The 115,343-nt window shown below is 52.9% G+C and carries 102 protein-coding genes (2 of these 102 only partly in view); 27 read left to right on the top strand and 75 right to left on the bottom strand.

The annotated features are described in order from the left end of the window. The 3 genes from M1D70_RS04415 to M1D70_RS04405 all read left to right on the top strand — a co-directional run. Nucleotides 1–291: the 3' portion of an aminoglycoside 6-adenylyltransferase gene (locus tag M1D70_RS04415; RefSeq protein ID WP_456289228.1), read on the top strand. 582 nt of this gene lie to the left of the window's left edge; 291 of the gene's 873 nt are visible here — the last part of the coding sequence; the start codon falls outside the window, past its left edge; it ends in the stop codon at nt 289–291. Nucleotides 292–593: 302 nt separating this feature from the next. Continuing rightward, a complete protein-coding gene (locus tag M1D70_RS04410) occupies nt 594–1,193 on the top strand; it encodes an RNA polymerase sigma factor (protein WP_009591088.1) in 600 nt (199 codons plus the stop codon). Between the two features lie 76 nt (nt 1,194–1,269). Continuing rightward, nucleotides 1,270–2,130, top strand: coding sequence for a DUF4367 domain-containing protein (locus M1D70_RS04405; protein ID WP_456289227.1), 861 nt, complete (start codon nt 1,270–1,272; stop codon nt 2,128–2,130). 279 nt (nt 2,131–2,409) lie between these two features. Here M1D70_RS04405 and M1D70_RS04400 read toward each other — a convergent pair whose 3' ends face one another. The 14 genes from M1D70_RS04400 to M1D70_RS04335 all read right to left on the bottom strand — a co-directional run bounded on the left by M1D70_RS04400 (nt 2,410) and on the right by M1D70_RS04335 (nt 18,458). Further along, nucleotides 2,410–3,858: an ABC transporter substrate-binding protein gene (locus M1D70_RS04400; RefSeq protein ID WP_456289226.1), complete on the bottom strand. Its 1,449-nt coding sequence runs from the start codon at nt 3,856–3,858 to the stop codon at nt 2,410–2,412. Between the two features lie 131 nt (nt 3,859–3,989). Next, entirely contained in the window at nt 3,990–4,856 is an 867-nt protein-coding gene (locus tag M1D70_RS04395) for a carbohydrate ABC transporter permease (RefSeq protein WP_090912776.1), read from the bottom strand. 1 nt (nt 4,857) lies between these two features. Further along, nucleotides 4,858–5,793: a carbohydrate ABC transporter permease gene (locus M1D70_RS04390; protein WP_456289225.1), complete on the bottom strand. Its 936-nt coding sequence runs from the start codon at nt 5,791–5,793 to the stop codon at nt 4,858–4,860. A gap of 97 nt (nt 5,794–5,890) precedes the next feature. Continuing rightward, nucleotides 5,891–7,210 carry a response regulator transcription factor gene (locus M1D70_RS04385; protein ID WP_456289224.1) on the bottom strand — a complete coding sequence of 440 codons (1,320 nt, stop codon included), beginning with the start codon at nt 7,208–7,210 and terminating at the stop codon, nt 5,891–5,893. After that, nucleotides 7,210–9,042, bottom strand: coding sequence for a sensor histidine kinase (locus tag M1D70_RS04380; protein ID WP_009591094.1), 1,833 nt, complete (start codon nt 9,040–9,042; stop codon nt 7,210–7,212). Before M1D70_RS04380 ends, M1D70_RS04385 begins: the two co-directional genes overlap by 1 nt. 299 nt (nt 9,043–9,341) lie before the next feature. Continuing rightward, entirely contained in the window at nt 9,342–11,207 is a 1,866-nt protein-coding gene (locus M1D70_RS04375) for an SLC13 family permease (RefSeq protein ID WP_456289223.1), read from the bottom strand. 362 nt (nt 11,208–11,569) lie between these two features. Then, nucleotides 11,570–12,832, bottom strand: a complete 1,263-nt coding sequence (locus tag M1D70_RS04370) for a stalk domain-containing protein (protein WP_456289222.1) — start codon at nt 12,830–12,832, stop codon at nt 11,570–11,572. A 74-nt stretch (nt 12,833–12,906) separates the two neighbouring features. Further along, nucleotides 12,907–13,212 carry a hypothetical protein gene (locus M1D70_RS04365; RefSeq protein ID WP_456289221.1) on the bottom strand — a complete coding sequence of 102 codons (306 nt, stop codon included), beginning with the start codon at nt 13,210–13,212 and terminating at the stop codon, nt 12,907–12,909. Nucleotides 13,213–13,421: 209 nt separating this feature from the next. Next, a complete protein-coding gene (locus M1D70_RS04360; protein WP_009591085.1) occupies nt 13,422–13,688 on the bottom strand; it encodes a hypothetical protein in 267 nt (88 codons plus the stop codon). Between the two features lie 66 nt (nt 13,689–13,754). After that, entirely contained in the window at nt 13,755–14,618 is an 864-nt protein-coding gene (locus tag M1D70_RS04355; protein ID WP_036671729.1) for an inositol monophosphatase family protein, read from the bottom strand. 263 nt (nt 14,619–14,881) lie between these two features. Next, a complete protein-coding gene (gene uvsE / locus M1D70_RS04350) occupies nt 14,882–15,883 on the bottom strand; it encodes a UV DNA damage repair endonuclease UvsE (protein ID WP_456289220.1) in 1,002 nt (333 codons plus the stop codon). Beyond that, nucleotides 15,880–16,197 (bottom strand): hypothetical protein, encoded by a 318-nt coding sequence (locus M1D70_RS04345; protein ID WP_009591113.1) that lies wholly within the window; start codon nt 16,195–16,197, stop codon nt 15,880–15,882. Before M1D70_RS04345 ends, uvsE begins: the two co-directional genes overlap by 4 nt. A 98-nt stretch (nt 16,198–16,295) precedes the next feature. After that, complete coding sequence (locus tag M1D70_RS04340) at nt 16,296–17,390, bottom strand: D-alanine--D-alanine ligase (RefSeq protein WP_456289219.1); 1,095 nt, start codon at nt 17,388–17,390, stop codon at nt 16,296–16,298. Between the two features lie 45 nt (nt 17,391–17,435). Further along, entirely contained in the window at nt 17,436–18,458 is a 1,023-nt protein-coding gene (locus M1D70_RS04335) for an amidase domain-containing protein (RefSeq protein WP_009591119.1), read from the bottom strand. A gap of 315 nt (nt 18,459–18,773) precedes the next feature. Here M1D70_RS04335 and acnA point away from each other — a divergent pair, with 315 nt between their 5' ends. After that, on the top strand, nt 18,774–21,491 hold the full coding sequence (acnA, locus tag M1D70_RS04330; protein WP_009591082.1) for an aconitate hydratase AcnA: 2,718 nt from the start codon (nt 18,774–18,776) through the stop codon (nt 21,489–21,491). A gap of 182 nt (nt 21,492–21,673) precedes the next feature. After that, entirely contained in the window at nt 21,674–21,829 is a 156-nt protein-coding gene (locus tag M1D70_RS04325) for a hypothetical protein (protein WP_456289218.1), read from the top strand. A gap of 241 nt (nt 21,830–22,070) precedes the next feature. On the opposite strand, the gene M1D70_RS04320 is transcribed toward M1D70_RS04325, so the two are convergent. Next, entirely contained in the window at nt 22,071–22,811 is a 741-nt protein-coding gene (locus tag M1D70_RS04320) for an IclR family transcriptional regulator (protein WP_009591105.1), read from the bottom strand. A 221-nt stretch (nt 22,812–23,032) separates the two neighbouring features. Between M1D70_RS04320 and M1D70_RS04315 the strand changes: the two genes are divergently transcribed. The 5 genes from M1D70_RS04315 (at nt 23,033) to M1D70_RS04295 (ending at nt 27,733) form a co-directional block, all read left to right on the top strand. Continuing rightward, nucleotides 23,033–24,025 carry an alpha/beta fold hydrolase gene (locus tag M1D70_RS04315; protein ID WP_009594930.1) on the top strand — a complete coding sequence of 331 codons (993 nt, stop codon included), beginning with the start codon at nt 23,033–23,035 and terminating at the stop codon, nt 24,023–24,025. 163 nt (nt 24,026–24,188) lie between these two features. Further along, nucleotides 24,189–25,367, top strand: coding sequence for a Fe-Mn family superoxide dismutase (locus M1D70_RS04310; RefSeq protein ID WP_456289217.1), 1,179 nt, complete (start codon nt 24,189–24,191; stop codon nt 25,365–25,367). 424 nt (nt 25,368–25,791) lie between these two features. Continuing rightward, nucleotides 25,792–26,076 carry a hypothetical protein gene (locus tag M1D70_RS04305; protein ID WP_119850008.1) on the top strand — a complete coding sequence of 95 codons (285 nt, stop codon included), beginning with the start codon at nt 25,792–25,794 and terminating at the stop codon, nt 26,074–26,076. A gap of 71 nt (nt 26,077–26,147) precedes the next feature. Continuing rightward, nucleotides 26,148–27,428 carry a lipase family protein gene (locus M1D70_RS04300; RefSeq protein WP_009594895.1) on the top strand — a complete coding sequence of 427 codons (1,281 nt, stop codon included), beginning with the start codon at nt 26,148–26,150 and terminating at the stop codon, nt 27,426–27,428. A 32-nt stretch (nt 27,429–27,460) separates the two neighbouring features. Further along, on the top strand, nt 27,461–27,733 hold the full coding sequence (locus tag M1D70_RS04295) for a hypothetical protein (RefSeq protein WP_009594866.1): 273 nt from the start codon (nt 27,461–27,463) through the stop codon (nt 27,731–27,733). A gap of 159 nt (nt 27,734–27,892) precedes the next feature. Here M1D70_RS04295 and M1D70_RS04290 read toward each other — a convergent pair whose 3' ends face one another. The 5 genes from M1D70_RS04290 to M1D70_RS04270 all read right to left on the bottom strand — a co-directional run bounded on the left by M1D70_RS04290 (nt 27,893) and on the right by M1D70_RS04270 (nt 35,431). Next, nucleotides 27,893–30,505 carry a glycoside hydrolase family 10 protein gene (locus M1D70_RS04290; protein WP_456289216.1) on the bottom strand — a complete coding sequence of 871 codons (2,613 nt, stop codon included), beginning with the start codon at nt 30,503–30,505 and terminating at the stop codon, nt 27,893–27,895. Between the two features lie 194 nt (nt 30,506–30,699). Beyond that, nucleotides 30,700–32,319 carry a DUF4127 family protein gene (locus M1D70_RS04285; RefSeq protein WP_456289215.1) on the bottom strand — a complete coding sequence of 540 codons (1,620 nt, stop codon included), beginning with the start codon at nt 32,317–32,319 and terminating at the stop codon, nt 30,700–30,702. 7 nt (nt 32,320–32,326) lie between these two features. Beyond that, nucleotides 32,327–33,214: a carbohydrate ABC transporter permease gene (locus M1D70_RS04280; protein WP_254664117.1), complete on the bottom strand. Its 888-nt coding sequence runs from the start codon at nt 33,212–33,214 to the stop codon at nt 32,327–32,329. Between the two features lie 7 nt (nt 33,215–33,221). Further along, nucleotides 33,222–34,070, bottom strand: a complete 849-nt coding sequence (locus M1D70_RS04275) for a carbohydrate ABC transporter permease (protein WP_009594893.1) — start codon at nt 34,068–34,070, stop codon at nt 33,222–33,224. A 98-nt stretch (nt 34,071–34,168) separates the two neighbouring features. Continuing rightward, complete coding sequence (locus tag M1D70_RS04270; RefSeq protein WP_456289214.1) at nt 34,169–35,431, bottom strand: ABC transporter substrate-binding protein; 1,263 nt, start codon at nt 35,429–35,431, stop codon at nt 34,169–34,171. A gap of 247 nt (nt 35,432–35,678) precedes the next feature. Here M1D70_RS04270 and M1D70_RS04265 point away from each other — a divergent pair, with 247 nt between their 5' ends. Further along, nucleotides 35,679–36,581, top strand: a complete 903-nt coding sequence (locus M1D70_RS04265; protein ID WP_456289213.1) for an AraC family transcriptional regulator — start codon at nt 35,679–35,681, stop codon at nt 36,579–36,581. Between the two features lie 98 nt (nt 36,582–36,679). On the opposite strand, the gene folE is transcribed toward M1D70_RS04265, so the two are convergent. The 9 genes from folE to M1D70_RS04220 all read right to left on the bottom strand — a co-directional run bounded on the left by folE (nt 36,680) and on the right by M1D70_RS04220 (nt 47,166). Then, nucleotides 36,680–37,273, bottom strand: coding sequence for a GTP cyclohydrolase I FolE (gene folE, locus M1D70_RS04260; RefSeq protein ID WP_012819021.1), 594 nt, complete (start codon nt 37,271–37,273; stop codon nt 36,680–36,682). Between the two features lie 123 nt (nt 37,274–37,396). After that, nucleotides 37,397–37,633: a YneF family protein gene (locus tag M1D70_RS04255; protein ID WP_009594912.1), complete on the bottom strand. Its 237-nt coding sequence runs from the start codon at nt 37,631–37,633 to the stop codon at nt 37,397–37,399. Nucleotides 37,634–37,771: 138 nt separating this feature from the next. Further along, the gene (gene queG, locus M1D70_RS04250) at nt 37,772–39,616 is read right to left on the bottom strand and encodes a tRNA epoxyqueuosine(34) reductase QueG (RefSeq protein ID WP_456289212.1); all 1,845 of its coding nucleotides are present in this window, start codon (nt 39,614–39,616) and stop codon (nt 37,772–37,774) included. A gap of 41 nt (nt 39,617–39,657) precedes the next feature. Beyond that, nucleotides 39,658–40,260, bottom strand: a complete 603-nt coding sequence (gene lepB / locus M1D70_RS04245) for a signal peptidase I (protein WP_456289211.1) — start codon at nt 40,258–40,260, stop codon at nt 39,658–39,660. Between the two features lie 206 nt (nt 40,261–40,466). Further along, complete coding sequence (locus M1D70_RS04240; protein WP_012819018.1) at nt 40,467–40,889, bottom strand: GNAT family N-acetyltransferase; 423 nt, start codon at nt 40,887–40,889, stop codon at nt 40,467–40,469. 446 nt (nt 40,890–41,335) lie between these two features. Beyond that, nucleotides 41,336–42,424 (bottom strand): efflux RND transporter periplasmic adaptor subunit, encoded by a 1,089-nt coding sequence (locus tag M1D70_RS04235; RefSeq protein ID WP_009594868.1) that lies wholly within the window; start codon nt 42,422–42,424, stop codon nt 41,336–41,338. Nucleotides 42,425–42,457: 33 nt separating this feature from the next. Next, nucleotides 42,458–43,753, bottom strand: coding sequence for an ABC transporter permease (locus M1D70_RS04230; RefSeq protein WP_009594873.1), 1,296 nt, complete (start codon nt 43,751–43,753; stop codon nt 42,458–42,460). A 50-nt stretch (nt 43,754–43,803) separates the two neighbouring features. Beyond that, nucleotides 43,804–44,571 carry an ABC transporter ATP-binding protein gene (locus M1D70_RS04225; protein ID WP_009594875.1) on the bottom strand — a complete coding sequence of 256 codons (768 nt, stop codon included), beginning with the start codon at nt 44,569–44,571 and terminating at the stop codon, nt 43,804–43,806. Nucleotides 44,572–44,598: 27 nt separating this feature from the next. After that, entirely contained in the window at nt 44,599–47,166 is a 2,568-nt protein-coding gene (locus tag M1D70_RS04220; protein WP_456289210.1) for a hypothetical protein, read from the bottom strand. Nucleotides 47,167–47,486: 320 nt separating this feature from the next. On the opposite strand from M1D70_RS04220, the gene M1D70_RS04215 reads away from it, so the two are divergent. Beyond that, nucleotides 47,487–48,095 carry a superoxide dismutase gene (locus M1D70_RS04215; RefSeq protein ID WP_009594941.1) on the top strand — a complete coding sequence of 203 codons (609 nt, stop codon included), beginning with the start codon at nt 47,487–47,489 and terminating at the stop codon, nt 48,093–48,095. A 99-nt stretch (nt 48,096–48,194) separates the two neighbouring features. Here the strand turns inward: M1D70_RS04215 and M1D70_RS04210 are convergent, their stop codons facing one another. The 3 genes from M1D70_RS04210 to acpS form a co-directional block, all read right to left on the bottom strand. Beyond that, nucleotides 48,195–49,430 carry an MFS transporter gene (locus M1D70_RS04210; protein WP_456289209.1) on the bottom strand — a complete coding sequence of 412 codons (1,236 nt, stop codon included), beginning with the start codon at nt 49,428–49,430 and terminating at the stop codon, nt 48,195–48,197. Between the two features lie 61 nt (nt 49,431–49,491). Next, nucleotides 49,492–50,640, bottom strand: coding sequence for an A/G-specific adenine glycosylase (mutY, locus tag M1D70_RS04205; protein WP_456289208.1), 1,149 nt, complete (start codon nt 50,638–50,640; stop codon nt 49,492–49,494). 25 nt (nt 50,641–50,665) lie between these two features. Continuing rightward, nucleotides 50,666–51,061 carry a holo-ACP synthase gene (gene acpS / locus M1D70_RS04200; protein ID WP_456290386.1) on the bottom strand — a complete coding sequence of 132 codons (396 nt, stop codon included), beginning with the start codon at nt 51,059–51,061 and terminating at the stop codon, nt 50,666–50,668. A gap of 197 nt (nt 51,062–51,258) precedes the next feature. Between acpS and M1D70_RS04195 the strand changes: the two genes are divergently transcribed. Continuing rightward, nucleotides 51,259–51,810: a dihydrofolate reductase family protein gene (locus tag M1D70_RS04195; protein ID WP_456289207.1), complete on the top strand. Its 552-nt coding sequence runs from the start codon at nt 51,259–51,261 to the stop codon at nt 51,808–51,810. A gap of 77 nt (nt 51,811–51,887) precedes the next feature. On the opposite strand, the gene nadE is transcribed toward M1D70_RS04195, so the two are convergent. The 3 genes from nadE to M1D70_RS04180 all read right to left on the bottom strand — a co-directional run bounded on the left by nadE (nt 51,888) and on the right by M1D70_RS04180 (nt 55,293). After that, on the bottom strand, nt 51,888–52,697 hold the full coding sequence (gene nadE, locus M1D70_RS04190; protein WP_009594931.1) for an ammonia-dependent NAD(+) synthetase: 810 nt from the start codon (nt 52,695–52,697) through the stop codon (nt 51,888–51,890). A 113-nt stretch (nt 52,698–52,810) separates the two neighbouring features. Continuing rightward, nucleotides 52,811–53,245 (bottom strand): BrxA/BrxB family bacilliredoxin, encoded by a 435-nt coding sequence (locus M1D70_RS04185; RefSeq protein WP_009594942.1) that lies wholly within the window; start codon nt 53,243–53,245, stop codon nt 52,811–52,813. A 323-nt stretch (nt 53,246–53,568) separates the two neighbouring features. Further along, the gene (locus M1D70_RS04180; protein ID WP_009594865.1) at nt 53,569–55,293 is read right to left on the bottom strand and encodes a two-component system sensor histidine kinase NtrB; all 1,725 of its coding nucleotides are present in this window, start codon (nt 55,291–55,293) and stop codon (nt 53,569–53,571) included. A 210-nt stretch (nt 55,294–55,503) separates the two neighbouring features. Between M1D70_RS04180 and M1D70_RS04175 the strand changes: the two genes are divergently transcribed. Beyond that, nucleotides 55,504–56,781 carry an aminoacetone oxidase family FAD-binding enzyme gene (locus M1D70_RS04175; protein ID WP_433938400.1) on the top strand — a complete coding sequence of 426 codons (1,278 nt, stop codon included), beginning with the start codon at nt 55,504–55,506 and terminating at the stop codon, nt 56,779–56,781. Nucleotides 56,782–56,832: 51 nt separating this feature from the next. Here the strand turns inward: M1D70_RS04175 and M1D70_RS04170 are convergent, their stop codons facing one another. Together M1D70_RS04170 and M1D70_RS04165 are read right to left on the bottom strand one after the other, a co-directional pair. Beyond that, complete coding sequence (locus tag M1D70_RS04170; protein WP_456289206.1) at nt 56,833–58,098, bottom strand: ABC transporter permease; 1,266 nt, start codon at nt 58,096–58,098, stop codon at nt 56,833–56,835. Between the two features lie 13 nt (nt 58,099–58,111). Next, entirely contained in the window at nt 58,112–58,843 is a 732-nt protein-coding gene (locus tag M1D70_RS04165; protein ID WP_456289205.1) for an ABC transporter ATP-binding protein, read from the bottom strand. 444 nt (nt 58,844–59,287) lie between these two features. Here M1D70_RS04165 and M1D70_RS04160 point away from each other — a divergent pair, with 444 nt between their 5' ends. Further along, the gene (locus M1D70_RS04160; RefSeq protein WP_009594890.1) at nt 59,288–59,758 is read left to right on the top strand and encodes a MarR family winged helix-turn-helix transcriptional regulator; all 471 of its coding nucleotides are present in this window, start codon (nt 59,288–59,290) and stop codon (nt 59,756–59,758) included. Nucleotides 59,759–59,831: 73 nt separating this feature from the next. Here M1D70_RS04160 and M1D70_RS04155 read toward each other — a convergent pair whose 3' ends face one another. The 12 genes from M1D70_RS04155 to M1D70_RS04100 all read right to left on the bottom strand — a co-directional run bounded on the left by M1D70_RS04155 (nt 59,832) and on the right by M1D70_RS04100 (nt 76,051). After that, a complete protein-coding gene (locus M1D70_RS04155; protein ID WP_456289204.1) occupies nt 59,832–60,884 on the bottom strand; it encodes a glycoside hydrolase family 53 protein in 1,053 nt (350 codons plus the stop codon). Nucleotides 60,885–61,171: 287 nt separating this feature from the next. Further along, on the bottom strand, nt 61,172–63,244 hold the full coding sequence (locus M1D70_RS04150) for a beta-galactosidase (protein ID WP_456289203.1): 2,073 nt from the start codon (nt 63,242–63,244) through the stop codon (nt 61,172–61,174). 40 nt (nt 63,245–63,284) lie between these two features. Continuing rightward, nucleotides 63,285–64,163, bottom strand: coding sequence for a carbohydrate ABC transporter permease (locus M1D70_RS04145; protein ID WP_009594891.1), 879 nt, complete (start codon nt 64,161–64,163; stop codon nt 63,285–63,287). A gap of 21 nt (nt 64,164–64,184) precedes the next feature. Continuing rightward, nucleotides 64,185–65,075 (bottom strand): ABC transporter permease, encoded by an 891-nt coding sequence (locus M1D70_RS04140; protein ID WP_456289202.1) that lies wholly within the window; start codon nt 65,073–65,075, stop codon nt 64,185–64,187. A 173-nt stretch (nt 65,076–65,248) separates the two neighbouring features. Further along, nucleotides 65,249–66,934, bottom strand: a complete 1,686-nt coding sequence (locus M1D70_RS04135; protein ID WP_456289201.1) for a sugar ABC transporter — start codon at nt 66,932–66,934, stop codon at nt 65,249–65,251. Nucleotides 66,935–67,031: 97 nt separating this feature from the next. Continuing rightward, nucleotides 67,032–68,669, bottom strand: coding sequence for a response regulator transcription factor (locus M1D70_RS04130; RefSeq protein ID WP_456289200.1), 1,638 nt, complete (start codon nt 68,667–68,669; stop codon nt 67,032–67,034). Beyond that, on the bottom strand, nt 68,650–70,440 hold the full coding sequence (locus tag M1D70_RS04125) for a sensor histidine kinase (protein ID WP_456289199.1): 1,791 nt from the start codon (nt 70,438–70,440) through the stop codon (nt 68,650–68,652). The genes M1D70_RS04130 and M1D70_RS04125 overlap by 20 nt, the downstream gene beginning before the upstream one ends. 256 nt (nt 70,441–70,696) lie before the next feature. Beyond that, entirely contained in the window at nt 70,697–72,211 is a 1,515-nt protein-coding gene (locus M1D70_RS04120) for an MDR family MFS transporter (protein WP_456289198.1), read from the bottom strand. A gap of 146 nt (nt 72,212–72,357) precedes the next feature. Beyond that, nucleotides 72,358–73,917: an ABC transporter ATP-binding protein gene (locus tag M1D70_RS04115; protein ID WP_456289197.1), complete on the bottom strand. Its 1,560-nt coding sequence runs from the start codon at nt 73,915–73,917 to the stop codon at nt 72,358–72,360. 79 nt (nt 73,918–73,996) lie between these two features. After that, nucleotides 73,997–74,584, bottom strand: coding sequence for an ECF transporter S component (locus M1D70_RS04110; protein WP_433938389.1), 588 nt, complete (start codon nt 74,582–74,584; stop codon nt 73,997–73,999). Between the two features lie 125 nt (nt 74,585–74,709). Continuing rightward, nucleotides 74,710–75,468 (bottom strand): energy-coupling factor transporter transmembrane component T family protein, encoded by a 759-nt coding sequence (locus tag M1D70_RS04105; protein WP_456289196.1) that lies wholly within the window; start codon nt 75,466–75,468, stop codon nt 74,710–74,712. A gap of 19 nt (nt 75,469–75,487) precedes the next feature. Beyond that, nucleotides 75,488–76,051, bottom strand: coding sequence for a GNAT family N-acetyltransferase (locus tag M1D70_RS04100; protein ID WP_456289195.1), 564 nt, complete (start codon nt 76,049–76,051; stop codon nt 75,488–75,490). A gap of 166 nt (nt 76,052–76,217) precedes the next feature. Between M1D70_RS04100 and M1D70_RS04095 the strand changes: the two genes are divergently transcribed. Continuing rightward, nucleotides 76,218–77,288: an alpha/beta hydrolase gene (locus tag M1D70_RS04095; RefSeq protein ID WP_009594935.1), complete on the top strand. Its 1,071-nt coding sequence runs from the start codon at nt 76,218–76,220 to the stop codon at nt 77,286–77,288. Nucleotides 77,289–77,372: 84 nt separating this feature from the next. Here M1D70_RS04095 and M1D70_RS04090 read toward each other — a convergent pair whose 3' ends face one another. Next, nucleotides 77,373–77,678: a hypothetical protein gene (locus tag M1D70_RS04090; RefSeq protein WP_009594879.1), complete on the bottom strand. Its 306-nt coding sequence runs from the start codon at nt 77,676–77,678 to the stop codon at nt 77,373–77,375. A 186-nt stretch (nt 77,679–77,864) separates the two neighbouring features. Between M1D70_RS04090 and M1D70_RS04085 the strand changes: the two genes are divergently transcribed. Both M1D70_RS04085 and M1D70_RS04080 read left to right on the top strand, forming a co-directional pair. Then, nucleotides 77,865–78,350 carry a GAF domain-containing protein gene (locus tag M1D70_RS04085; protein ID WP_009594877.1) on the top strand — a complete coding sequence of 162 codons (486 nt, stop codon included), beginning with the start codon at nt 77,865–77,867 and terminating at the stop codon, nt 78,348–78,350. Between the two features lie 75 nt (nt 78,351–78,425). Further along, nucleotides 78,426–78,788, top strand: a complete 363-nt coding sequence (locus M1D70_RS04080; RefSeq protein WP_433938386.1) for an AMP-dependent synthetase and ligase — start codon at nt 78,426–78,428, stop codon at nt 78,786–78,788. 52 nt (nt 78,789–78,840) lie between these two features. Here M1D70_RS04080 and M1D70_RS04075 read toward each other — a convergent pair whose 3' ends face one another. From M1D70_RS04075 to M1D70_RS04060, 4 genes are all read right to left on the bottom strand, one after another. Beyond that, nucleotides 78,841–79,413 (bottom strand): hypothetical protein, encoded by a 573-nt coding sequence (locus M1D70_RS04075; RefSeq protein ID WP_456289194.1) that lies wholly within the window; start codon nt 79,411–79,413, stop codon nt 78,841–78,843. A gap of 199 nt (nt 79,414–79,612) precedes the next feature. Beyond that, entirely contained in the window at nt 79,613–79,810 is a 198-nt protein-coding gene (locus tag M1D70_RS04070; RefSeq protein WP_036673676.1) for a YwbE family protein, read from the bottom strand. Between the two features lie 189 nt (nt 79,811–79,999). Further along, on the bottom strand, nt 80,000–80,854 hold the full coding sequence (locus M1D70_RS04065; RefSeq protein ID WP_456289193.1) for a C40 family peptidase: 855 nt from the start codon (nt 80,852–80,854) through the stop codon (nt 80,000–80,002). A 368-nt stretch (nt 80,855–81,222) separates the two neighbouring features. Further along, entirely contained in the window at nt 81,223–81,987 is a 765-nt protein-coding gene (locus M1D70_RS04060; RefSeq protein ID WP_036673679.1) for a pirin family protein, read from the bottom strand. Between the two features lie 239 nt (nt 81,988–82,226). Here M1D70_RS04060 and M1D70_RS04055 point away from each other — a divergent pair, with 239 nt between their 5' ends. Together M1D70_RS04055 and M1D70_RS04050 are read left to right on the top strand one after the other, a co-directional pair. Next, the gene (locus tag M1D70_RS04055) at nt 82,227–82,913 is read left to right on the top strand and encodes a response regulator transcription factor (RefSeq protein WP_009594889.1); all 687 of its coding nucleotides are present in this window, start codon (nt 82,227–82,229) and stop codon (nt 82,911–82,913) included. Beyond that, nucleotides 82,910–84,403, top strand: coding sequence for a sensor histidine kinase (locus M1D70_RS04050; protein ID WP_009594936.1), 1,494 nt, complete (start codon nt 82,910–82,912; stop codon nt 84,401–84,403). Before M1D70_RS04055 ends, M1D70_RS04050 begins: the two co-directional genes overlap by 4 nt. Here the strand turns inward: M1D70_RS04050 and M1D70_RS04045 are convergent. From M1D70_RS04045 to M1D70_RS04010, 8 genes are all read right to left on the bottom strand, one after another. Then, a complete protein-coding gene (locus M1D70_RS04045) occupies nt 84,393–85,025 on the bottom strand; it encodes a nitroreductase family protein (protein ID WP_009594906.1) in 633 nt (210 codons plus the stop codon). The genes M1D70_RS04050 and M1D70_RS04045 overlap by 11 nt on opposite strands. 57 nt (nt 85,026–85,082) lie before the next feature. After that, entirely contained in the window at nt 85,083–86,096 is a 1,014-nt protein-coding gene (locus M1D70_RS04040; RefSeq protein ID WP_456289192.1) for an ABC transporter substrate-binding protein, read from the bottom strand. A 186-nt stretch (nt 86,097–86,282) separates the two neighbouring features. Continuing rightward, on the bottom strand, nt 86,283–86,615 hold the full coding sequence (locus M1D70_RS04035; RefSeq protein ID WP_009594932.1) for a 4Fe-4S binding protein: 333 nt from the start codon (nt 86,613–86,615) through the stop codon (nt 86,283–86,285). After that, the gene (locus M1D70_RS04030) at nt 86,612–88,231 is read right to left on the bottom strand and encodes an FAD-dependent oxidoreductase (protein WP_456289191.1); all 1,620 of its coding nucleotides are present in this window, start codon (nt 88,229–88,231) and stop codon (nt 86,612–86,614) included. Before M1D70_RS04030 ends, M1D70_RS04035 begins: the two co-directional genes overlap by 4 nt. 56 nt (nt 88,232–88,287) lie before the next feature. Continuing rightward, entirely contained in the window at nt 88,288–89,151 is an 864-nt protein-coding gene (locus M1D70_RS04025; protein ID WP_009594907.1) for an ABC transporter permease, read from the bottom strand. Between the two features lie 38 nt (nt 89,152–89,189). Continuing rightward, entirely contained in the window at nt 89,190–90,086 is an 897-nt protein-coding gene (locus M1D70_RS04020; RefSeq protein WP_456290385.1) for an ABC transporter permease, read from the bottom strand. Nucleotides 90,087–90,266: 180 nt separating this feature from the next. After that, nucleotides 90,267–90,605 carry a 4Fe-4S dicluster domain-containing protein gene (locus M1D70_RS04015; protein ID WP_009594897.1) on the bottom strand — a complete coding sequence of 113 codons (339 nt, stop codon included), beginning with the start codon at nt 90,603–90,605 and terminating at the stop codon, nt 90,267–90,269. Continuing rightward, on the bottom strand, nt 90,602–92,308 hold the full coding sequence (locus M1D70_RS04010) for an FAD-dependent oxidoreductase (protein WP_456290384.1): 1,707 nt from the start codon (nt 92,306–92,308) through the stop codon (nt 90,602–90,604). Before M1D70_RS04010 ends, M1D70_RS04015 begins: the two co-directional genes overlap by 4 nt. Nucleotides 92,309–92,631: 323 nt before the next feature. Between M1D70_RS04010 and M1D70_RS04005 the strand changes: the two genes are divergently transcribed. The 6 genes from M1D70_RS04005 (at nt 92,632) to M1D70_RS03980 (ending at nt 98,792) form a co-directional block, all read left to right on the top strand. Further along, the gene (locus M1D70_RS04005) at nt 92,632–93,333 is read left to right on the top strand and encodes a response regulator transcription factor (RefSeq protein WP_036673694.1); all 702 of its coding nucleotides are present in this window, start codon (nt 92,632–92,634) and stop codon (nt 93,331–93,333) included. Then, entirely contained in the window at nt 93,330–94,337 is a 1,008-nt protein-coding gene (locus tag M1D70_RS04000) for a HAMP domain-containing histidine kinase (RefSeq protein WP_456289190.1), read from the top strand. Before M1D70_RS04005 ends, M1D70_RS04000 begins: the two co-directional genes overlap by 4 nt. Nucleotides 94,338–94,520: 183 nt before the next feature. Next, the gene (locus M1D70_RS03995) at nt 94,521–95,291 is read left to right on the top strand and encodes an ABC transporter ATP-binding protein (protein ID WP_009594885.1); all 771 of its coding nucleotides are present in this window, start codon (nt 94,521–94,523) and stop codon (nt 95,289–95,291) included. Next, complete coding sequence (locus tag M1D70_RS03990; RefSeq protein WP_009594887.1) at nt 95,266–97,215, top strand: ABC transporter permease; 1,950 nt, start codon at nt 95,266–95,268, stop codon at nt 97,213–97,215. The genes M1D70_RS03995 and M1D70_RS03990 overlap by 26 nt, the downstream gene beginning before the upstream one ends. Before the next feature lie 43 nt (nt 97,216–97,258). Continuing rightward, nucleotides 97,259–97,870: a DedA family protein gene (locus M1D70_RS03985; protein ID WP_009594880.1), complete on the top strand. Its 612-nt coding sequence runs from the start codon at nt 97,259–97,261 to the stop codon at nt 97,868–97,870. Nucleotides 97,871–97,949: 79 nt separating this feature from the next. Next, entirely contained in the window at nt 97,950–98,792 is an 843-nt protein-coding gene (locus M1D70_RS03980; RefSeq protein ID WP_009594940.1) for an undecaprenyl-diphosphate phosphatase, read from the top strand. A gap of 174 nt (nt 98,793–98,966) precedes the next feature. On the opposite strand, the gene M1D70_RS03975 is transcribed toward M1D70_RS03980, so the two are convergent. The 7 genes from M1D70_RS03975 to M1D70_RS03945 all read right to left on the bottom strand — a co-directional run bounded on the left by M1D70_RS03975 (nt 98,967) and on the right by M1D70_RS03945 (nt 106,097). Further along, entirely contained in the window at nt 98,967–99,611 is a 645-nt protein-coding gene (locus M1D70_RS03975) for an N-acetylmannosamine-6-phosphate 2-epimerase (RefSeq protein ID WP_456289189.1), read from the bottom strand. Between the two features lie 29 nt (nt 99,612–99,640). After that, a complete protein-coding gene (locus tag M1D70_RS03970; RefSeq protein WP_456289188.1) occupies nt 99,641–101,131 on the bottom strand; it encodes a PTS transporter subunit EIIC in 1,491 nt (496 codons plus the stop codon). A gap of 222 nt (nt 101,132–101,353) precedes the next feature. After that, nucleotides 101,354–102,184, bottom strand: coding sequence for an SIS domain-containing protein (locus M1D70_RS03965; protein WP_433938370.1), 831 nt, complete (start codon nt 102,182–102,184; stop codon nt 101,354–101,356). Between the two features lie 160 nt (nt 102,185–102,344). After that, nucleotides 102,345–102,692: a hypothetical protein gene (locus M1D70_RS03960; RefSeq protein ID WP_456289187.1), complete on the bottom strand. Its 348-nt coding sequence runs from the start codon at nt 102,690–102,692 to the stop codon at nt 102,345–102,347. Nucleotides 102,693–102,921: 229 nt separating this feature from the next. Beyond that, nucleotides 102,922–103,821 (bottom strand): helix-turn-helix domain-containing protein, encoded by a 900-nt coding sequence (locus tag M1D70_RS03955; RefSeq protein ID WP_009590758.1) that lies wholly within the window; start codon nt 103,819–103,821, stop codon nt 102,922–102,924. 285 nt (nt 103,822–104,106) lie between these two features. Then, nucleotides 104,107–105,102 carry a Gfo/Idh/MocA family protein gene (locus M1D70_RS03950; protein WP_009590760.1) on the bottom strand — a complete coding sequence of 332 codons (996 nt, stop codon included), beginning with the start codon at nt 105,100–105,102 and terminating at the stop codon, nt 104,107–104,109. Continuing rightward, nucleotides 105,099–106,097, bottom strand: a complete 999-nt coding sequence (locus M1D70_RS03945; RefSeq protein ID WP_456289186.1) for a Gfo/Idh/MocA family protein — start codon at nt 106,095–106,097, stop codon at nt 105,099–105,101. The genes M1D70_RS03950 and M1D70_RS03945 overlap by 4 nt, the downstream gene beginning before the upstream one ends. A 203-nt stretch (nt 106,098–106,300) precedes the next feature. Between M1D70_RS03945 and M1D70_RS03940 the strand changes: the two genes are divergently transcribed. Beyond that, on the top strand, nt 106,301–107,764 hold the full coding sequence (locus M1D70_RS03940) for a carboxylesterase/lipase family protein (protein WP_456289185.1): 1,464 nt from the start codon (nt 106,301–106,303) through the stop codon (nt 107,762–107,764). A gap of 210 nt (nt 107,765–107,974) precedes the next feature. On the opposite strand, the gene M1D70_RS03935 is transcribed toward M1D70_RS03940, so the two are convergent. From M1D70_RS03935 to M1D70_RS03910, 6 genes are all read right to left on the bottom strand, one after another. Further along, entirely contained in the window at nt 107,975–108,793 is an 819-nt protein-coding gene (locus tag M1D70_RS03935) for a carbohydrate ABC transporter permease (RefSeq protein ID WP_009590769.1), read from the bottom strand. Next, on the bottom strand, nt 108,793–109,659 hold the full coding sequence (locus tag M1D70_RS03930; protein ID WP_009590746.1) for a carbohydrate ABC transporter permease: 867 nt from the start codon (nt 109,657–109,659) through the stop codon (nt 108,793–108,795). Before M1D70_RS03930 ends, M1D70_RS03935 begins: the two co-directional genes overlap by 1 nt. 59 nt (nt 109,660–109,718) lie before the next feature. Continuing rightward, complete coding sequence (locus M1D70_RS03925; protein ID WP_456289184.1) at nt 109,719–110,939, bottom strand: ABC transporter substrate-binding protein; 1,221 nt, start codon at nt 110,937–110,939, stop codon at nt 109,719–109,721. 204 nt (nt 110,940–111,143) lie between these two features. Further along, nucleotides 111,144–112,004 (bottom strand): transporter substrate-binding domain-containing protein, encoded by an 861-nt coding sequence (locus M1D70_RS03920; protein ID WP_009590759.1) that lies wholly within the window; start codon nt 112,002–112,004, stop codon nt 111,144–111,146. Between the two features lie 210 nt (nt 112,005–112,214). After that, the gene (locus tag M1D70_RS03915) at nt 112,215–114,182 is read right to left on the bottom strand and encodes a methyl-accepting chemotaxis protein (protein WP_009590768.1); all 1,968 of its coding nucleotides are present in this window, start codon (nt 114,180–114,182) and stop codon (nt 112,215–112,217) included. Between the two features lie 487 nt (nt 114,183–114,669). After that, nucleotides 114,670–115,343, bottom strand: the 3' portion of a protein-coding gene (locus M1D70_RS03910; protein ID WP_456289183.1) for a sn-glycerol-1-phosphate dehydrogenase. 547 nt of this gene lie beyond the right edge of the window; 674 of the gene's 1,221 nt are visible here — the last part of the coding sequence; its start codon lies off the right edge, out of view; its stop codon occupies nt 114,670–114,672.

Here is a 115,343-nt window from a genome sequence, read left to right as displayed (position 1 = left end):
TGGCAGGTGGGCACACAGACCGATTTCTCGCTCAGCGTAGGCAAAAACGGCAAATACTTGAAAAACCACCTGTCTGCGGACAGCTGGAATCAGTTGATGTCCACCTATCCCCGCGGAACCTACGAAGATGTATGGGACGCGCTGTTTACGATGGGAGCCCTGTTCCGCAAAACGGCGCTGGATGTTGCTGAACAGCTGGGCTTTGAATACGATATGGGGCAGGATCAGCGCGTAACGGGCTTCCTGCAGCATGTCCGGCAGCTGCCGGCGGATGCGAGCGAGATCTATTAGGATTTGCAGGACGTTGCGGTACCCTTGATTCCCAATATCGAATCAGCAAGCCGGGCTTAACGAGGACGGACTCCTGGTCCAAATGAAGCCCCGATTGCTGAGGAATTGAGTCAGCAGAGAGACGCCACGCCGGCGTCTCTTTTTTATTCCGCAGAATCCCATCCTAGCAGCGTACCCTTCCCTACTTCTACTCGAACTCGCTTTTGCCAAATGCTCTCTCCTGTCAAAAAGATTGATTCAATCCATTTGTCACATTTGTCCTTTGCCCAAACGTAATACAAATTGTAAAGGGGTGAAACCACTTGGATGTACCAGCATTCCATCAGATCGTTGCTGATGTTTTGAAGGGAGAGATCGACAAATATGAGCTGATCATGAACCGATTCCATAAAACCATCTTCAACTATTGCTATCACATGCTCGGCGACTATGCCGAAGCAGAAGATTGCACCCAGGAAGCTTTTCTGAAAGCTTACCGCAATCTATCTAAATTCGAACCGGACAAGCCCTTCGAAGCCTGGCTTTACCGCATCGCCTGCAACCAGTGCATCGACTTGCTCCGCAAGCGAAAGCTATCCCGATACCTCCCCTTTCTATATCAGAAGGATCAGGATAACAGGCATGTCGATCAGGTCATCGAGCACAAATACTATAATCCGTCTGTGCTACGGGCGCTGGCCAAGCTAACCGCCGAGGAACGGAGCCTGCTTATCCTGCGCTGCGTCGAGGACAAGAGCTATCATGAGATCAGCCTTATTTTGCAACAAAGCACGACCTATCTTAGGAAAAAATTTGAGCGGGCCGCTGCCAAGTTCCGCAAACATTACGCCATGGCCGAGGGGGAAGAAACGAATGAGCATGGACAACGACCGGGACCTGAAACCACTCTTTCAAAGGGTTGAACCGTCCGGGACAGCCCTCCAGGAACGTGTCATGAACCGAATTCGGGAAAAACAACTTAAAGAGGAGCGATTTTTCGTGAAATACAAAGTAAGCATTCTCATGATGGTCGGTATGCTGCTTACCGCTTCGACCGGATTTGCCGCAGTACAGTACCATTCCTTAACCAACAGCAAGGGAGAAGTTCTATATGAGGAGAAATCGAACGCTCAGGCGCCTTCGCCGAAAAGCTATTCGAAAACGGAACTAAACCGCATACATCTCATGAACACCATTTGGGACGAACAGATCGAGCCGGGCGAAGCCGCCATCATTTATGTCGTACCGGACAATCCCGAGCATGTCATCGATATCAAATCCACTCCGCATGCCGTAAAGGATTTCGCCAAGTTGCAAAACATGGTTAATGTGCCCGGCTTGCCGCTAGCCAAGGAGTTGTCCGGTTCGGGCACGTATACGTTCACAAACGCCAACGTGCACATGGAACGCGAGACCGACGTGAACCCGCTGACCGAGCAGGAAAAAGCCGACATCGCCAAAAAGCTGCTTGAGAAAGCCAAAGCTTCCGGGAAGGACTACGCCCTGATGCCGGTGAAGTTCTCCGATCAATTCTGGCTTTCGACGGTATATTATGCCAGCGGCAACAAAAAACTCTCCCTTACCATTCTGAATAACGGGGACAACGGAAGCGTGACCTCCTACTGGGATAAGAGCATGGGCATGACCAGCCGGAAAATCGGGATCAACGGGCAGGACGTGCTGCAAAAAACGTGGAACGGCGGAAACTCGGCGCAGCTGGCGCAGCTGGACTGGGTCTATGAAGAGCCAACCACCGGACATCACTACATGTTTTCGCTCAACGCTACCACGGGTGACATCGCTGCCGAAGAGCTGATCCGCATCGCCAAGACGATCATTCCAAAGGCGGATTCCAAGTAAACCGCATGATTCTTTGATTAAGGCCGTCATAATAGCCGATCTTTATACAATATGACTCTCTCGTAGGAACGCTGTAAATGTGGAAGATAATACAAAAAAATCGCCTGTGGCGGTCTCGGGATCCGGACTCCAATCAGGCGCCGTGCTTGAGTAGGGCTGAACTTTCGCCCGGCTTTAGCAACTGTTGCCAAGGATATGAGAAAATAAAGAGAGACGCCGCTCCGACGTCTCTCTTTTGTACTGCCATATTCCCCAATCCCATCCTGGGTAGCCGCACTCCTACTTCTGCTCGATCTTATCAAAGAAATTCTCCTGAACCAGCTTGGCCGTTTCGTCCAGCTGCTTCTTGGAGTCCGTGCCTTCCTTCGAGAACGATTCCTGCACCACGTTGGACATTGCCGCATAGTAATCCTGCGTGCCGAATTGCGCTTCAGGCTTTCCTTCCAACAGGCTGAAGAGCTGCGGATCGTATTCATAGACGTTGTCGTACTTATCGTAGATCGCCTTCACCTTCGCCGCATACTCCGAATCGTCGCTGAAATATTCCAGCGGCGTCGGCACAAAATATTTGCCCTCGGCCTTGCGGGCATTGATCGTATCTTCCACCGATTTCAGCGCATCATCCGTAAAATAATCAAACGTGATATAGCGGAATGCCATTTCCTGTTCTTCCTTCGTGGCATTCGGATTGATGACCAAATAGTTGCCGCCCAAAATGCCGTGGTGCGCTCCGCCTTTCTCCATCGCAGGCATCGGATACGCAAGCACGTCCTCAGGCTTCATGCCGCCCTCGTTCAATGCCGGCTGGATCACGTCAAATGCGCCTGCAATGACCATCGCCGTCCGTCCTTGCTGGAACGAGCTGACGGCATCGCCCCATCCGAGGGCCCAGTCCTGCGGAATGGCGTTTGCTTCCCATCTCAGCTTCTTGTAGAAATCCAGCGCCTTCACGCCGGCTTCCGAGTTAAACACCGCTTTCACTTTGCCGTCCTCGTTCACTTCGATATCCCCGCCGGCTTCGAACAGGAAGTTGGTCCAGTTCCAGCCTGCTTCATTGCCCTTGCCCATCGGCGCGATTCCGGAGATGCCGGCCTTGGGGTCTGCTGCGCCTTTCGCCGTATTGTACATGTCGTCCCATGTCCAATCCATCGGCGGTACGGGCACGCCCTTCGCGTCCAGCAGCTTCTTGTTCACGATCGTAGACGTGATATAACCGTTCTGCGTAACGCCGTACACCTTGCCGTCCACGATGAATTGATCCTGCAGCACGGGATTCATGTCGTCCTTGTACTCCCATTCGTTCCAGAACTCCGTAATGTCGGCCACCCAGCCCCGCTCCACGAGCAGCTGTGCCTCCGTGGCCCAAGTGTTATAAAATGTCGGCGCTTCGTTCGAAGCCATCTTCACCCCAATTTCGTTGACGCTGTACTGCCAGTCGTCCTTCACGATGGTCACGTTCGGATATTTCGCCTGGAAGCGGGCGATTTTATCATCCTCCTGCTGACGCAGCGTTGTATCATCCGGCAGCGGATAGTGAATCTTGATCGTGATCTTTTGATCCGCGATATCCTCCTTCGGCTCCTCCGTCTGGGTCGTGGCCGTCCCGCCCGAATTGGCGGTGCCTCCCTCTTTATTCGTGACCTCCGGCGCCGCTTTGCCGCCGCCGCATGCGGCGAGCAAGGAGCTGAACAGCATAAAGCAGATCAGTAATGCTGAGAACTTGCGCATGGATACTCCCCTTTTCCTTAATGAAATAATGATGTCCTTTCCTCTCTCCATCATAAAAGCCAAATCCGGAAAGGACGATGTGCATTCATATGACGATCGTGTGCAGGGCTACGATGTGTACCGCTGCTGCCCTACCCTTTGACGGCCGAGAGGCTGACGCTGCGCATGATGAATTTCTGGAACGCCAGAAATACGAAGATCGGCGGCACCATCACCATGAACAGGATCGAAAATTTAACGCTGCTGTCCAGGCTCCTTGCGTTGATGACATACTTATAAATGGCCGTAGCCAGCGTATATTTGTCCTGGGTCTGCATGACGAGCGACGGCCAGAACCAGTCGTTCCATGCCGTGGAGAATGTAAAAATCGCCAGCGTCGCGAAGATCGGAACGGATAACGGTATGGCGATCCGCAGGAAGCTGCTCATCTCCGAAGCGCCGTCGATGCGCGCCGCCTCAAAGATCTCCGGGTGAATGCCGTCGAAGAAGTTTTTGATCAGCAGGAAGAAGTACGCGTTCGCTCCGGCCGGCAGCCAGAAGGCCCAGTAGGAATTCAGCAGGCCGAGCTCCTTTAAATTGACGAAATTCGGAATCATGTAACTCGACGCCGGGATGAACAAGGTCATCAGAATGAAGAAATAGATGGCCCGGTGATACGGAACCCGGATGCGGGAAATGCTGAAGGCCGCCATGCCCAGCACCAGAATCGTGACCAGCAGATTACCGCCGAAAATCAGCAGCGTATTCTTCAGAAACATCGGCAGATCGATGTATGCCCACCCCTTCGGAAAGTTCTCCCAATGCCATTCCGAAGGAAAAAAGCGCGGCGGAAACGTGTTGATTTCCTGATTGCTCTTCAATCCGTTGAACATCGTCATGCCGATCGGGTACAGCATCGTGAAGGTCATCACGGCAATGCACAGCACCATAAACCCGTAAACCGCCTTATTCCACGGTTTTCTCAAATCCGAAGCGGACAGAATGCCTCTCTCTTTCATCCTAGTACTCCTCCCTGTTCATCTTGAATTGCAGGATGCCCAGCAAACTCAGCACAAGGAACATCAAGATGCCCATCGCGGTTCCGGCCCCGTAATCCAGCTGGTTAAACGCATATTTTACGGTCAGGAGCGCATAGGTGAGCGTGGCCTTGTTCGGTCCGCCGTCCAGCATCGCCAGCTGCGATTGATACGCCTGTGACGTGCCGATCAGCTGCAGAATCAGCATGAGCACAATCAGATTGCGCATCGAGGGAAGCGTGATGTATTTAATCCGGGCCCACACGCCGGCACCGTCGATTTCGGCGGCTTCATACCAATCCTTCGGGATGCTCAGCACCCCGGCCAGATAGATCAGCATCGCCGAGCCGAATTGCTGCCATGTCTCCATAACAACCAGCGATACCATCGAGAAGCGGCTATCCGATATGAACGACACCGGATCTGCCCCGAAGAAGCCGAACAACGCATTGATCGGACCCACCGGATCGTACATCCATCGCCACATGCCGTAGAGCACGACCCCGGGCACGACAAACGGGAGATACGCGGCAATCCGGGCGAACCCCTGGAACAGCTTCAACTCCGAGATGGCAATGGATGCGGCGATGGGCACCCAAAAGCCGATGACAAGCGTTAACAGCATGAAATACAAGGTATTCCTGACCGATAGCAGCAGGTCGGGATTGCTTAGAACCTTGGCATAATTATCGAACCCGACGAAGGTGTTGCCTTTTACGAAATCGATATGAAAAAAGCTGTAAAAGATCCCTTTGAAGATCGGCACCCATAAAAAGACGATAAAAATCGCAATGGCCGGGACAAGGAACAAATACCCCCATAGATACTTCCTCCACAGCGGCTTGCGCTTATGCTCCTTCCGGGCGGGGCGGCCGGGCTCGATCAGAGCCTGGCCTTGTGACATGATCGTTTCTTCCATCCGACTCCCTCATTCCTTTATTCAATGTCTAGCTTTTATTGTAAAAAAGCCGGGGAGCCTTCGAACATGTCTAAAACTATGTGAAGTATGACGGATCTTACTTCTTTAGCTCGCTTGGGCTTACGCCGTAGTATTTTTTGAAGATTTTGCTGAAATGCTCCGGGGATTCATAACCCACCCGCTCGGCTATCTCGTACCGGCGGAGATCCGTGTGCAGGATCAATGCCCTGCTCTCCTCCATTCGCAGCTTCACCACATACTCCCACAGGCTGCTGCCGGTATATTTTTTGAACAGGTAACTCAAATAGTTGGGGCTCACGTGATTGTTCTTCGCTACATCATGAATGGTCAATCCCTTCTGGCGGTAATGCTCATCGATATATTGCCTCGTATTCTCCACGATCCGGTTGCTCTGGCTCGACAGCACCTCCTGCGACGTCTCCTGGGCATAATTGTGCCAATTGAAATCCCCGTAATAAAAGACATGGAAATCATGCAGCTGCTCGCTCCACAGCATCGCTTTGTCCGCCTGTCGGCTGAGCACGCTCAAGAATTCCCGTCCCCTCAATATTTGGCTGATGCCCACGGTACAGCTCCGTTTCAGGTGCAGCTCCACATGGTGGTGCAGACTCCGGCCGATCATCTCCAGATGGTGGATTTTCCCGCTGGCGTTCTCCTCCATTTCCTGTTCGCTCCATTGAAGGATGATGTTGACGTCCCGTTCCGGCGAATAGAACACCAAGGTGTGCGGCTCCTGTTCCAGCAGCTCCTTGGCGATATTCAGCGCGGCATATTGAATCAGGTGTATATCATGACTGGAAAAAGAAGCGCTGCGCTCTTCCGCCAGGCCCAGTTTCATTTTGATGACGGCAAAATAGGGGCCGACCAGGCCCAGCTCCGACTCGTCGGGACCGGCAGTGGCCGATGGATCCGGCTCCATGGAGAGCCGCTCGTTCAGCCGCTCTATTCTTTCGGACGGCGGCTCCTCCATCCGGAAATGCTCATTATCGGCCATGAGAAGCGGCTCGACCTGGGGCGCCGGCCGGTCCATCTTAAGCAGCACGCTGCGGACCGAATCCAGAAACTGCTCGCTGTTCAGCGGTTTGATCAAATAATCCTTGGCTCCGAGCTGAAGCGCCCGCTGCGCATATTGAAATGTTTCATGGGCTGAAATTATGATCGTCTGTACCCAAGGCTTCACGATCTTCGCCTGCTGCATCAGCTCAATGCCGTTCATCTCGCCCATCTGGATATCGGTGACCAGCAGGTCGATATCTCCCATCCGTATGTAGTCCAGCGCTTCCTGCCCGCTGTAGGCCGTGGTTATGCCATCGATGGCAAGGCCCGAGGACGTTAACAGCCCTGACAAGCCCTTGCATATCAAAGGTTCGTCATCTACCACCAAAATGTTGTACATCAGGAAACCTCCTGTCCGGTTGATGTAATGGTTGCTGCTTCTGTTCGCGGTATCGTGATCGTCACGCGGGTTCCCCCTTCTTCCCCGGGTTCATACTGCAGCCCGTAGCGGCTGCCGAAATGCAGCCGGATCCGCTCCTGGATATTGCGGATGCCGTAGCCCAGCGAATGATCGGGTGCATCATCATGGAGCAGCCGGCGGATGGATTCGTAGTTCACGGGGCGGAAGCCGTTATCTTCAATGACGATCCGGCATCGATCACCCTCCAGATGACCCGATACGCGGATCATTCCGTCCTCGCCCATATTTTTAATGCCATGAATGATCGCGTTCTCCAGCAGCGGCTGCAGCGTGATCTTCGGCACATGATTCGCCAGCAATGCCTCGGGAACGTCCCATCGGATCGTAAACTGATAATCGTAACGATTCAACTGGAGATTCATATAAGCCCCCGCATGCTCAAGCTCTTCCCCAAGCGTGATAAGATCCCGGCCCCGGCTAAGACTGATCTTCATCAATTTGGATAAATCCTTGATCATTTCGGCGGACTCGGTATTGCCCTCCATCGTGCTCTTCCAGTAAATGCTCTCCAGGGTGTTGTACAGCAAGTGGGGATTGATCTGCTGATAGAGCAGCTGCAGCTGCGCTTCCTTCTGCTTCAAATCCATATTGTATTTGTAATGGATCAGGTCATTCAGTCGGCGGGCCATGTCGTAGATCGTGGAGATCAGGACGCTGACTTCGTCTTTTCTGCGCCGATAAGGGGTTTCCGGCACGACGTTTCCAGGTTCGTACCTCCTCACGAAATGCGCCAGCTTCTGGAGCGGCGTCATCAGCGACTGCCAGAAGTAAAAGACGATAATGAGGCCCACGGCAAAATAAGCGACGGAAATGACCTGTATGACGCGCTTCATCTCGCTTTGCTGGGCAAGCAGCGTTTTGACGGGCACCTTGTAGACCAGCTTCTGCTGGAGCACGTAATTGTAATCGATGACATAGATGAAATCCGACGTAATCACGTCCATGACGCCGATCGTGGAATGGCCCGGATCCGCTTCGGGCGGCAATTCCAGCTTGCCCGCCATGCCCTGTACCGACGAGGTCAGGATATTATCGTCCCAATCCGTAAAATACAGCTCCCCATCGGGAATCGAGACCGTCGATAACGACTCGCCGATCCGCGCGTCCAAATTGGTGACCAGCAGTACGCCGATGGTACCGCCCCGATAGATATTGTTAACGGCCCGCACATAGCTTAAAGTCTCTTGATCCTGGCGCCCTTGCACCGGCGGCGACAGATTGGCCATGCGCCTCAGGTATCCGTTCCCCTTCATCGCCACGGCTTCATCGAACCAAGCGGGCTTCTCCTTCTCGTCGGAGAAAAAATATACCCCTGCTTTTCTGCGGTCAGGGTAATACGGGGCAAAGAAGTAGCTGTTGTCCGGGTCGTACACATAAAGCGAGTAATAGACCGGTTCACGCTCGTCCGTCTCTTGGGAGAAGGAAATCAGCATCTTTTCGAGCCGCTCGTAATTTTTGACGCGTTCCAGTACGGTAACCTCGGCAAAGGGATCCAGCTGCTGGATCTGCGAGTTCTGGATGACCGTGGAGGTTACTTTGTTAACGGTTTCAATGTCCCGGTTAATCAGCTTGAAATTTTGTTTGTTCAGTTCGATATAAGCATTGGTCACATGGCGCTTCAGGATTTGACCAGCCATGGAATTCCCGTAGGCGTTCAGCCCGAATAACGGAATGACCAGCACCAGGAACAGCAGAATCATCTGCTGTTTGATGTTCATGCGGCCCAGCGGATTTTTGAAGCGGTTCTTCATCGGCCCTTGCACCTCCGGCTTTCTCAAGCATAGCAACAATCCAGTGGGATCAGCGTAGTCATTTCTACGGAAATGATGCGCATTTTTACGATTAGGCAGGATGTCCTAAGTGGATGTATTAGCCCTGCGGCAGGCGATTTCCTGCAAAAGGAGCAGGAGCCTCTGGCGGGAGTCGATCTGTCGAGGTGTGGGGAGTATTGACTGCCCGACTTCACGCTATCTACCCTCAAAATGGAATAACACCCGCATGCGCGATCCTCATCGGATTGAACATGCGGGTGTTAGGTGCCGGTTCCCTTTTAAAACGGAAAGAACAGCGGCAGTACCGCCATCATGACGAGCCCGATCGTCAGTTGAAGCGGCAGGCCGACCTTCACGTAATGACTGAATTTATAACGTCCTGCCGACATGACGAGCGCGTTCGGCGGCGTGGAGAACGGGGACGCAAAACACATGCTCGCTCCAATCGAAACGGCGAACAGAAACGGATACGGACTCGCTCCCATCTGGATCGCAGCCGACAACGCAATCGGCGCGAATAATACCGCGCAGGCGGTATTGCTGATAAACAGCGTTAGCAGCGAAGTGGTGAAATACACCCCTGCCAGCAGGGCAAGCGATCCATAGCTGCCCAGGGAATGAACCAGCATATCCGAGATCAGCGTGGCGGCTCCCGTCTTCTCGATGGCAATGGACATCGGGATCATCCCTCCAATAAGGACGATGCTCTCCCAGTTGACCGTCTTATAGGCTTCCTCCATATTTCGGACGCAGCCGAACACCACCATCAACACCGCGGCAATCATCACGGAGGCCACCGCCGGAATCCATTCCGTCACGAGCAGGATCACCATCAGCAGCATAATTCCTGCCGCGATCGGCGCTTTGTGATCCATCGTCAATTTGCGCGACTCCTCTGCCGGCTGCCCCACCACCACGACATCCGTCTGCTCGGCTGCCAGCAGGGCAATGTCCTTCCACGCGCCCTGCACGAGCAGCGCGTCGCCAAAGCGCATTTTCTCTTCCTTCAGATGATGCAGCAAATACTGTTCTTTACGCTGGATGCCCAGAATGTTCACCCGATACTTCTCGCGGAATCCCGAATGCTTGACGAGCCGGCCGATCAGACGCGAGGACGGCGTCAGCATCACCTCTGCAATGCCGACGTCGCTTGTGGCGTATTGCGACTCTTCGGCATGTTTACGGTGCTCGGGCACACCCTGGTCCAGCATGACAAGCCCGTATGTCTCCGCAAACTCCGAGGCCCGCTCGAATGGACCATTCACGTACAGAATATCCTCTTCCTCTATCACGGTCCCGGGCCCCGCGATCTCCTGATTGATCGTTTTGAAGAATTGATTCTTGGCCGACATTTTACGGCGGATTTCAATGATGTTGATTTCGAACTGTGCCGGAATATCCAGCTCCCGCAGCGTCTTGGAGCGAATGGAGGAAGCGGCTCCAACCTGAATCCGATACAGGTTCTGGGTCAGCCGATACTGCTTGGCCAGCTCCCTGAGCGAGCGTCCGCCCTGGTTCCCCGTTCTTCCTTCTTCATTGCTGGGAAGATAACGGCGAAGGAACAATATCGCGAGAATCCCGGTTGCCAGACACACCAGGCCGATCGGCAGAAAAGCAAAAAACGACAACCGTTCGTACCCTGCGTTAATCAGCGTCTCCTGAATCACAAGGTTCGGCGGCGTTCCGATCAAGGTGAGCATGCCGCCCAAGCTGCTTGCAAACGCAAGGGGCATCAGCAGCCGCCCCGGATTGATCTCCGCGCTGTATGCCAGGCTGACAACGATGGGCAGCATCACCGCTACCGTGCCCGTATTGCTGACGAATCCGCCGATGAGCGACGTCACCAGGATGATCATGATCAAGAGCCGGGTCTCGCTTCCCCCGCCAAGCTTCAGCAGCTTCCCGCTGGCCATCTTGGCCAGCCCGGTCTGGAAAATGCCGCCCCCCACAACAAACAAACCGATCATCATGATGACAACCGAATTGGAAAAGCCCGACAGGGCTTCAGCCGGACTTAAAATGTCCGTTAGCATAAGTACCATCAACACGCCGATCGCGACCAAATCCGACCGCACTTTTCCCGACATGAACAATACGGATGCCACGGCCAAAACAGACAACGTAATGATCATCGGTCCATTCATTCCTTGATCCCCCTATAATGCCATATCTATGTTTCTTCCAAGATTCGACATTCGATAAGCCTTTCCCTGCCCATTTCACGGATCTGCCACTTTCCGGTCCGGAGCGGGCGGCCAATCTGCGCCAACGTCACACCACCCATTCAAGGGAAATGATGTAGTATTGTAACACCTGCCGGGAGCATCTCATGTTAAAAACGTCACAACCCTGTGTGCAAATCTTTAGGCGATATCCCCATCCGATCCTCTATCGCACCGTCGACCATAACGAGGGGTAAAAAAGGATTGCTCTCGTAGGCCGTCACGGAGAAATCACAAAAAAAGCTGCATCGGCTCCTTCCAGCCGGTGCAGCTTGCTCATGGAATTACAAATTGATGAATGCGGTACGCAATTTGGAACTGTACTGAACGTCAAAGCCCAGGCCGGATGCAATCACGGCGAGCGGCACGTAGGTTTTATCCTCTTTTCCTACCTTGTGCAGGAAAGCCGGCGTATCGATCGGTACGGTCGTTCCGTTGACTTGAACGGTTTTGGCGCCGATCTTCACCACGACCGTCTGGTCTCCGAAGGTAATCGTTGCGCTGGATGTTTTATTCTCCCACTTGGTAGTCGCCCCCACCGCGTTCACGATATCTTGTATGGCTACGTAATTCAGGTTGTCGCGGAGGATCGGCTTGTAAGGCGTATTCAGCTCCTGCCCTTTCACGACGATGCGCATCGGCTGCCCCTCATTTTGAACAGGAGGTTTCTGATAGCTGCCCCAGATCGTCTCGGCAAACACGCCGGCCATCGTTTCGTATCCGTATTGGTTCGGATGGATGTCATCCTTCAGGATATGGGTCATCGTCAGCTCGGAGCCCACGAATTTCTTCGCGACATGCGCTACCTTGATGTCTACGCCCTGGGTTGCAAAACCGCCGGCCACCCCGTCCACCAGCTTCGTGAACTCACCGGATGCCGCAAGCAGTTTTGCGTATGCAACTTCATCGGCGATTTTGGGAACCGGATTATACTGGTCGGCCACGACGATCGCGGCATCCGGATTCAAGGAATGCAGGCCTGTAATGACGGATGACACGTTGTCCTTATAGATCTGGAACAGTTCCTGCATCTTGGCTTGCAGCTGCTCATCGCTTAACGTTTCCACGGTGCTGACAAGACTCATCATGTCATTGCCGCCGATGGTAATGGTGATCAGATCGGCTTCGGCGATAATCGGCTTGGCTTTCGCTGCATCGGCGCCGATCTGCTTGGTCCGCGGATCGATGCTGCTGAGTCCCGGCTGCAGCTCCTCCGGCGTGATCGCCCGTTCGTCCAGGACGGCCTTGACGTAGTTGTTCAGCCCGTCGGTCTTCAACCCGCCGATCCCCAGATTCGTGACTTCGGTCCGGCCATGGAACAGCCCTTGCTCATACAGCCGGTCAACAAAACCGTACGGTTTGCTGTTCAGATCCATTCCCGGCTCATACCCGACGGTCAGCGAATCCCCCAGCGTTACGATACGATATGTATTCTTAGCCGCAGCCTCATCGGCATAAGCCGGCGCAACGCCCGGTCCGACTAGCGCCACCGCGAGCGTCAAGCTGCCGGTTACTGCCGCCAGCCCCTTCTTCCATTGTTTGAACATGACTTCACTCCCTTAACGTCGAATATCTTGATACAGCCTTATTTTACCACCACCACCAGGCGAATGGTACCGAATCAAGCCGGGCGAGACGGCTTCATGAGAAGATAAGCGAATAGATAACCTATGGAGGTAACTCCAAACCAAGCAAATATCCCTGGCGTGCCTGCCATATACAGGCTTGGCAGTATCGACCATCCAAAAGCAATCAGCAGCAGCAATCTGTACGAATACACCATCGCAATCAACGCCAAGCAGCCTGGCAGAAAGAGCATAATGAACGTATTCAGGGCCGGACTCCAGTTCATAACGTCCGTATACGGATTAAAGATGATAAGTATGCACCACAACAGGATGGAACCCACACCTGATAATCCTGCCAAAAATAGGAAGCCTTCAGCTGAACCCGCATTGTTTCTCCTCCCCCCTATATGGACAAGGTCGCACATCCTGGCTCCGACATTCACCGTCTTGAAGAGTCTTATCTTGATTGCTATACAAAAAAATGGACAGCCCGTTTCATGCTGTCCATTCCTGATACCGAACTAGGATGATGTTACGCTCCAATACCGCGATATTCCTTGAAGCGCTATCACACGTCTTCGCCTGAATCCTCAGGCTTATCCTTCTTAACCGCCTTATCGATGTACTTGTCATAGCGGTCATCCAATTCCTTTGCCATGCTGCGGTATTTGAGCGTCTCCTCCACGATGGGATCGAGCTGCGTCTGAATCCGGATCTCATATTTCGGAGAGAGCAGCCTGCGCTCCTCCTTCTCCCGATCCTTCTTCTCCATTTCACCGTCCGTTAACATCTCGCTGAGCTGGCGCTCCAAATCCTGATCCGACTTCTCATTCATCGTACGCACACTCCTTTTATCAAGCGGTTAATAGTGAACGGCATTCCTCTTGCGGATGGTGACCGTTTAGCGGACCAAAGCCTCGCCCGCATCTTTTAGCGTATCCAAAAAACGCTGATGAATCAACCCGTTGGTTGCAGCCAAATGACGCACCGACAGATCGTAGGGCCGTCCTTCCGTATCGGTTACTTTGCCGCCGGACTCCTGAACCAGCAGCGCGCCTGCGGCAACGTCCCAGGCACTCAAGCCGTGCTCCCAGTATCCGCTCAGCCGGCCGGCCGCCACATAAGCAAGATGAAGCGCGGCGGAACCGCCCGCCCTTACATTGCGTACCATCGGCAGCAGCGCCTGAAGCTCCGCCATGTTGAGCGGCAGGTTGACCTTGCTGTCCAGCGGGAAGCCCGTGGCCAGCAAGCTGTCCGACAATTGCTCCTCCGTGGAGACATAGGTTGGATTGCCGTGAACGTAAGCCCCCTTGCCTTTTTCCGCCACGAACAACTCGTCCCGGGAAGGGTCGTAGATAACGCCGACAATCACTTCTCCATGATGAGCCAGCGCGATGGATACGGAGTAAAACGGAAATCCGTGAACATAGTTCGTCGTGCCGTCCACAGGATCGATAATCCAAAGATACTCTTCGTCTTTGGCTTCCTCAAGCGCCTTCGCATAGGCATCCGTACCAGGGGCAACCCCTTCTTCTCCCAGGATCGCATGATCCGGGAAGTGCGTCAGGATCAGCTTGCGGATCATCTGCTCCGCGCCTTTGTCGACCTCGGTTACGATATCCTGTGCCGAAGACTTGGTGCTCAGCTGCTTGACGGTGCCCAGTTTGCTCTTAATCCATTCTCCCGCTTTCGCGGCGCAATTAATCGCAACGGCGGTATAGCTCTTACTGCTGACAACATAAGGAATCTTTTCATTCTCGTTCAAAGCACTCACTCTACTTTCTATATAAATCTAGTAATCTTGGAAATCTCTACATCCTATTCAGTCATTACGGTAGCCGATAGGGCAGCCACGCGAAAATTCCGCCTATTTCAATAAAAGTCCGTCCTATGCTGTGCACCTGAATGCTTGGCGAGAACGAACTTTTTAGTCCAATGTCATTATCTTAAGGGGAATCCCTGTTTGGCTACTTCCAACGTAACCCAAAACCCATCAACTTGCAAGTGTTAACAAGCTCAACTTATCGGTTAAGGGTTCACTTCGATGGAAGCACCGTCGAGTATGGTAATGCCCTCTTCCGTATAATTTCCCAGATCCCTCATCAGGTCAAACAAGGCGCCGTCCTTCATCTTCGCTTCAATCATGACGTCCACTTTCGGCGTAGCCCCGGCAATATTCCTTAAAAAAGCCAGCAGCGGCACGACATCCACCCCGTCCGCATGGCTGCGGATATCGGTCTTGCTCTTGGGGCTGGAGACATGAATCTTAGGCGGCAGCGGCTGCGCCCGGTCCGAATCGGCCTGCGCAAGCGGCGTCTCCCAGGTGCGAAGGATATCCGGCCACAGCTCCCAGGGCGCCTCGCCATCGTTATTGACCCACTGGTGATGGATATCCAGCACCATCGGCAGCCCCGTTTGCTGGCATACGGCCAGCGTTTCCTGGGCGGTAAAGGTTTTATCGTCATTTTCAAGGGTCAGCCGTTCCTTGATGTGGGGGTTAAGCTCACGGAAATGTTCAACGAATCGGGCGGCTGCCGAAGGCTTGTCCCCATAAGCTCCCCCGATGTGAATGTTATTCTTCATGGAAGCAGGCAGTTCCATCGCCTGCAGCATATGGACGTGCGACTCCAGATCACGGATCGAATTGACCAACACCTCAGGACGCGGCGTGCTCAGCACCGTGAAATGATCCGGATGGAAGGAAACCCGCATCCCGTGTTTTTTCACGAATTCCCCAATGGCCTGAAAGCCTTCCCGCAAAGCCGGGAACGGATCCCAGTCCCGCATGTCGTTATGCGTGGCCAGCGGAATCAGCTTGGACGAGAAGCGGTATACCTTGATATCGTGAGCCGCATTATGCTTCAGAAGCCGAAGGGTATTATGTAGGTTCTCATTCGCGATCCGCTCCAGTTTGTGTAGGCCGGCCTCACGGTCATTCAGCTTCATGAAACTCTTCATCGTCATCGTCTTGGAAGGAGAAGCATTCTGCACGACCGTGGACATGGCCACATAACCGAAACGGACAATCATGCATGGTCTCCGAAGAACATCTCGTGCGCGAGCGCGGTCTGTACGCGCGCTTCCTCATCCGTCAATTTGCGGATGAGCTGCAGTTCGACCGAAGTGACCTCCCGCCCCTGGAAGTTGATCTCCGATACGCATGCGGTGATCAGGACGATGGCCACCGCCCGGTTATCCGGCGTATAGGCAATGACCTTCTGTCCCGTCGGAAACACCCGGAGCCCATCCTTCAGCATTTTGCCGCGGCCGTATTCCAGCAGCTCGTAGAGCTCCTGCTCGCTTTTAAACTTACAAACGGAATTGAACTCGGTTTGAAATCCCATATCATGTCTCTTCCTTTCATCCCAAAATATTAGACTCAAGGGGAGCCGTAATGAATAGCGCGGACTCCCCCTGGTGTTTCATATCCTATTGTGACGGCTTACGCCTGGTTCTCATAAATCAGGGATTGCTTGCGATGGTACCGCTCAAGGCCCAGCTCGATCATCCGGTCAAGCAGCTCGCGATAGGATACGCCCGTCTCCCGCCACAAGAGCGGGTACATACTGAACGGCGTGAAGCCCGGCATCGTGTTCACTTCGTTGATCAGTATCGCGCCGTCCGAACGGCGGACAAAGAAGTCGGCGCGGGTAATGCCCCCACCCTCAATCGCTTTGAAGGCGGCAATGGCCAGGTCGCGCAGCCGATCCGCCGTATCCGGGTCGATCTCGGCCGGGATTTGCATCTGCGACTGTCCATCCGTATATTTGGCCGCGTAGTCATAGTATTCACTGGAAGAGACGATTTCACCCGGAACGGACGCCATCGGCTCGTCATTGCCGAGCACGCTGACCTCCACTTCGCGCGCATCGACGAACTCTTCAACGATGATCTTGTCATCGAAGCGGAGCGCGGATTCAATCGCTGCCTTCAGCTGCTCCCGGTTCTTGGCCTTGGAAATCCCGACGCTCGAGCCGAGGTTAGCCGGCTTGACGAAGCTCGGGAATCCGAGTTTGTCCTCGATGTTCTTGAGCACTTCATGCTGGCCCCGCTCCCACTGGGTGCGGTTGAAATAGCAGTACTCGCATTGCGGCAATCCTGCCTGGGCAAAGAGCTTCTTCATGACGACTTTGTCCATCCCGGCAGCGGATGCAAGCACGCCGGTTCCCACGTAAGGGATGTCCGCCATTTCGAAAAGCCCCTGGATCGTCCCGTCCTCGCCGAACGTCCCGTGAAGCAGCGGGAACATAATATCGACCGCCTGATTCTCTTCCCCGTACAGTCTGCTGAACACGGCGTTCAGCGCCGTTTGCGTGCCTTCCCCTTCAGCCAGCTTCAATTCCTCCTGCCGGGCGAAAGGAGCCGGCATCTTGCTGCCGATTCTCCAGGTTCCCTGCTTTGAAATATAAAACGGGACCATCTCGTATTTATCAAAATCAAAAGCGTTCATGACCGCGAATGCCGTGGATAGCGACACCTCATGCTCGCCGGATTTCCCCCCGTATACTAAACCAACCGTCAATTTATCCTGTCCCATGTTAACCTCTCTCTTGTCCGTATTGCAGCATGACATGCTGTCATCTTAAAAATAATCGGGAATATGGTAAAACCGGTATTCGGTGTTATCGTTCCAAGCATAGGAATCCCGGTAGTCCCAATAGCGGTGGCGGCTTGACACCGTATGCGCATTAACCAGCGGCATCCCGCCCGCGTCAAACGCCGTCACGATGGTGCTGTGCTGAAACGCGCCGTCGCCGTCCCAGTCGTACACGATAACGTCCCCCAGCATCAGCTGTTCGGGACGCTCCACCCGCTCGGCCCGGAGCCCCGTGGTACTGGCATTCAGATAATGCGCGAAGCTGTTCGACACCGCCCAGCTGTAGCTCCACCACTCCCGTTTGTTGACGTATCCCTTGTACCACCATCCCGTTTCTCTTTTACCAGTATAGTGGATTGGGGCTTTGCCTGCAAAGAGGCACTGGGAGATATAGTTCGTGCAATCCACGTCGAATTCCTCAAACTCCGGATTCCCCGAATCCCACCAACGGTCGGCATAGGCAGCCGCGGCTTCGCGTTCGTAACGTCCCGATCGCGGACTGCTGCCAGCGGCGTATACGCGTCCGTTCATGAAGGGAGTGGACGGCTCCCTTCCGGCCGCGTCCGACCCTGCTCCCGGAATATCGGCCCTCTGCAAAGGATGGCGTTCATCCTGCAGACGTTCAATGCCGACGATCAGCCAGGCATCCCCGTCCCGAATCAGCGTCAGCCGTTCCCCGACAACCGTGTCTTCCCGATGCGTCATCCCTCTTTTTTCATAATAAAAAACGCTGTGGAGCCGCACATCGGCCACCACATCATCCTCCGTTTCCCTCAGTATGCGCTGAAGACGGGCGCGGGTCTCGCTCTTAAGCGGCGTTGCCTCCCGCTCCGCATACCACGATTGCAGGCGAAACTGCCTCTCTCCTCTCTCTACCAGGTAGTTCAGGTCCGCCACAATCTGCTCTTTCAGGCCTGAGGAATAGTCCACGCGATTTTGGTTATATTGATTGACGTAAATATATAGAGCTTGCTTCCAAGGCTTCTCGGCTTGCTTCAAACTGTTCATCCTCTCTCCTCCTCTAACCTTGCCATTCACGCCGTTCCCTATCACAACTATATGAAGCAAATCTTCAGGCTATGAGCTTCGGTCAAGAGAATGCAGAAACGCGGGATTGCAGCGGCTGCTTTCGGTAAGAAAACAGGCTTGTTTTCACCTTTTTGAATTGCGTTTCTTCTATAAAAAATGCTTTACGCGGGGAGTTGAAAACGTTATACTTAAAGTAGTCAATTTATGAAATTAGGTTTCATCTAGTGAAACCGAAAAGGATTTAACCCTAACTGTCTTTATTCGATTTATGAAATGACTTAAGGAGGTTCATCAATGCCAGCAAAGGATCAATTCTCCATCTCTCGCAACCTAGAGGTGGGCGGTAAAAGTTACCGCTACTTCAGCCTGCAGGCGCTCGAAGAGCAAGGATACGGCAGCGTGTCCAAGCTTCCTTTCTCCATTCGGGTGCTGCTTGAAGCTGCCGTTCGTCAGTTTGACGGACGCGCGATTACCGAAGATCACGTAAAACTCTTGTCCAAGTGGAACGAAGGACGCGACAACAACAAGGAAATTCCGTTTATCCCTGCCCGTATCGTACTGCAGGACTTCACCGGCGTACCCGTTGTCGTAGACCTTGCAGCCATGCGCGACACTGTAAAAAAATCCGGCGGCGATCCTAAACAGATCAATCCGCTCGTTCCGGTCGACCTCGTTATCGACCACTCCGTCATGGTCGACGCTTTTGGTACCGACCAAGCGCTTGAAACGAACATGAAGCTTGAATTTGAGCGCAACGAGGAGCGTTACCGTTTCCTCCGCTGGGCTCAAACGGCATTCAACAACTTCCGCGCGGTTCCTCCGGGAACAGGTATCGTTCACCAGGTTAACCTGGAGTACCTGGCTTCCGTTGCGGCTACGAAGACCGTTGACGGCGAAACGCTGGTCTTCCCTGATTCCCTCGTAGGCACGGACTCCCATACAACCATGATCAATGGTCTTGGCGTTGTGGGCTGGGGCGTCGGCGGCATCGAGGCGGAAGCCGGCATGCTCGGCCAGCCGCTGTACTTTGTCACCCCTGAAGTTATCGGCTTCAAGCTGACAGGCAGCCTGGCAGAAGGCGCTACCGCGACTGACCTTGCCCTCACGGTAACCGAGCTTCTCCGGAAGAAAGGCGTCGTAGGCAAATTCGTAGAATTCTACGGTCCAGGCCTCGCCAACATCAGCTTGGCTGACCGCGCAACGGTTGCCAACATGGCTCCGGAATACGGCGCTACGATCGGCTTCTTCCCGGTTGACGACGAAACGCTGGCTTATCTTCGCAACACGGGCCGCTCCGATGAGCAGGTTGAGCTTGTGGAGAACTACTATAAAGCGCAAAACATGTTCCGTACGGCCGATACGCCGGACCCTGAGTTCTCCGACGTAATCGAACTGGACCTGGCTTCGGTTGTGCCGAGCTTGGCCGGACCGAAACGTCCGCAGGACCGTATCGAGCTTACCAGCATGAAACAAAACTTTAACGACATCATCCGTACGCCGATCGATAAGGGCGGATACGGCCTCAGCGATGAGAAAATTGCAGAAACCGTTAAAGTCAATCATAAAGACGGCTCTACCAGTGAAATGGGAACGGGTGCCGTTGTTATCGCAGCCATCACCAGCTGTACAAACACGTCCAACCCAAGCGTTATGCTTGGCGCAGGTCTCCTGGCGAAGAAAGCCGTTGAACGCGGCCTGACAAAGCCCGGCTATGTGAAGAGCAGCTTGACTCCAGGTTCCCTTGTCGTTACCGACTACCTCGAGAAGTCCGGTCTCTTGCACTACCTTGAAGCTCTCGGCTTCTATGTTGCAGGCTATGGCTGCGCAACTTGTATCGGTAACTCCGGTCCATTGCCGGATGAAGTGAGCGAAGCGATTGCCGACAACGACATGACGGTAGCCGCCGTATTGTCGGGTAACCGTAACTTCGAAGGTCGCGTGCATGCTCAAGTCAAAGCCAACTACCTGGCTTCGCCGCCGCTGGTTGTTGCATACGCTCTGGCAGGCACGGTGAACATCGATCTTCAGAACGATCCGATCGGGTACGATCCGAACAATGAGCCTGTGTATCTGAAGGACATCTGGCCAACGAGCGCGGAAATCCGCGAAGCGATCGGCCTGTCCGTCAGCCCTGAAGCATTCCGCGCCAAGTACGAGAACGTGTTCACCGCCAATGAGCGTTGGAACAAGATTCCTGTGCCTGAAGGCGAGCTGTACGAGTGGGACGATCAATCCACTTACATTCAGAACCCGCCGTTCTTCGAAAGCCTGGGCAACGGCCTGAACGACATCCAGGACATCAAGGAAGCGCGCGTGCTGGCTCTCTTGGGCGATTCCGTTACGACGGACCACATCTCTCCAGCGGGCAACATCGCAACGAACAGCCCAGCCGGCAAATATCTGAGCGACCGCAACGTGGAACGCAAAGACTTCAACTCCTACGGCTCCCGCCGCGGTAACCACGAAGTCATGATGCGCGGTACGTTCGCTAACATCCGGATCCGTAACCAGGTCGCTCCAGGTACGGAAGGCGGCGTTACGACTTACCTGCCAACGGAAGAAGTGATGTCCATCTATGATGCTTCGATGAATTATCAAGCAGGCGGACAAAACCTCATCGTTATCGCAGGTAAAGAATACGGTACGGGAAGCTCCCGCGACTGGGCGGCAAAAGGTACGTATCTCCTCGGCGTCAAAGCTGTACTGGCTGAAAGCTTCGAGCGTATTCACCGCTCCAACCTGGTGGGTATGGGCGTTCTTCCGCTTCAGTTCCAGGAAGGTCATGGCTGGAAGAGCCTTGGTCTGAACGGCCGCGAGACATTCGATATCCTGGGCCTCAGCAACGATGTGAAGCCAGGCCAGGAATTGACGGTTGTCGCTACGCGCGAAGACGGAACGCAATTCGAGTTCCAAGCTATCGCTCGTCTGGACAGCATGGTCGACGTGGATTACTACCATAACGGAGGTATCCTCCAAACGGTACTGCGTCAAATGATCGCATCGAACCAATAAGGCATTCTTATAGGCGATTTGGCCTTAGTCAAAAATCCCCATCATCCGCGCATGGATGGTGGGGATTTTGTTATTTCCCGGTACTTCTTTCCTGAATATTGGAAATCCCGTTTCGAATGTTGCCATGGAGGTTAATTGGTAAAAAACATTCCCGGAAATCCAGACTTAGGAGGAAGGTACCTATGATCAAAATACATACGATGTCATCGTTCCATTATCAATACCAACGGCCGCAGCCGGTGGCAGCGCCTAAGAAAGAGGAAGCGACGGACAAACCCCTGACCTTTCAAGAAATCCTTAATCAGAAAATGAAGGAAAAGAACGTGAAGCTGACCTAAGTTGCGCTTACCTGTTAAAATACTGGGCTGCAGCGACAAAAGGACCGTTCCCCGCGATCACCAAGATCATGGGGGACGGTCCTTTTCCATCCTGATAGGAATATCGTTTATATGGGCGAGCCTTCTCCAAAGAGGGACAGCGTTTGGACGGTGTGTTATTCCGGGTGGCTGTATCACATTCAGCCTCCCGGTCATTCAATAACTTATAGTGATGCTGTCTCTGATCCGGCAATAGAATAAATTAAATCATCATTCCCATTTCCCGTGCCGCTTCCATCAGGATTGGCGCATGCTCGCGAAGCGTTTCGGCTGACAGGCGGGTTACAGGCCCTGACATCGACAACGCGGCAGCGACGCGGCCACTGCGGTCGAAGATCGGCACTGATACGGCAGCCGCTCCAGGCTCGCGCTCTTCGATGCTGATTGCGTAACCGTTCTCCAGTATTTCCGCCAGCTGCTGCCGGTACGCGTTCTTATCGACCGCCTCCGGCCAATCCGGCGCATTCAGCAGCTCCTCCTGGTCCGCCTCAGGCGCAAAGGCCACAAGAACCTTGCTGGACGCGCCCACCGAGAGCGGCAGCCGCACGCCGACCTGGGCGACCCGGCGGATCCCCTGGTTGCTCTGAACCGCTTGAATCCGAAGGCGATCCGAACCGTCCCTTAAATACAGACTTACCGTTTCCCCAAGCCGATCCCGCAAAGCCTCCATCGCCGGCTGAAGGCGAATGGCAGGGTCGTCGCTTTGGGACAGATGCATCGACAGCTCCCATATTTTCAAGCCGAGCCGGTATTTCTCCGTCTCTTTGTTCCGCACGACGAATCCTTTGTCTTCCAGCGTTGTTAGCAGCCGATGGACGGTGCTTTTATGTAATCCGATAAGGGAAGAAATTTCCGTGAGAGCAAGTTCGCCATCCTTCGTAAAACACATCAAGATATCAAGGGCCCGCTCTACGGCGCGTACCGTCAATTTGCGGTCTTCCATCCCGATCAGCTCCTCTCCTGTTTCATTGTATGAAACCTGGTTACAAGAATTATATGAGAATTCTTCTCAAAAGTAAACCATGGGGACAGGGACTTTACAGTTGTCTTACAATCTATGGTTTTGCATTGACTTTATAGGCATCCGGGCATACGATTATTATAATTTCAACTTTTTCATGTTCACGAAACGCACTCAGACTATATGGTAAGGAGGGGCCACTTATGAGCACTACGACTGGTAGTAATGCCCCACTCTCCCAATTGAATGACGCGCCGGCCGAGCTGTCCACGGGCTTGGTCCGTCTAAAGCATATTATATTAGCGCTGCTATTATCTGTCGTTTTTTTCCTCGTTTTCTGTTTTATTGCGCTTCATGCCTATATCGCTTGGGTTTTGTCGAATCCGACGGTGGCTCCGCTCTATTCCAATCCCAAGCTTGCGAAAGATATGAATTACGAGAACGTCACGTTCCACTCGATTGACGGGAAACGAAATATCAATGGATGGTATATCCCGGCCGAGAATTCCTCGAAAACCATCGTGCTCAGCCATGGTTACGGCGCCAACCGAGAGGAAACCTGGGTACCGATGTACGATATCGCCCACTACGCGCACAATATGAATTTCAATGTGCTCATGTTTGATTACGGTTTTGCCTCCCAGACCAGCAAGGAAGTGGCGACCGGCGGCAAGGAGGAGAAACGCCAGCTTCTTGGAGCCATTGAGCATGTGAAGCAGCGCGGGGCGAAGCAAATTGTCGTCTGGGGATTCTCCATGGGGGCCGGCACCGCGCTGCAGGCAGGGCTTGAGACCAAGGACGTGGATGCCATGATTCTGGACAGCGCCTTTTTATTAGAGCCGGACACGCTTTACCACAATATCCACAACCAGATTGATCTCCCCCGTCATCCATCGCTGGAGATTCTGGAGCTGCTCTTCCCTGTGCTTAACGGCACAAGTCTGGACCAGATCCCGTACAATGAAGTGAAGAAGCACGATTACCCGTTCCCGACCTTGTTTATCCACGGAACGAAAGACGATAAGGCTCCTTACCCGATCGCCGAGAAAATCGCTTCCAACCAGACGCATGCGGATTCCGATTCCTGGATTGTAGAGGATGCCCATCATGAGCTTATCTTCCGCGAGCACCCTAAGGAATATCTGCGCAAAGTGTCGACCTTCCTCGGCAAACTCGAAACGCCGGACGAATCCTGAGGTTTTCATCAGTTGTTTATATAGCGAAGAGGCCGTGCTTTTCATGATACGATTCTGCTCCCCTGCTGCCTGATGCAGCGGGGGGTTTTTATTTTTCCTTCATAATACAGGCCGCCAAATGAATATAGTGTGTTTAGTGAACCTGATACTGGAGGGAACGGACATGTTATTTCATTATGGAGCGAAGCTCCCGGTACGATTACTGGAGGAAATTCGCTTTTGGAAGCATCAGGAAAGAAAACACCTCGCGCTGATCAAAGCCGTGGTGCCCGATCTGGAGCCGGTCTACGTGAAGATGCTGGATCAATGGGCCATCGTGTTCTCCGACACGGAGAAGGCGGCAGACGAACTTCTGCGCCATATTCTAAGTTATAATGCTTCTCCCACGCCTCAAATGCTGGCCCAGGTCGAGCAGCTCTTGCGCGCTTCCTGCGAGCAGTCCAGGGAGTTCATTCGCCAGCTGCACAGCTTAAAAGAGAACAGTGAGGCCGTTCAGAAAGTACCGCTTGCCGGTACGGTCCTGCACCATGTGATTCGGGAGTCCGAATATTTCCTGAATGCACTCGAAACACTGAACGCCGCCGGAGCGCTGGAGAGATTCATGGATGTGGATATGCCGCTGCAGTCGATGACGCTGCACGAGACCACGTCTCCTCCGCCGTCTACTCCCGAAGCCGAGCTGTCCATTCAAGGCATGGGAGACAACGGCGGCAAGGCTGTGCCGATTGGCGGACACCGCCTCCCTCCACTGCCTTACGCTTATAATGCGCTCGAGCCTTATATCGACGAGAAAACCATGCGGATTCACCACGACATCCATCACCAAAGCTATGTCGACGGCTTGAACAAGGCGGAGAAGAAATTGGAGGAGGCCCGAAAAAGCGGCGATTTCGAGCTCGTGAAGCATTGGGAACGCGAGCTTGCGTTCCACGGTGCCGGGCACTATCTGCATACGATCTTCTGGAACATCATGAACCCGCGGGGCGGCGGCGAACCGGGCGGAGAGCTTGCACAGCAGATCAAGAAGGATTTTGGAAGCTTCGATCGATTCAAGAAGCATTTTACCGAAGCAGCAGACAAAGTGGAAGGCGGCGGCTGGGCGATCCTCGTCTGGAGTCCGCGCAGCCATCGGCTTGAGATTTTGCAGGCCGAGAAACATCAAAATCTCTCCCAGTGGGACGTCGTCCCTCTCCTCGCCCTGGATGTATGGGAGCATGCATATTACCTTAAACATCAAAATAAACGCAAGGATTACATCAACGATTGGTGGAACGTGGTCTACTGGCCGGAAGTCGCAGAGCGTTTCAAGCATGCCAGCAAGCTGAAATGGAAACCGTTTTAACTCTCACTCCGGCATTAGCTGCTTCGGATTGGTTAATATTGGGTATGAGGTCTATAGCCCTCCTTACTTCCTTTATGGAGTTTAGGGAGGGCTTCCCTGTTCAGAGGGGTACTTGGTCATGAGCCCGGATTCGAGCAGGATTATTCAGGTTAAGGAGTAACCCAACCTTATTGTTAGGTCTTTTTTACCACATATCTGGTTAATTATTCGGTTGAACGCTACCATATGCTGGATTATGATATGACAGTAAGCTTGGTACGCAGCCTCAGCATTGGTCTAAGGCAACAACCGAAAGATCCGGCGTGCCTGTGGGAGCAGGACATCACGACTGAAGGGATGGGTCAGTGTGAACAGTAGGTTCAAATCGCGTATTTTCATTTTTGCTTTTGTATTCATTATTCTAATTGTTGGAGGATGCCAGCCCGTGAACCATAATCAAAACGAAGCCACTGCAAACGGCAGCTCGGACGAGGTTATAACAAAGGCGAAAACCACGGCCGTTCAGTATTTTAAGGAAAAATACAATTTGGATGTGGAGATTACCAAAGAAGAGATGATGCCTTCGATCGTAGCGGACAAGGTCAACCTCGAAGGGTTTGTCGTGGATCATCCTGAACAAACCTTTAAGATATCCGTAGATTTCAACACAGGCGAAACGTCCAATTTCGTGATGAACCCGGAGCTTAGAAAAGCTATTAAGGGCGAGTGACGGGCCTATGTTTCTCTTTGCAATAACCATAGGCTCTGAACCTGATAGATCACGTTAAGGAGGGAATATATTTGAGTTCACCGCAAGTGGATGACGAGACATACCGACTCATGTCGGAAGCGGCTTACCTCGATCTGAAAAAAGAAGATACCGTTGAGGACCTGCCGGGATGGGAGGTTCTTGAGGACTATAAGAGCAACAGCATATCCGGTTTTGACGCGGTAACTTTCTACAACAAGGAAACGAACCAGGCTGTTATCGCATACCGCGGCACCGAAGCAGGCAGAGATTTATCCCATGCTCTCCCCGATTATCTGGCCGACGCGGATATTGGCATTGAAGAGATCAAACGAAAAATCCCGGAGTTTCGGGCTCCTTGGGCCGACCATGTAGACAAGGTCAAAGAAGTTACGGGCATTAACGATGTCACGGATTGGTTCGGCGAACAATCGAGGAAAATCGATAAGAAAACGGATATCTTGGGCACCAATCAGTTGTATCAAGCCGAGGATTACGCGCTGGAAATGAAGGAGAAGTACAAGGGCGTTGATTTTTCCCTTACCGGTCATTCGCTGGGCGGAGCCAACGCGCAATATGCTGCAGCTTATACGGGCATGTCGGCAGTCACCTTCAGCGCCCCGTCCGTCATCGGGAGCCTCTCCCCTGAAGCCAGAAGAAAAGCCGAGAATGGGGAATTCGACTCCCAGATCATTAATTTCGCCCATCCCGGCGACATTATTGCCAGCGGCGCGCTCGGAGGTTACGACGGTCACGTCGGCTCTACCTATTACATAGACTCCAGTTACAAGGATGCCAATGACGGGCTCAGCATCAAAGAAAAAATCGATAATACGCTGGGAGGCCCCAATTATCACCAGCTGGACCGCTATCAATTCGAGAATGGTTACATTTCGAACCGTCTGTATGACGGTGCTACCGGTAAATCCGTGGATTCGCCCAGAATTCCTTCCCATAGCGGTCTCTTGTTTGGTCTTGGCGGGCCGTTGAGCAACTTGGGCTTAGGTCTAGGTTTGGGCGGCTCAATGGGAGCCCTGGCCGGCTCCGCAGGAGGCTCCTCCGGCACCATCCAGGTCACCCCAGCCGAGCTGCGAAGCGTAGCTGAGAAATGGCGAGCTCACGCCCATCAGAGCGATGCCGAAATGCAGGGAATCCGGCAGCGTCTCTCCAAATACATGTTCTCCAGCCACAGCCGGCGTCTGCAGCCGATCGTCCAGCAGTTGGATACATCCATCATGTCGATGAGTCAGTGGCATCTGCAGCATACCACCGACATCGTGCAGTACATTAAATTTAAGGCGGATCTGTTTGAACGTACAGATAACAGCGGGTAAACATCTATTAGCAACCACCGGGAGGAATGGGGATGAGTCGAGAGATTCTGCTGGAGCTTGATGATTTGCTTCAAGCCGAACGCGAGCTGACGGGGCTGCTTGCAGCCCTTCGGGCCGACGAACAAGAGGCGCGGGGCATGTATGCCCGCCTTCAGGATTGGAAGGGACAATCGGCCAATGTGCTGAGAGACCAGATCGAAGTCTTTTTCATGGAGATGTCTCGTCGAATCCGGGAGATCGAGGAGCAAAAAAGCGCCCTCGTCCAGTATGTGCAATATATGAAACAAGTCGATGGCGCATCTTGATGATCCACGAAGAATCGAGTGTACCATAAGCATCGGCCGCAACAAGGATAAATAAGCTGCTCCGGTTGAATACCGGAAGCAGCTTATACCTAGCGTTATTTTTCAGTGTCTATAATGGGCTCTTGACCAGTTAAGGATGTGGACGGTCTTGTTTTATCGTTAATCGTTGTAGTTTTTGTTGTTGTAGATTTTAATGATATGATCCGCATACTTCAAATCGAATATCATTCGCTCCTTCACCTGAGCATGTACGGAGGAATCCTTGCTCAGTTTGTTCATAAGCTGCCCCAAATCTCTACCGAGCTTGGCTGCTCTCTTGTCGATTGTTTTATTTTCGTTCAATTGGTTGACAAGCACCTTCAAGTCCCTTTTATAACTCTTCGCATCAGCCATTCCTTTATTCGGCACATAAATCTCATCGATCTTCCGGTCCATATCCATCAGGATGGTCTTCACGGACAACCCTGGGTTACTGAATGGAACGATGGCCTTATTCCGGTACATCCCCTGTTTAAGCGGCACGTTATATTGATCGCCGAAGTAAGACAGGAATTCGAAGTACGCGCTGCCTGATGTTCCTTTTTTCTGCGTCTCATAGGCCTGCTCGACGAGCACCGGCCGAGATACTTTGGCCTGTGGCCCGAGCCCCATCGTCACGTAAGAGAGGCCACCGGCAAGCTTTAATGTCTCTTCCGCATCATGCACAACCGCTTGGGCATCCAACTTATAGGACATTGGGAATACGTTGTCCAGATAACCATTTTGCAACCACAGCCCTGCCTCCTGCAGCTTGTAATACGGATTGGTGTAGAAATCGGAATAAACCGCTGCACTGATCGAAAGTTTCGGTGAAATCTTTTTTAATGCCGGTACAAGCTCTTTAACAAATCCCGTAATGATATCCATGCGGAACTGCTGCCATTCCGGCCACAGCTTATCGCCCGGATACAAATTCACCGGATCTACGTCTGTTTTAAATGTCTTCATAAACTGCTCACGGGTATAAGCGTCATAACCATAATCGATTTCCGTCCCGTAGTTATCGGGGTAACGGATGTAATCCAGATGCAGTCCGGCAACCGGGTATCTGGTCACCAGGTCGACATAGAGGTCGGTAATGAAATTCCGGACTTCCGGCAGTGCAGGATTCAGCCAGTAAAAAGTATGGCCGTCTACTTCCCAATAGTCGGCTCCATCCCGCCGGATCATCGACCATTCCGGTTTTTGCTCCATCTTGTTTCCCTCAAGAAATGCGTTTTCCACCCATGCATGGATCTCGAGACCGAGTTCATCGCCCACATCCATATACGCCTGAAGGACGTCAAACCCTTTGTACATCGGATTGTGAGGCGCAAGCGGATTGTCCGAAGGGTAAATCGTGTAGCCATCCCACCAAGTTTCCACATACACCTGATTCAAATTTGCATCCGCAATGAGCTTCAGATGCTGGCGCACTTCATCCATATTCGTCTCTAATGGACGCATCCAGATCGCACGATGGTCGACCTTGCGGGATTCCATGTTCAAGTTAATGACCTCATCCATCAGGCTGTCGAGCGCTGCTGATTTCAAAGTCATCTCGTCGTATGCCTGCTGCTCAATCAGCTTGACGATCTCTCCGCGGATGGCTTTGGCCTCCGCCATTTTCTGCTCGATCTTTGAATAAGGAACATCCATGTACATATCCTTCGACTTCTGCAGCAGCGCTGTCGAAGTCCCGATACGGTAATCGGCTCGATCCAGGGAGGATTGCGGTGTCAGCATAACCACCAGCTCTTTAGCCGTACGATTCATAGTTACGGTCGCACTTAGCTTAGCGTAGTTCTTAAGCCATTCTGCCTTCACGCCGTGGCCAGACAGAACAAAGCCTTTGTCCGGAATCAGAGAGTTGTTGCCACCAACGGATATGACTCTATGATTCTCATCAACGATGACCTCATAACCCCAGGCATTGGTGCCTGTTGTTTCTTTTCCATAATCACTGGTGTACACAATGAGCTGGTCACCCCCGCGGAATCCGTCGAAAGGCTTGTCGTTAGCTGAATCCCAGCCTCCCGGATTATCTTCCTTCGACTTCGGATCCACAGCATCATAAGCAATCCGACTCGCTAGATGCGTCTCTTCATGTACGATGATCTCCACAGGGTCACCCGTTTTGATCTCGCCGCTCGCTATCTTTGCATTCAGATCATTGTAATATGAAGACCCGGCTTGTACAGATAATACATGGCCTTGGCTTGGAATACGGGAATTGTTATACGTTTTGCCATCCGGCTTAGCCATGCCCGTAATGATGCCATTCTCAATGATAAGCTCAAGTCCCCATTGATTCGTATTGGTCGTTGCTCCATAACCGGCATCATACAGCACGACATCATTCTCGTCGCGATATGCATTTATTTTGTTAATCGCTATTTCGGCACCCTTCACGACGGCAAAACGGTTCATCTGTTTCGGAACCGCAACCCCATTCAGTATCAGCGCATCTCCGATGGCAATCGCTTTCATTTCTTCCTTGGCTGTGCCGGAAGCCGATATCACCACATTGTGCAGGGGGATATAGGTCCCTTTGGAGCCGTTCGTATTTTTCTCAAGTACGATTCCTCCTGAAACAATATATTCAACGACGGCATCGTTCTCAAACGGTGCTGTAAATGGAGCGCTATAATCTCTGGTATACACGGTAATCCCGTTTTCGCTGCGTTCGGCATTCACCGCGTCAACCACAAGTTTGGTGCCGTCAGGCAGCGTAATGGATGGGCTTGCTCCCATTCCCCCTTCCTGGGCCCTGGCTTTCTCAGGAGAGATCGACATGAGCGAAAAAATGAGGGCACAACACATAAGCACTGAAAACCATTTTCTAAAGTTCATCATTACACCTCCGGGTTATATACTAATTCTGTACCAGCAAAATGGATATACAATGGCATTGGTAAACGCTCTGTTATCACCTCCTTAAAGGCACCCTATGCTAGGGCGCCATCAAGATCATTTGTTCCTGCTTGTACTGATTCATCGCCAACCAGTGTAAAGTCCACCTCAAACATCCGATGCCAAGGGAGTTTAACATCCGCAACCTGCGGCTTCCCACCGGTCATCCCCATTAAATAGGTGCTGCAAAACTCATTCAGCCCTTCCTTGATCACCCCACGAAGCTCGTCTCCCCTTGATCCGAGATCCATAGGCGTCACGTCTAACTCCGGTAGAACCTCCGCTATGACTTCACTGCGGACAACTGTTTGATAGCCCCAATCCTCAATCAGCCTGCGCAGCATGAAGGACTTGCTTCTCTCCCTCCAGACTGCAATGGTTTCCTGCGGGGTCTCCTTACTGTAATAAGAAGCGATCACGGCATGAGCGATCACGGTCCCCAGCGTATTGCCAGAAGTATTCCGTGCGGCATAAGCACCCAGCAAATTCAGTTCATTGCCTTTGCTGAGCAGCTTCATCAGTTTATGGTCTGCGCCACTACAGACCGCCACGTCAGCAAGAGCGATAAACAATCCTTTTTTGGAATATGCCCGAAGTGCCTGTCTGAACTCATTCAAATGAATCTCGGAATGATAAGAGCAGCTACACTTCTGGGAGTTTTGGTAGGATTCATTCGTCTCTGATTGACTTAACGGCGGAGCATTTACCATGAGCACAAAATCCGATTCCGTAGAGGAATCAGCCATGAATACACCTGCAGCCGTCATGTGCGATTTAATGCTTTCATTCAAACTCCGATCCTCATACCTCGGAATCAAAAACGGACCTTGTGTTGACGAATAACGGACATAGGCTTCAGGAAAGTAATTTTTAATCTCACAAAATACGCCGGCCAAAAGCGTACAGCCTATCTCGTCTGCCCCCGGATAGAGCATCACGCGATCTACCAGATTGCTTTTGTCCACCATAAACAACAGCTCATGATGCTCTTTAGCCGAGTATCCATCCCTCCCATTGCCATCCAGTGGAATGACCAATTTATCGATGATTCCCTCGTCCGCATAACGTATAGCCATCCGGTTGACGTAAGCATTGGTAGCCCTACGGTCTGTGAAGTCAGTCAACACGTTAGAAGGAATTTTCATCGTCAGCTTCGTAAGCGAATTCATTTCGAATTCAGAAAGATTCTCCCGCTCGCCCTTATCCAGCATCCGTTTATATTCATATAGCTTTCTGCCATGCTGGGCACAATAAGACGGTTCTTCATCATCATTGTCATCAAACGGAACCCGCAAAATCAGGTTATTGGCGTAAATTTTCAGGGATGGATTGATGGCCTTGAGATGCTTCAGCAATTCTAGTCGGTCCTCACATTCCTTATTCGTTAGATGATGAAGTCTGGAAGGGACGATTCCCCCGTACAAAAGCAAATCGAGCGAAACAATCAACCTCGTCGCATCTACGACTTCCTTCTCCAGCCACTGCCTCAGCGACTCGTACTGAGCTGGCTGCTTCTTCATCCCCAGCAGGGACAGTGGCGGCACAATAAGCACCAGGTCAGTCATGGAAGCAAGCTGCACAGGGTAATGATAGTTGCAAGGCCGCTCGTCGAGCGGCAGGTATATAATTTTCTCGTTAGAAAATGTTCCGTTCATGAAGTAATTATCCTTTCACAGCGCCAGCGTTTACACCCTTGATGAAGTATTTCTGAAATGAAATGAATACAATCGCAATCGGAATGAGCGAAATCATGGATCCGGCTGCGACCAGGCGTGTGTTGGATACAAAGGTTCCTTTCAGCTTGTAAAGACCCACAGTTAACGGGTATTTTGAGCTGTCATCGAGTACGAGGAATGGCCACAGAAAGTTGTTCCATGCTCCGATAAAGCTCAAAATTCCGAGTGTGGCCAGTGTAGGCTTCACCATCGGCATCATAATGTTCTGCCATATGCGCCATACGCCCGCACCATCAATGACTGCCGACTCTTCAATCTCCTTCGGAACGGAAATCATCCCTTGCCGCATCAGAAAAATGCCATACGCGGAAACGGCGCCGGGTACAATAACCCCCGTCAAGGTGCCCAGAAGATTCATTTCGTTTAGAATCAAATAAATCGGAATCATCGTCACTTCTGCCGGGATCATCATCGTAGCCATAATCAAGAGAAAAATGGCCTGTCTTCCTTTGAACTGCATTCTTGCTAGCGGAAATGCAGCCAAGGACGCGAATATCAATGGCAGTGCCACGCCAAAGAAAGATAAAATAATGCTGTTCCAGAAGTAAACCGGTATCGGAAGCGAATTCCATACGGTTACATAATTTTCAAGCGTCCACTGCTCCGGAATAAAGCTCGGAGGCATGGTGTAAATGGCCTCGTTCTGTCCCTTAAGTGACGTTGAAAGCGTCCACAGAAAAGGCATAATCATGGCAAAAGCGATGAGTATCATCAATACGTAGGAGAGCGTATTGTTGATGACTTTCCGTTTGTTCCACCGTTTCATTCCGGACGAATGTTTTACTTGAGCGCCTGTAGCTTGATCTGCCATCATTCATCCCTCACTCTCTGTCCAAGTATCGTTTATTAATGACCGTCAGCAGCAAGATCGCCAGGAACAGCACAAAGGACATTGCGCTTGCACCACCCATGTGCAGCTTGGTGAACGCCTCGTCGAAGACCAAATATACGACCGTCGTGGATGATTTCAGCGGCCCGCCCTGGGTCATGGTCATCATGAGGGTAAACTCTTTAAACGCCCCCATTGTGGATACAACGGCCACAAAGAATATAACCGGACGCAGCATCGGGAATGTGATGACCATCTGCTTGCGCCAGAATCCGGCACCGTCCAAATCAGCTGCTTCATACAAATCCTCCGGCACGGATTGAAGTCCTGATAAATAGAACAGCATGTAATAACCAAGGCCCTGCCATACGGTTACAAGCGCAAGACTCGGAAGAACCATATGTTTACTTGTGAGCCACTTTAACGGCTCTGCTCCGAACAGACTCAAGATGTAGTTAAGCACCCCATCGCTCTGGAACATCCAGCTCCACAAAAAGGCTGTAACAACAACGGACACAAGTGTCGGAAAATAATAAATAAGCCGGAATGCCTTAACCCCAGCTAATCCCCGATTCACAAGCACAGCCAAAAACACCGGCAGAACCACCAAAGCAGGTGTAACTAAAATCCAGTAATAAGCCGTGTTGCGCATTGCTTTCCAGAATAGGTTATTACCCATTAGATCCTTGTAATTAGCCAGACCGACCCATTCGGCGGGGTTGATCACATCATATTTCGTAAAACTCAGGAACAAGGCAGCAAAGGCAGGGATTACGCTAAAAACCAGCAGCAGCAAACCAGCCGGGGCGAGAAACAGCCAGGCATGTGACTTTTTATACATAGATGCGAGCCTCCTTCGTTACAGCACCATCGATGCCAATAAATCTTCTTCAGCCGCACGAGCGCGGGGCTGAAGAAGATGGTTCCAAGCCTAACTCTTTATTGAAGCAATTCATTAACGGCAGCTTCCGCAGCTGCTACGGCATCCGCAGGCTCTAAATCATCTGCCAGCATACGTCTGAATTCTTCGTTAAGGGCTCTGTTGATATCCGCCAGATTCTCAACCGGAGGCAGTAAATCCAATGATTTCTCAAGCTGTTGTACAGCCAGGTAACGGCCTTTATCTACAGGATCCGTTGCGTCCTTGCCTGCTGCGAAGAATTCATCCTCTGCAGCTTTCTTCACGGAAGGCAGCACGGAGGATAACTTGCTCAACTCAAGCTGGTTCTCTGCATTCGTCACAAACTTCGCAAATTTAACCGCTGCGTCTTTGTTCTTACTCTTCTCCGATACAGCGATGTTCATTGTATTAACCGGAATATTACCGCTGCTGAAAGCAAATGCACTGGCTGCATCCGATTTTTCGTAAACCGCCGGGGACAAATCGTTGACTTGACGGAACAGGTTCGGCCCTGTTTGCCACCAAGCAAGCTTTTCCTGTGCATACCATTCTTGCGGCTTTGCCATTTCCAGCAAAATTTCTTCCGGAATCAGCCCTTCTTGGTTACGCTGCTTATACTTAGCGAAAATTTCAACTGTTTGTGGTACATTAAATGCAGCCTTTGTATAATCTTCATTCAGAATTGGGATTCCGCTGTACAGCAGCTCGTCTCGGATCGATGTCAGGGAATGCCCATAAGCGCCTGTCTTTTCCTTAATGGCTTTTGTCATCTCCCAGGCTTCATCCACCGTTGTTGGAGGGGCATCATAACCTGCTTCTTGCAGCAATTCCTTGTTGTAGAGCACAATATCGTTTGCCAAGTACCAAGGAAGCGCATAGGTTGATCCTTTATATTCGCCCGCTCTCCATACACCTTCGTAGAAGTCATCTTTGACATCTGCGGCAAGCTCGTCCATATTAGCCAGTGCCCCGAGTGCAGCAAGCTTCTTCAAGAATTCGGTGTTCAGGTTAACGACATCCGCCATATTGCCTGAAGCGCTGCCTGTCAACGTCTTCTGCTCAACCGCGTCGATCGGGATATCTTCCCACTTCACGGTCACCCCTGGATTGGCTTGTTCAAACGTATCAATCATGCCATTGATGTAATCATCGAAAGTCGGGCTCAGCGAGATTGTCCAAAACTTGATTTCTGAAGAACCTTCGGACTTACCAGCGGTATCGCCCCCTCCACTGGAGCAGGCTGCCACCATAAACATCATGCATGTAAGCAGTAAAGCGACCATTCTTTTAGATCTTTTCAAACCAAACGCCTCCCTTTTAAGTTCTATTTAGTCTAAAAACCATACAACTGAAAACCCTTTCATAAAAAGGCGGGGAATCGAATCAATTGAGGCAAAGCACAAAACTCGCATAACCCCTTATTTTCTTCCTTGTTGTATAATTGGTACAAATACAACATTACTGATTTTCATATGAAGTGTATATGACGGCATTTACCCTGTTTGTATCCAATTTAGACATGATGATTTTGTAGGAGGTTTTGGCTGCATGCAAATTATCCAAGAACCGATTGAATACCAGGACCCTCTCCTATGTATCAAAATATGGAAATTAGTCAACGATGGCCTGGAGTATCCCATCGAGTGGATATGGCATTATCACAAGGAGGTTGAATTTCTTACGGTTGAGCAAGGAATACTCGATGTACATACACCGGATAAAGTTTACAGGCTGAAAGCGGGAGACAGCTGTGTAATCGGCTCATCCCAGCTTCATTTTGGACGCAAGATCGGCACCGAAAGATTGGTATACATGGTGCTTCATATCGATTTGCACGCCTATTTCAATCCGGCCATTCAAATGTATTACCGTCAATTTACGGAGATTGACCAGCCGTTGGACCGACTAAACTATATCCTCGAAGAGAATACAGATGCCAAAAGGGAAATCGCAGGCATTATGGGAGAAATGCACGATGAGATGCAGGAGAAGAGGAGCGGCTTTGAGATTGCGACCAGCATGCTGGTCATCAAACTTCTGCTGACACTGTTTCGAAATGATGACCGTGGAACACTGAATCAAGAAGGTTCCAGGGATATCCCACTGCTGAAAGAGGTAATTTCTTATATCAACGCTCATATTGGGGAGAAAATCGAGCTGAAGCAGGTGTGCAAGCTGGCGAACATGAGTTACTCCTACTTCTCTAAGTATTTTAAAAAAATGTTGGGAATTTCCTTTACCGATTACGTAAATCGCAGAAAGATCCAGAAGGCGGAGCGCCTCCTGCTTACTCAAAACATGAAGGTGACAGAAATTGCTGAGGCAGTCGGAATCGAAAATATGGCGCATTTTTACGAACTATTCAAAAGATATACCGGCTGCAAACCTAAGGAGTATACCGCCAAGCTGCGCCCAGACCCGTACCTACCGTTGGTTAAGGCCCAAGAGTAAACCAAAAAACCGGCCTTGAGGTCAAAATGCAGGATATTCAGAAAAAAGCCTCGCCCTGAATGGGCGAGGCTTTTGGCTTATATTTATAGGATCCTGCTTTAGTCTTTAATCAAGGACAAAAACTCCGAGCGCTGCGCGGAATCGCTCTGGAACGTACCGCGTACAGCCGACGTTACCGTCTTGCTGCCCGGCTTCTTCACGCCGCGTGCGCACATGCACAGATGCTCGCCTTCTACAACGACCATAACGCCGTTAGGCTGCAGCGCCTCCACCATGATATCGGCGATTTGCGAAGTGATGCGCTCCTGCACCTGAAGACGGCGAGTTACCGCCTCTACCAAGCGTGCCAGCTTGCTCAAGCCGGCGATTTTGCCGCTCGGGACATAACCGATATGGACTTTGCCGAAGAACGGCGCCATATGGTGCTCACACTGGCTGTAATACACGATATCTTTCACGATGACCAGTTCCTCGTGATTCTCGTCGAAGGTAACCCCGAGAACGTCCTTGGGATCGACTTCGTATCCCGCAAAGATCTCTTCGTACATCCGCGTCACGCGGGCCGGTGTCTCAAGCAGACCCTCACGCTTGGGATCTTCACCGATCAGCTTCAATATTTGCTCTACATGGTACTCGATCTGCTCTCGGTTTTGGCCTACTTTATGGTTTACATAGTCCTTTACGCCCGCCACAGTACATCCCCCTTTCCGTTCCAAAGAAAAAGCAAACGGTTAACTTATAGCCGCTGTTAGCGGTCTTTTTAAATAGAAATGCCCCTCCGTCGTTCCATTTAGACGGGAGTGGGCTTTCTTGCATTATGATTTGCGTTTGCGGCCTTGCCCTTTACCCGGCATAGGCTGATTTTTCATCATTTGCTGTGCACGCTGCATCTGCTTGCTGTTCATGTTATACCCCATTTGTTTTGCCATCTTCTGCAGCATTTGCGGATCGTTCTGCATCTTCTCCAATTGCTTGCGCAGATAGAATACGCCGATGAAGAATCCGCCGACCAGACCCACGATCAATGTAATAATCGGAATGACAATATCCATCACTTGACCACCTTCTACTAATATCTGCCATTTCATGGCGCATACACGAACCTATCATAGCATGTCCTTTTCGTCACAGCAAATGAAAATAACGGATGCTTGGCAGCAGGCAGCTATCGATGATTACGCCTTGGTCAACTACGATCCTTTGCGATCCGGCATGGCTCCTTCGATCGTCAACAAGGTGCGTTTGATTTCCGGGCCGCCGGCATAGCCGATCAACGCTCCGTCGGCTCCTACCACCCGGTGGCACGGCACGATGATCGGAACGGGGTTCTTATTGTTCGCTCCGCCTACGGCTCGAACCGCTTTCGGACGTCCGATGGATTCGGCTACATCCTTATAGGAGCAAACCGTTCCATAGGGAATGGATTTCAGCGCTTCCCATACCTGCAGTTGGAATGAGGTTCCGCGCATGTCCAGCTGTACGTCGAAAGCCTTCAGTTCCCCGGCAAAGTACTGCTTCAACTGCGTGATCACGGGGGCTAGTCTAGCCTCGTCCCGTTGGTAGCCGCCGTTGCCAGCCCAGGTCCGCGACCACTGCTGGATGACCGCTTCCTTCACATAGAAGCTGCCGAATTCAATGAGACAAAGCCCCTTCTCCGTGGCGCAGACCGTCAGCGGTCCGATCGGAGATTGAACTTCATCATAATACAGCATTTCCGGTCCTCCTTCAGGGATGGCCATCGGCTCGACCCCCTGAATGACAGAACCCTCCTGCTCCGGATTGCCCCCATTCGAGGAACCCGGAACCCCGGCGGATGAAACTTCGGCCGCGGCTTGCGCTTCGGCAGGTGCTTCATTTCCAGCCGGTTCAGGCTTTAGTTTATTCAAGGCTTGCTGCAGCATATCTCGTACTCGGGAATCCCCTTCTGATTTCATGCTTTTCTCTAAGTTGTTCAACGCTTCTTCGCCTCCAATACGGCCCAGAGCCCATGCAGCGGTTCCCCGCAGCTCCGGGCGCGGGTCCTTCAGCAGTACTTCGCTCAGCTTCGGTACGGCTGAAATATCTTTAAAGTTGCCGAGCGCGATGACGGCATTGCGCTGAATCGGCTTACGGCCGCGCCAAGCGGCGGACGTATCTCCGAAGGTCTCCTTGAATTCCCGGTTGCTCATATCCAGAATGGGCAGGAGCAGCGGCTTGGCTTTTTCAGGATCGGGCTTGAAGTCCTCTTGATGAGTCCAGCTCTTGCCCCGGTTCTTCGGACAAACAATTTGGCAGGTATCGCATCCATATAGCCGGTTGCCGATCTTGCGCATGGCTTCTTCGTCCAGAAATCCTTTGGTCTGGGTCAGAAAAGAAACGCAGCGCTGGGCATTCAGCTGCCCGGGACCGACAAGGGCGCCGGTTGGGCATGCATCGATGCATTTGGTGCAGTCCCCGCAATCCTCGGTTACCGGCGAATCCGGCGGAAACGGGATATTGGTTACCATTTCGCCAAGGAATATCCAGGAACCGAACTTCGGAGAAATGATGGAGCAGTTCTTGGCACTGAAACCGATGCCGGCCCGCTGCGAGACGGCCCGGTCGACAAGCGCGCCGGTGTCCACCATGCTTTCAAGCTTTGCATCCGGCACGCGTTCCTTGATGTACGCCTCCAGGCGGCTCATCGCCTCCCGGAGCACATGGTGATAATCCCTTCCCCAAGCGGATCGCGCCATGATGCCCCTGTACTTGCCAGGCTCCGATTTCGGCGGGTTCTCCATCTTGGAGTGGTACGTTATCGCGATGGCGATCAGGGACTTCGGCTCGGTGCCGGGGAGTGCGGGAGTCACCCGCTTATCCAGGTCCGGCTCCTCGAACCCAGACTCATATCCCTTATCCCGATGGGATTGCAAAATCCCCTTCAGGGATTGGAACGGCTCCGCCGAGGCGAAGCCGATATCATCAATGCCGAGCTCAGGTGCAACGGCTTTTAGCTCCTGCTTGAGCTCCTCCCATACCGAAGGCGGAGGAGCGTACGAGCCGAGTGTGTAGGTCATTCTCCAGCGCCTCCTTTTCTGGGATGATGTTCTGTCTTAAGCTACAGCTTTCTGATCTCGGACAACGGCCAGAAAATAAATTCGGCCCTGCCCACGATGTCGCTTTCCTTCACGCTGCCGAACATGCGGCTGTCCTTGCTCTTTCCGAGGTGGCGGTTATCCCCCATAACAAAATACCTTCCCGCTTCCAGGGTAACGGGCTCAAAGCCAGGATCCTCGATCGGGACATCGGTATACCCTTCCTCTTGGGCCACGCCATTCACGTAGAGCTTCTGATCCTTTACCTCAATGGTATCCCCGGGTACGCCGACGACACGCTTAACAAGAAACTCCTTCTTGTCCGGGCCGTCGCTCGGATCCTTAAGCACAATGACGTCGCCGTGGCTCGGTTCCGAAAAGCGATAGACCACTTTATTAATAAAGAGCCGCTCCGATGCCACCAGCGTCGGCTGCATGGATTCGCCCTTAACCATAGACAGGTTAAACACAAACATATTTAGAAGCACCATAATAACAAATGCAATCGCAATCGTCTTTACCCAATCCCACAGCTCGGCGGCCCAGCCGTTCTTCTTGGCCGGTTGATTCTGAGGCCCGTTGTTCTCGCCATGCTCAGTTGAATCCGGAGGAATCACTTGTCCCATGCTACACCTACTTTACTTCGATTTCACCTTCGAGCATCGAGGGTGGCACCTTCAAAAACAGGTACATTAATAGAAAAGCATATCTCCCACCCATTTGCAACGGCTGAAAGATATGCTTCATATCGAAAAAATGTCGTTTCTTATCTCTGTCGAAGCTTAAGGCCGCCGTTTTGCGCTGCTCGTATGTACCGCTGTAGTCGCTGCAGCTATTGACCAAGGATACTGAGCTTCTGGAACGACCGCAGGATTTGGCTGGCACCGTATCCCATGGCTTCATAAAATGGCATGGCTGCGGCGTTGTGCTCATCTCCGGCTACCATGATCCGACTGACTTTCCGTGATTGAAAACGCTGTTCCATCGCTGATATCAAGGCTTTGCCAATCCCTTTCCTGCGATAGTCGGGATGAATGGCGATGCGGTAATAACAGCCATGATTGCGCTCGATCGTACCGATTAAGGCACCAACGATTTCACCGTTTTCTTCTGCCACCATAATCAGATCGGAGTCCCAAGCGAGCTGCCTGGAGAAAGGCTCCATCGTGTTTTCGTAGCATTCTTCCGATAAAGCAATCTGTAATAGCTCGGTTACGGGGTTACAGTCACTCAACTGAAAGGAACGAACATGCATTTCAAAATCTCCCTTTTCGTTAGCATGATGCGGTTTACCCGGTTTACAAAGATCTAGTATTCCGTTAACGCAAACCTGACATTTAAGTTTACTACAAAAAACCCGAAAATCCTGTTTCCTTGTCCATTAAACCACATCTTTCTCGTAAATTCACGAGTTTTCTTCTGAAAGCGCTTTATATGAAGCGTTTTCATTATTTTTGATGGATAAAATTCCATATTTTTGTTGAATGATCGATTCGTTTCCTGCTGTTAAACCATTAGCTCACGGTAAAAATCGCCCCATTAATTACCAATGAGTTTACATCATTGTCTCTATTTATTTTTGAAATCACCGGGCTACCTTTCCTGTGGCGATACATGCTGTAATGAGGGAGCTTGATGAAAAAAAACAGCGCTCCCCCGGCCATGTGCCTTTGGAGGAACGCTGCTTTCGTACATCCATGTTTACTGAAGAACGACGGTATCTCCCGCTTTCAGCCCTGACAAAACCTCGATTTTATCAAGCGTCTGCATCCCCGTCTCAATATCCTGCCGCTCGATCTGGCCGCCTCCCTTGTCCACCATGACATAAGAGCTATCTCCCTCCGTCATGACGGCCAGCTTGGGAACGACAACCGCCTTGTTCTTCCGTTTGGTCACGATCTCTCCGTTCAGCGTCAATCCGCCGATCAAGCGATCGTTCTTCGGCAGCGAGATGATGACCTTGAACTGCGGCGTCTGGGACGTCTGCTTCTCCTGAGCCGTCGCCTCGGCGAATTTGGCCACTTCCAACACCTTGCCCTTTAGCTTCAAATCCTTGATGGACGGCAGCTTGACCTCTACCGCCATGTCCGGCTGAATGCTGAAGATGTCGTTTTCCCCGACGTATGCCACTAACCGCAGGGAATCCAGGTCGACGATTTTGCCGATATACTGGTTAGCCGTCACCGATTGCGGCCGCTGCTGGGTCGGGTCGAACAGGAACAGGCCTGCTGCCGGAGATACGTATGTCGATTGCCTCAGCCTGTCATTCAAATCGGCAAGCGTTTGGCGTTCGATATCGTTGTTCACCTCGTCCAGCTGACTGCTCAGCCGCGCATTTTCCTGGTCTGCCAGCATTTTCAGGCGCTCCGCCTCCGTTGCGCCTACAGGCGCGTTGTCGAGATCCTGATTCAGCGTAAACTCCTTCAGCTCCTGCTCCAGCTTCCGCTTCTGCAGCTCCGCCTCCTTCTGCTGGAGCTGCTGGCGAATCGCCTTTTGCTCCAATTTGAAAAGGGCGTCGCCTTTTTTGATCTGCTGGCCGTTCTCGACGTTCCAGGACTCCACCTTCGCTTCAAAAGGGGCGTATACGTTCGTTTCCTTTCCGTATTCGGACGTTCCCTTGACCTGCACGGTCGATAGAATCGTTTCCTCAGTTACGGGGAATGAGATGACCTGCGGCTCTTCCATCATGGGAATCTCAGGCTCCTTGGGTTTCACCTGCCCATATCCCCAATATCCCACCAGACCCAGCACAGCAGCGATAACCGTCCATTTTATGATTTTTTTTATCATACCGATTTAGCTTCCTTTCCGAAACTCATGATCCTAATCCCGCTTGATGGCCAGCAGCGCATTCGTTCTTGCTGCGCTGATCGCCGGGTAAATCCCCGAGAATATGCCCGTCATGACGGCGAAAGCAATGCCGATCGGCAGCGTCTCCGGTGTAACGGCGATCTGCAGTCCCGACATGCCTGCCGAAGCCATGATGAATGAATTCAGCCCTTTGATGATCAAATACGCGAATACGATGCCAAGCAACCCGCCAAGCAAACCGAGCAGGCTGGCCTCTACGATGAACATGTTCCGGATTTGCGGCATATTCGCTCCCAGAACCTTCATGATGCCGATTTGCCGGCGGCGCTGATGCGTCGACATCGTCATGGCGACGATGATCGAAATCGAGGCCAGCAACAGAATAAATACGCCAATGCCGAGAGCGATCGCCTTGAAGGTGTCCAATTGGGAAGCAACCTGATCCCGCATGGCCAGATTGTCGCTCGCATTCAGCGCAAGCTTGGAGATCAGGTCCTCGAGCGGTTTAATATATTGCAGATCCTCCACTTTGACCGTTAGATTATCGTAAACCCGCTGTTTCGAAGTTGGCCCTTTTTGCAGATTCAAGCTGTCCGTCAGCCAATCTGCCGTGTCAAAGGATATGTAGGCCTGACGGTCATAGAATGCAAACTGGGCATCCCGCCCCTTGGGCACATCCAGCACGCCCCCGACGTAGAGCTGCGGGCTGAGCAATTTCTTGTCGTTGTCCATCTGCTCCAGCTGTACGTTCTTTCCGATCATTTCCGAAACGGTGCTCTCATACTTCTGGAACTCTTCCCATAGCTGCGGATTGTTGGGATCGGAATTCATCATATTGTTCAATCTTTCGCTCGTCTCCGCGTCCTTCCATCCGGTTGTCGCTCCGTAATTCAGCACCACGGCACCGATCTGCTCCAGCGGGCCGCCTTCCTTGAACCGGTTCCCCTGCTCTTGAAGCTTGGACAGGTCCACGGCCACGATGTTGATGCCTTCATGGATCAGGTTGTCGGACGAAATGGTCCGGAAATAACCGAGCTGCTTGGTGGCTACAACGGATTTGACGTGATTGAAGCCCTGAATGACCTGAACCTTATCATCCGTAAGCAATCCCCGTTCTCCTCCCGCCGATTGGCCGCCGCCTTCCCCTGGCCCGCCTGTGCTCTGGGGAGTCACCGTAATCTCGTCAAGTTTCATGCCGCCTATGATTTCCGTCTCCAAATAACTCTGGGCTCCGTTGCCAATGCTGATCGCTACGATAATAGCCGCACATCCGATCGAGATGCCGGTCATGCACAGGGCCGTTACCACTTTACGGCGTTTGATCTGTCCCCATGCCAGCCGTATGCTGTCTAAAAATCTCAGCTGACCTCACCTGCCTCCTCCGAATGAACCAGAACCCCGGACAGGGGCGAAGGGGCGCTCGGCCCCCGCTGCCCTCCCGTGGAAGTCGCGTAGTTCTCCGGCTGAACCAAATAACCGTCGCGGAGCATAATCGTTTTTTTCATTTGGGCGGCGACTTCCATCTCATGGGTAACGATGACAAACGTCGTTTTCATGGACTCGTTCAGCGACATCATGATTCGGATAATTTCCTCTTCCGTTTTGGTGTCCAGGTTGCCCGTCGGCTCGTCCGCAAAAATGACGGAAGGCTCGGTAATCAACGAGCGGGCAATACTGACGCGCTGCTGCTGTCCGCCGGACAGCTGGGACGGGTACAGCGAAGCCTTATCGCCGATCCCCGTCATCTCCAGAAGCTCCATCGCTTTCTTGCGGCGCTTGGACGGAGAGACGGATTGAAAAACAAGCGGAAGCTCCACGTTCTCCCGAACCGTGAGTGTCGGAATCAATTCGTAAGCCTGAAAAATAAATCCGATATGCTTGCGCCGAAAAACGGCAAGCTTGTTTTCCCCGTATTTGACTATATCCTGATCCGCAATATAAATATGGCCTTCGGTCGGTTTCATCAGCCCGGCCATCAGGTTGAGCAGCGTGGACTTGCCCGATCCGGAGCTGCCGAGCAGCGCAATCATCTCGCCCTTCTGGACTTCGAACTGGATGTTATGAAGCACCTTTAACACTTCGTTGCCGTTCTTAAAGCTGTGCGATACATTTTCCAAACGCAGCATGTTCGCTATTCCTTTCCGGTTCTTAGTCTATCTCTCCTCGTTCGGGTCCAGAAGGGGCTGGAACGTCAGGTTGTAGCTTTGGCTGCCCAGCGTGATCCGCTCGTTCTGGAATTCGTCCACAAGGGTCAAGTTAAACCAGCCGCCGCGGAGCTTTTTGTACTGCTCGTCCGTCAGCTCCATCGATATCGACCGGGTGCCCGGCACTTGGATATCGGTGCCTGGCGTAAGCGTCCGCTCCTGTGTTTGTCCGAGGCTGTCCTTGATGATTAGTATCAGCTTGCGGCCGGAATCCGCGGCCGCAATGCTCTCGCTGCGTTTCACATCCAACGTGGCATTAAGCGATATGGTGGAACTGCCCTCCTGTAAATGTCCAGCCGCTTTCGTAACCGAAACGCTGTAAGGATACCAATCGAGCTGCGTCAGGCCGGAGCTTGCCGCAGGTCTGGCCGGATTCAGCATTAATTTTTTCACGCCCAGCACACCCGTAGCGTCCTTGCCCGTTTCCGCAAGCTTGCCTCCGGACATCGCCGTGCCGAGGGCCAGGCCCAATTCGCTGGCAGCCCCTTTCGGCACTCGGGCCCAAAAGACGATCGACTGCCTGGATCCCGGCTGAAGGGCCGCTTCCGGCTGAATGGTCTCCGCTTCATAAATCCTGCCGTCCGTGCTTTGGAAGTACCCCTTCAGCACTGCGGCTTGAACGCGGCGCTGTTCATTGCTGGTCAGCACGAACTCCGAATAGACGATATCGGAGTCTGCTCCTTCATAGATGACCGTCCGCCGTTCTTGTGCCTCCGCACGTTTACCCGCAGCCGTGACCGTATAGGGCTTCCCTTTCTCCAGAACGCCGATCGACTGCATCATCCCGGACGTGGTCATGGTCAGGAACGACGTTTTGGCCGCTTCCTGCTGCGTAAACAGCTCGAAACGGAGCGAACGGATATCCTTCGTATACGGGATCCGCGCCATGACGTACACCTCGGTTGATGCCCCCGGCGCTATCAGGGAGCCCTGCTCCTCGGCGATGACCTCCGGGCCGGCCAAGCCTGTTTTTTCATCCGCCGTGACGTTCGCTTTAAGCTCAGGCAGCGGCAGCGATTTGGATTCCTGGGTATTCCGCAGCCGCAGCTTCGCCACGATCAGGTCCTGGTCCTGCCACGGCAGGCGCTGGATGGATTCCAGCGTGTACGCAAAGCCTTTGGCCGACTGCGCGCCGTATTCCACGCCGATGGATGACTTGCGTTCCGTTTGGTACGGGATGGCAAAGTATGCAATCGGCAGGGTCAACGGCTCCTGAACCTCGGAGGTCGGCTCGCTGCCCGACTCACCCGGATTCGCGGGCGGTTTGGATGCGCCGGCCGTGCCTGATGCCCCGATCATTTGCAGCTTCAGCCGGTCCTGCTTGAGATCAAGCGGAAGCGTGATTTCCATCACCATCGTTTTCTCTTCCCCGGGGCGGAGCGTCAAGCCCGTTTTGCCGTCCGGCGTATAAGGATGGAAGGAGCCTTCGGACGCTTTAATCGCGAACTCGTAGGCCGGAACCTCCACCGATTTTTTTCCTTTGTTCTTGAAGGCCATCTCGATGGTCCATATGCCCTGTCCGCCGGAGGCACGCAGCGAAGACTGGCGGATTCTGACATCGACCGGAATCCCCCGGATGGTCAACTTCTTGGCTTCGCCCGCCTTGACGTCCCACTTCGGAGCAGTTGCAGCCGGCAGCTTGAATGAGGCGACAGGCAGTGACAGCTTCAGCGTGTCATCGTTTTCGGTCCATAAGAAACGCAGGCCGGCCGTCTTCAGGTAAGAGGGAACTTCCGTTATGTAGTAAACCAGTTTCTTTTCTTTCGGCTGGACTGGCACCCCCTCCGCCCCCGCCTCATGACGCAGAGGGAACGAGTTGCCGCTTGCCGTTACCAAATGCGGCTCGAATCCCCGATCGTTCCATACCTTGCCGCCATGATTGGTCATATACATCCCGACTTTGGCGATGACTTTGCCGTCGTACTTGATGATCTCCAGCGATTCCGCCTGTACGGTAACCGGCGTTCCGCCCAGCTTCAGCTTGGTGCTTGAGCCCGTTGGGACGGCAGCGGAATAATTGGCGGGCATTCTGTACGTTCCGACGCGCTGCAGGTAGCCTTTGACCTGCGGATTCCATACGTCCATGACCAGCTTCATGCCGGCCAAAGAGCTGCTGTCGGTCTTTGCATAGTAGGTGACGCTCACGCTTTGCCCGGGCTCTACCTTCTTCTTGGCCAGGTCCTTGGAAATGGGATTGGCCGCGCTCACGGAACCGCCGGGAAGGACCACCTTGGGAAAATAAGATACCAGGCGCGCTGCGCTCTTGCCCCCATTTTTATAAGTCAGGGTAAATACCGCCGCATGCGACCCGTTTTGCTGCCATACGTCGGCATGGTCGAGCTTCGCCGTGACGTTGCTGCCCAGCTTCACGCTCCAGGCCAAATTTGCATTTTTTTGCGCGGCCGACTTCGCGATCTGCGATGTCTCCGTCTTAGATGCAGCAGCTTCCACTTGCGGTGCCGCAGCCAGAATCGCAGCCATCAAAATGGCCGTCACTCTGAACTTTGTACTATTCATGTTACGACTCCTTTCTACCTCGATCTATCCCTTTCATGCTCCATCTATAAGTACAGATTTCTTCAAGGCTATATATATAACGACAACTTTCCCAGGAAAGTTTTTCATCATTTTCCATTGCGGCGAAACAACATTCTTTAGCCCTTAAATCGGCTCTCGCGGACTTTTCAAACATAAAAGTTGATTTAATCACCCAAAACGGTTTAATATATGTAGTGTAGCCGGATTACATATTCCATTGCTCCGGGATGATAAAGACTTCCTGATGAAGGAAGGCCTTTCATCATAACCAAAAACTAAATTTACAGGAGGTTTTTACTATGGCATTTCAATTACCAGCACTTCCTTACGCAAACGACGCGCTCGAGCCTCACATCGACGCACAAACGATGGAGATCCACCATGATCGCCACCATAATACCTACGTAACCAACCTGAACGCTGCTCTTGAGAACGCTCCTGAGCTTCAAGGCAAATCCCTTGAGGATCTGATCGGCAACCTTGATGCTGTACCGGAAAGCATCCGCACAGCGGTTCGCAACAACGGCGGCGGCCATGCTAACCACTCCCTGTTCTGGGAAGTAATCGGACCAAACGGCGGCGGACAACCAACCGGCGCTTTGGCTGATGCCATCAACAGCGAGCTCGGCGGCTTCGATAAATTCAAGGAAGATTTCGCCAAAGCGGCTACAACTCGTTTCGGCAGCGGCTGGGCTTGGCTCGTTGTTAAAGACGGCAAACTGGCAGTAACCAGCACTCCTAACCAAGACAGCCCGATCATGGAAGGTCAAACTCCTCTCCTCGGCCTGGACGTTTGGGAGCATGCTTACTACCTGAAATATCAAAACAAACGCCCGGACTACATCTCCGCATTCTGGAATGTAGTCAACTGGGAAGAAGTCGGCAAGCGTTACGACAACGCGAAGTAATATCGCCTGACTACAACCGATCTCATATCACAAAAAAGGCTGCTTTCCGCCGTAGACCCTGTCTATCGCGAAAGCAGCCTTTTCATATTCATAATTCCCCTAAGCATCGTTTGCCGCTGCCGCAGGGCCGGATTCATAGTAGCGCGCTTTAGACGGCGAGTAGATGACCGCCAGCAGCATGACCGAGGACAGTACCGCTGCGCCTGCCCCGATCAGGCATACGGCCTGCAGCGACGAGGCATCGGCGGCAAAACCGAGCAGGAGCGTGAAGAGAATCTGCAGCATCCCTTCCAGCAGTCGGGTCACGCTCGTAAAGCGTCCCATGAGGTCAACGGGTACCTGGTTTTGAAAAAAGGTGGTATAGCCCGCGTTGGCATACGAAGAGAAGAAACCAAACACGATAAAACCGATTACGGCCGTCATGAGACCCGATGCGGCATAGAAGATCATATAGCCGATGCTCGACAGGAGCATCCCTGCACCGATAAACATTCGCAGCGACAGCCGTTTAACGGATAAAGACGCAGCCATCGAGCCTGCCAGATACCCTGCACCCGCTACGCTGACAAGCAATCCGTAATCCTCGTCGCCGAGGAGCAGCACCTGCTTAATGAACGTGGCCTCCTGGGAATCGAGCGCAAACCCGAGCAGCGTGGCGGATTGAAACAGCACGTATACGAGCATAAAATACTTCGCGGCCTTTCCGAAATCGATCACCGCGGCCCAGTCCCGCAGCAGCATCCTCATCGTCATGGCCTCCCGCTTGCTGCCTGCCGCCTCCTCTCCATCCACATCGGGAAGGAAGTAGATGACAAGCGCACAGATCAGGAAGGATACCGCATTGATGACGATGCTGACCCGAATATCCGTGTAAGCGATCAATAGGCCGGATACGGCGGGTCCAAGCAGCACAGCGCCGGAAGTCGTAAAGCTGGACCATGCGTTGAACCGCTTTCGTTCCTCAGCCGGAATCAGCTTCGTTACGTACGTCATGGACGTAGGCCCGAAGAAAGAGCCCGCCACGTTAATCAGAAACATGATGCCATAGATGCCCCACACCGAGGACATGAAGGGAATCAGGGCGATCAAAGCCCCCCGGATCACATCGGTGGTCATCATAAGCCTGCGCTTGTTCGCCCTGTCGATGATGCTGCCCGCCCAGGAATTGGTCAACAGGGTAGCGAGCGGCCGGATGATGAACAATCCGGCCACTGCCGCGGGAGACCCCGTCATGTGGAGCACGAGCAAATTGATGGCAACCAGATAGATCCAGTTCCCAAGATTGGAGATCCCGATGCCAACAATGTACAACAACGCATTCTTCCAACTATGCAAAGGCTTCACGACTCCTTACAAACCTCTCCTGCATTACCTAATGAACAAGGCAAAAGCGGCTTCAAGATGAGAAATAGGCATTCAGAATCCGGATGAATACATTGGGAAATGCGTAGCGCTCCATATCCTGAACGTGAATCCACCGGAAATTCTCTTCGCCCGTCTCATATGCAGCCGCGCTTTCCGCTGCTTGCAGGACTGCCGGCGGCACATCCTGCCACTTACAGCGGTATACGCCCATATTCCATTGAATATGGCTAAAGGTATGCTCCGCGTCCATCACATGGCCGATCGGCTGGACCGGGACCCCTTCTTCCAGCAAGGCATCGCGCAAGCGGACCATCGCCGTCTCCTCGGGCATTGCGGCCGGTACGCTGCTCCCATCGGCCGGTACGATCACATGCGGCAGTTCCCACATCCCGGCCAATAAACCGGCGGCTGGACGCTTGCGGATCAGGATCTTTCCTTCGTGCACGCCGGTACCCTCTACTATCGCGGTAAGACGGTATTCAGGACGCGGCGGCTTGGCCTTCGTTTTAATAGGAAGCGATTCCTCTTTGCCCTCCAGCCGGGCCGAACAATGCTCCATGACCGGACATACCAGGCATTTGGGAGACTTCGGCGTACAGATCAAGGCCCCCAGCTCCATCAGCGCCTGGGTGAAATCCGAGGCCCGTCCATCCGGAACCAGCGTCAGCACAAGCTCCTCCATCTTGGTACGGGTTTTCACTTTCATGATATCTTCCTCGATCAAAAAATAACGGGAAAGCACGCGCATCACGTTGCCGTCCACGGCCGCGGCCGGAATGTTGAACGCGATGCTGCGAATGGCGCCCGAGGTATAGGGACCTATCCCTTTCAGACCCGATACTTCGTCTTTGCCGCTGGGCATCACGCCATCGTACTGCTCGGTCACTTGTCTAGCGGCAGCCTGTAGGTTGCGTGCGCGGGAATAATAGCCCAGACCCTCCCAGCATTTCAATACATCGTCCTCCGGCGCGTCCGCAAGCGATTGGATTGTCGGAAACCGCTCGATAAACCGATGGAAATACGGGATCACCGTGTCTACCCGGGTCTGCTGCAGCATAATTTCAGATACCCATATATAATAAGGATCGCGATGCCTGCGCCATGGCAGATCCCGTTTATTGATTTCATACCAATCCAGCAGCTCTAGGCTGAAGTATCGTTTGTGTTCCGTGTTATGCATCTATACGTAATCTCCTCCGTCTTCCTTACTTGATCTTCTCCACCACGGCGAAAGCGGAAGCCAGCGTGGCCTGATGGGAAATCGTCAAATGAATCGCATAATGGGCGGAGCCCCCCAAGCCCAGACGGTCCCAGGCTTCCTTGGACAGACTGGCTTCCGGCCTGCCGAGAGCACCCGGCATTACTTCCATGTCATGGAATCCGATCAGGCGGCCGATTCCGCAGCCAAATGCCTTGGATATCGCCTCCTTGGCAGCAAAACGCCCGGCAACAAACTCCGTCCGTCTTGCCCCCTTCTTAGCGGCAACGGCCTGCTCTTGCTGCGTAAGCACGCGCTGCATGAACTTCTCTCCATGCGGGCCTGTCATCAACGTCTCCATTCGCTTCATGTCCAGCACATCATGCCCGATTCCGTAGATCACAATCGTCTGCTCCCCTTCGTTGATCCAGTCTTCCTGTTCCAAAAAAAATAAACACTCCTACTTATTGTAGCAGTCGATGTCCGCCAACGCGAGACTACGGTGTTACAACAGCATGAATTAATTACATTTGTTGTATTTCAAATTTTATCCATATAAACTGAACAAAACAGCATATAGATCGAAGGAGGAATCATGTTTTGGGTACATTAATTTATCACGTTGCCGTTTCGCTTGACTATTTTATCGCAGATCAGGCCATGATGGAGGGAAGAATCGATCAGACCCTTTTTTTATTCGATGGGGAACATGTTCCGGACTTTCTAGCGGAAATCCAGGACTATGAGGCGGTCCTCATGGGCGGAAAAACGTATGCGTTTGGTTTTAAGATGGGGGCTAAGCCGGGGGAGCCAGGTTACAAAGGTCTTAAGCATTATATATTCTCACGTTCGTTAGAATTCGAATCCAACGATGAGGTTGAATTGATCAAGGAGGACGCCACCCCCTTCATCCGTCATCTCAAAGAGCAGGCAGACGGCAAGCTGTGGCTGTGCGGCGGCGGAGAATTGGCAGGAAGCCTGCTCCAGCATAAACTAATCGATCAGCTGGTTTTAAAAATTAATCCAGTGATGGTTGGTGACGGTGTTCCGTTATTCGGGAGTGTAAAACCCAGGTTGAAGTTCGATTTGATCAATATGAAGCAATATGCCAACGGCGTTCTCAAACCGACCTACAACATAATATATACCTAGTCTCTCATAAAAAATATAAAGCCTTCCGGGGATGGATGATCCTCCGAAAGGCTTGTTTCGCTTGGGGTATGGTTATGTTAGATGCCTGGAATCGTATTGCGCTTGTGCGCCGTTTTGACGTAATAGCTCTCAAGCTTCTGCTGAACCTCGGGATTGATCGTTTTGCCTTCCAGATAGTCACTGTTATCATCATAGCTGATTCCGAGCTCTTTCTCGTCCGTCTGTCCTTCCCAAAGTCCGGCAGAAGGTGCTTTGTCCAGAATCGATTGCGGTACCCCCAAATAGGATGCAAGCATGCGAACCTGACGCTTGTTCAGGGAACTCAGCGGCGTAATGTCCACTGCGCCGTCCCCCCACTTGGTATAGAAGCCGGTAATCGCCTCGGATGCATGGTCCGTGCCGACAACAATCAAATTCTGCTCGAATGCCAACGCATATTGTACCACCATACGCACTCTGGCCTTCACGTTGCCTTTGCCGGGGATACTCATATGTTGATGGACGCCGATATTCTTCAGGCCATGCTCCACTTCCAAAGCAACCTCGTTCACCGCCTCCTCGATATTGGTCTCGACGGTATATTTCAAATCGAAGGCCTTCGCCGTTGCGTAGCTGTCGGAAATATCGGCCTGTTCGCCGTATGGCTGGAACACCCCGAGCGTCTTGTATTCCTTGCCGTTCTCCTCCGTGAGCTCGTCTGTAGCCCGCTTGCACAGGCCGGCGGCCACGGCCGAATCGATCCCGCCGCTAATGGCGATCAGCAGTCCGGAAGTGCCGGAGTTCTTCACGTAGTTTTTCAGGAAATCCACGCGTTTGCGTACCTCTTCCTCCACGTTAATCGTAGGTTTGACACCCAGTTCAGCGATAATTTGTTCTTGCAGGCTCATGATAGATGACTCCTTTCAGTATGTTCTCTCTAACCTAAGTACTTCATTCATACAACAAAAGCCCCGCGGCTTCGGAATATGCCGAATGCTTCGGGGCCTATGTAACTGCCGAATTACTGGCAGTAGCGATTGAATGCGTCGGTCAAATCTGCGGCGATTTCCTCGGCGGAACGGTTCTCCACTTGATGACGCTCAATAAAGTGCACCAATTCCCCGTCCTTCAGCAGCGCAATCGATGGGGAGGATGGAGGATACGGAGCAAAATACTCACGGGCTTTCGCCGTTGCTTCCTTATCCTGTCCGGCGAACACGGTATACAAATGATCCGGCTTCACCTGGTTCTCAAGCGCAATGGCTACACCAGGACGTGCTTGCCCTGCTGCGCATCCGCATACGGAGTTTACAACGACCAGCGTTGTGCCTTTCGCCTCCGGAAGCACTTCTTCCACCTCTTCAGGTGTTGTGAGCTCCTTGATTCCCAAACTGGTCAGTTCATCCCGCATCGGTTGAACCATATCGCGCATATATCGGTCAAAAGACATACCCATAACTGCTTCACTCCTTATATAAACAAGATTGTTCGAATTATAACAGCTCATCGATATCTATATTATACAATCCTAAAGAGTGAAAGCAAGAAAATACAAAACGAGCAGCATCACAAAATGGGATACCGCCCGTCTTCTTGCTTCATTCATCATACTAGGTAGCAGGATAGTTTACCCCGTCCTTTTTCTTGTCAACGATGGGCTCGCCACGGCGATCTTTGTTTTCACGCTCCTGCCGCTCCTGTTGCTTGGAATCGTTCTTACTCATCCGAATCCCTCCTTTACCCTGAGCTCTGCCTTATGATGCGTAAATAACAGACCGTTTATTCGGAAGCGGCAGCGCTCTGGGATTCCGACAGGCCGTGCGGGTACGAGCGGACAGGAAAAGAAATGATGAACACCGTACCCTTGCCTAGGTGGGATTTTACGTCTATCGTTCCATGATGACGCTGTATAATGCTCATGCACAGGGCGAGTCCAAGCCCCGTCCCCTTGCTCTTCGTGGTAAAGAAAGGTTCAAACAAGCGCTCCAGCTCATTCTCCGGTATGCCGATTCCGGTATCTGCCACATACAGCTGGGCGAGGTCCCCTTCCAGCCGGGTTTCGATCGTCAACGTCCCCTTGTCATCCATGGCCTCCATCCCATTGCGGCACAAGTTCAGAATGAGCTGCTTCATCTCCTTGGCATTCAGATACAGTTCGGGAATGCCGGTTCCCAGTTTCAGCTCGATGTTCTGTCCGCGCAAATTAGCGTCCGCCCACAAGAGCGGGCTGAGCTCATGGATAATGTCATGAAGGTGGCATTCTTCTTTCTCGGCTGCCCGGTTCTGGGCCAGGGACAAAAAGTCGCTGATGATGCCATTGGCCCGATCGAGCTCTTCCATGACGATCCGGTAATAATGATCCAGCGTATCCGGACTCTTCTCTTTCATAAGCTGCAGGAATCCGCGCACGACAGCCATCGGGTTGCGAATCTCGTGGGTGATGCTTGCCGCCATTTGGCCGACCAAGCTTAACCGTTCTACATTAATAAATTCCGTGCGGAGCTTCTCAAGCTCCGTAATGTCTTCCATAATGCCTACCGCACCCATGATGTCGCCGTTCCCATTATGTATAAGCGGATAAATGCCGGTAGAGTACACTCTAGTAGCGCTGCGCATAACTTCTCCGGTGCTTTCGACACCGTTTATGGCTCTCTGAAATCGGCTGCGCAGATGTTCCTTTTGAATCATGCCCTCCAACAAGTCGAACAACGGCCTGCCGATGACATCCTTGGTGGTCAGATTGGGAAACACGTTTCGAAAGCTGCGGATAAGCGGTTGATTAAAGGCGATGATATTGCCGCTGCGATCCACCGCAACCATCCCTAAAGGAATCATCTCCATCATTTTCGTTAATGAAGCAATCTCTCCGTCCTTCACGTCGTACTGGCCCGAAGCCAGACGCCCAGAGGTTAATTCGATCCAATACACGATCAGTCCCGAATAAAAAATGCCGATCAGCATATACAGAATGGTCACCAGAATCGTGTCCGGATTCAGATCGTCATTCCTAGCCTTTCCTTCCATCGCGTGGCAGGCTACAATAATCAGCATAGCCGGAACGAGCGCGCTCCAGAGCCAATAAATCTTTTCGGTCATGGAGCCTTTCTTGAAATTGGAGGATACCCTAGGTAATAGCGAGTATCCCAAGACAAGCAAATTCAGAACGAGGCCGGTCGTTGACCAGCCGTTAATCAGCCCATGGCTTATGACATAAATTACTGCAAGACATAGCCCTGAACTCCTGCTTCCATATAATATGCCTAAAAATAACGGGATCACGCCAAGATGGATCGGAACGTAATAATCGCTCATTGCAGAAATCAAGACGCACAATACAGTGCTGATTCCGCTGGCAATGACAATATGCTTGCGAAATCGAAGCAGATCATCCGGATTCTTCTTGTTCAGGCACTTTAGATGTCTGTCGAGGAGAAGCGGCAGATGAAAGATGAGTGTACCAGACAGCAAAACTTGCAGCAAAATATCTTTCCATAGGCTCAGCACAGTGATCCATCACCTCAATTGGACAACGCATCTAATATTTCTGATTAAAGCACAGGCGACATCATATTACAATATCTTGTAAATTCCTGCAGCGGCGACGGAGTCCTCCGTCTTATGTCCTATTCATGAGGTTTGGGATAATTCGTGAATATCCTATATAATAAGATCCATCTATTAATTGATATACCCCCAAAGGAGCTATGAGCAAACATGCTTGATTATGATATTATCGTCGTCGGCGGCGGACCTTCCGGATTGATGTCCTGCGTGGCTGCAGGGGAAAGAGGAGCTTCCGTTCTCTTGATCGACAAAGGGGACAAGCTGGGCCGTAAGCTTGGCATCTCGGGCGGCGGAAGATGCAATGTCACGAATGCCAAAGAACAGGATGAATTGATTGCCAACATCCCGGGGAACGGACGCTTTTTATACAGCGCTTTTCAGCATTGGAACAACAGGGATATCATGACCTTCTTCGAGGGGCTTGGCATCCGGTTGAAAGAGGAAGACAACGGGCGTATGTTCCCTGTTACGGACAAAGCCTCCAGCGTGGTGAATGCCCTGATTGGCAAAGTGAAGGAGCTCGGTACCGATATACGGACGAATAGCCCGGTGAACCGCGTTCTCTATGAGAACGGCCGGACGTCCGGGGTCGAGCTGAAATCCGGGGAAGTGATCCAATCTTCCTGCGTGATCATTGCCACCGGCGGGCAATCCGTGCCCCAAACCGGTTCGACGGGAGACGGTTACCCATGGGCTGAAGCCGCAGGCCATACGATAACGGAGCTGTATCCGACCGAAGTGCCTATCGTGTCTACCGAGCCTTTTATTGCCTCTAAAGAGCTGCAGGGCTTGTCACTGCGGGAGGTGGAGCTGTCCGTCTGGAATCCGAAAGGAAAAAAAGTGATTGCCCACCGGGGAGATATGCTGTTTACCCATTTCGGGGTGTCCGGACCGATCGCGCTTCGCTGCAGTCAGTTCATCCGCCAGGTGCAGCGGAAATTCGATGTCGTCAACGTGGACATGGCCATCGACATGTTCCCCGAGCGCTCTCAAACGGAGCTTGCGGCCGAGCTCAAAGGGCGATTGGAGGATGAGCCGCGAAAGAGCATCAAGAACGTGCTTAAGGGCATGCTGCCGGAACGGATGATCCCGCTGCTGTTATCCAAATCGTCCATCGATAGCGACATGATCTGCAGCGGCATATCCAAAGCCGCGCAGGAAAACCTGGCCTCCGTTCTTAAAAAGTTCACGTTCCGCGCTTCAGGCACCCGTTCGCTGAAGGAGGCCTTCGTGACGGGCGGCGGCGTCAGCCTCAAGGAAATCCAGCCCAAAAGCATGGAATCGAAGCTGATGCCCGGCCTCTTCTTCTGCGGGGAGGTTATGGATATACATGGATACACCGGCGGCTACAACATCACGGCCGCCTTTGCGACCGGATATACGGCAGGCAAGCATGCCGCCGAGTCCGTATCGCACATAGCCGATTAAAAAAGCGCGCCGGAATGCCCTGTGTTATGGGATCATTCCGGCGCGCTTTGATTATTCCTGAGGTTGGCGTTTCTCCTCCTTGTATACCGGCCAAGACATGAGCGAGGGCGCGACCATGAGAGCAAGCACGGTCAATGCAAGCACGGCGAGCCATCCCGTTACGCCCTGAAAAAGCGTTAATCCTGCCACGAGCGAATAAAGAAATGCGGGAACGGCGAGCAAAGCTCGTACCGCAACAATGCCGGCGGCTCGATGCTGTTGATTCGTAAACGGAAGCACATGCATGAATTCGGCTTTGGCAAACAACGCCCATCTTGTGTTCAGCCAATACGACATCATCAAGACAAGGGCAGCATAAACGATGATTTTGATGATCAGCGGCGGCAGCCAGACGGCCGGGATGCCGACCAGCGTAATCTGAACGTACAATAACAAGCTCTCAGGTTGGCGCAAAATCGCTTTAAGCCCCGCATCGGCGAGCCTTTTCTCTGCCGTGCCTTTGAACAATCGGCCGGACTTCCGCATAAACCAGGTTTTGCTTCGTATGCTGGGCGGTTTCCCGACGGCTTGAACCAGCAGCTTCTCCGTCAGCTGCACCCGAGTCTTTGCATCCTCGCGCGCATCGGCCAGGAAGGTCCCCTGCATGGCCAGACGCTTTCGGCTGAGAAAAAAAAGCAGCATGAGCAGAAGCAAGACCGCCGCCCATATAACAACATAGGAATGAAGCCAAAACGTAACAAGCAGCGTCAGCAGTCCGAATGATAGCCAGCGTACAACATACGTCATCAGATGCTTCCGCCATCCTTTATAACGGGAACGGATCATGGCCGTCCATAGATTGGCGCACCAGGCGCAAACGACTGTAACTGCCAGTAATGTCATCAGGGCAGTTCCGGTAATTTCATGTTCCCTGACGAGAATCGGCAGCGCAAGCACCGAGATGATCAATCCCTTGATCGTTGAAACCGCATGACTGTACGCCATGCCTCCGATCATTAATCCCTTCATCCATTCCCGCTTCTGGCGAAGAAACAACGTGTCGGCCTCTTCAAAGAATAGCAGCACTCTGCCGGAAAACATGAAGAGCAGGATCCCTACCACCGCTTGCAGCGGCAGGAATTGTACCCATCCGGGAAACGGGCTCGTCCATAACTCGCGGTATAACCCGCCTCCCAAGAGAAGGCCCGGGACAATAATGTAGAGCATTACGACCCAGTCGACCACGGTCGCCAGATTGTCGCGCTGATTCTTCCAATGAGCGGTCACCCTTCGCCATAAGAGGGCGGCCGGATGTCTGAAGTGATGTGATCGTTCCATATCCATCATCCCCCTATGTCAGCGCATCGAAGCAGTCAAACAACGATGCGCCGGGAAGTTCAGCGGACTGCCGGATTTGGTCCAGCGTGCCCTCCGAGGCAATCCGCCCTCCGGATATGAGTACAAATCGATCGCAAATTTTTTCCGCGGTGTCCAGCACATGGGTAGACATCAATACACCTGCGCCACGGCGCCTCTCCTCGAGCAGCAAATTCAGGAAGTCGCGCGTTGCCCGGGGATCCAAACCGATAAACGGCTCGTCCACGATATAAACGTCGGGTTTGGAGAGAAAGCCGATCATCAGCATCATCTTCTGCTTCATTCCTTTGGAGAAGCCTCCCGGCAGTTCATGGCGTACCGACTCCATGCCGAACTGCCGAAGCAACTGGGCGGCCTGCTCCTCAAATTGCTGATCGTCCATTCCAAAAGCAGCAGCTGCCAGATCCAAATGCTCCCACAGCGTCAAGTCCTCGTAAAACACGGGCTGCTCGGGAACGTAAGCATATCGCGGAGGGTTGCCCGCAATATAGACATCGGCTTTGCTATCTTTTAGAAGCCCCAGCACCGTCTTAATGGTCGTGCTCTTCCCCGCTCCGTTCGGTCCGATCAAACCCAGAAGCTCGCCGGGCACCACTTGAAACGATATATCCCGTATGCGCGGGCGGCTTGGCTCGTATCCTGCCTCCTGAATATCCACCTTCAGCACCGGTTCAAGCCCAAGTCCATTCTCTTGAATCTTATGCATCCTAACACCCCATCCGTTGTCTCTATTCCCAGTATTACGCAGCAGGGCAGGGATTCGTTGCATTTAGCGAAAGATTCTTGCATTCTATCGTAGTCGTTTCAGTTTCAGTGACCCTATGGATACCTTTCCCTGCTGCAGCGGCATCATCCTTCCTTTCGATTCTGCCTTTGCACGGCAGCAGCGGTTTGAACCCAACGGAATCTGCGGTTTGTGCTTGTTTCATGTCCCCCACCCTTTTCTTCCCATTTGAATTTCATTATAGGATCGACAGGATCGACGCACGGAGGGCGTATCGGGCTGGAGGCGTCGTGGCTGCCGGAGCCGGAGAATGAAAAATGTTTCGTCTGCATTGTGACAAATCACATGTTGCATTTGTATATTTCAGCGTAATCTTAGATTTGAAGTAATTCAGGACATGAGTCCATACCAAAGGCGGGAGAATGTATGAAGGTGTCACATGAACGCGATACACAGCTTGCGATGCACCTGTATCGGGTGTTTGCCAAGTCATTCAAGAGCGTCAACGAACATGTCGTGAATGGCAGTAAAATCGAAGGCTTTAATCCAACCTCTTTTGCCGTAATGGAAGTACTGTTCTATAAAGGCCGCCAGCCCATCCAGCAGATCGGGGCACAACTGCTCCTGCAGAGCGGAAACGTAACTTACGTGGTCGATAAGCTGGTTGAAAAAGGCTACGTGCGCCGCAGACCCTGTCCCGAGGACAGACGAGTGATCTATGCCGAGCTGACTCCGTCCGGAGAGCAATTGATGCAGAAGCTGTACCCGCTGCATGAACAACACATCCAGCATGCCTTGGGGGGATTGGACGAGGAAGAGAAGCGCCAGCTGATCGGACTGCTGGGCAAAATGGGAAAACATGCGGAACTGGTGCAGATCGTACGCCAGCAGGGCTGAAAAGCAAAGAGAAGAACCCTTCCTCCTTCTCGGGATCAGGGTTCTTCTTGCTCAATGTACTGGTTAGAAACGCTCAGTCTTTAAAGCCTTCCAGGGCAATGGTCGGCTTCCCGTCCGCTTGCCAGGCTCCCTTGTTGTATCCCGCATTGTATCCCGGCGTTGCTTCGGGCTCCCAGTAGAACACACCCAGCCCGGTACCTCCCGCTAAGCCTCTCACCTTGGTCTTGATGCTCTGGATAAAGCTCTTGGCTGCCGCCGGCTGATTGTAATCCATGCCGATTTCGCTGATCATGATGCTTTTTCCATATCTGGCGGTCATGTCTTTGGCATTGGCTATCGTCTGATCGACCTTCGATGACCAATCGCCCGCCTCCGGGTACAGCGACATGCCGATAATATCGAAGTTCGCGCCGTTGCTGATCAAGCCGCCAATATTCCACTTGAACAATTCATTGTCGTAGCCATTCGATAAATGAACGATCGTCTTGGCCTGGCTGTTGACGGACTTCACCGCGTTATGCCCCGTATTGACGAGCCATGCGTAATTCTTCATGTTCACTGAGGCCTTGCCGTCCTCCCACAGCATTCCGTTGTTGGTTTCGTTGCCGACCTGTACCCAATCCGGAGTCACGCCTTTGTTCTTCATGGTGTTCATCACATAGACGGTATGGGAATAGACCGCATCCATCAGCTGCTGAAAAGAAAAATTACGCCAAGCATAGGGCTTGTTCTGCTGTCCCGGGTCCGCCCAAGAATCGCTGTAATGGAGCGTAAGCATAATGCTCATGCCTTTATTCTTGGCACGCTGGGCCAGATCGGCGGCTTTTTCCGCATTCAGATAACCGTTCATGTAATCATTCATGTTGGGATTGACCCAGACACGGATCCTTGCCGAATTGATCTGGTAATCGTTCTTCAGAATGTCCAGAATATCGCGCTGAACCCCTGTCTTGTCCTTCCACTTATACCCTTGAGCTTCCATACCGGGAACCCAGCTGATGTCCGCTCCTTTTGCAAAGGCAGGCGCCGCCTCGGCGGCGCCGTTACCCGAAAAGCCAAACGTTAACGCAAGCATTGACACGCAAAGAAACAACCTGCACCAAACTCCTTTCGCGACTCCAGTCATTACGATACCTCCTTGGTTTTTCGTTCACTGCGCAAGTGACACTTTAATTGTAAGCGTTTTCTATATGAAGCCACAGGGCATAATGCCAACATTTCCGGTCCTTTTCCAAGCAAAATGAACCCGGGCGCAAGGGCCGAAATGTCAGATCCGGTGCGGAAAGGATGCTCACATGGAATAGACAAATGAGCGGCGCGGTGCATGATGAAGGGACAGGCATCGCACGAAGGCACCTGTCCCTGGAAGAGGCATGTTTTGAAACGAATCGGAACATGGAAGGCTGAGCCGGCTTACGCACTCGCCCCTTTTTTGATCACCTTCACTCCGTAAGGCGCCAACCCTAGCTCTGCCCCTAGGGCTTCGCCCGAGATTAAATCACGGTACTCGGCTCCGTCCAGCGTGACCCGCTTCGCTTCGCCAGAGAAGTTCATCACAAAAATGTAATCTGACTCTCCATCCGTACGAAGGGATGAGCTTACGCCCGAAGGCAGCTCCACCGGCAGCGCCCGGCGGACGCCTGTCTGTTCAACGAGCTTCCTGTAAAAATCGGAATGAAAAGGCTCCTTGTTCCGGGAGGCGATATAATAGGCTCGGCCCTTCCCAAGCTGATTGACCGTCAATGCTGGCCGTCCCGCATAGAAATCGGACCGGTAAACGGCCAGCGCCTCCGCCGTCTCCAGATGAATAAGGTCGCACAGCTCAACGGCTTCATAGGCTTTCGCCAAGCCAAGCCCCCCTGTGTCATTCGTTACGATCCCATTGACATCGTGATCATGGAGAGCATCGATTTCCTCCGACCATATGCCGAGCGTCTTACGCAGTGGACCCGGAAATCCGCCAAGGAAGCAAAGGTCAAACTCGTCGGCGATTCCCGACCAATACGTTGCAACAAACGTACCGCCCGCTTCCACAAATTGTTGAATCCGTTCGCCCACGCCTGGGCGCACCATATACAGCATGGGTGCGACCAAAAGTTTATATCCGGAGAAGTCCTGCTCCATATCGATGACATCGATCGGGACTCCCTGCTTCCATAAAGCACGGTAATGCTCCTGCACGGTCTCCTCATACTTGACTCCCTTGTTCCGCGGACCTTGCGCATCGTTGATGGCCCAGCGGTTCTCCCAATCAAAAATGACGGCCGCTTCCGCCGGAATGCCCGTGCCTACAACGGCATCCATCCTCTTGAGATAGTCCCCGACCTCAGCCACATCGCCGAACACCCGGGTGCGTTCATGACCGACATGATCAACGACGGCGCCGTGCAGCTTCTCGCTCGATCCCCTGCTCTTGCGCCATTGAAAATACTGCACCGTATCCGAACCATGGGCAACGGCTTGCATGGAAGACAGCAAATGCATACCCGGACGCTTCAGCTTGCTTACCGGCTGCCAGTTCGTCAGACTTGGCGTGCTCTCCATCAGCATCCAAGGCTGTCCGCCTTTGATCGAACGGATGATATCGTGCATCATGGCAACGCGGGCTGCCTGCACGGCCTCATCCCCGCCCTGGTCATGCCAGGTCGGATAGCTGTCCCACGACACCACGTCCAGCAGATCGGCAAATTTCCAATAATTCAGTCCTTCAAAATATTCCATCAGGTTGGTCGTAACCGGAAGGGATGGATTGACCCTGCGGAGAGGTTCTATTTCATGCCGGATGAAATCCGCCGTCTGATCGGTTACGAACCGTCTCCAATCCAGGTTCATTCCATGTACCTGCGTCTCCCCGTGTGGCGACGGAGATTCAACCTGGCTCCAATTCGTAATCGTATGGCTCCAGAATGCGGTCCACCAGGCATGGTTGAGGTCATCCAGCGTGGCGTACTTCGCCTGCAGCCAAGACCGGAATGCGTCCTGACAGTAGTCGCAGTGGCAATCGCCGCCAAACTCGTTCGAGATATGCCAGCCGATCACGGCCGGATGGTTGCCGTACCGCTCCGCAAGCTTCCTGTTGATCGTATGGACCTTCTCCCGATAGACCGGCGAAGTATAACAGTGATTATGACGGAAGCCGTGCAGGTTACGGACGCGCCTCTCGCTTACGCGCAGCACCTCGGGATACTTCTCCGACATCCAGGCCGGTCTTGCGCCGCTTGGCGTAGCCAGAAAAGCATAAATGCCATTGGCGGCAAAGCGGTCCAATACGCCGTCAAGCCAATCGAAGGTGAATACCCCTTCCTCGGGCTCCAATGAAACCCATGAAAATATGCCGACGGACATCACGTTGCAATTCGCCAGCTTCATCAGCCGGATATCCTCTTCGAGCACTTCGGGATAACGGAGCCATTGCTCCGGATTATAATCGGCGCCATGCAGCATGTGCGGAACGCGCGAGCTAATCGGATTAAACGTTCGTTTCATAGTAAGTTAAACCTCCTGTTTCCTGATAGGATCGCATCTCTTATTCTTTGACAGAACCCAGCGTCATCCCTTTAACGAAAAAACGCTGCAAAAAAGGATAAACCAGCAGGATGGGCGCCGCGCCGATAAAGATCTGTGCGGCATTCACCGTCGTCTGGGACAACAGCTCCATCTCCTTCGGGCTCATGCTCATCGAGCTCATGTCCCGCTGGATAATGACCGTCTGCAGAAAGGTAGCCAGCGGGAAATCCTTGGCATTGTTCAGATACAGCAGCCCGTCAAACCATGAGTTCCAGTGGAATACCATGCTGAACAGCGCAATCGTGGCAATCGAGGGCAGCGAGATCGGCAAATAAATCTTAAACAGCGTTTTGAAATGGCCGGCTCCATCGATGAAAGCCGCTTCCTCCAGTTCTTTCGGAATTCCTCTGAAGAAGTTCAGCATCAGGATCACCAAAAAGGTATTCACCGTGCCGGGAATCACCAGCACCCAGAAGGAGTTAATCAGACCCAGCTTCTGAATCACGATATAGAACGGCACCAGGCCTCCATTGAACACCATGCTGAACACAAACAGCCAGGAATAAACACTGCGGCTGCGGAAGACGCGGTTCTCTTTGGACAGCGGATATGCGGCCAGAAACGTCACGGCAAGCGTCAAAGCCGTTCCCAGTACGGTACGTGCAATCGAAATCCAGATCGAGTGTAGAAATGCCGGGTTATTGATCGTTTTCTTGTAAGCTTCCAGCGAAAAATCGACCGGCCATAATCCCACCAGACTGGCGTCGGCAGCGGCTTTGGAGCTGAACGAAATCGCCAGCACATGAAGCAGCGGAATGATGCAGAGAATGGCCAGCGCGACAAGCAAGCAGGTATTAAACACGTTAAATATGCGGTATTCCATCGTTTTATGGTACATGGCTCTCCCTCTTTCGCTCTGCTAGAATATACGGTAGCCCGCCCACTTGTAGGCCAGCCGATAGGATACGAGAATAAGGACCATGCTGATCACGGATTTGAACAAGCCGATGGCCGTTCCTAACCCCATCTCGCCATTCAGGATCGCTGTTCGGTATACAAAGGTATCGATGATATCGCCTTTCTCGTATACCAGCGGATTGTACAGGTTGAAGATTTGGTCAAACCCGGCATTCAGGATGTTGCCGAGCGCCAATGTCCCGACAACGATCGTGATGGGAATCATGGAAGGGATCGTGATATGAAGCGTTTGTTTCAGGCGTCCCGCTCCATCGATTTCCGCGGCTTCGTACAGGGTCGGGCTAACGCCGGCCAGTGCAGCCAGGAATACAATCGTATTGTATCCAAACTCCTTCCAAACGTCGGATACGATCACCGTGAACCGGAACCAGTTATTGTCACCGAGAAAAAAGATCGGATCGATGCCGACAGCCCCCAGAATTCGGTTGACAAAGCCGTCCACGGCAAGCATTTCGATCAGAATTCCGCCCAGGATGACCCAGGACAAAAAGTGCGGCAAATACACCATCGTTTGGATGCTCCGCTGAAGCGCCGTTTTTCGGATTTCATTCAGCAGAATGGCAAACACGAACGGAATCAGCAGATTGAACACGATTTTCATCACCGCGATGACAAAGGTGTTCCATATGACCTGCATGCTGTCCTGCCTTTCAAACAAGTATCGGAAATTGTCCAAGCCCACCCATGCGGAGCCGCCAACGCCCTCCCACGGCTTATAGTCCTGAAAAGCCATAATGATGCCGCCCATCGGCAAATAACTGAACAAGAACAGACAGATAAGGGCCGGCAGCAGCATGACGTGGAAAGGCCATGTTTTTTTCATCCTCTTCATCCAAGATCCTCCCGTTAAATCAATCTACCTCTTGATTATAGGACCCGTCCCGCAGGGCGCAGTAGCCCACAAAACCAATATTCATGGCACGATAGCAATCAATTTGCAGCGTCTCTCATGGAACAAAAAGGACGGCCCTAAGCAGGCCGCCCTTCATTACTCGGTAACCACAACTACTTCACGCTTTGATACCATTCGTTAACCTCTTTGGTGATCTGTTCCCCGCCTCCGGCTTTCCAAGTTTCCACAAACGAATCAAACGATTCAACGGGCTGTTTGCCGTAAATGATCTCGTTCAGGGTTTGGTTCTCGATCTTCAGGAGATAATCCCACTTCGATTTCATGGTGGCGGTTACAGGTCCCGTAAACATGTTCTTCTTGGAGATCTCCTCTTGGGAGAGCAGCACTTCCGCAGCGGCAGGGGTATCCTTGCCATAGTTGACCGCCACGTCCTTTTCGAGGCGGCTCTCCGGCTTCCCGCCTTTCGCCAGCTTCAGCAGCGCTTTCATCTGCTCGTCCGGAATGCGGGCACCGTCGCGGACCAGCAAGTAACGGACGACATTGACGTAACCGCCTTGGATCTGATCGTTGGGCACCATTTCGCCATTGGCATCGAGCTCGAAGTCGTAGCCCTCGAACAGCCCGTTGGCAAATTCGCCGCCTTCCTTGGATACGGCAAAGTTATCGAACAGGTAGTTTTGATACGTGAAGAAGGCTTCAGGATGCTCCATATCTTTATGGATCAGGGTAACGCCGTTCGTATACTGCGTTCCATGGCGCATCGCAATGCCGTCAGGGCCAGAGGGAATCTGCACAGGCTTCCAGACGGCTTCCGGCGCATTCTTCACGGTATCGATCAGCGGCCAGCCGCTCATCCAGTAAGGCCCCGGAATGATGCCGGCCGTTCCGGCTACAGCCGGCTCCGCCGTTTTGTTCTCATCCCACAGTGCGGCTTCCTTCGGAATGTATCCTTTATTCATCCACTCGTTCAGCTTCACCAAGCCCTGCTTCATGCCCGCATGGACCGAGCCGTATTCCAGGCTCCCGTCCTCAGCGACGTTCCACTGCTGCGGCAGCGTTCCATAAGCGCCGAATATCCACGACGGATCGCCCATCCAGGTGCTCATGGACGTTTTGAAGCCGATGCTCAGGGGCGTGACTTTATCTGGAGCAAGACCGGACGGGTTCTGGTTCTTGAAAGCATCCATCACCTGCTCAAGCTCATCCATCGTCTTCGGCGCGTTCATCCCCAGCTTGTCCAGCCAATCCTGCCGGATCCATAATACATAGTCGTGATTGTAGGCAAAATCCAGTACCGGAAGCCCCATTCGCTTACCGTCCCGGCTGTACTGATTCCACACATTGGGATCCAGATTCATCGCGTTCTTCCACGTTTCCGATGCATACTGGTCAAACAGCGTGCCGACCTCGGCAAACATGCCGGAATCGATCAAATCCTGGGCCAGCTGCTGATTTTCGGTGCCGAGCGTGACGATATCCGGCATCTCCTGACCGGAGGACATGGCCAGCCGCAGCTTGGTTGCAAAGGCGCCGTTGGTATCCGTAATGGACCACAGCGATTTGATGTTGATGCCAAACTTCTCCTTGGCCCACTTCGTAGCCACGTTGTTCTCGATCGTTTCTCCATTCTTGAATTGCAGCGTCGGATCGACGCCCCACACCGTCGTTATCGTAACTTCCGGATCGTATTTCTGTTTGTAGACGTTTTCAGTTTTGGATTCGGCCGGCTGCTGCGCCGCTTCCGGTTTCGGCTCGCCGCCGGAGCATCCGGCCAAGGATCCGGCCAGGAGCAAGGACGCGGCCAGGATCGGAAACCATTTCTTTCTTCTAGCGGTCATCGTTATATCCCCCTTCTACCACCTTATGGATTACATGTTTAATTATAGAGGGGCCGGCAGCCGCATCCTATGTCACGAATCGAAGATTTCTGCACCTTTAGCAACATCCTTGGTCTCTGTATTCGTTCGGGGTCATTCCGTAGTGCTTCCGGAACATCTTGCTGAAATACTGCGGATTCTGGTATCCGAGCTCAGCGGTAATTTCATAAATCTTCTTGTTCGTATGCTTCAGCAGATATAAAGCCCGCTCCATTCGCTTGCGGATGATATAATCGCCGAGTCCCTCTCCGGTTTCGCTCTTATAAATCTTGGATAAATATACCGGATGCAGGAATACCCGGTCCGCAATCGTCTTGACGGATAGGTCGTGACCCGAATCGGCAGTCACCATCTCTTGGACCTGTTTGATGATATGGCTCTTGCTCGTTTTCTCCTGTTCGGACGAGATATTCTGAAGTTTATTCAGCATATCAAGCGACCAGGAGCGCAGCTTGGCAGCCGACTGAACCACCTTCTGAATATATAAGGGGTCCCAGCCGGCCTGGTCCAGCTGATGAATGTAATGCCCCTGCTTGTGAGCAACGTACATATAGGCATTCGCAACCGATAAAAATATTTCATAAAAAGCCGTCTGCCCAATGAATGCGGTTTCAACTTCTGTAAAGACTTGTTCTATTTTGTCCCGGGCGGCATCCCACTGCCTTGTTTCCAGCAGATGCAGCAGGCTGGGCGGCTTTGCAAACGCCTGGGTAACGTCCCATACAGGCTCATGCAGCCGGTCATCATGGTCCTCGGCGAACCGGACAGCTTCATGATCTCCGTTTCCCCAGAGGTAAAGCGAGCTTAATCCCGACCGGTAAACGGATCCCAGTTCCCCCGGAAAATCAAACGAGCCCGACACGAAAACTGAAATGCTTCCCTTCAAATAACTGCCCACATCCTGTTGAAACTGGGTTATGTACCGTTTCAATTCGTGGGAATCCGCGAATGTTTCCATATCTCCAGCGTTCGGCACTCTCTTGGACTGAGCCAATAGAATCAAACAATGATGCGGCGTTTTGCAGGACCACACATGAAGCAGCTCGGCAAATACCTCCTCAGCAATGTTGCCGATGGCATATTCCATCAGTCCCATCGAATAGTCGTCCATTCCCGTAAACCTCTGCCCTAGCTGGATCAGCAGCATGATCGTCCGCTGGTCTGTTCGGAGCGGAATTTCATATTCATGAAGCTTATGATCAAGCGAATGTCGCGGCATCTCGCGTCCGAGCAATAGATCATGCATGAGGCTGTTTCGCAGAATGCCGAGATCCGATTTGCGGCTGTACATCAGCTGATGGTAGTGCCCGAGCTCCTTCCGCTCCTCCTTGATCGACGCCAAGGCGGAGCTCACGCTCCGCATGAATTCACCATCGTCCACCGGCTTCAAAATGTAATCGGATGCCTGCAGCCGAACCGCCTGCTTGGCATATTCAAAATCCGAATAACCCGTAAGTAAAATGCAGCGGATATGCGTCCAACGCTCGGTTATGGTCTCCATCAGCTCCAGACCGGTCATCACTGGCATCCGAACATCCGTAACCACCACATCGATGTCCTGCTCCTCCAGCAGGTCGATCGCCTCCAGGGCGGACGAAGCCTGATACACTTCTTCAATATCCAGCTCTCGCCATGGTATGGTCTGATATAAACTTTCCGTTACATAACTCTCGTCATCAACCAATAAGATATTCATCGACTCTGTGCCCCCTTCGCTGACTTGGATTGATTCTTCCCAAGCGTTCCGGCAATGGCCAGTAAAGTACAGCCCGTACGCCGCCTTGCGGAGATGCCGCAAACCGCAGGCCGGCTTCTTCGCCATAACGCAGCCGCATGCGCTCGTGAACATTCCAGACGCCGCAGCCCATCTCCTGATCCATCGGCCTGTTCAGCCGGGCCTCCAGCTCGGCCAGCTTCTGCCCGTTCATGCCGATCCCGTTATCATCCACTTGAATGCAGGCCAGACCGTTCACAATCCGGAAGGTTACCCTGATTTCACCGTCGCCCGAGTGAGGTTCAATGCCATGGAGCACGGCATTCTCCACCAAGGGCTGAATAACCAGCGGTGGGATCTCCATGCCTTCCGCTTCCTCCGTCAAATCGAGATGATATTGGAGACGCCTCATCCGCATCTGCTGGATTTCCAGATAATGCGTAACGAACTCCATCTCGTCCGATAAGGGAACCAGTTCCCTTTCCTGACGCGTGGTATAGCGGAAATACCGGGACAAGCTGTGCGACATCGCCACAACGGCTTCGTATTTCCGAAGCTTCGCCATGCTGGTAATAAACGAGAAGCAATTGTAGAAGAAATGGGGATTGATCTGGGACTGCAGCTGCTTCAGCTTCGCTTCCCTGACATGGATCTTCTCCATGTATACATGCTCGAACAGCTCCTGAATCTGCTCCACCATCGAATTGAATCTCGTGGCCAGAAAACTGAACTCGTTACGGCCCGCTACCTTCATCCTCACTCCGTAATCTCCGGCTTGCAGCCTTCGGAACACATAAACCAGCTGCTTGATCGGAACCTGAACCTGGGAATACAGCAGGTATGCGGCGAGGCAGCTCATCAGGAGCAATGCGGCGATCGAAATATAAAAGAGCCTGTTCGACGTATGGATCGGCTTCATAATGTCCGATAGCGGAATATAGTCGATCAAATACCATCCGGTCGTTTCCGATAACGCGATGCTGACCGAATAGGTTTTGCCGTCCACTTCCTTCACGCGATTCCCCACGTCTTCGAGCGGCTCCCGATCCAGCTCCGCCATCATATGGTTAATCAGTTCCCGGTCCGCGGTACGGTTGTAGATCACGCCCGAATCCGGTTTATAGTAGAACGGATCGCTCCTTCCGTCGCTCTTAAAGCGGTCCAGCATATCCTGGATGTTGGTGCTGTCGAATTCAACCTTGATCACGGTATTCGACTTGCGCGTATGATGCTGGGTGGAATACGGGGCCACCGAATACCAGACAAACAGGAAGCGCCGGTCGCTCCCCTCGTAATAAGGAGTGACCTGCCAGCCCGGCTTCACGTCCTCCGCAAGCTCCTCGGGCGAATAAAAACCGGCATCGCTTTCGGTGACCACCCGCCCGAGGGACGGAGAATAAATGGCCAAATGGCTGCGCCAGTTCGAAGAGCTCTCCTGAATGCTCAGCTTTGTCTGAATTTGCTTTACCAGGTTAATCGCGTCCAGGTTCAGATACTTATCCTGCAAATAGATATCCCGAAAGCTTGAGATGTCCGGGTCATGCAGGAGCAAATTCGGCCACGATGCCAAAATATCGATATTGGTATTCACCTGATTCTGAAAAAAGACAAGCTGGTTCGTATTCGATTGGCTGAGCTCCTTGCTGAGCACGTTCGTCGTGGTTTGGTTCGAATAGAAATAGAGGCCGACAATCGGAATCAACATCAGAAAAATGAACAGGACGATTTTTCGGAACAGATTAAATTTGGACATACATCGGCAGCCCCTTGGTTTATGTAGTGTGAGATATCATTTATAGCGAAATATGTTTATTATATCGGAGTTTGCCCTGTGCCGTGTAGGGCATAAAGACAAGATTTCGGGCACTTTCGAAGGGATTGCTACGACATTGGACGTTTGCGCAGCCCACATAGAGCGCAACCAACAAAAAACAGGATCACGGCCTCAAAGAGACCGTGGTCCTGTTAAATTTTTATTATGAAATATATGTCTTACATGAGTCCATCGATCAATGGCCTGAAGGTTTTTCCTCTCCCGCCTCCGGTTCAGGGGGCGCATTGCGGAAGGCGGCCACGATCAACATACAGATCACCGCCATCACCGCCATCACCACGAACAGGGAATTGAGGCTTCCCTCCAGTATTCCGCTCAGCAGGCTGCCTGACCCTTCCGGCAATTCGGCCATTCCATGCGGGGAGAGCAATTTGTTAATGTCGTCGCTGGTAATGCCGGCCGCATCCGGCTCAGCGGCAAGTCTGCCCGCGATTCCCGCATTGACCCATAATCCGAACACCGCTACGCCCACGGTTTGACCAAACGTCCGGATGAAGGAGTTCAGCGCCGTGGAAGCTCCGCGAACCTCATAGCCGACCGAGGATTGCGCAATGATCTGAAACAAGGTGGAGATGTAACCGAAGCCGACGCCATAAATGAACGTAAAGACCAGCAGCACGCCCAGCGCCGTATCCTTATGCATGAACGCCAATCCCACCGCTCCGATTATGAGGAGCACGACGCCGATCATCGCCGTTTTCCGGGAACCGGATTTAACGATCAGGCGACCGCTGATAATCGAGCCGATCAGCCATCCGATCGACATCGGGGCCAGCGTCAGACCCGACAAGGTGGCGTTGCCGCCACGAACCCCTTGAATCCACAGCGGCAAATACGTGGTCAACCCGATGATAAGCGCACTTACCAGAATATTGGCTACCGTCGATACCGTAATATCCCGGATCTTGAACAGATGGAGCGGCAGCATCGGCTCCCTTACCCTGCTCTCCACCACCAGGAACGCAGCGAGCAGCACCACGGAACCAATCATCAGACCGAGCATGAACGGAGAAGTCCAGGAGTAGCTCTCACCCCCGCCTACCGCGAGCGCAAACAGCAGCGCCGTCATCCCCACGGTAAACAGGGTCGCTCCCCCGTAATCGATCGATACTTCGCGGGCGGTGCGCTCCTCTTTGAAATAACGGAATATCAGCCATATCGATAACAGCCCGAACGGAACATTAAAAACAAAGATCCAGTGCCAGGACAAGTAATCCACGAAATACCCGCCAAGCAGCGGTCCGATCAGCGAGGAAATTCCCCAAACGGAGCTGATCATCCCCTGAATCTTCCCTCGTTCCTCCAGATTGTAAATGTCTCCGACAATCGTGAAGGTCACCGGAATCACCGCGCCGGCCCCGATCCCTTGGATTGCCCTGAAAATGATCAGCTGCGTCATGTTCTGCGACAGCCCGCACAGCAATGAGCCTACGAGAAAGATCAGCGAGCCGTATAAAAATACGGGCTTGCGTCCATATAAATCGCTTATTTTACCGAATATCGGCGTCGTAACGGCCATCGTCAGCAGATAGGCCGTAAAAATCCAGCTCATCAGGCTTACGCTGCCGAAGCTGCTGATAATGGCCGGACCTGCCGGGCCGACAACCGTTCCCTCGATCGCAGCCATAAAGGTGGATAACAGAATACCGACCAGGATATAACTGCGTTTGTCTTGTCTTAATACACCCACGTTCCTTCGTCCCCTTTACTCTAGACGGCCCCGGCATGACTCCTGTCCCTGCCGATCCTATTAGGATAAAACCGGGGCCAACAGCATAAAAGCGCCTCCCGATACCAGGAGCGCTTTCACATCATGTAACATTACTATTATAAAGGTTACCGCGTTGGTTGCACAGACATTTTCCCGCTCCGTAGATGAATACGGGAAGTGGCATGCCGCTTCATGAGTTCGGGATCGTGCGTGATCATCAGGACGGCCGAGCCTCCCCCGATGACATAATGGCACAGCTCGGTTACTTTATCGATGGCGGCATAGTCCATTCCCGAGGTCGGCTCGTCCAGGATATACAGCGGTCTTTCCAGCATCAATTGGCTGATGATGCTTAAGAGACGCTTCTCGCCCTGACTAAGCAAATAAGGAGACATTTGAAGCCGATCCGTAAGTCCCGCCATCTCTAACAGAAACCTCGCCCGCTGCTGCTGGCCGGCCGTCAGCTCCGGTCGCTTCTTCACGGACATCCCGCCATGGAGGCTGTAGATCAGCTCCTCCCATACATTCGGGGCCGTAAACATATATTCCGGCTGCTGGAACACGTAGCCGATCAACTCGGCCCTGCGGTAGACGGCCATTCCCTTCGTATCCTCCCCTTGCCAGCGTATGCTGCCTGCCGGAGCCGGCAGCAGGCCCATGATCAGGCGGCTGAGCGTTGTTTTGCCCGACCCGTTCTCGCCGGTCAGGAGCACCCAGTCGCCGGGATCAATCTTCGCATCGATATCGCGCAGCGCCTCCCGGCCGCCGGGGTACGCAAACGTCAGCGAATCGATCCGGAGCAGCGGGGGGACGGCAGACAGCCTGGCGCCTTCCGCAGGGGCGACCGCCACAGGCGCGGAACCTGCAGGGACCGGCTTGCCCGCATGATGGGATACCGCCGCAGGCGCGGAACCCGCGGGGACCGGCAATTCCGCATGGCGCGCTGCCGGATGCGGAGGCATTGTTGCCGGGACAGGCTTGTCCCCGGCGGCGGCACCCGCTGCCTCGCCTGCGGGCCGAGGCAGCAAGCCCAGCTGCACCAGCTGCTCCCCGCAGCGGTGCAGCAGCTCCTCCGGCGGCCCGTCGATCACGACGGTCCCGCCGTCCAGGACGATGACGCGCCCCGCGGCGCGCGCGACATCGTCAAAGCGGCCGGACGCGGTGATCAGCGTCCGGCCCTCCGCCTGCAGCTTATGGCACAGCTGCAGGAAGTTCGCCTGCGCCGCGGCATCCAGGCTGGCGCAGGCGTCGTCGAAGACGAAGAGCCGCGGGCGCAGCGCCAGCACCGCGGCCAAGGCCGTGCGCTGCCGCTGTCCGCCGGACAGGCTGCGCACCGGATCGGTCCGGCGGTGAAGCAGCCCGACCGCCGCAAGGGACTGCACCACCCGCTCCTCGATTTCCGCGGGCGGAACCCGCATATTTTCAGGACCGAAGGCCGCTTCGTCCTCGACGATCCCTTGAACGAGCTGGGCATCCGGATCCTGAAACAGCACCCCGACCGCATCGGCTACGTCGGCTATCGGCGCCGCTGCAGGATCCATGCCGTCCAGCAGCACTTCCCCCGTTCTTGCGCCTCCGCCGCTCCGCGGAAGAAGGCCGCATAGCAGCTGGCACAGCGTCGACTTCCCGCTGCCGCTGGCACCAAGAATCGCGACCCAATCGTTCTCCGCTATGTCCAGATTCATATCGTGGATAACCGGACGTTCCTCTCCGTCATATAAAAATCCCAGTCCCCGGCATGACACCCTTGTTCCCGACATCGGGCTATCCCTTAACGGCGACGGCGAAACGGCGAAGCAGGCCCGTCTTCACTAACGCCTCTCCTAAAACCTTGGTTAACAGGCCGCAGAGGAGAACGCCGCTCAGAATACGCACCACCACCGCAATGCCAAGCACTTCGATCGGCCAGGACGTATACCCGAACATGTTGGCCGCGAACAGGAACCAGAGCGGTACCATCGCCCCGCCAACCAGCATTAGAGCGCCGGCGCTCCACTTTTTGTATCGGTAGATCGCGAAAATCGTCTCCGCCACGATCATGTAGCAGCCTGCGGCCACGAAACACGAAGCAATGCCGTATACCGTACCGGTCAGAGCCTGAATCGTGCCGCCGATGGCAAACGTGACAACCGCCGTTCCCGGTTTACGAATGATGTAGTAAGCCAAGAGTCCATAAACCATGTAGATTCCTGTCGTCGTCGAAGTGGCGATGGGTCCGCCCAGACTGTTCAACAGCTTGTTAACCGGCCCTATGTATACGGTGAGAACGGCATTAACGGCAGCAAGCATTGCCATCAGGATAATCTCCTGCGTCGTAAAAGCAAACCATTTTTTCTGTGAAGATGAATTCAAAGGTAGTCCTCCTTCATACCAGCCGCCGTCGGCGGCTGTGCTAGCGTTCGTCAACGCTTCTTTTCATATTTTGCACACTTCCGCTCATAACGTCAACCCATTTCTTGTTGATTTAGGTTAACAATTTAGGCAATCCACCACACGAAAACCGTTGCCAGTACATACATAACTGCCGATGCGACCGCCCATGAAGGAATGTTAACCTCCGTGCGATAGGTTCGGTCCGGGTATGCGCCAAAACCTTTGGATTCCATTGCGCCCGCCGTTTGCTGAACACGACGCAGCGCATTAAGCAGGACAGCCGAAACAAACTTCAATCCGTAGCCGATGCGGCTTCCGAGTCCCTTGGGCGGTCGATGGCCCCTTACCTGCTGGGCAGCCAGAATATGGGCACCCTCCTCCTCCAACAGCGGAATGAAGGTCAGCGCAGCGGATACGCCAAACGCGAACCGGTAAGGGATTCGAAGACGTCTGGTCAGCTCGGCAACCAATTCTCTCGGATCCGTCGTCAAGATATACGCCATCGAGGTCAGAAACAACGTAAACATCCGGAGCGACATGGCACCCGCGGCGTTCAGAGCCTCAACCGTCAGGGTGATGGGCCCCCACTGCAGCCATACGGTGTTCCCTTGGACCGTTAAGCTGGTCAGAATGAAGTAGGGTACCGCAACGATTGCAATGAGCCGGATCCCTCTCAGCAGACGCTTGCAAGACACCCGGCCGGCGAATCGGGCTTGGCCGATGCATAACAGGAGAAACAATGCCTGCTGCCAGGCTTGGTCGAGCAGCATGGCGATTACCGCTGTACAGAACAGAATCACCAGCTTGCTTAAAGGATCATATCGATGAAGAAGCGTGCCGCCCTTCTCATATTGAATCAGCATATTCCACCAACTGCCTCTCTTATAGCGTGTTCCAATCTCTTCTCAATCGCGAAAAAACGACGGCATCGACATAACCGCCGGACGTAAGGCGATAATCGCGAAGCACTCCTTCGCGCATATAACCGTTTATCGCAAACCATCGGCATGCACGCTCATTTCTCGAATCGACGAAAGCCTCGATTCGGTTTAGTCCCATGGACGCGTACCCGAAAGCCGCAACCAGCTCGGCTGCCTCGGTCATATAGCCCTTCCCCCAATAACGGCTTGCCAGCTCACACCCAAACTCGCCCTTGAACGCGCCCTCCAGCTGCCAAATATTAAATCCGCAGCTGCCGATCAATTGGCCTGTTTCGGTGATCTCGATGCCCCAGCGAATGGCCTCGTCCTGCTCGGCAAGCCGTTGCAGCCACTCAATCAGTGCCTTTGCGTCCTCGGCTGAATCCATGACGGGCATATCCAGAAAGGCGGTTACGGCGGGATCGGACCAACAGCCCAGCATTGCTTCCGCATCCTCCGTCTCCATCCTTCGCAGCCGGATCCGCCGCCCCTTCATTTCCGGAACGATTCCTTCGCATCTGTACATGGTATTCCACCCCCTCGCAAAAAAACTGACTTGCATCGGCTGTTTCCGGTGATACTATGTGCGTGTATAAAAGAGTATAGCGAAAATCAATCCGTATCCTGGTCCCCCATCAACATCTTAGAGCTGGATGTATATATATTGATGGATTCGGGAGGCTTCCGTCAATATGCTTGTCACGGCTCCCTTGTACAGTGCGGAAGAAGGAGGAAGTCATCTGAGTATGTATATCGCGATTGTCTTGCTGTTCACCGTCGTTGTCATTGCCGCTGCCATTACGCAAATCGGATATCTGCAGATTACGCGGATGCGCGTAAAGAATGACCTCAAGCTGTTCACGGTGCTGGAAAAAGCCGGACTATACAGCAGAGAGAAATATGAATCGCTTCAAAAGAACGAGGTGGCGATCAACAGCTTTGACGGGTTGAAGCTGTGCGGCGCAGCCATTCTAAACAATCCCGGCTCCAAGCACTGGATGCTTCTTGCCCACGGCTATACCGGTTCGCGAGCCGTATCCACCCAATTCATTGATTTGTTTACGGAAGAGGGCTACAACGTGCTCCTGATCGATCAGCGCCGGCATGGACGAAGCGAAGGTCGCTATACCACCTACGGTTATTATGAGAAACACGACGTGCAGGCGTGGGTGCGCTGGATTACCCGCAAATACGGCGAGGACGTGGCGATCGGGCTTCATGGACAATCGCTGGGAGGCGGAACCGTGCTGGAGTATTTATCCATTGCCGATCCGCAGGTCAAGCTTGTCATCGCGGATTGCCCGTATTCCGATTTGACGGATTTAATGCGGCATCAGCTCACGCGCATCAACAAAATCCCTTCCGTGCCGTTCCTGTCCTGGGTGAACGCCAGAATTCGGCGTAAAGCCGGGTTCAGCCTCGATCAGGTCAGCCCGATCCGTGCTGTTCGGAACAGCATGCTTCCGGTTATGTTCATCCATGGCACCAAGGATAATTACGTGCCTACCCGAATGAGCATCGAGATGTTCGAAGCCAAACCGGACCCGAAAAAACTTCTTCTTATCGAAGGCGCAATCCATGCGAACGCTTATCATGTGGATCCCGAGCAATATCGGGAAGGCGTGCACTCTTTCCTTCGTGAACATATAGATCAACCCGTCCAGGCACCGCTGCCGGAAGCTGCCCGCGCAGCGCAGCCGGAAGCAGCGCCAGCCCAAAACACCTTCCAATTGGAGCTGGACGGATCCCTTGAGACAGTATAGAACGGCCGCTCAAAAAGCCCCCGAACTGCACGCTGAATCCGCGTGAGTCGGGGGCTTTTTTCAATTGTTATGCTGTTATCTGCCCTACGCCATGGAATCGGCCTTTTTCGGGTTCACCGGTTTAAGCACTTCATCGCAAAGCTCCTTAAGCCTGATCTGGATTTCCTTGAACTCCTCGATCCCGGCTCCCGTGAGGCTGTACCCCTCACCGTGCGCCGTCAGGAAGTTCTCCTCGGTCAAGCGTTCGAGTTCATGCTTAACCTCCCGGTCGCCGACCTTATATCCATGACGCTCCAGCTCGGGCTGCATCTCGCTGATCGTAAGGTCCCGCTCATGGGCGTGATAGAGCATATGAATACCGATAAACAAATTCTGAACGTCTGCGCGCATTCGATCTTCTCTCCCTCCACCTGATTGAATTGATACCTGGTCATGTCATACATTACCCCTGCGACATGGTCAGGAATCAGCCGGATTCGCCGGAGCCTTTCTTCCCATGGCTTGTCCCTTGACGAATATCATATACTTATACTAAGGTGAATGAATCAACGCTAATGAAGGAAGGGCGGATATCCAATGTTTCAAAACACACCCTATGAAGGCACTAGGAGCGAGCAGTACGCCCAGGTCCTGAATCAGTTGAAAGCACTTATCCACGATGAGCCGAATGCCATTGCCAACTTGTCCAATGCATCTGCGCTGCTCAAGCAGTTCCTGTCCGATACGAATTGGGTCGGCTTCTATCTTTATGATGGCAAAGAGCTGGTGCTCGGGCCATTCCAAGGACTGCCCGCCTGCATCCGGATTCCGATGAATCGCGGAGTTTGCGGAACCGCTGCGGCTAAACAGCAGACACTGCTTGTAGCCGACGTACATGAGTTCCCGGGGCACATTGCCTGCGATGCGGCTTCGAACAGCGAAATTGTGGTGCCCATGATGGTGGATGGCGCATTGTATGGCGTTCTGGATATCGACAGTCCGCTCAAGAACCGTTTCGACCAAGAGGATCAAGCCTTTTTGGAGGAATTTGTCCATATATTGGAAGGCCAACTCACATTATAATTCAGGATGATTTGACGTATTCTTCCGTACACTAACCAAGGATTGAAACCACAATTCTTAGGAGGAATACACGCCATGTATCCAATGAATAACAACAACTCGCAAATTTCGCAGCAAATTCGTCAGTGCGAGCAAATTCTTCAGCAGCTGACCCAACAAACGCAGCAGGGTTCGGCTATGTACCAGCAGCTGATGCAGCAAGAGCAGCAAAATGCGGCCCGACTCGAGGAAATCGCTCAGCGTGAGCGTCAAGCGGCGCAGATGATCCAAACTGCCCTTCAAGGACATCAACAGGCGATGCAGCAGTATCAGCAAATCTCCCAGATCGTTAAACAAGTGGAGTATTCCGTACAAGCCCACAATCAAACACAGCATATTCAGCCTTCTTACGGCCAACAAGGTTTTCCTAACACACATCAAGGCCAAGGCTTCCAATAAGCATGCTAAAAGGGGGAACCCTGCAAATTCATTGCGGGTTCCCCCTTTTGTTTTATTTCTTCTCTTCGCTTACGCCGAATTCGATCTCGGCTTGTATCTTATAGCGCTTTGGCTCTTCCCCGTTCGAGCCGCTATGACTCGCGTCCTGCGACATGGTATCAATCACGAAATCCGCGGATCCGTAGACGACGTAGCGCCCGCCCGGAAAACCATCCTTCAGCGAATGGATGAAATCTTTGAATTTCTTGTCGTCCCTACTGTCGTATCCACCGCCGATTTTGTAATATTCGCGCAGCGGCTCGCCCTTTTTCAGCTTGGTTGTAATATAGGGCTCGTTCATGGCATAACTGATGTTGTAGTCTCTTGTGAGCTCTTTCATCGGGAAATAAAAAGCGGAGGCCGCATGGCCGATCGTAATCTCATCCTCTTCGCCGATATACTCCAGCTCCCCGTATACTTGAACTTGATCTCCCTGTTCATACTCTTCTTTCTCGCTAACGAGTCGATACACGAAGTCCCCGTCGGTCATTTCCGCCTGATTCCCCCTGGCAGCTTTATTCAATGAAGTTCCAGTCGGATCTGCCCCCTGCATTTCCTGCTTCGCGCAGCCCGTTAACATCAACATCAAGATAAACCCCATATAAAGGTATCTTCTCATCTTTTTTGTTCACCTCAACCTCCAGACGGATGGATTGTGAGCAATGTTGCATAGAAATGCAAAAAAGCCGCATCCAAAACTCCTCAGATTTGCGAAGTTTTGGATGCGGCTTATGGTTTGCTATATCCCGCAGCCTATGGCCGCAGTCTCGGACTGCACCCGAATGTTATGTCTCGTAAATGTTCTTTACCCGTCCCACTTGGCCGTCCTGAAGACGTACTTTAATGCCGTGCGGATGGTTAGGCGAATTGGTCAAAATATCTTTGACCACGCCGCGGGTTAATTTGCCCGTTCTCTGGTCCTGCTTCAGTACGATATCAACCTCAAGCCCCGGTTTGATATTGGAACGCTGCCCACCGTTCATCATCGTCCCTCCTGTTCCTATCTTCATGCTGTTGTCCCGTTCCTACTGTCCACCTTACTGAAATCGAAAGCGAAATGCAAATCGCATAACACAAAGGACTGCCCGTTAAAGATCGTTCAGATCTCCCAATCGGACAGTCCTTCTGTTTTCAGAATAAGCATGGATCAATCTTATCCATGGAATGATGCTTTATAGTACGCTTCCGCCGTGCACGAAGCGGTGTTTCCAAGAATCGCCGAAGTTACCTACGAGGACGCCGCCCGATTGTTTCGAGTACGTATGCAGCAGCTTGTTGTCCCCCAGATAGATCGCTACGTGCGTAATCCGCTGTTTGGACTTGTCCAATCCGGCATAAGCGGATGCCGATGAACCTCGGTAACTCATGAAGAATACCAGATCCCCGCGCTTTAATTGATTGACGTTGTAAACAGCCGTTCCTTTATCTTTGACGTACTGCCCTTGCTTCCGGGAATCGCTTGGCAGCGTAATGTTAGCGCCGTCCATGAATGCGCGGCGGACAAATGCCGAGCAGTCAAAGGTGCTCGTTGAATTGCGGTTAGAACCGAATTCGTACGGCGTGCCCAGATACTTCATGCCTGCACTGATTACTTTTTCAACGCTTGCGCTCGCAGAAGGCGCCGTGCTTCCCGAATTGCCGGAAGTGTTAGAAGATCCGCTGCTTTGGTTAATATATTTAGACGAAGCATATCCTTGCTTGCCGTCCGAAGTTTTGATCTTATACCAGCTTGAGCTTTTAGCCAGAATTTGAACGCGCTCACCCTTATGCACGCGGTCAACGACTTTACCCGAAGTCGAAGGCTTATTGCGCATGTACACATTCGAGCTTGCTACACCTTTGGTTGCAGACTGCACGCTGGCAGCAGACACTTCATTCACAGACCCATATCCGTAAGAACCAAGAACCGCTGCTGATAACAGCGCTCCGGCCATCAATTGTTTGAATCTTTTTTTCGAGAAAATAACGATCTCCCCCATCTCGTTTGATTGTGGAATGACGAAAATGTCATTTTCGTGATCCCGCAATCATTATAGACAGGCTGTGTCTCGGGACGCATGCTACCATCCTCACAAAAACACATGCCAACTATTGGTAAAGAGGGGGACTTTGGTCTCTTATTATACTTGAATTTAGTATAAATAGATTATTATAGCAAAAAAACATGCCAAAATAACCCAACCAGTCCGGCCTAAAGAAGTCCGGATTTCTTTGTTGGGTCTTTCTACTTACCATATATATGTATTTTTCCTTGCGATGGCTGCTTGAAAGATGACCTTTGGTTCCCTGCCACACTTTTAAAAAAAGCCTGTGCAGACGGATCCCCCATCTGACAGACTCTAGTTTATCGTACCTTCTAAATTTCATTCCACTACAATATTGTAAACTTTTGACCCTATGGCCGCTTGGAATAGAGCGGATATCCAGGGTTTTCCGGTACGTCAATCAGGATGACCCTGACATTCTCTTGCGCCTTAAGGCTTATCGTCTCACCGAGCACCGTATCGATTACCATAAAGTCCCGATGATGAAACAGGAGGCTCTCCTCTTCCGTGCTAAAGCTGCCGGCTCCCCTTACGGCAAGCGCAGCCGCACGCCTGCCGATTTTCAGTTCATATCGTGCTTCGTGCCCGGCCAGAATTTGAATATCCAGCATCCTCACGTCCACGGACAGATCGGTTGGCGCGGAACCGCCGATCATCGTTTTGACCAATCCCCCCTGGATACGGGTTACCGGATAGGAGTCCGGACGATACTGACGACAGGCAGGGTTTTGCTTCAATGAATCGCGAAGATACGGCTCAAACCAAATCTGGAATCCTTCTGCATCCGGCCCGGTCAGAAGTTCCTCATGCGTAAGTCCGGAACCGGCCCTCATCAATTGCAGGCCTCCTGGCCCTATTATGCTGTGCGTACCATGCGAATCCTCATGGTCGCACTTTCCCTGAATCATATAAGTCACGATTTCAAAACCCTGATGGGGATGAGACGCGATATAACCTTCGACGGGCGAACGAAACCAGGACCAATAGAAAAGCGGCCCTACCCGGGTCACGGCTGACCCTTCGCCGGAGAAACCGATCGGCTTCAACTCCGTTATCCTTCCTCCATCGAGTGAGCCCTTGCCCTGATTCTCGGGTGGATATACATTTCCTATCATGTCCAGTCTCCTCCTTTCACCCATCCATGATGGATCTTGAACAGGTGCTGCATTGATTATCTTGGCTTTAAGATAGTATCAACGATAACCGAACAGATATCAACATCCTTAAATTCCCTGATTTGAGAATGCATATTTGCGAATCATTTTTCAGTTTATTTTCAGTTCGCGTTCAGATTTCATTCAGCTACGGCACGTATGATAAAGTTGAAGGAATGAAAGAAGAGGAGTTTTGTGTCATGGGATCCATGCATCGTATTCGCGTTTTGCTTGTGGATGACGAGCCGCATATACTGCAATTTCTGGAGCTTGGTCTCCATAATGAAGGGTTTGAGGTGCGCACGGCCTCCGATGGGGAATGTGCGTTAAGGGAAGCAGCCAGCTTCGAGCCGCATGTCATCGTTCTGGATGTGATGATGCCGGGAATGGACGGTCTTGCGGTGTGCAGACGTTTGAAGGAGGAAGGCAGGGATATTGCGGTCATTATGCTTACCGCGAAGGATGAGATCGATGACCGTGTAACAGGCCTTATGACCGGAGCGGACGACTACATGGCCAAACCCTTCAGTTTCGAAGAGCTGCTGGCCCGCATTCAAGCTCGGCTCCGCAATCAGTTCCCGAGCCTGCTGGGCGAAATCCGGCTTGGGCCATTCACCATCGATGACCGCAAGAAAGAAATTTCATACCTGGGGGAAGCCTTGGAGCTTTCCCCTACGGAATATAAACTGCTCAAACTGCTTGTGACCAAACACGGCAGCGTTCTGAGCAAATCGAACATATTGAATATTGTGTGGGACTATGACTTTGGGGGAGAGGATAACATCGTGGAGGTCTATATCCGATCCCTGCGAGAGAAGCTCGGAGACAAGGAGCATCGGGTCATTCGCACGCTTCGCGGAGCCGGCTACCGGGTGGATTTGCCATGAGTTTTCGAAACCGTATACGCGCATCTCGGCCAACGTCTCTGCGCACGCAGCTCCTGTCGCGTTCCCTTCTCGTCTTGGCGCTTCTGCTCGTGCTGATCGGAGCGCTGCAATATGTACTGATGAAAAACGCCCTGTTCCGCAATCAGGCCGAGGCGCTTTCGCTTCAGGTCCGCTCTATCCCCGTGGAGATGTGGGAGCCTGATCGCGTGCCGCATAACCGGCCTTCTGTTCCGAATAACGACGCCCATGCGGGCATGCCCCGCCAGGAGAATAGACCTTTGCTCTTTCTGCCGAATATGTCGCTTGCCAAGATCGCAACGAACGGAAGCTACACCGACCTGGCCAGTGACAACGGTCTGTCCGCGCCGCAGCTGGCAGCAGAGGCTTATACCTCGATTCTGGAGCAATTCAAAGAGCGTCGGCCCGTTCCGTACGAAGTGATTGACGATGCCCAAGGCACCGAGCAGATCGTTGTCTTTCGCCCTTACGGCAGCCCTAACAGCCCTTCCGGTATACTGCAGCTTGGAATGGATACGCAGCCGCTCCATGCCGTTCTGCTGCGGCAGCTGCTGATATTTGCCGTGCTGGCTTTGCTTGCCATGGCTGGCGGGATCGCATTGTACCTGCCTTTGCTGCGCAGGACGCTTAACCCGCTAAGCCGAATGGTCGAAACAGTGGAACGAACGGATGCCGGAAACTTGGCGGAGCGATTTCCGGCCATGCAGGGTCAGCAGGAGATTGACCGCTTGGCCCAATCGTTTAACGGCATGCTGAAAAGGCTTGAGGGAGCGTTTGAAGCGGAACGCGAGGCGAAAGAGCAGATGCGGAGGTTTATTGCCGATGCTTCCCATGAGCTGCGCACGCCGCTTACTTCGATTCACGGCTTTCTGGAGGTGCTTGGCCGCGGCGCCGCCGACAACAAGGAGCAGCTCCATGCAGCACTGTCCAGCATGCACGGCGAATCGAAGCGCATGAAGAAATTGGTCGAGGATTTGCTTCTGTTGGCCAAACTTGACCGTAAGCCGGAGCTTCATCTGCAGGATACCCGGCTGGATCGGCTGCTGCTTGAGATGGAGCCCCATCTTAGGATGCTGGCTCAAGGCAGAAACGTAACGATTCAAGCGGCAGACGTGCTGTGCCGGTGTGACTCCGACAAGATCAAGCAGGTCATCTATAACCTGTTTCATAATGCGGTACAGCATACCGATTCCGACACAGGGCGGATTACCGTTACGGTGGATAAAACCAAGGACCATGCCGTACTGCTGGTCAGCGACAATGGAGCCGGGATTTCGAAGGAGCATCTGCCCCATCTGTTCGAGCGGTTCTACCGCATCGATGAATCCCGGACCCGGCAGCACGGCGGTGCAGGTCTTGGACTGTCCATCACCCAGTCCATCATGAACGCGCATGGAGGCCAAATGAGCGTGGACAGCACGGTTAACCAAGGAACGGTTTTTCGTGCGGAGTGGCCGGGCATCATTCCTTAGCCTGAAATACTCCTTCATGAACCAGTTCATTCAAGGATCGTCGGTCCGTAGGGACCTCCCGTTCCTGCAGCGTCTCCGGAAGCGCCGATTTATCCCCGCGGTATCCAAGCGTTATGACCGCGTGCAAATCATATTCTTCCGGGATATGCAGGGCTTCGCGGGCAAGCTCATGGTCGAAGCCGCCAATCGCGCGGGTATTCAGCCCAAGCAAAGCAGCCTGCGAAGCGATTGTTCCCCAAGCAGCCCCCGCATCAAACGCGTGGCTTCCGCTCGGTTCCCCATTGGCATTCAGCGTGTAGGAAACGAGGAGGACAAGTGCCGGCGCTCGATCGCTCCACACGCGGTTTCCGGGACGGATAAAAGACCGGAATCGCTCCCGCTCCTCCTCTGTTCGGGCAACGATAAACCGCCACGGCTGCCCGTTGCCCGAGGAGGGTGCCCACCGGGCCGCCTCCAAGACGGTATACAGCACGTCCTCTTCGACCAGACGGGGGTCAAAGGCCCTCGAAGACCATCGATTCACAAAATGGGCATGCACCGGATATTCGGGACGGCGCGTTTGTTCCGCCACCGTCCGCTTCGACAGGGCTGATACGATTACGGTTGGATCAGGTCTGGTCATACGATCATCTCTCCTTACCCTTGCGGGTTATTGTAATACGGCTTGGTCTGAGCTTGGTTAAGGCTTGATCAGCCAATCGTCCAAAACAAAATCGGTTTCCGCCAGCTTCTCTTCGATCAGAAAGGCCTTCGTTCCTTCCAGCAGCTGCAGCCCTTGTTCGGTAAAAGGAACCTCTTTGATCAGCTCGATCGGACTAACCTTCTTCACGTACTCCACCTTCGTGCTCTGCAATTCGGCCAGAAACGCATAGTACTCCTCCTCATGCTGCTTTAAATCCTCTAGCGCCTTGGAACGGGCTTCATTCCACGCCTTGGCGAAATCCGGATATTTCGCCAGATAATCCTCCGACACCACGGTTATGCTGGTTCCATACAGCTCGGGATGCTTGGTGGCATCGTCCAGCAGCGTATAGCCTTCATCGATTTGTTTGAGCGTATAGACGCCGGTATTGGTCATCGCGTCGATTTCCCCGCGGGCCAGGGCAGCCTCCGCATCCACGCGAAGCAGGTGGATGACCTTCACATCCTCAGCCAGCCCCTCTTTCTTCAAAAGACCGGCCAAGTATCGGTGGTGGAAGGAGCCTTTTTGAGTGGCTACCGTTTTTCCCTTTAACTCTTCCAGGGAAGCCGGGCCTCCCTTCTTCGCCACGAGGTACCCGATGCTGTCGGTCGAGCCTTGGGTAATCACCTTGGTCTTCGCTCCCGTTGAGCGTGACAGGATGGCCGGCGTATCGCCCAAGCTGCCAAAGTCCAGGCGGCCGCTGATCAGCGATTCGCTCAAATCCGGACCGTTCGGAAAGGCGGTCAGGTTTACCGTTTCAATCCCGTGCTTCTTGAGCTCTTCCTGAATAATGCCCTTATGGAACCCCCAGCCCTCGGCGCCTCCAGGCACATTCAGGGCATTGGTTCCTATATATCCGTAATTGAGCGTCTTCGGCACGCCGGAGCTTGATGCCTCCGTTATTTGATCTTTGGTCCCGCAGCCCTGCGAAAAAGCAAGCGCCGCCGCCACCAGCGTCAATAAAATCGCGTATCGCTTTCGCTTGTGTTTTTTAACGTTTCGATTCTCCATTCGATTTCTCTCCCCTCACAGATCCCATCTCGATATGACATTGCCTCGCTTTCGCTTCTTACGCCTCTTGCTTCTTACTGGGCTTCATGGAATCCCCGGCAAATCCTGGCCTCAACGAGCCCGAAGATCATGCTTCCCATGCAGACGGGAAGAGTGGAGCTGCCTGAAAAAGGGGCAGACGGACGGTTAAGGGACCGAACGCTTCGCGAGCTGAGCCAGAAACGCATGGCTGGATATGGACGTTCGGCCGGGTCCCCATCCCACCTTCTCGCGGTAGCCCCCCAACAGCTCGGCCTGCTCCAGCTCCGCCTCGCTTAGCCCGCTGAGCCGGTCGGGATGAGGAGCGACGTACATCGCGTCCGCCGGACAATAGAGCTCACACATGAAACAGGTTTGGCAATCGTTCTGGCGCGCAATGACAGGCACATCGTTATCGACTTTATCAAATACGTTGGTAGGACATACGGAGACGCACAGATTGCACTGCACGCATCTGGCATCGCTGATCAGCTCAATCAAAGGGAAACCGCCTCCTCGCTCACGCTCTGCCCCCGGACGCTGATTTCATCCAACCCGGATGTAATCAGGCGGTAATGCTGCGTCTCGTCCAACTCCGGATAATCAACCCGCTTATGCATTCCCCGCGTTTCCGTCCTGGCCTGCGCCGAGCGGTACATCCAGCGGGCCGTTGCAGCCATGGCCGCTGCCTCGCGTTTCTTCACCGCCTGATAATCAAGATGGATGGGTTCCTGCCGGATCGATTTCCATACGCCGTCGAGCCGTTGCAACGAATTCCGAAGTCCCTCATCCGTACGGAACAGGTTCCGGTCATAAGGCATGACCTCTTCCTGCACCGCCCGAATGTATTCCTCCGCGGCAATGGGCGGCTTTTCCTGCAGCGAGCCGAAGGTACCGGAAGATACGATCGGAGCCGAAGACAATCCGTGCACCTCGCGTCTAGCGGCATGCCGTCCCAGCGATTGGGCATAGTCCGCCGCGCCTTCGCCCGCAAAGCTGCCGGAAGACATCGCCCAGGCGGCATTGTGGCTGCCGCCTCCGGTAAATCCCCCGCAGATCAGCTCCCGCGTTGCGGCGTCTCCCGCGGCATACAAGCCGGGGACCTTCGTGGCGCACGTTTCGTTCACGATATGAATGCCCCCGGTCCCGCGCACCGTCCCTTCGAGCCGAAGCGTGACCGGGAACATATCCTTGAACGGGTCGATGCCCATGCGGTCAAACGGCAGGAAAAAATTCGTCTGCCCCACCCGGAGCAGCGGCTGCAGATCGGCGGGTGCCTGATCCAATCGGGCATATACCTGACGGTTCTCCAGCAGTTTTTTGGCAATGACGGAACGTCCCTTGGTCGAGCCCGCCCCCTCTACCACCGTGCCGTCCTCGTAGTAAAAGCTTGCATAACGGTAATACGCCGTTTTGGTCACCGAGGAGAACGTTGGCGATATGGCGTAGGCGTTGGAGAACTCCATGCCCGACATTTCGGCCCCGGCCTCGGCTGCCATCAGATAGCCGTCACCGGTCAACACATTGCATCCCAGCGCTTTGCTCAGGAAGGCGCAGCCGCCGGTTGCGATAACAACGGCACCCGCCGTGACTCTCCAGGGATCGCCGCCCTGCGTGCTTACGCCAGCGGCGCCCCCCACTCCGTGTTTATCCGCCAGAAGTTCCAGCGCAGGGCTGTGGTCGAGTATTTTGACGCCGGCTCTTTTCACCAGCTTGCGCATGAGACGCATATACTCCGGTCCCTGCAAGCCGCGCCGGAATATGCCGCCATCCGGGTCGACCGGGAACGAATACCCCCAGCCGCCCAGGCGGTTCATATTCTCGTAGGTTTGATCCAGGACCCGATCCATCCACTCATTCTCGGCTAAGCGTCCGCCCATAAAATACCGGCTCATCTTCGCTTCCTGGCGCTGCCGCCCTTCAGGCTCCACGTACCATACGCCTGTGCCCGACGGCGCCGTTGCCCCGCTTGATCCGCAGAACCCTTTATCCGCCAGCACGACTTTGCTGCCTTTCGCCGCAGCCGTTAAAGCCGCCCAGGCTCCGGCCGGGCCACCGCCAATGACCAGCACATCCGCTTCCAACCGAAGCGTGCTGCCTTGAATACGTGAACTCATGCGTGTTCCCCTCCTAATCATCATTGTCCCTCTGTTCTCTCATTCACGAAGCCTGATCATCCCTTGTAGCTATCCCGCCACTTCAGCAAGCGGCGCTCCAGAGAGCGGACGAACAGATCCACCATCATGCCGACGACGGCAAAAACCAATACACCCACAAAAATTTGCTCCGTTAACGAGGATTGCTTGGCAAGATTGATGAGAAACCCGACCCCCGACTGCGAACCGATCAGCTCCGCAACGACGAGCCCGAGCCAGGATACCGCCAGCGATAAGCGGAGTCCCATTAACAGGTTAGGCAGCGAAGACGGGATGATCAGCTTGATCATCTGCTGAACCCGGCTGTACTGCAGCACCCTGGATACCTCGAACAGCTTTTTGTCGACGCTCCGGATGCCGAGAAACGTATTGACGTACAGCGGAAAAAAAGCTCCCTTCGCAATGATCAGCACCTTCGACGTTTCTCCGAATCCGAACCACAAAATAATAAGCGGGGCGATCGCCAAATGCGGGATCATCCGCAGCATCTGCACCGTCGGATCCAGGAATATTTCCGACTTGCGCGAGAAGCCCGTCAGCAAGCCGAATATCAAGCCCAGGCTGCCTCCCAGAGCGAAGCCCGCAGCGGCGCGGCCGATGCTTATGCCCAGATGGGTCGCCATCTTGCCTGAGGCAATCAGATTCCAGAGGGATTCGAAAATCGCCGCCGGCGTCGGCAGGAAGAATGCATCGATCCAGCCAAGATTGCCTGCCAGCTGCCATATGGCCAGCACCAGAACCGGAAGGGCCGATCCGAGCGCAATGGCCCGTAGGAAGGCTGCACGCCGGCGATTGGAGCGCGCGGCAGCAGGATTGGGCGGCTGCGATACAGCGGGTGACTGCCCCGCCGCAGGCAGCGCAAGTTCGTTCACGTTTTTCATCGTGTCTCCTCCTCTCTCTTGGAATCAGAAGCCGTGCTTTAGCCCTCATAGCTGTCGTTCCATTTCAGCAGCCTGCGCTCCACCAGCCTAACCGCGGCGTCTGCTGCTTTGCCGATGACGGCAAACAGGACGATGCACACGAACACGGTTGCGGTTTTGCTGAACTGTCTGGCATCCGTCATCAAATAGCCGATGCCGGACGTGGAGCCCATGATCTCGGCAACGACCAGCCCGAGCCAGGCCAGCCCGAGGGACAGCCGGATCCCGAGGAAGATATGCGGCAGGGAGGACGGAATGACCAGCCTGAAGATTTGCTGGATACGCGTGAAACCCAGAACCCTTGTTACTTCGAACCATTTGTTATCCACGCCGCGGATGCCCAGATAGGTTTGGATATAGAGCGGAAAGAAAGCCCCTTTGGCGATCAGCAGTATTTTGGACGACTCCCCGATTCCGAACCAAAGCACGAACAGCGGCGCAACCGCTAAATGCGGGATCATGCGGACCATCTGGATGGATGGATCGAGCACACGCTCGGATATGCGGAATACCCCGACCAGAATACCGAAGGCTAGGCCGAGAGCCCCTCCAAGGGCGAAACCCGCTGCGGCACGAACCAAACTGATCCGGACATGACCGCCAAGGTCACCCGAGCCCGCCAAGTGGGCAAAAGCCTCCGCAATGCGAAGCGGCGTCGGGAAGAGCAGCTCCGAGATGTAACCAAGGTCGCCGAGCACCTGCCATAAAACCAGCAGCGATACGGGAAGAACCGCGCCTGCAGCCAAGGTGCCCAGCGACTTCCTCCATATCCCGGCACCTGATTCGCCGGGGGAGACCCTCTGCCGCTGCTTGGCGGCGGGCTCCAGTACCAGCGACTCGCTGCCGTGGACCGGAGCCGGAGGGTCCTGCCGGTACAATCCTGCATGGTCACTCATCGCGATCACGCTCCGGCACGGCAAACGCCACTCTTTCATCAACTAACATGAACATCAGCCAAACCCGTTTCATAAGGGCACCTCTCTCCTCGAATACAAAAAGAGACATTCTTCGAAAAACCGAAGGAATGTCTCCATTTGAATGGTTGACAGTATGAATGCTATTGGTTTAGTTCTGCTTTAACCTCGCCGGGGGAGAATCCGATCGATAAACGGGGTCTCGTCGATCTCTGCAAGCCGGGTCCGCCCGCGTCCCCAGCCGACCGTCTCCCTCCAGCTTCCCATGATCCCTACCGCGATCAGCTCTTCTTCCGTCACCTTCTGCTCCATATCCGCAAAGGGAGAAACATACAGAGCATCGGCAGGACAATAAGCCTCGCATATAAAGCAGGTCTGGCAATCCTCCTGACGGGCAATGACCGGAAGCCCCGTCTCCGTCCGGTCGAATACATTGGTCGGACAGACCTTGACGCACAGGCCGCACTCGATGCACCGCTGCTGACTGACAACCTCGATCATGAGCCTTCCACCTCCCCGGCCGCTGCCGCGATCCAGGCAGCAGCCTCCACGGCTTCACTGCTCCTATTGCCTGAACCGCCATAGTGTCGGCAAGCGTCCATGGTACCTCGGCCTGCCTGCCGGGGCGGCCGCCCCTCAGGATATACCTGGATATGATCGATCCCGCTCACGGTCAGACGATGCTGCTGGTCCGGATTCGGATCCGGGTATTCCAGAAGGGTATGCATCCCTCTGGTTTCCCGCCGGGTCAGCGCAGCCGCATACATCCATCTTGCCGTTGCCGCCATGGCCGCCGCTTCCCTTGCCTTGATCCGCTCGCGCGAACCCCCGGTTATCTTCGCGTACACTTCCGGCCATAGCCCGTTCAGCCGTTCGAGCGATTGCTGCAGGACCGGTTCGCTGCGAAAATAATTGATATCCAGCGGAAACACCTCCCGCTGTACCGATTGAATCAGGTTGGATGCATCCATTCCCTGCCCATGTGCTGCGGATGGATGGGACATTCCGGCCCGCCCCGCACCTTGCAGGCGACGGCTATCCGCGGAAGAACGCGTACTCAGCGCATGCTTCGCCGCCGATTCGCCAGCCCACGTTCCCGAGCAAATCGCCCAAGAGGCATTAAAAGCCCCTCCGCCCGACTTGGCACCGGTCACCCGCTCCCGGGTTGCAGCATCGCCGGCGGCGTACAGACCCGGTACCGTCGTCGCGCAATCTTCGCCGGTGATCCGGATGCCTCCGGTTCCGCGGACCGTCCCTTCATAGCGGAGGGTCAAGGGAAAACGCTCCTTGAACGGATCGATTCCCGCCCGATCATACGGAACAAAGAAGATGGCGTGCGATTGCCTTAATATGCGCCGTTTCTCTTCCGTGTCGGCATGATTCAGCATGGCGTATACCGGTCCTTTGCGGAGCATCGTCGGCAGAAAATCATGCGGCCTGGGCCCTCCGGGGCTGTACAGCGTATTCCCGTCTTCGTCATAATACGTCGCCCAGTTGAGAAGCCGCCCCCGGGTCACCGTGCCAAACGCCGCGCTCGGCGCATATTGGCGGCTGAATTCCATGCCGGATAGCTCGGCGCCAAGCTCCGCCGCCATGAGCAGTCCTTCGCCTGTAAGCACGTTGCAGCCAAGGCCCTTGCTCAGAAAGGCGCAGCCGCCGGTAGCTATGACAATCGACTTTGCCCGTACCTCCCAATCCTTGTTCTTCTGCCTGCATATGCCTCGTGCTCCTCCGACCCCATGCTCGTCGGCAAGCAGCTCGAGCGCCGGGGACTGATCCATGATCCGTACGCCCGCACGGCTGACCGCGCTTCGCATCAGCTTCATATATTCCGGGCCCTGCAAATGGTCTCGCATGGGGACCCCGTTCTCATCGCGGCGAAACGGGTATCCCCATGCCTCCACGCGTTCCAGATTGATGTATACCTGATCCAGCACGCGATGGATCCAATCCGGTTCCGATAAATAACCGCCCTCCTTCATCCGCTGGGCCACGGCTTCATCGCGCAGCTTATCGTCAGGAGGCAAATATAGCAGATTGGTTCCTCCGGGTGCCGTTGCCCCGCTGGAGCCCAGAAACCCTTTGTCGGCCAGTACGACCTTGGCACCTTGGGACGCCGCGCTCCAGGCTGCCCAAGCCCCTGCAGGACCGCCGCCAATGACGAGGACATCCGCCGTCAGTTTCAATTCATCCTGTGCACGCAATCGTTGATCCCCCCGCTCCTTGGTTGATAGTAAAATTGAGGTCCATACGACAAAAAGGAGATCATGAAGGATGCTCATGATCTCCAGCAGACTGGTCGATTCAAATTCATTTATCATAGTTATTCGATTGGAATTATCAAGTATATTATCAGCTGATGGCACAAGCGTCAAGATTAATTTTCGGAGGGATCGCTTAACAAAGCGAGACATTCGCTTCCGAGCTTTCCTAGGCCCTGCTGTCTTCGATCACTTTTCCTTATATCCCGACAATTTGGTACAATACAGACGGTACGAGAATGTCAAATGAAGGGACTATGATCGATATGTTCAAAATTTTCATTGTCGAAGACGATGCCGGGCTGGTCGGCCTGCTGAAAGAATATCTTCATAAATTCGGTTATGCGACGCAGTCCGTTCATGATTTCGAGACGGTGCGCGATCAATTTGAATCGTATGACCCTCATCTTGTGCTTCTGGATATCAATCTGCCTAAATTCGACGGCTATTATTGGTGCCGGCAGTTCCGCAGCCTCTCCACCTGCCCGATCATCTTCATCTCCGCCCGCGACGGGAAAATGGATCAGGTGATGGCGCTGGAGAACGGTGCCGACGATTATATAACCAAACCCTTTGACTACGAGATCGTCATGGCCAAAATCAAGAGCCAGCTCCGGCGGGCCTACGGGTCCTATGCTGCCGGTCAGAATGAGCGGGTCCTCAGCATCGCCGGACTCACGCTTGACGTTGAGCGTCTCTCCGTTTCGCTCGGACCGACCCAAGCGGAGCTCAGCCATACCGAAGCCAAAATATTGGACGAATTAATGAAGAAGCCCGAGCAGATCGTCAGCAGGGACCGGCTCCTGGAGAAAATATGGGATGATCAGGCCTTTGTGGACGATAATACGCTGAATGTGTACATCACCCGCGTCCGCAAGAAACTCGCCGCCCTCGGAATCGAGGATGGCCTTCAAACCGTGCGCGGGCGCGGCTACCGACTGGTACCGAGCTGGAGGGACGAACCATGAAACTATTTCTGCAAGAACAGCGTCCCTTAATGATTGTCTACATCGCCCAGCTTCTTGTCGTTACCCTGATCTATAGGCTGGACGGTTATCGCAATTTGACGGTCAGCCTGTACGCGGGCATCATCAGCTTGCTGCTGCTCGTCGGCTATCTCGCCTTCCGTTTCATTGCCAACCGTTCCTTCTATAAACGGTTGGAGCAGCCGCTCCCGGGAGAATCCCTCACAGGCGAATCCTCGGCAGAATCCTCCCACACCCCGCTCGCCGAAGCGCTTCATCAGCTGCTGAAAACCCAGTTCCGGCATTACACCACGGATCTGCATAACTATAAGCATAAAATTGAAGGCCATCTGCAGTTCATCAACCAATGGGCCCACCAGATGAAAACGCCGATTTCGGTCATTCACCTGATTCTTCAGGATGATGACGACCCCCGGTTTGCCGCGATCGGCGACGAGCTGGACCGGCTCAAAAAAGGGCTCGATCTCGTGCTGTATACCGCCAGGCTCGATACGTTCGAGCGCGATTTCCATGTGGAAAACCTGCCGCTTCAGCGAATCGTCCGAAATGTCACGTCCGAGCAAAAGCGGCTGTTTATCCGGCGGAGATTGTACCCGTCCATCCGGATCGATTCCGGATTAACGGTGGCCACGGACGAGAAATGGCTCTCTTTTGTATTGACGCAGCTGCTGACCAACGCGGTTCGATATACGCTGAAGGAACAAGGCACCCTCTTTTTCAACGGCTACACCCGGGAGAATCAAGTCGTGCTTGAGATAAGGGACGAAGGCATCGGCATTCCCCAAAGCGACCTCCCGCGGGTGTTCGATCCCTATTTCACCGGAGAGAACGGGCGCCGATTCCAGGAATCGACAGGCATGGGCCTGTTTCTGGTCAAACAAATATGCGATAAGCTTGGACATGCCTTCGAAATCGAATCCAAGGTCGAGGAAGGGACGACGGTCCGCATCATTTTTGCGGATGCTGCGGGCCATATCGCACAATGAATTCCACCGGCAGATGGCAGGGTTCGGCAGTACAAGCTCTTTAAGCCGTTGCTGCTTATTCCCGATCTGCTTACATCAGCAAAAGAAACCTTACAAGGTTGTAAGGTAACTGTAAGTTACGAATATGGCATGGACGCCAACGAATCTTTTACAATGATAACATCGTTATAGAGGAGTGAAGATATGCCCATCCTGAGCGTCAAGCATCTATCCAAAATCTATGAGGGCAAAGTGGCGTTCCAAGCGCTGAACAATATTCACTTCAACGTCGCCAAAGGCGAATTCGTCGGTATTATGGGACCTTCCGGCAGCGGAAAAACGACGCTCCTCAATCTGATTGCGACCATTGATCAGCCCACGGCCGGGGAAGTGATCATAGGCGGACGCAATCCCCATCTGCTCGGCAGGAGCGATACCGCTCTGTTTCGGCGCAGGGAGCTGGGCTTCGTCTTCCAGCATTTCAATCTGCTGGATACGCTGACCGTTGAGGAAAACATCGTCCTGCCGCTGACGCTGGAGGGCATGCCGCTGGACGAAATGGGCATCCGGCTGAACCGGATCGCAGACCGGCTAGGGATCGGGTCCATTCTGCACAAGCACACCTATGAGATTTCCGGCGGGCAGATGCAGCGCACCGCCATCGCGAGGGCGCTCATTCAGGAGCCCTCCCTGATTTTGGCTGACGAGCCGACGGGGAACCTGGACTCCAGAGCCTCCAAAGAAGTGATGCAGACCCTTTCGGCTTCAAGCAAAGAAGCTTCCGCAACGATTCTCATGGTCACTCACGATCCGGTGGCAGCCAGCTACTGTGACCGCGTCTTGTTCATCAAGGACGGTCAACTATATAATGAAATGTATTGCGGTGACAACCGCCAAGCCTTTTTCCAGAAAATCATCGACATGCTGGCGCTGCTGGGAGGAGGAAGTCATGACCTTTCGACAATTCGCTTTTAGGAATGTCCTGAGGAATAAGCGGACCTACGCGGCCTATTTCTTAAGCAGCGCATTCTCCGTCATGATTTTCTTTGTGTGCGCGCTGTTCCTGTTTCACCCTTCCATCACGGACGAGATGTTCTATCCGGTCGTGACCCAGGCGATGGTTGGCGCAGAGCTGATTATGTACGTATTCTCGTTTTTCTTCGTGCTGTATTCCGTCGGGGCTTTCTTGAAGACCCGCAAGCGCGAGTTCGGCATTCTGTTCATGCACGGCATGACGGACCGCCAGTTTAACAAAATGGTGTTTCTTGAAAATATGATCATCGGCGTAAGCGCGATCGCCACGGGCATTCTGTTCGGCATCATTACAGGCAAGCTGTTCCTGATGGCAGGCTCGGCCTTTCTCGGAGTCCCGCCCCTGCCGTTTCGGCTGAGTCTGCGCGCGCTGGGTCTGACGATCGCGAGTTACGCGCTGCTGTTCCTCATCATCTCGCTGTGCACGTCCTGGCTGCTGCGGCCCAAAGCGCTCATCGACTTGTTCCAGTCCGGACAGCGGCCAAAAACCGCACCCAGAACATCGCCGTGGTTATCCATATTGGCGGCTGTCCTGCTGCTTGTCAGCTACGGTCTGGCAGCCACGACAAGCGCATCGACCCTCGCGCTGCGCATGTTCCCGGTTACCTTGATGACGATGATCGGCACGTATCTGATTTATTCGCAGTTAGGGGTTGCTCTCGTCCGCAGGCTGAAAGAAAGCCGCCGGTTCACCTGGAGAAGAACCAAGCTGATCTCGCTATCCAGCCTGCAGTACCGGTTGAAGGATCATGCCCAGATGTTCTCGATGGTAACGATCGTGCTGGCCGTGTCTTTTTGCTCGGTAGGCGTATTCGCCTCCATTCCGGTGCTCACGAAGCAGTTCAACGAGGACTTCCCGGCCGCCATCGGTTATCTCGCCAAAACGGGAGACACCTCCGAAGAGCAGCATTTGAACGAAATCCGGCAGGAGCTGGAGTCGAGGAAAATACCGTTTGAAACGCTATCGTTTCGCGTTAAATATACGGATGCCGAACCGGCATCCACACAGGCCGGTCCATCGGAGATTCCGTTGACGCTGATCGCGTTCTCCGACTATAAGGCGGCTGTCGTGATGGCGGGACTGCCGTTTGACGAACAGCCGCCGAGCGGCGAGGAGGCCCTTGTCCTCATTGCTTCGCAAAACGACAGAGCTTATACCCGCAACCGGGATTACGCTTCTTACCGGCTCCGGGATTCCGGCATCCGGCTGCGTGAAATCGGTTATTCCGATCATGTCGGCGTGCCGGAATACTTGCTGCCGGAGATGGATGACGATTCCCGTTTCGGCGGTCTTGTCGTCAGCGACGACATCTTTGCCGCAGTCACGGATCCGGTCCGGCAGGAACGGTACACCGGCTTCTACGTGGACGATTTTACGGAGACGGAGGGGATCGTTCCCCATTTGGCTCCGGGCGGCGCCGTGCGCTATGAGATGGACCGGACCTTTGCGCTGGCGGTCAGCGGTACGCTGTTTGCCCTTCGGGACAGCCTGTACAACATGCTGCTCTTCGCGGCATTGCTTGTGGGCACGGTGTTCTTTATCGCGGCAGGAAGTTTCCTGTACTTCCGCCTCTATGCCGATCTGGATTTTGACCGCAGGCATTATGCCACGATATCCCGGCTGGGCATGACGGACAGGGAGTTCAGGCGGATCGTTACCGGACAGCTGGCGCTGCTGTTTTTTGTACCGATCGGACTTGCGATCGTGCACAGCATCTTTGCTTTCATCGCGCTGCAAAGCTATTTCTATTTATCCATTGCGGCTGAAATGGGCATCGTGCTGATCAGCTTCCTGATGATGCAGGTCCTGTACTTTTTCTTCATCCGCAGCCAATACCTGCGCAAGCTGAAGCAGACCCTTATATAAAGGATGGCAAAGGCCTCCTTATCTTTTGAAAGAGGTGTAACTTTTGGAAAACTGGATTACGGACATTATGGAGAAGTTCGGCTATGTCGGCATCCTGCTAATGATTGCCCTGGAAAACGTGTTCCCGCCGATTCCCTCCGAGGTCATTCTGACCTTCGGCGGATTCATGACAACCTACACGAAACTGACGGTGCCCGGCGTCATTATCGCAGCTACCATCGGCTCCGTGGTCGGTGCCGTCATCCTGTACGGGATCGGACGCCTGCTCGATGTCGAACGGCTTGAGAAAATCGTGGATCGTTGGGGGCATATCCTCCGCGTCAAAAAAGAAGACATCCGCAAAGCGGATGCCTGGTTCGATAAATACGGCTACTGGACCGTGCTGTTCTGCCGCATGATTCCGCTGATCCGGAGCCTGATCTCCATCCCGGCGGGGATGTCCAACATGAAGTTCGGCATGTTCCTGCTCTTTACGACCATCGGTACCTTGATCTGGAACGTCATTCTGGTATCCGTGGGGGCCGCCGTCGGCGATTCATGGGAGAATATCGTCGCCTTCATGGACGTCTATTCCAATATCGCTTATGCTGTAATAGCCGTGGCCGTGATCGCATTCCTGTTCTTCTTCTTCCGCAAGCGTAGAAAATCGGCTTAAGCTGGAGCACATATTTCATGCCATGCATCATTCATATCATTACATTTTACATTTTTAAGTAAGGGAGAGACCACAGGTCATGGATTTTTTAACCATCCTCAAAGCAATTATTCTGGGAATCGTCGAGGGACTGACCGAGTTCGCTCCTGTATCCTCTACCGGCCATATGATCATCGTGGATGACATGTGGCTGAAATCCGAGGAGTTTCTGACGAAATACGTAGCCAACACGTTCAAGGTCGTGATTCAGCTCGGCTCCATTCTCGCCGTCATCGTGGTGTTCAAGGACCGCTTCCTGGATCTCTTGGGACTCAAGCGCAAAAAGCCCGAAGCCGGCGTACCGGCCGGTACGGGCAGACTGAGACTCAGCCAGGTTATCGTCGGTTTGATTCCGGCCGGCGTTCTGGGCGTCTTGTTCGAGGACCTCATTGACGAGCATTTATTTTCTACCGAAACGGTGCTGATCGGTCTTGTGATCGGAGCCATCTTCATGATCGTTGCCGACAAGGTCAGCTCGAAACAAGAGCCGAAAGTGGTGACTGTCGATCAAATTACGTACAGGCAGGCATTCAGCGTCGGGCTGATTCAGTGTCTGTCGCTCTGGCCAGGCTTCTCCCGCTCCGGCTCCACCATCTCCGGAGGCGTTATGCTCGGCATGAGCCACCGTGCGGCAGCGGACTTTACGTTCATCATGGCCGTGCCGATCATGTTCGGAGCCAGCTTCCTGTCGCTGCTGAAGAACTGGGAGTACTTCACGCTGGAGGCTCTTCCGTTCTTCATCGCCGGATTCGTGGCGGCTTTCGTCTTCGCTTTGATCTCCATCCGCTTCTTCCTGAAGCTGATCAATCGGATCAAGCTGGTGCCGTTTGCGATCTATCGGATCGTACTCGCTGCCATTATTGCGTTGGTGCTTTATCTGTAAAACCGTTCTACAAGTACCGTTTACAATCCTAAAGGTGCTCGGGCACGTATAAAGGGGCTGTCCCAAAGTCATCTTTCATGACTTCTGGGACAGCCCCGTTTTATTATAAGTGCGCGGATGGCTATGGCATTAACAGACTATATCATAACAAATCTTTCCTCTATGCTTCTTTTGTTATAGAACTTCGTTTACCTCATCAGAGAACCATTTCGCGATGATTTGCGGTCTTGTTATGGCGCTGCCTACAACCACACAATGAGCTCCCATTTTGATCGCTTTTGCAGCCTGTTCCGGTGTGTTGAAGTTGCCTTCTGCAATGACTGGTTTCTTACACTGCTTAATCAGTTCTTCCAGCACGGTGAACTTCTCCACATGCTGAGACTGCGGTGTATAACCAATAAGTGTCGTTCCAATGTAGTGGAACCCCAATCGATCTGCTCGCAACCCCTCTTCCGTTGTGGAGATATCCGCCATGAACTTCTGCGAAGGATATTTTGTAAAGATCGATTGCAGGAATGCCTCATCCTGATCCATCGTTGCTTGCACAGCAATAATCTCAACCCCTGTACCAACAAGCGCATCCACTTCGGTCATGGTCGCTGTAATGAACGATTGCATACCCGGGTATTCTTTTTTGATAATGCCAATAATGGGCAGCTCAACTTGCTTCTTAATCTCTTCGATGTCTTCAACGCTATTAGCACGAATCCCCACCGCACCGGATTCGGCTGCCGCAATGGCCATACGTCCCATAATAAATGAACTATGCAACGGTTCGCCTGGCAAAGCCTGACATGATACAATTAATCCTCGTTTCACAATATGTTCCCTCCATGCCCTATCCTCTTTTATTCTTCTCCAATAGCCTCATTTATCTTTTGTTTAATTAAGTCGGCTTTTGCGCCAAATACAGCCTGAACCCCGCCTTTTACTTCTAATACTGCAGTAGCACCCAGTTCTTTAATTGTATCCTTATCTACTTTCGATACATCTTTGACTGCAACACGAAGTCTCGTAATACATGCATCGACATCTTCCAGGTTCTCCTTGCCACCAAGCGCATTCAGTACTTTCATCGCGGTCTCTCCAATACTGTCCTTGGTTTCAACCGATACGCTCTCCCCATCACTTTCACGTCCCGGTGTCGCCACGTTGAATTTCGTAATTAAGAAGCGGAACACAATGTAATAGATGACAGCCCAGAAGAGCCCCACAATAATGACATAGATCCAATTCGTTTTGGCATTCCCCTGCAGAACCCCAAAGAGCATGAAGTCGATGGCCCCGCCAGAGAAGGTATTCCCGATACGAACGGATAACATATCCGCGATCATAAAGGATAGACCATCTAGAGCCGCATGAATCACATATAACCAGGGAGCGACGAATAAGAACATAAACTCAATCGGCTCCGTGATCCCTGTCAGGAACGATGTCAGCGCTGCACTAAAGAACAAACCAAACACAAGCTTGCGACGGTGCTTCGGAACGCAATGATACATCGCAAGACATGCCGCAGGAAGACCAAACATCATCGTAGCAAAACGTCCTGCAAAAAAACGGGTTCCTTCGGAGAACATTCCAACATGATTCGGATCAGCCAGTTCGGCAAAAAAGATTTTCTGCGCACCCACCACTTGCTGACCTGCAACCGTGGCGACACCGCCCAGCTCTGTGAACCAGAACATCGGATAAATCATATGGTGTAGACCGACAGCACCTGTAAGACGAAGCAAGAATCCGTATAAATAGGTACCGAAATATCCCATTCCGGCTACAGCAGTCCCTGCCGCTACCAGCCAGCCTTGAAACGTAGGCCAGATTAAGAAGAAGATCCCGCCTACAAAAATAGCACTAAAAGATGAGACGATCGGAATAAACCGTGAGCCTCCAAAAAATCCTAGAAAGGAAGGTAATTGAATCCCACGGTATCGATTGTTCAAATAAGTAACCAGGATACCAATGACAATAGCCCCTACAACTCCGGTGTCAATGGATTCAACGCTTGGATTAAATACCGTGATCATTGCACCAATCGATGCATTCATAACCAGGAACGAGACGGCTGCCGCCAGCGCAGCAGTACCTTTATCCTTTTTCGCTAGCCCCACGGCAAGGCCAATACACATGATTAGCGCTAAGTTGGCAAACACAACGTTGCCGGCTGCCGACATAATTTGAAAAACAGCTTGTAAAAACCGCGTATTCAGAATCGGATATGCAGCAATCGTATTCGCATTCGATAAGGCTCCCCCAATCCCAAGCAGCAAACCCGCAGCAGGTAGGATTGCAATCGGTAACATAAATGACTTACCAAGCTTTTGCAACTGTTTAAACATGGATTTTCCTCCTATTGGATCAATCATTGTATTCCATCGCGATATGCCAATTCTACATCATGAAATTATTTTAGTAAATATAATTTAACTAAAATAATTTTATTTTTGGTAATTAATCTATGACGCTTAGCATGAACAATCACAATAAAAAACCTGTGCCCCTCCAGTAGACGAAAAACACGTCAACTTCTGAGGTTCACAGGTACGATGAAAGCTATATTGTTAATCCATTCGATTGTGTTCAAGAATCGTATTCACTGTAATTTGCATCCGACTATTTAAATCCGCATCCTCGAGTAAGATCATACATAAAATATCGATCGCATACATGACGGAAAATTGACTATTTACAAACCTTTCTTTATCAACAAACAATGTATTGGAGACCAAAATAAAAGAGTCCACTTGTTGCGCCAGCGTACTTTCGGAGAAGCTGGTCAGACAGATGACTTTGCACCCATTATTCTTTGCAATTCTGGTTGCGTCGACAATGACAGACGTTTCCCCTGAACTGGAAATCGCAATAACGAAATCATTCTCATTCACTATCGAACTATTGATCAGCATTAAATGAGAATCCGTAATACTCTGCACATTGAAGCCCATACGCAGCAAGCGAAGCATCATTTCCTTCGCTGAAAGTCCCGAGCTCCCGATTCCGTATATGTAAATTCGTGCTGCGCTCTTAATCGCTTCAGCAAGTCGATGCAAATATGTTATGTCCAGTAATTGATTCGAACGCTCAATGACCGTCTGATAGAATTTAGATACTTGTATAAGAATATTGTCCTCCGCCGAAGGAGCCGTCGCAGTACGAAGCCTGCCCAACTGAACCTTCAATTCGGCAAAATTATGGCAACCAATCTTCTTGCAAAAATGCGTGATTGTCCCATTCGAGACACCAACATGGTTCGCCAGCACAGATATATTCATGTTATTAATTGATTGACCTTCTTGAAGAATATAATTCGCTACCAACTGTTCTTTCTTCGAGAAACTCGGATATAACTGCTGAATAACCATATAAATATCCATTGAATCCACCACCGCCATTTGGGAATTATAACAAAAAAAGCATATGGATTCAATATTATTGCTATGGCCGTGAATGCTAGTGCCCATCCTGAATCCTAATTCGTAAAAACGGGTATATAGAGAATGATATCGAGCTCGTCTGAGACCGATTTTTAGTAAACAACGTCCGCTCTGTCCGTCAACGAATATCATAGATGCGGGGACTTCGGGGAGCAGGCTGCTGCAGTTGGTCCTTTGAATAATACCGTACCTTCTTACCATGACAGCTGGCGTATTCAATCTCGGTCCGAGTGCTGTCTCCAATATAGCCATTCACATCGATTACAAAGATTTCGTCCGACATATCGATTTTGCGGAAGTGCAGCTCTTTGAGCCTGCGCTCCTGCTGCTCCGTGATCTCGATTCCGTCGCTTTGCTCAAAAAATCCAACGCTTAGGACGATATGTCCGCTAAGCGTAAGCGAAGCTTCGGCTTCTCGAAATTGCGCTTTAAACTTGGTGGAGCCGCATAGTGTAATCACCTGCATGGCACACCCTCCTTTTGGCTATATTCATGCTTTAAATGGTTCTCGATCTGGCCAGTGCTCAGCGGTCAAACACCCCCCAGGAATATCATGATGCAAGCCATCGTCCAAGGCAACAAGAAGAAGCCCTCCGGTATGGAGAGACTTCTGCCTAATGGTTGTATGGGGAAGCCCCTATCCCTCAACGAGCCAAGATCAATCATTTCCGTAGATGGGTGCATCTCCCCATGCTTCACTCTTCAAACGATAAATTGGCGGGCTCCTCAAGCAGCTCATAGTGAAAATCGAGGTTCGTCGTAGGTACGCTGAGATCCACCTCTTCAAAGCGGAAGCTGTCTACCCACACCTTCCCTGCCCCCATCAGCAGAACACCGATCGAGATCGTCGCGCTGTCCTCGGGTACGTCGAGCACGATCGTATAGTGATTCCAGTGCGTGCTGCCTACGATGCGCCGGTCATTCATATTATCGAACTGGAGCACGTCTTCGGCGCGATTGTCGACGCGCATCCACAGCCCGCAATAGTCCTTCACGTTTTCGGTTTTGACAAATCCGGAGAACCGCATCCGCTTGCCCGCATACTTGCCGGCTTTGAACTGCTGCATCATGGTTGCAAAAGCGCCATCCTCCATCGGCGTAAGGGCTCTTAAGTAACCCGAGGTGCTTCCTTGGTGGACGGTGGTCCGATCGACGCCGATCTCATAATCTTGAGGGTGGCTTCCGCTTAGGAACCAGCCTTTTAATGCGGATTGCGTTTGCTGCTGCATATGATCCTCTCCTTTTTGGTAGCTTGAGTGTTGAGCGTGAACCGCAAAGATTTTGCGGTAACGCCCCGGCGGCATGCCGTATAATTTTTTGAATGCTCTCGTAAACGACTCCTGACTCTCGAAGTGGCAGTGCAGGGAAATGTCGATAATCGCAGCCTCAGTGTGCAGCAGGAACTGCGCCGCATAACAGAGCCTTCGTTTTCTAAGGTAATCCGCGATGTTCATGCCGACCTCCCTCCGAAACAAGCGGTGGAAATGATACGGCGAAAAACCGGCATAGGATGCAATATCCGCGAGGGTCAGCTGCTCCTCCAGATGCTGCTCCATGTACGCGATGCTCTTTTGGATAATACGCTGGGTACTCAAGGTCAGGCCCTCCTTTGTTATTAAGGATACCAAAAGGGACCAGGGCGTTTTTGATCTTTTTTGCCAACATAAGAAAACTGTCGGTCAGCGCATGTTCTCGGAGGTCTTGCCGGAAATAGCGGAGGTAGCGAGATAGCGGAGACCCTCTGCTTGCGATTCAGGTACGCTCATCCTTTGAAGCCCCATTGTTCTCATATAAAAAAGCTCCTTCGATTACGAAAATCGAAGGAGCTTAAATTGCATAACGGGAATTCCCCGTTCCCCGGTTTTATCGGCACAACCGCACTATCCCTGCGGCTTCAGCCGAACGGTGCGCTTGGTGCTTGCGGACTCGTACGCTGCAATGGCAACCCGGGCGGAGAGATAGCCGTCTTCCCCGGTAATTTCGACCGGCTTGCCGTCGCGGATGCTTTCGACAAAGCTGTTGACGAGGCCTTCGTCCATATCATCGCCCCAGAAGCTCCACGACGCTTTACCGGTCACATCGCTGTATACATCGTTTTTCTGGGCAAAAGAATCAATGTTCAGCACGCCTTTGGTGCCGATGATCTCAAGCGTTACGTCCCCCCATGTCGGGAAGGTGCGGTTGCGGGACCAGCTTGGGTCCAGCACGGCCACGACGCCGTTCGCGAATTTGACGTGGACCATGCCGGCGTCGTCAATCTCGGTATCGTTGAACAGCGTTTCCGCATGGGCGTACACTTCCTCGGCCTTGCTGCCGGTAAACCAGTGCATCAGATCCATCACATGGACGGTATGATCCAATACGGCGCCGCCGCCCGATTTCTCCCGTTCAATGAACCAGCCGCCCGGCATGGTTCCCCGGTTGGTTCCCTTCATAGCCAAAATGTCGCCGATCTGCCCTGCGTCAATCGCTTCCTTCGCCTGGCGCACGGACGAAATATATCGGCAAGGAAAAGCGGTCATGAGCTGAACGCCGTTATCCTTGCATACCTGAATCATCTCCAGCATCTCGGCTTCCGATAGGCCCAGCGGCTTCTCGCAAAGCACGTGCTTGCCCGCCGCTGCGGCGCGTTTGGTAATTTCCGCATGACGCGCGTTCTCCGAACAGATGACTACGGCATCCAGTTCTTGTGCCAGCAATTCATTATAGTCGGCATAATACGGAATCCCCCGGTCCACGGAGTAAGGACGAACGCGCTCCGCGTCTTCATCCGCGATTCCGATCACCTCGACGTCATCCCGCTTCAGCATGCCAAAGAGATAGCTTGCCGCATGCATATGGGCAAAGCTGATAAACCCTACTTTCACCTTTTTCATGAAACCGTCCCTCCGATCATCACGGGCTGTCCAGTTTGTGCCGATTGCTCCGCTGCCTGAGCGATTTCAACGGCGTAGCAAGCATCCTTGATGCTGACGAGCGGCTCGCTGCCGTTTCGGATGCACTCGATAAAATGCTGCACCTCGTTATAATAAGGGTCATGGAGGCTCGGACTGGAAGGAACCTGCACAGCAGCTCCCTCCCCGGCCTCGGCGCTAGCCAATTTCAAGTCCAGGGACTGTACCTGATTGCTGTCGAATCGTACGATGCCTTGGTCTCCCGAGATCTCGAACTGCGTCGTAAATGGACCGGGATACCCCCAATATCCGGTTAGACTCGCGATGGCGCTATTTTTAAAATGAAGCGTAAGCTGGGCGTACTCCATCTGCGGCTCGGCCTGCTTCACGGTCGAAGCATAAACCGACTCCACTTCCCCGAACAGCCAGCAGGCAAAATCGATGTCATGAATCATCAGATCCATGATGACGCCGCCGCTCTTGCCAGGGTCGTTGTACCATCCATCCATTCCCTGCGGGTAGGAACCGTACCGCTTAAAGTGAGCCATCTTCGGCGTTCCGATATTGCCCGAGCGGGCCTGCCGATAGGCATCGTGATAGTTCGGGAAGAACCGGACGACATGTCCGATAAACAACCGGACTCCGTGCTTCTCGCAGGCCGCCTTCATCTCCTGCGCATCCTCCAGCGTTAATGCTGCCGGCTTTTCGCAGATGACATGCAGCCCTTTTTCAGCCAGTTTCAGCACAAACGGTTTGTGGAGATAGGTGGGCAGACACACCGCAACCGTTTCCAAATCTTTTTGTTCAAACAGCGACTCTACATCCGTGTATGCCTTCGCCCCGGTCAAAGCGGCAACGCGCTCCGCTCGTTCGGCGTTTATATCAACCACGCCCGTCACCGTTACTCCCGGCATTTTCGCCAAATTGTGCGCATAGGCCGTCCCCATCGTGCCGCAGCCCAATATCGCTATGTTCATGCTTATCCCTCCAGTATGCCTATAATGACATGGATCATCAGGTGATGCCGTATCCGCCGTCCGCGATACCGCCCACCCTGTTACATTCTTCATGTAACATGACATTCCTGCCTGTATTCCTCAGGATTCGTGCTTTTTTGAACTTATGCCGCTAACTTGGTAAAGTGTATATATAGAGCAGAGAGAAAGGGTGTAGCGAGAACATGTCAGAACTTGTCGTACAAACGAAAGACGGGCGCATTCAAGGCCTTACGGAAAACGGAGTGCGCGTATGGAAGGGAATTCCTTATGCGAAGCCACCGGTTGGCCCGCTGCGGTTCCGTTCTCCTGTGCCCCCCGATTCATGGGACGGGATTAGAGAAACTACCGCTTTCAGTCCCATGTGCCTTCAGCCGCTTGAATCCACATCCAGCATGCTTGGCGGCGGCGTGACCAAGACGGTATCCGAGGATTGCCTATATCTCAATGTGTGGGCACCCCGGAACATGCCGGCGGAGCCGCTGCCCGTCATGGTATGGATTCACGGGGGCGCTTTTGTCACAGGCTCGGGCAGCTTGCCAAGCTATAACGGCGCGCCCTTCGTTCTCCGCGGAGACGTGATCGTGGTTACGCTCAATTACCGGCTGGGTCCCCTCGGCTTTCTCCATCTCTCTCCATACGGCGAAGCCTATTCCTCCAATACCGGTTTATTGGACCAGGTCGCTGCCCTGGAATGGGTGCGGGACAATATCGCGGCCTTCGGCGGCGATCCGGAGCGGGTTACGGTATTCGGGGAATCAGCGGGCAGCATGAGCATTGCAGCGTTACTGGCGATGCCTGCAGCCAAGGGACTGTTCCACCGGGCGATCATGGAGAGCGGCGCTGCCCAGGTCATGGTTCCGGAACAGGCACGGATGATAACGGCCGGCTTGCTTAAAGAGCTGGGCATTACGCCTGACAAAATCCATCAGCTGGATTCCCTGACAGGCGAGTCGATATTCGAAGCCGGGGAAAGGCTGAAGAAGCAGATCGGACCCGGCGTCAACATGATCTTTCAGCCGGTTCTGGATCCGGACACTTTGCCGCATGATCCGCTGCAGGCCATTCAATCGGGATGGGCCAAGGACGTGCCGATCCTGATCGGGACGAATCTCGATGAAGGGGCTTTGTTCTTCCGGCCGGACATGCCGCTTGTGAAGGAAGACGTCCTTGTCCGCACCGTGGAGATGATGACCGGCATTGAGGATGCCGCCCCCATCACCAAGGAATACCCGTACAGCATCGACGGACATGCCCAGATTATGACCGATCTGTACTTCTGGCGCTCGGCCCTGCAATTCGCTTCCGCACAGTGCAAACACGCGCCGGTATGGATGTATCGGTTCGATTGGACCTTGCCGGACCATCCGGTGCTCGGCAAAGCGATGCATGCCCTGGAAATCCCGTTTGTATTCAACACGCTGGCGCTGTTTGAGAACATCGGCGTTCAAGTCGATGCGGCCACGCAAGCCCTGTCGGACCGGATCCAGGATGCCTGGATTGCCTTTGCGCGGAACGGCTCGCCGGATACGGAGGCGCTGCCGTGGCCAGCTTATGATCCGGCTTTGCGTTCAACGATGATATTCAACAACGACAGCAGGATCATCGAGGACCCGGATGCGGAGAAGCGGAACATGCTGCAATTATAATAGCGACACGTCATGAACCAGGGAATCCTTTATCGATTGGAACCCTGGTAGCATCAAAAAAGCTGTATTCCAGGCATGACAGCATGCCGGAATACAGCTTTTCGTTATGATGGGTCGTACAAGGACTTACTGCTGATTGCGGGCTCCGCAGCCCCCTGCTGCAGCGAAGGGCTGAGAGGACTAAGTGCTCCTAAGAAATGCGTAGCCGCCTTATTTTACAGCCCCCTGCGTAATGCCGTTGATGATCCACTTTTGCGCGAACAGATAGATGATGATCATCGGCAGCATCGCCATCAGATAGGAGGCAAAGGCCAGATTGAAGTCCGTGTTGAACTGCCCTTGGAATATATACTGCACCAATGGCAGCGTGTAGGAATTCGTATCGCTGATAATGATGAGCGGCAGCAGGAAGTCATTGTAGGTCGAGAGGCAGATCAGAATGCCCACCGTCGCATTGATCGGGGCCATGATCGGGAATATGATTCTCCAGAATGTTCCCCAAGTCGACGTGCCGTCCACTCGGGCCGCTTCCTCCAACGCAACCGGGATGGATTTAATATAACCTACGTACACAAATACGTTAAACGCCAAGGCATAAACGGTATGCAGGATGGTGAGCCCGACCAGATTCGTCATATGGAACCCGGCCGTCAGCTTGACCAGCGGCAGCATAATGATCGGGAACGGAATGAACATCGCGCTGATGAAATAGAAGTACAAGCCTTTGAAGAACTTCCGGTTCATATTGCGGGCAATGGCATACGCGACGAGCGAATTCGTCAGCAGGGTCAGCACCACCGTGGCCGTTGTCACCATGGCGCTGTTGCCCAGCGCATTGAAGAAATTCGTCATTTTTATGGCGTTCGCGAAATTCTCGAAATGCAGGTCTTTCGGCAGGCCGAACACCGATGCCAGCATGTCCTCCGGCGTTTTGAGCGCAATCGTAATCGTCATATACAACGGGAACAGGATCAATATCGTTCCCAATGTGATGAGAATCATCACCGTCCAGTTGGTTTTCGTCCGCATTACATGTCCCCCTCTCTTCTCTGCAGGAACCGAATCTGCACAATGGATATCGTGGCAATCAGGATGAAGTAGATCACGGAGTTAGCCGATTGGTAAGCAAACTCGCCTCCCTCGAAGCCGCCGGTATATATCAGGTGAGAGATGGACTGCGTTGCCCGCCCCGGGCCGCCGTTGGTGAGGGCTACGATCTGATCGAAGACCATCAGTGAATTCTTCATCGCCAGCACCATGTTGATCGTAAAGAACGGCGCGATCAGCGGGAACGTTATTTTCCAGAACTCCTGCCACCGGTTCGCTCCGTCAAGATTGGAAGCCTCATAAAGCGTACCGGGAATGGTCTGGAGCCCGGCAAGATACAGAATCGTGTTGTAGGCAATGCCCTGCCATACCGCGACCACCACGATGCCGATCCAAGCATGCTGTTCACTGCCCAGGATATTGGTCGACAACCACCCGATCCCCAGGTTCTGTCCCCAAATGGTGAACACATTCGAGAACAGATAGTTGAATATGTAACCTACAATCAGCACGCTCAGAATATTCGGAAGAAAATAGATGCCCCGAAAGAAATTCCTCGCCTTGATTCTGGCGTTCAGGCCCATGGCAATCAGCAGACTGAAGATGTTGATGAGGATGGTGACCACGACCGCGAATTTGAATGTGAACCAATACGCATTGCCCACGTTGCCATCCTTGAACAGATTGACGTAATTCTTGAAACCGATGAAGTCGAAGTTATCGCCGAATCCGTTCCAGTTCGTGAAGGAGTAATACACCCCCTGCAAAGCCGGCAGCGTCAGAAATACGAAGAACAGCACGACCGCCGGCACGGTCATCAAGTAATAAGGCATAAGCCGCTTGTTCATGTTGGGTCCTCCTCAATGCTTCTTGGATATCGTTTGAAGAAAATACCGCCTTCCGCCCGTTAACGCCTGTCAGCTACCTTGTCCCATTCGGTGTCCAGCTTCTTCAGATACCCGTCGATATCCCGGTTCTGGAGGAAGGATTGGATCACCGAGTTCAGCTGCACCGCCGCGGGAATGTAGTGGTCGGCAAAATCGATGACCTGGCCCCGCTCCAGATATGGCAGCAGCTCTGCGACGGCGGGATCCTCCTGCTTCACGCCCTCCACGGTGGAGAACAGCGTTTGCTCCGTTATATATTGCTTGCTATTCTCAGGCTCCAGCAGAAATTGAATGAAACGCTGAGCCTCCTCTTTATGCTTCGAATCCTCGGAAATAGCCAGTAAGGTATCCACGCCCGAAATCAGTTTGTTCTCCTCCGGACGATCGCCGGTCGGCAGCGGAAAGAAGCCGATCGGCGCATCCGGATTCGCCTTCCGGATTTCCGGTATGGCCCAGGTTCCCTGGATATACATGGCGGATTCCCCCCTCGCGAAATCCCGGTTCCCGTCCGCGTAGTTTTTGCCGAAGTTGTCCCCATGGCCATAATCCATCAGTGCGAGCTGCTTCTCCGCAATCTCCCGGTATTTTTCGGCAAACGTTACGGTGCCTTCCCGCCGATGCATGTAAAATTCAATGCCTTCCAGGTTGGAAGCCAGTGCGTTAAACGGCAGCACTGTCTGCCAATCGTCTTTATATGTGAAATAAAACGGGATTTTCCCCGCATCCTTGGCCTTCTGCGCCGTAGCCAGCAGCTCGTCCCAGGTCTTGGGAACGCTGAGCCCCAGCTCCTTGAAAATTTCCTTATTGTACATGACGCCGTTAGCGTTAGTGGAATAGGGAATGCCCGTAACCTCGTCCATGCCAGCTACGTCCTTCAGCATCTGGACATAAGTCTCATCCACCCGGCTCAGCAGCGGGTTATCCGTCAAATCCATAAATATGCCGCTTTGGGCCAGCAATGAATACGTATCGGTTGCCCCCATGCCGATAATGTCGGGAATGTCATTCTTGACGACTCTTGTCTTGAGCACCGTCTCCGCATCCGGCGGATTTACCTGAACCACCTTGATCTCGGATTGGGACTCGTTAAATTTCTCGATGAGTGCATCAAAGGAGCCTTTCGCTTCAGGCTTGTTCTGAAAAAACTCAATCTGCACGCGTCCTGAGTCCTCTTGAGCGCCGCAAGCGGTCAGCATCCCTACGGTCATCAAACACGCCGCAATCCATTTAGCTAGCTTCATGGTCTGCCCCCCGTTTCCTATCCTGATGTTATATGGTCGATCTCCATGTTAATTTACTACCCTATTTGCTTGGTTGGTAAACCTCCCGGACGCCGAGGCGACGCTCTCTTCACCTAATGGGACAAAACAAAAAAGCCAGCAGATCAGGCTCTTCAACCTGATCTGCTGGCAAGGATTGGCTATCTGTTTATAGCCTGATCCAACCTACTCCAGCCATTTTTTATGAATGTCCGCAAACTTGCCTTGCAGCTTCATTTCGTCGATCCACATTTCCAGATAGCTTGCATATTCAAAGTCGCCGCGAGGAATCATGTAGCCTTTTTCGCTGTTCGTGAACGGCTTGTCCGTCAAAGCGGCATACAGTCTGGAATCCGCCTTCGCATACGTAATCGCTTCGATTGTATCGGTGATCATCACGTCATACGTACCGTCTGCTACCAAATGCGGGATATCCAGGTTGTTCGGAACAACCGTCACATTCGCTTTGGTCAAGTGCTCGCGCACGAATACTTCGTTCGTTCCGCCCGGATTCACGCCGATGCGAACCGAGGGTTTATTGATATCTTCAACCGTCAGGTATTTGTCTTTGTCTTCTGCACGGATCAATGGAGCTTTACCGAAGGAAATGTACCCTTGGGATACATAAGCCGTTTTTTGTCTAGCCGTGTTGCGGGTAACGCCGCCCACTGCGATGTCGAACTTATCAGCCTGCAAGTCCTTCATCATGTTGGACCAAGTCGTGTTGACGTAGCGTACTTCCACGCCAAGGTCTTTACCGAGCTCTTCCATGGCGTCAACATCATAACCTTCATACTCTTTTGTAGCAGGATTCAAATATGTAAACGGTTTGTAATCCCCTGTCATACCAACCCGGATGTAGCCTCTTTCGATAATTTCGTCAAGCTGGGAAGCCGCTTGCTTCTTCAGTTGACCAGGTGCATTGGTCGAAGCGGATTTAGCCGATACTTCCGGCGATGTAAGGACCTCGTTTGCCGCAAAGCCCGTTGCTACCAATGATAAGCTGACTACCCCTGCTATTAATACCTTTTTCCAATTCTTAGCCATGTTTTCGTTTCCTCCAGTTTTCTTCTAGTTGTACTTCTTGATGCCCCTTGGTTGGCAGTGGCATCGATCTGCCTTAAACACGCTGAACCTCTTCTTGCTTGTACTTTCTCTGACTTACTGCTTCGCATGCTTGCGATTCGAACCGTTTTCCTTCCAGGCATCCCCCCTCTCAAGTCCCCTTACGCACAGGTCCGTAAGATCCAGGGAATGCTAGAGACTGAATTTGCCAAGCTCTTTGCTGAGCTCTTGAGCAACCGTCTCCAGTTGTTTAACGGAGTTTGAAATCTCCTTGATGGTTGCAATCTGATCTTCCATCGCAGCCGTCACGTTCTGTGCGTCATTGGAAGTCAGATCCGCAATGGATTTCAGCTCTTCAACCGAAGCGCTGACCTGTTCCGATCCAGCGGACATTTCTTCGGATGCCGCCGATACTTCCAGAATGTGATCCGCCACGTTGCGGGTCGCATTCAGAATGTTATCGAATTTCTCGCGCACATCTTCAATCAACGCAATGCCGTCCTGTACATCCTTACGGCTGACGTCCATGACCTGTACCGCGTTGATCGTGTCCTCGCGTATTTCCGTAATCAGCTTCGCGATCTGATCGGTCGAAACCTCGGACTGTCCAGCCAGCTTCTTGACTTCTTCAGCCACGACCGCAAAGCCGCGTCCGTGCTCGCCCGCTCTGGCAGCCTCGATGGAAGCGTTCAGGGACAGCAGACGGATCCGGGAGGTGACTTCCGTGATAAAGCTCAGAATTTGTTCGATTTCCGAGGAACGCTCATTCAAACGCTCAATGGCCGTGCCCACCTTGGACGTACCTGCGCCGATGTTGCCGATCTGTTTCACGGCTTGCTCAACGACAACCGATCCGGTCTCCGCTTGGCTGGCAGCTTCCTGCGCGGCTTCGGACACCATCGAGGACGTCTCGGCGATTTTGACGATCCCGCTGGCCATGTCGCTCATGGACGTCGCGATTTCGTTGGAGCTTGAGGCGTGGGCTTGCGCACCGCTGGCAATCTGGCGAATGGAGGACCCGATTCGGTCCACGCTGTCCATGGCCGTATCCACCCCGCTCGAGACGGTTTCCGTAACCGACATGACCTGGCGGGAGGAATCGTTCACGCCGAGGACCAAATGCTTCAGATGCGATACCGTCTGATTAAAATCACTCGAAAGTACGGCCACCTCATCCTTGCCGCTAACCTGAATGGTCTTGGTCAAATCGCCTGCCGCGACTTCCTTCACAGCCGTATTGAGCCTGCGGATCGGCCGGACGATCTGGGCCGTGAACCAAATTGCTGCAGCGGCGGATACGACCAGGGCGGCAACCGAGATAATGACTAACGTAAACGACATCTCCTTGATCGGAGCATTCAGCTCATGGGTCGGTGCCGTCACGAAGACCCCCCAGTTCAAGTTGGACGGTGCATAAGCCGCCGAATACTCGGTACCTTCCAATACATAATCGAACTCGCCTGGTCTGCCCTGGCTGACCTCTTCGTAGGCCTTCGTCAATTCGGCGCTGTCAACGTCCTTCACGTTTGATTGAAGGACAAGCTCCTCTTGCGGATACCACATGAACGTCCCCGATTTGCTCAGAAGAAAAGCATATCCGGTGTCTCCGAACGTTTGGGAGGATACCGTTTTTTGTACTTCGTTAATTGGAAGGGTGGAGCCCATGTAGCCGTACTGTTTTCCATCCTTCATCAGCGGAATGATCATCGTAACGATGTTGTTGCCCGTCCGCTTGGATAGCACCGGCTCCGACACGACCAGCTTGCCTTCGCCCTTCCCGGCTTCCTGATAATGGACGCGGTCGGACACGTCGGTCACCTCGCCCAGAAAGTTAATGACGTTCTTCCCCGTCAAATCGTACGAGAAGAAGAAGGTCTCAAATTCCTTGTTCACTTCCTGCGCAGCCTGAATCAACTGCAGATCTTGCTCTTTGTTACCCGTAATGAATTTCCCGATGCTTTCCACCTTGGCAATCTCTACATCAAGAAACTGGTCGATCTGAAGCGCCAGCTTCTCCGCGCTAAGCTGCGCTTCCTTGTCCAGGCTCTCCTGCAGCAAGTCAGATGACCGACTGTAAGTTACGGCAAAAACGGATCCAAGACTGACTAGCAAGAGCAAACAAATCATTGTAATCATCTTTTGCTTAAGACTCTTTAGCATGCTGTAAATCCTCCCCCAATAAGTAGCGCTTTGGTCCTATCCGATCATTCGTCCAAAATTTTTGCAAGTGCTCTTTTTTCTGTAAGGACTTTCTCTCTACATACAAAAACGAACAGGCAATGTCGAAAAATGTTGGTGTAAAATGGGGAGATAAGACTCCGCTTTATAAGTTATCGGTAGCATTTGTCCAATATTTGAGAGTTTGGCGAAACTTTTTACATAATTCGACTTTTAGGTCGTTTATGTAAAAATAGATGGGTTATAGTTCTAAATGCCTATTTCAAATGAAAGAAATTACATATATCTTTAGACCTTGTTGGCAATCGGCTGCGGCGGCACCACCCTCAGTCGTTGGGGCGGCTGGCCGTCTCCGAAAGCCGCGCGGAATCATAGCACAGCTGCAGAAAAGCCAAAAAGGCTGCCCCATTGAAGCAGAAGGATCTGCTTGAGGGACAGCCTTATTTCATTCGTCGACCCTTAACCTGCCTTAATGGACAAATAAGGATCTTTGTTCGTTGTAAACATGGAGCAGCGTATAGCGGCTGTATCGAACCTTGTGGGCTTCAGCCAGGCTTCGTTCCAGCAGCTCATCGCCGATCGGAAGCTCCGACACCCCGGCCGGGCCGCCTACCATGCGCATCAGGTCGCCCAGCACTTCCGGCTCCGGGAGCTGCGTAATATGCGACCGGATGTCGTTCCACTGCAGCGCCATTCGCCGTTTTATATCTTCCGCGCCCGGGGAGGAGCCTCCATTCAGCTCAATCCCCTGCTCTCCGATACGATGATACAGCTTCGAGATTTCCACGCAAGCGGCTCCTACTTTGGCACCGTGCAGCAGCTGTTTCTTCCCTAAACGGATAAACTCCATCTCCCAATAATGGGACAGGTGATGCTCCGAACCCGAAGCCGGATGGGATTGGCCGAACAGCAGCATCGCCAGGCCGGATTCGACGAGCGCCCCCATCAAGATGCGTACGCCATCCTCGCTCCGCTTCGCAATCTGTTCCACCGCGTTCACGCACTGGCTGAGCGCGGATTTCGTCATATCCGCCGAAATTTTCAAATATGGCTCGTCGGCCACCAAACTGCCGAACTTCCAGTCGAACAGCGATGTGTACTTGCCCAGCATATCCCCGAATCCGGCGGCGGTTAACCGGGAGG

The organism is Paenibacillus sp. AK002 (assembly GCF_053903045.1).
Note: the sequence above shows the minus strand (reverse complement) of the source record. Positions and strands in the feature narration are given on the sequence as shown.

Bases quoted from the DNA above. Each gene is read 5' to 3' on its own strand.
- M1D70_RS04135 (WP_456289201.1), bottom strand. From the start codon at position 66,934: ATGACCGCTAGAAGAAAGAAATGGTTTCCGATCCTGGCCGCGTCCTTG.
- M1D70_RS04075 (WP_456289194.1), bottom strand. From the start codon at position 79,413: ATGTTGATGTTAACGGGCTGCGCGAAGCAGGAAATGCAGGGGGCAGAT.
- M1D70_RS04240 (WP_012819018.1), bottom strand. From the start codon at position 40,889: ATGCATGTTCGTTCCTTTCAGTTGAGTGACTGTAACCCCGTAACCGAG.
- M1D70_RS04375 (WP_456289223.1), bottom strand. From the start codon at position 11,207: ATGAATGGACCGATGATCATTACGTTGTCTGTTTTGGCCGTGGCATCC.
- M1D70_RS04310 (WP_456289217.1), top strand. From the start codon at position 24,189: ATGTTATTTCATTATGGAGCGAAGCTCCCGGTACGATTACTGGAGGAA.
- M1D70_RS04160 (WP_009594890.1), top strand. From the start codon at position 59,288: ATGAAGGTGTCACATGAACGCGATACACAGCTTGCGATGCACCTGTAT.
- M1D70_RS03950 (WP_009590760.1), bottom strand. From the start codon at position 105,102: ATGAAAAAGGTGAAAGTAGGGTTTATCAGCTTTGCCCATATGCATGCG.
- M1D70_RS04020 (WP_456290385.1), bottom strand. From the start codon at position 90,086: ATGAGTGACCATGCAGGATTGTACCGGCAGGACCCTCCGGCTCCGGTC.
- M1D70_RS03965 (WP_433938370.1), bottom strand. From the start codon at position 102,184: ATGGCGGTGGTGGATTCAATGGATATTTATATGGTTATTCAGCAGTTA.
- M1D70_RS04185 (WP_009594942.1), bottom strand. From the start codon at position 53,245: ATGGGTATGTCTTTTGACCGATATATGCGCGATATGGTTCAACCGATG.
- M1D70_RS04385 (WP_456289224.1), bottom strand. From the start codon at position 7,210: ATGTACAACATTTTGGTGGTAGATGACGAACCTTTGATATGCAAGGGC.
- M1D70_RS03945 (WP_456289186.1), bottom strand. From the start codon at position 106,097: ATGAACATAGCGATATTGGGCTGCGGCACGATGGGGACGGCCTATGCG.
- M1D70_RS04000 (WP_456289190.1), top strand. From the start codon at position 93,330: ATGAAACTATTTCTGCAAGAACAGCGTCCCTTAATGATTGTCTACATC.
- M1D70_RS04125 (WP_456289199.1), bottom strand. From the start codon at position 70,440: ATGTCCAAATTTAATCTGTTCCGAAAAATCGTCCTGTTCATTTTTCTG.
- M1D70_RS04060 (WP_036673679.1), bottom strand. From the start codon at position 81,987: ATGATAGGAAATGTATATCCACCCGAGAATCAGGGCAAGGGCTCACTC.
- M1D70_RS04105 (WP_456289196.1), bottom strand. From the start codon at position 75,468: ATGCTGATTCAATATGAGAAGGGCGGCACGCTTCTTCATCGATATGAT.
- M1D70_RS04400 (WP_456289226.1), bottom strand. From the start codon at position 3,858: ATGCGCAAGTTCTCAGCATTACTGATCTGCTTTATGCTGTTCAGCTCC.
- M1D70_RS04380 (WP_009591094.1), bottom strand. From the start codon at position 9,042: ATGAAGAACCGCTTCAAAAATCCGCTGGGCCGCATGAACATCAAACAG.
- M1D70_RS04040 (WP_456289192.1), bottom strand. From the start codon at position 86,096: ATGGAGAATCGAAACGTTAAAAAACACAAGCGAAAGCGATACGCGATT.
- M1D70_RS04145 (WP_009594891.1), bottom strand. From the start codon at position 64,163: ATGTACCATAAAACGATGGAATACCGCATATTTAACGTGTTTAATACC.
- M1D70_RS04320 (WP_009591105.1), bottom strand. From the start codon at position 22,811: ATGGAAGACCGCAAATTGACGGTACGCGCCGTAGAGCGGGCCCTTGAT.
- M1D70_RS04090 (WP_009594879.1), bottom strand. From the start codon at position 77,678: ATGCGCGCAGACGTTCAGAATTTGTTTATCGGTATTCATATGCTCTAT.
- M1D70_RS04325 (WP_456289218.1), top strand. From the start codon at position 21,674: ATGATCAAAATACATACGATGTCATCGTTCCATTATCAATACCAACGG.
- M1D70_RS04030 (WP_456289191.1), bottom strand. From the start codon at position 88,231: ATGAGTTCACGTATTCAAGGCAGCACGCTTCGGTTGGAAGCGGATGTG.
- M1D70_RS03920 (WP_009590759.1), bottom strand. From the start codon at position 112,004: ATGGCTAAGAATTGGAAAAAGGTATTAATAGCAGGGGTAGTCAGCTTA.
- M1D70_RS03980 (WP_009594940.1), top strand. From the start codon at position 97,950: ATGGATTTTTTAACCATCCTCAAAGCAATTATTCTGGGAATCGTCGAG.
- M1D70_RS04140 (WP_456289202.1), bottom strand. From the start codon at position 65,075: ATGAAGAGGATGAAAAAAACATGGCCTTTCCACGTCATGCTGCTGCCG.
- M1D70_RS03915 (WP_009590768.1), bottom strand. From the start codon at position 114,182: ATGCTAAAGAGTCTTAAGCAAAAGATGATTACAATGATTTGTTTGCTC.
- M1D70_RS04070 (WP_036673676.1), bottom strand. From the start codon at position 79,810: ATGAACGGTGGGCAGCGTTCCAATATCAAACCGGGGCTTGAGGTTGAT.
- M1D70_RS03940 (WP_456289185.1), top strand. From the start codon at position 106,301: ATGTCAGAACTTGTCGTACAAACGAAAGACGGGCGCATTCAAGGCCTT.
- M1D70_RS04155 (WP_456289204.1), bottom strand. From the start codon at position 60,884: ATGACTGGAGTCGCGAAAGGAGTTTGGTGCAGGTTGTTTCTTTGCGTG.
- M1D70_RS03970 (WP_456289188.1), bottom strand. From the start codon at position 101,131: ATGTTTAAACAGTTGCAAAAGCTTGGTAAGTCATTTATGTTACCGATT.
- M1D70_RS04115 (WP_456289197.1), bottom strand. From the start codon at position 73,917: ATGAATCTGGACATAGCGGAGAACGATTGGGTCGCGATTCTTGGTGCC.
- M1D70_RS03995 (WP_009594885.1), top strand. From the start codon at position 94,521: ATGCCCATCCTGAGCGTCAAGCATCTATCCAAAATCTATGAGGGCAAA.
- M1D70_RS04370 (WP_456289222.1), bottom strand. From the start codon at position 12,832: ATGTTCAAACAATGGAAGAAGGGGCTGGCGGCAGTAACCGGCAGCTTG.
- M1D70_RS04345 (WP_009591113.1), bottom strand. From the start codon at position 16,197: ATGGGATTTCAAACCGAGTTCAATTCCGTTTGTAAGTTTAAAAGCGAG.
- mutY (WP_456289208.1), bottom strand. From the start codon at position 50,640: ATGCATAACACGGAACACAAACGATACTTCAGCCTAGAGCTGCTGGAT.
- acnA (WP_009591082.1), top strand. From the start codon at position 18,774: ATGCCAGCAAAGGATCAATTCTCCATCTCTCGCAACCTAGAGGTGGGC.
- M1D70_RS04095 (WP_009594935.1), top strand. From the start codon at position 76,218: ATGCTTGTCACGGCTCCCTTGTACAGTGCGGAAGAAGGAGGAAGTCAT.
- M1D70_RS04235 (WP_009594868.1), bottom strand. From the start codon at position 42,424: ATGATAAAAAAAATCATAAAATGGACGGTTATCGCTGCTGTGCTGGGT.
- M1D70_RS04175 (WP_433938400.1), top strand. From the start codon at position 55,504: ATGCTTGATTATGATATTATCGTCGTCGGCGGCGGACCTTCCGGATTG.
- M1D70_RS04215 (WP_009594941.1), top strand. From the start codon at position 47,487: ATGGCATTTCAATTACCAGCACTTCCTTACGCAAACGACGCGCTCGAG.
- M1D70_RS03990 (WP_009594887.1), top strand. From the start codon at position 95,266: ATGACCTTTCGACAATTCGCTTTTAGGAATGTCCTGAGGAATAAGCGG.
- nadE (WP_009594931.1), bottom strand. From the start codon at position 52,697: ATGAGCCTGCAAGAACAAATTATCGCTGAACTGGGTGTCAAACCTACG.
- M1D70_RS04390 (WP_456289225.1), bottom strand. From the start codon at position 5,793: ATGGAAGAAACGATCATGTCACAAGGCCAGGCTCTGATCGAGCCCGGC.
- M1D70_RS03930 (WP_009590746.1), bottom strand. From the start codon at position 109,659: ATGAACAAGCGGCTTATGCCTTATTACTTGATGACCGTGCCGGCGGTC.
- M1D70_RS03925 (WP_456289184.1), bottom strand. From the start codon at position 110,939: ATGAAGCTAGCTAAATGGATTGCGGCGTGTTTGATGACCGTAGGGATG.
- M1D70_RS04290 (WP_456289216.1), bottom strand. From the start codon at position 30,505: ATGGGAGCAAGCCCATCCATTACGCTGCCTGACGGCACCAAACTTGTG.
- M1D70_RS04045 (WP_009594906.1), bottom strand. From the start codon at position 85,025: ATGACCAGACCTGATCCAACCGTAATCGTATCAGCCCTGTCGAAGCGG.
- M1D70_RS04005 (WP_036673694.1), top strand. From the start codon at position 92,632: ATGTTCAAAATTTTCATTGTCGAAGACGATGCCGGGCTGGTCGGCCTG.
- M1D70_RS04335 (WP_009591119.1), bottom strand. From the start codon at position 18,458: ATGAACAGTTTGAAGCAAGCCGAGAAGCCTTGGAAGCAAGCTCTATAT.
- uvsE (WP_456289220.1), bottom strand. From the start codon at position 15,883: ATGATTGTCCGTTTCGGTTATGTGGCCATGTCCACGGTCGTGCAGAAT.
- M1D70_RS04130 (WP_456289200.1), bottom strand. From the start codon at position 68,669: ATGAATATCTTATTGGTTGATGACGAGAGTTATGTAACGGAAAGTTTA.
- M1D70_RS04080 (WP_433938386.1), top strand. From the start codon at position 78,426: ATGTATCCAATGAATAACAACAACTCGCAAATTTCGCAGCAAATTCGT.
- M1D70_RS04015 (WP_009594897.1), bottom strand. From the start codon at position 90,605: ATGATCGAGGTTGTCAGTCAGCAGCGGTGCATCGAGTGCGGCCTGTGC.
- lepB (WP_456289211.1), bottom strand. From the start codon at position 40,260: ATGGGACAAGTGATTCCTCCGGATTCAACTGAGCATGGCGAGAACAAC.
- M1D70_RS04275 (WP_009594893.1), bottom strand. From the start codon at position 34,070: ATGTATAAAAAGTCACATGCCTGGCTGTTTCTCGCCCCGGCTGGTTTG.
- M1D70_RS04165 (WP_456289205.1), bottom strand. From the start codon at position 58,843: ATGCATAAGATTCAAGAGAATGGACTTGGGCTTGAACCGGTGCTGAAG.
- M1D70_RS03935 (WP_009590769.1), bottom strand. From the start codon at position 108,793: ATGCGGACGAAAACCAACTGGACGGTGATGATTCTCATCACATTGGGA.
- M1D70_RS04280 (WP_254664117.1), bottom strand. From the start codon at position 33,214: ATGATGGCAGATCAAGCTACAGGCGCTCAAGTAAAACATTCGTCCGGA.
- M1D70_RS04050 (WP_009594936.1), top strand. From the start codon at position 82,910: ATGAGTTTTCGAAACCGTATACGCGCATCTCGGCCAACGTCTCTGCGC.
- M1D70_RS04025 (WP_009594907.1), bottom strand. From the start codon at position 89,151: ATGAAAAACGTGAACGAACTTGCGCTGCCTGCGGCGGGGCAGTCACCC.
- M1D70_RS04085 (WP_009594877.1), top strand. From the start codon at position 77,865: ATGTTTCAAAACACACCCTATGAAGGCACTAGGAGCGAGCAGTACGCC.
- M1D70_RS04285 (WP_456289215.1), bottom strand. From the start codon at position 32,319: ATGAACGGAACATTTTCTAACGAGAAAATTATATACCTGCCGCTCGAC.
- M1D70_RS04340 (WP_456289219.1), bottom strand. From the start codon at position 17,390: ATGGGACAGGATAAATTGACGGTTGGTTTAGTATACGGGGGGAAATCC.
- M1D70_RS04220 (WP_456289210.1), bottom strand. From the start codon at position 47,166: ATGAATAGTACAAAGTTCAGAGTGACGGCCATTTTGATGGCTGCGATT.
- M1D70_RS04100 (WP_456289195.1), bottom strand. From the start codon at position 76,051: ATGTACAGATGCGAAGGAATCGTTCCGGAAATGAAGGGGCGGCGGATC.
- M1D70_RS04360 (WP_009591085.1), bottom strand. From the start codon at position 13,688: ATGAATGAGAAGTCGGATCAGGATTTGGAGCGCCAGCTCAGCGAGATG.
- queG (WP_456289212.1), bottom strand. From the start codon at position 39,616: ATGACCTACACACTCGGCTCGTACGCTCCTCCGCCTTCGGTATGGGAG.
- M1D70_RS04295 (WP_009594866.1), top strand. From the start codon at position 27,461: ATGAGTCGAGAGATTCTGCTGGAGCTTGATGATTTGCTTCAAGCCGAA.
- M1D70_RS04150 (WP_456289203.1), bottom strand. From the start codon at position 63,244: ATGAAACGAACGTTTAATCCGATTAGCTCGCGCGTTCCGCACATGCTG.
- M1D70_RS04315 (WP_009594930.1), top strand. From the start codon at position 23,033: ATGAGCACTACGACTGGTAGTAATGCCCCACTCTCCCAATTGAATGAC.
- M1D70_RS04055 (WP_009594889.1), top strand. From the start codon at position 82,227: ATGGGATCCATGCATCGTATTCGCGTTTTGCTTGTGGATGACGAGCCG.
- M1D70_RS04225 (WP_009594875.1), bottom strand. From the start codon at position 44,571: ATGCTGCGTTTGGAAAATGTATCGCACAGCTTTAAGAACGGCAACGAA.
- M1D70_RS04395 (WP_090912776.1), bottom strand. From the start codon at position 4,856: ATGAAAGAGAGAGGCATTCTGTCCGCTTCGGATTTGAGAAAACCGTGG.
- M1D70_RS04255 (WP_009594912.1), bottom strand. From the start codon at position 37,633: ATGGATATTGTCATTCCGATTATTACATTGATCGTGGGTCTGGTCGGC.
- M1D70_RS04170 (WP_456289206.1), bottom strand. From the start codon at position 58,098: ATGGAACGATCACATCACTTCAGACATCCGGCCGCCCTCTTATGGCGA.
- M1D70_RS04265 (WP_456289213.1), top strand. From the start codon at position 35,679: ATGCAAATTATCCAAGAACCGATTGAATACCAGGACCCTCTCCTATGT.
- M1D70_RS03960 (WP_456289187.1), bottom strand. From the start codon at position 102,692: ATGCAGGTGATTACACTATGCGGCTCCACCAAGTTTAAAGCGCAATTT.